The organism is Clostridium sp. (assembly GCF_047777555.1).
Taxonomy (GTDB): domain Bacteria; phylum Bacillota; class Clostridia; order Clostridiales; family Clostridiaceae; genus Clostridium_H.
The window spans coordinates 1-81,809 of the sequence record NZ_JBKEEV010000008.1 but is presented as its reverse complement, the minus strand read 5'-3'; the positions used below and the strand labels follow the sequence as shown (position 1 = coordinate 81,809).

The 81,809-nt window shown below is 32.1% G+C and carries 70 protein-coding genes, 2 pseudogenes and 1 other annotated feature; of the genes and pseudogenes, 8 read left to right on the top strand and 64 right to left on the bottom strand.

All coding sequences use genetic code 11. From position 1 onward, the window contains the following. Positions 1 to 50: 50 nt before the first annotated feature. The 5 genes from ACFWTK_RS11550 to ACFWTK_RS11530 form a co-directional block, all read right to left on the bottom strand. Positions 51 to 680, bottom strand: coding sequence for a PfkB family carbohydrate kinase (locus ACFWTK_RS11550; protein WP_415876131.1), 630 nt, complete (start codon positions 678 to 680; stop codon positions 51 to 53). Between the two features lie 40 nt (positions 681 to 720). Next, complete coding sequence (locus ACFWTK_RS11545; protein ID WP_061858979.1) at positions 721 to 2,616, bottom strand: PTS fructose transporter subunit IIABC; 1,896 nt, start codon at positions 2,614 to 2,616, stop codon at positions 721 to 723. 18 nt (positions 2,617 to 2,634) lie between these two features. After that, positions 2,635 to 3,549, bottom strand: a complete 915-nt coding sequence (gene pfkB, locus ACFWTK_RS11540) for a 1-phosphofructokinase (RefSeq protein ID WP_415876128.1) — start codon at positions 3,547 to 3,549, stop codon at positions 2,635 to 2,637. Next, entirely contained in the window at positions 3,549 to 4,298 is a 750-nt protein-coding gene (locus ACFWTK_RS11535) for a DeoR/GlpR family DNA-binding transcription regulator (RefSeq protein ID WP_415876130.1), read from the bottom strand. The genes pfkB and ACFWTK_RS11535 overlap by 1 nt, the downstream gene beginning before the upstream one ends. Positions 4,299 to 4,535: 237 nt before the next feature. Continuing rightward, positions 4,536 to 5,525 carry an RsmB/NOP family class I SAM-dependent RNA methyltransferase gene (locus ACFWTK_RS11530; protein WP_415876127.1) on the bottom strand — a complete coding sequence of 330 codons (990 nt, stop codon included), beginning with the start codon at positions 5,523 to 5,525 and terminating at the stop codon, positions 4,536 to 4,538. Between the two features lie 163 nt (positions 5,526 to 5,688). Between ACFWTK_RS11530 and ACFWTK_RS11525 the strand changes: the two genes are divergently transcribed. Further along, the gene (locus ACFWTK_RS11525; RefSeq protein ID WP_415876126.1) at positions 5,689 to 6,444 is read left to right on the top strand and encodes a hypothetical protein; all 756 of its coding nucleotides are present in this window, start codon (positions 5,689 to 5,691) and stop codon (positions 6,442 to 6,444) included. 221 nt (positions 6,445 to 6,665) lie between these two features. Here the strand turns inward: ACFWTK_RS11525 and ACFWTK_RS11520 are convergent, their stop codons facing one another. From ACFWTK_RS11520 to ACFWTK_RS11415, 22 genes and pseudogenes are all read right to left on the bottom strand, one after another. Then, positions 6,666 to 8,330 (bottom strand): LolA family protein, encoded by a 1,665-nt coding sequence (locus ACFWTK_RS11520; protein ID WP_415876125.1) that lies wholly within the window; start codon positions 8,328 to 8,330, stop codon positions 6,666 to 6,668. Positions 8,331 to 8,348: 18 nt separating this feature from the next. Next, on the bottom strand, positions 8,349 to 8,882 hold the full coding sequence (locus ACFWTK_RS11515) for an RNA polymerase sigma factor (protein ID WP_415876124.1): 534 nt from the start codon (positions 8,880 to 8,882) through the stop codon (positions 8,349 to 8,351). A 120-nt stretch (positions 8,883 to 9,002) separates the two neighbouring features. Continuing rightward, entirely contained in the window at positions 9,003 to 10,466 is a 1,464-nt protein-coding gene (gene nagZ / locus ACFWTK_RS11510) for a beta-N-acetylhexosaminidase (RefSeq protein ID WP_415876123.1), read from the bottom strand. A 442-nt stretch (positions 10,467 to 10,908) separates the two neighbouring features. Next, complete coding sequence (locus tag ACFWTK_RS11505) at positions 10,909 to 12,255, bottom strand: VanW family protein (protein WP_415876122.1); 1,347 nt, start codon at positions 12,253 to 12,255, stop codon at positions 10,909 to 10,911. A gap of 248 nt (positions 12,256 to 12,503) precedes the next feature. Next, positions 12,504 to 13,361 (bottom strand): permease prefix domain 1-containing protein, encoded by an 858-nt coding sequence (locus ACFWTK_RS11500; protein ID WP_415876121.1) that lies wholly within the window; start codon positions 13,359 to 13,361, stop codon positions 12,504 to 12,506. 15 nt (positions 13,362 to 13,376) lie between these two features. Next, positions 13,377 to 13,703 carry a PadR family transcriptional regulator gene (locus ACFWTK_RS11495; protein ID WP_415876120.1) on the bottom strand — a complete coding sequence of 109 codons (327 nt, stop codon included), beginning with the start codon at positions 13,701 to 13,703 and terminating at the stop codon, positions 13,377 to 13,379. Positions 13,704 to 13,862: 159 nt separating this feature from the next. Then, entirely contained in the window at positions 13,863 to 14,252 is a 390-nt protein-coding gene (locus ACFWTK_RS11490) for a bacteriohemerythrin (protein WP_415876119.1), read from the bottom strand. A 118-nt stretch (positions 14,253 to 14,370) separates the two neighbouring features. Continuing rightward, a complete protein-coding gene (locus tag ACFWTK_RS11485; protein WP_156473394.1) occupies positions 14,371 to 14,721 on the bottom strand; it encodes a LysM peptidoglycan-binding domain-containing protein in 351 nt (116 codons plus the stop codon). Positions 14,722 to 14,802: 81 nt separating this feature from the next. Then, a pseudogene (locus ACFWTK_RS11480) lies at positions 14,803 to 15,765 on the bottom strand (MFS transporter); the annotation flags it as partial. 72 nt (positions 15,766 to 15,837) lie between these two features. Beyond that, positions 15,838 to 17,505 carry a ribosomal protection-like ABC-F family protein gene (gene abc-f, locus ACFWTK_RS11475; protein WP_415876118.1) on the bottom strand — a complete coding sequence of 556 codons (1,668 nt, stop codon included), beginning with the start codon at positions 17,503 to 17,505 and terminating at the stop codon, positions 15,838 to 15,840. Positions 17,506 to 18,076: 571 nt separating this feature from the next. Beyond that, the gene (locus ACFWTK_RS11470; protein ID WP_415876117.1) at positions 18,077 to 19,612 is read right to left on the bottom strand and encodes a methyl-accepting chemotaxis protein; all 1,536 of its coding nucleotides are present in this window, start codon (positions 19,610 to 19,612) and stop codon (positions 18,077 to 18,079) included. Between the two features lie 62 nt (positions 19,613 to 19,674). Next, positions 19,675 to 20,676: a ketoacyl-ACP synthase III gene (locus ACFWTK_RS11465; protein WP_415876116.1), complete on the bottom strand. Its 1,002-nt coding sequence runs from the start codon at positions 20,674 to 20,676 to the stop codon at positions 19,675 to 19,677. A gap of 203 nt (positions 20,677 to 20,879) precedes the next feature. Continuing rightward, entirely contained in the window at positions 20,880 to 21,644 is a 765-nt protein-coding gene (locus tag ACFWTK_RS11460; protein WP_415876115.1) for a MerR family transcriptional regulator, read from the bottom strand. 175 nt (positions 21,645 to 21,819) lie between these two features. Beyond that, on the bottom strand, positions 21,820 to 23,010 hold the full coding sequence (gene hydF, locus ACFWTK_RS11455) for a [FeFe] hydrogenase H-cluster maturation GTPase HydF (protein WP_415876114.1): 1,191 nt from the start codon (positions 23,008 to 23,010) through the stop codon (positions 21,820 to 21,822). 8 nt (positions 23,011 to 23,018) lie between these two features. Next, complete coding sequence (gene hydG / locus ACFWTK_RS11450; protein WP_415876113.1) at positions 23,019 to 24,398, bottom strand: [FeFe] hydrogenase H-cluster radical SAM maturase HydG; 1,380 nt, start codon at positions 24,396 to 24,398, stop codon at positions 23,019 to 23,021. 1 nt (position 24,399) lies between these two features. Then, the gene (hydE, locus tag ACFWTK_RS11445) at positions 24,400 to 25,446 is read right to left on the bottom strand and encodes a [FeFe] hydrogenase H-cluster radical SAM maturase HydE (protein ID WP_415876112.1); all 1,047 of its coding nucleotides are present in this window, start codon (positions 25,444 to 25,446) and stop codon (positions 24,400 to 24,402) included. 4 nt (positions 25,447 to 25,450) lie between these two features. Further along, positions 25,451 to 25,702 (bottom strand): TM1266 family iron-only hydrogenase system putative regulator, encoded by a 252-nt coding sequence (locus ACFWTK_RS11440; RefSeq protein ID WP_415876111.1) that lies wholly within the window; start codon positions 25,700 to 25,702, stop codon positions 25,451 to 25,453. Positions 25,703 to 26,062: 360 nt separating this feature from the next. Continuing rightward, positions 26,063 to 27,085 carry a DUF4236 domain-containing protein gene (locus tag ACFWTK_RS11435; RefSeq protein ID WP_415876110.1) on the bottom strand — a complete coding sequence of 341 codons (1,023 nt, stop codon included), beginning with the start codon at positions 27,083 to 27,085 and terminating at the stop codon, positions 26,063 to 26,065. Between the two features lie 11 nt (positions 27,086 to 27,096). Continuing rightward, the gene (locus ACFWTK_RS11430; RefSeq protein WP_278320584.1) at positions 27,097 to 27,225 is read right to left on the bottom strand and encodes a hypothetical protein; all 129 of its coding nucleotides are present in this window, start codon (positions 27,223 to 27,225) and stop codon (positions 27,097 to 27,099) included. Between the two features lie 138 nt (positions 27,226 to 27,363). Further along, positions 27,364 to 27,942 (bottom strand): TerD family protein, encoded by a 579-nt coding sequence (locus tag ACFWTK_RS11425; protein ID WP_415876109.1) that lies wholly within the window; start codon positions 27,940 to 27,942, stop codon positions 27,364 to 27,366. 287 nt (positions 27,943 to 28,229) lie between these two features. Beyond that, complete coding sequence (locus ACFWTK_RS11420) at positions 28,230 to 28,394, bottom strand: zinc-ribbon domain-containing protein (protein WP_415876108.1); 165 nt, start codon at positions 28,392 to 28,394, stop codon at positions 28,230 to 28,232. Between the two features lie 168 nt (positions 28,395 to 28,562). Next, positions 28,563 to 30,008, bottom strand: coding sequence for a DEAD/DEAH box helicase (locus tag ACFWTK_RS11415; RefSeq protein WP_415876129.1), 1,446 nt, complete (start codon positions 30,006 to 30,008; stop codon positions 28,563 to 28,565). Positions 30,009 to 30,202: 194 nt separating this feature from the next. Here ACFWTK_RS11415 and ACFWTK_RS11410 point away from each other — a divergent pair, with 194 nt between their 5' ends. Further along, on the top strand, positions 30,203 to 31,405 hold the full coding sequence (locus ACFWTK_RS11410) for a DEAD/DEAH box helicase (RefSeq protein ID WP_415876107.1): 1,203 nt from the start codon (positions 30,203 to 30,205) through the stop codon (positions 31,403 to 31,405). Positions 31,406 to 31,508: 103 nt separating this feature from the next. Here the strand turns inward: ACFWTK_RS11410 and ACFWTK_RS11405 are convergent, their stop codons facing one another. The 9 genes from ACFWTK_RS11405 to ACFWTK_RS11365 all read right to left on the bottom strand — a co-directional run bounded on the left by ACFWTK_RS11405 (position 31,509) and on the right by ACFWTK_RS11365 (position 43,150). Next, positions 31,509 to 32,456 carry a sugar kinase gene (locus tag ACFWTK_RS11405; protein WP_415876106.1) on the bottom strand — a complete coding sequence of 316 codons (948 nt, stop codon included), beginning with the start codon at positions 32,454 to 32,456 and terminating at the stop codon, positions 31,509 to 31,511. Between the two features lie 12 nt (positions 32,457 to 32,468). Beyond that, positions 32,469 to 33,125 carry a bifunctional 4-hydroxy-2-oxoglutarate aldolase/2-dehydro-3-deoxy-phosphogluconate aldolase gene (locus tag ACFWTK_RS11400; protein WP_415876105.1) on the bottom strand — a complete coding sequence of 219 codons (657 nt, stop codon included), beginning with the start codon at positions 33,123 to 33,125 and terminating at the stop codon, positions 32,469 to 32,471. Between the two features lie 98 nt (positions 33,126 to 33,223). Next, complete coding sequence (locus ACFWTK_RS11395; RefSeq protein WP_415876104.1) at positions 33,224 to 34,711, bottom strand: UxaA family hydrolase; 1,488 nt, start codon at positions 34,709 to 34,711, stop codon at positions 33,224 to 33,226. Between the two features lie 48 nt (positions 34,712 to 34,759). After that, complete coding sequence (locus ACFWTK_RS11390) at positions 34,760 to 36,208, bottom strand: tagaturonate reductase (RefSeq protein ID WP_415876103.1); 1,449 nt, start codon at positions 36,206 to 36,208, stop codon at positions 34,760 to 34,762. A 180-nt stretch (positions 36,209 to 36,388) separates the two neighbouring features. Beyond that, entirely contained in the window at positions 36,389 to 37,390 is a 1,002-nt protein-coding gene (locus ACFWTK_RS11385; RefSeq protein ID WP_415876102.1) for a LacI family DNA-binding transcriptional regulator, read from the bottom strand. 323 nt (positions 37,391 to 37,713) lie between these two features. Next, entirely contained in the window at positions 37,714 to 39,114 is a 1,401-nt protein-coding gene (uxaC, locus tag ACFWTK_RS11380; protein ID WP_415876101.1) for a glucuronate isomerase, read from the bottom strand. 208 nt (positions 39,115 to 39,322) lie between these two features. Next, on the bottom strand, positions 39,323 to 39,475 hold the full coding sequence (locus ACFWTK_RS11375; RefSeq protein WP_415876100.1) for an LDCC motif putative metal-binding protein: 153 nt from the start codon (positions 39,473 to 39,475) through the stop codon (positions 39,323 to 39,325). Between the two features lie 114 nt (positions 39,476 to 39,589). After that, on the bottom strand, positions 39,590 to 41,776 hold the full coding sequence (locus ACFWTK_RS11370; protein WP_415876099.1) for a DNA topoisomerase 3: 2,187 nt from the start codon (positions 41,774 to 41,776) through the stop codon (positions 39,590 to 39,592). A gap of 117 nt (positions 41,777 to 41,893) precedes the next feature. Continuing rightward, entirely contained in the window at positions 41,894 to 43,150 is a 1,257-nt protein-coding gene (locus ACFWTK_RS11365) for a chloride channel protein (protein WP_415876098.1), read from the bottom strand. A gap of 212 nt (positions 43,151 to 43,362) precedes the next feature. On the opposite strand from ACFWTK_RS11365, the gene ACFWTK_RS11360 reads away from it, so the two are divergent. Both ACFWTK_RS11360 and ACFWTK_RS11355 read left to right on the top strand, forming a co-directional pair. Continuing rightward, entirely contained in the window at positions 43,363 to 44,178 is an 816-nt protein-coding gene (locus ACFWTK_RS11360; RefSeq protein WP_415876097.1) for a protein-glutamine gamma-glutamyltransferase, read from the top strand. Between the two features lie 252 nt (positions 44,179 to 44,430). Beyond that, positions 44,431 to 45,375: a nuclease-related domain-containing protein gene (locus ACFWTK_RS11355; protein WP_061858953.1), complete on the top strand. Its 945-nt coding sequence runs from the start codon at positions 44,431 to 44,433 to the stop codon at positions 45,373 to 45,375. Between the two features lie 70 nt (positions 45,376 to 45,445). On the opposite strand, the gene ACFWTK_RS11350 is transcribed toward ACFWTK_RS11355, so the two are convergent. The 7 genes from ACFWTK_RS11350 to ACFWTK_RS11320 form a co-directional block, all read right to left on the bottom strand. Further along, on the bottom strand, positions 45,446 to 45,949 hold the full coding sequence (locus ACFWTK_RS11350) for a flavin reductase family protein (RefSeq protein WP_061858952.1): 504 nt from the start codon (positions 45,947 to 45,949) through the stop codon (positions 45,446 to 45,448). A gap of 15 nt (positions 45,950 to 45,964) precedes the next feature. Further along, positions 45,965 to 46,858 carry a dihydrodipicolinate synthase family protein gene (locus ACFWTK_RS11345; RefSeq protein WP_061858951.1) on the bottom strand — a complete coding sequence of 298 codons (894 nt, stop codon included), beginning with the start codon at positions 46,856 to 46,858 and terminating at the stop codon, positions 45,965 to 45,967. A 31-nt stretch (positions 46,859 to 46,889) separates the two neighbouring features. After that, positions 46,890 to 47,789: a fumarylacetoacetate hydrolase family protein gene (locus tag ACFWTK_RS11340; protein ID WP_106024636.1), complete on the bottom strand. Its 900-nt coding sequence runs from the start codon at positions 47,787 to 47,789 to the stop codon at positions 46,890 to 46,892. A gap of 98 nt (positions 47,790 to 47,887) precedes the next feature. Next, positions 47,888 to 49,048 (bottom strand): UxaA family hydrolase, encoded by a 1,161-nt coding sequence (locus tag ACFWTK_RS11335; RefSeq protein ID WP_415876096.1) that lies wholly within the window; start codon positions 49,046 to 49,048, stop codon positions 47,888 to 47,890. Between the two features lie 40 nt (positions 49,049 to 49,088). Beyond that, positions 49,089 to 49,370 (bottom strand): UxaA family hydrolase, encoded by a 282-nt coding sequence (locus ACFWTK_RS11330; RefSeq protein WP_106024634.1) that lies wholly within the window; start codon positions 49,368 to 49,370, stop codon positions 49,089 to 49,091. Between the two features lie 50 nt (positions 49,371 to 49,420). Next, positions 49,421 to 50,398, bottom strand: a complete 978-nt coding sequence (locus ACFWTK_RS11325) for a 2-keto-3-deoxygluconate permease (RefSeq protein WP_415876095.1) — start codon at positions 50,396 to 50,398, stop codon at positions 49,421 to 49,423. 167 nt (positions 50,399 to 50,565) lie between these two features. Beyond that, the gene (locus ACFWTK_RS11320; RefSeq protein WP_415876094.1) at positions 50,566 to 51,711 is read right to left on the bottom strand and encodes an iron-containing alcohol dehydrogenase; all 1,146 of its coding nucleotides are present in this window, start codon (positions 51,709 to 51,711) and stop codon (positions 50,566 to 50,568) included. A gap of 408 nt (positions 51,712 to 52,119) precedes the next feature. On the opposite strand from ACFWTK_RS11320, the gene ACFWTK_RS11315 reads away from it, so the two are divergent. Then, a complete protein-coding gene (locus ACFWTK_RS11315; protein ID WP_415876093.1) occupies positions 52,120 to 52,905 on the top strand; it encodes an IclR family transcriptional regulator in 786 nt (261 codons plus the stop codon). Between the two features lie 68 nt (positions 52,906 to 52,973). Here the strand turns inward: ACFWTK_RS11315 and ACFWTK_RS11310 are convergent, their stop codons facing one another. From ACFWTK_RS11310 to ACFWTK_RS11230, 17 genes and pseudogenes are all read right to left on the bottom strand, one after another. Then, a complete protein-coding gene (locus tag ACFWTK_RS11310; protein WP_415876092.1) occupies positions 52,974 to 54,167 on the bottom strand; it encodes a DegT/DnrJ/EryC1/StrS family aminotransferase in 1,194 nt (397 codons plus the stop codon). A gap of 27 nt (positions 54,168 to 54,194) precedes the next feature. Further along, positions 54,195 to 55,316 carry a DegT/DnrJ/EryC1/StrS family aminotransferase gene (locus ACFWTK_RS11305; protein ID WP_415876091.1) on the bottom strand — a complete coding sequence of 374 codons (1,122 nt, stop codon included), beginning with the start codon at positions 55,314 to 55,316 and terminating at the stop codon, positions 54,195 to 54,197. 103 nt (positions 55,317 to 55,419) lie between these two features. Continuing rightward, positions 55,420 to 56,184 (bottom strand): DeoR/GlpR family DNA-binding transcription regulator, encoded by a 765-nt coding sequence (locus ACFWTK_RS11300; protein ID WP_415876090.1) that lies wholly within the window; start codon positions 56,182 to 56,184, stop codon positions 55,420 to 55,422. A 212-nt stretch (positions 56,185 to 56,396) separates the two neighbouring features. Beyond that, a complete protein-coding gene (locus ACFWTK_RS11295) occupies positions 56,397 to 57,569 on the bottom strand; it encodes a sugar ABC transporter permease (protein WP_415876089.1) in 1,173 nt (390 codons plus the stop codon). Further along, complete coding sequence (locus ACFWTK_RS11290) at positions 57,569 to 59,059, bottom strand: sugar ABC transporter ATP-binding protein (RefSeq protein WP_415876088.1); 1,491 nt, start codon at positions 59,057 to 59,059, stop codon at positions 57,569 to 57,571. Before ACFWTK_RS11290 ends, ACFWTK_RS11295 begins: the two co-directional genes overlap by 1 nt. Before the next feature lie 204 nt (positions 59,060 to 59,263). After that, a complete protein-coding gene (locus tag ACFWTK_RS11285; protein WP_061858929.1) occupies positions 59,264 to 60,322 on the bottom strand; it encodes an aldose epimerase family protein in 1,059 nt (352 codons plus the stop codon). Positions 60,323 to 60,327: 5 nt separating this feature from the next. Then, entirely contained in the window at positions 60,328 to 62,322 is a 1,995-nt protein-coding gene (gene tkt, locus ACFWTK_RS11280) for a transketolase (RefSeq protein WP_415876087.1), read from the bottom strand. A 59-nt stretch (positions 62,323 to 62,381) separates the two neighbouring features. Next, positions 62,382 to 63,880: pseudogene (gene xylB / locus ACFWTK_RS11275) on the bottom strand (xylulokinase). Positions 63,881 to 63,895: 15 nt separating this feature from the next. Continuing rightward, positions 63,896 to 64,543 carry a fructose-6-phosphate aldolase gene (fsa, locus tag ACFWTK_RS11270; protein WP_415876086.1) on the bottom strand — a complete coding sequence of 216 codons (648 nt, stop codon included), beginning with the start codon at positions 64,541 to 64,543 and terminating at the stop codon, positions 63,896 to 63,898. A 28-nt stretch (positions 64,544 to 64,571) separates the two neighbouring features. Beyond that, positions 64,572 to 65,723, bottom strand: a complete 1,152-nt coding sequence (locus ACFWTK_RS11265; RefSeq protein WP_415876085.1) for an ROK family transcriptional regulator — start codon at positions 65,721 to 65,723, stop codon at positions 64,572 to 64,574. 61 nt (positions 65,724 to 65,784) lie between these two features. Further along, positions 65,785 to 67,104, bottom strand: coding sequence for a xylose isomerase (xylA, locus tag ACFWTK_RS11260; protein ID WP_415876084.1), 1,320 nt, complete (start codon positions 67,102 to 67,104; stop codon positions 65,785 to 65,787). A 214-nt stretch (positions 67,105 to 67,318) separates the two neighbouring features. Then, positions 67,319 to 68,341, bottom strand: coding sequence for an ABC transporter substrate-binding protein (locus tag ACFWTK_RS11255; RefSeq protein WP_273092775.1), 1,023 nt, complete (start codon positions 68,339 to 68,341; stop codon positions 67,319 to 67,321). A gap of 23 nt (positions 68,342 to 68,364) precedes the next feature. Next, positions 68,365 to 69,156, bottom strand: coding sequence for an ABC transporter ATP-binding protein (locus tag ACFWTK_RS11250; RefSeq protein ID WP_415876083.1), 792 nt, complete (start codon positions 69,154 to 69,156; stop codon positions 68,365 to 68,367). Further along, positions 69,150 to 70,100: an ABC transporter permease gene (locus ACFWTK_RS11245; protein WP_415876082.1), complete on the bottom strand. Its 951-nt coding sequence runs from the start codon at positions 70,098 to 70,100 to the stop codon at positions 69,150 to 69,152. The genes ACFWTK_RS11250 and ACFWTK_RS11245 overlap by 7 nt, the downstream gene beginning before the upstream one ends. A 281-nt stretch (positions 70,101 to 70,381) precedes the next feature. Then, positions 70,382 to 70,915 (bottom strand): helix-turn-helix domain-containing protein, encoded by a 534-nt coding sequence (locus tag ACFWTK_RS11240; RefSeq protein ID WP_415876081.1) that lies wholly within the window; start codon positions 70,913 to 70,915, stop codon positions 70,382 to 70,384. Positions 70,916 to 71,549: 634 nt separating this feature from the next. Beyond that, the gene (locus ACFWTK_RS11235; protein WP_415876080.1) at positions 71,550 to 72,716 is read right to left on the bottom strand and encodes an aminotransferase class I/II-fold pyridoxal phosphate-dependent enzyme; all 1,167 of its coding nucleotides are present in this window, start codon (positions 72,714 to 72,716) and stop codon (positions 71,550 to 71,552) included. Further along, entirely contained in the window at positions 72,713 to 73,192 is a 480-nt protein-coding gene (locus tag ACFWTK_RS11230; protein ID WP_415876079.1) for an Lrp/AsnC family transcriptional regulator, read from the bottom strand. Before ACFWTK_RS11230 ends, ACFWTK_RS11235 begins: the two co-directional genes overlap by 4 nt. 55 nt (positions 73,193 to 73,247) lie before the next feature. Beyond that, positions 73,248 to 73,502, bottom strand: a binding site (T-box leader). Positions 73,503 to 73,717: 215 nt separating this feature from the next. Between ACFWTK_RS11230 and ACFWTK_RS11225 the strand changes: the two genes are divergently transcribed. Then, positions 73,718 to 74,674: an NAD(P)-dependent oxidoreductase gene (locus ACFWTK_RS11225; RefSeq protein ID WP_415876078.1), complete on the top strand. Its 957-nt coding sequence runs from the start codon at positions 73,718 to 73,720 to the stop codon at positions 74,672 to 74,674. A gap of 131 nt (positions 74,675 to 74,805) precedes the next feature. On the opposite strand, the gene ACFWTK_RS11220 is transcribed toward ACFWTK_RS11225, so the two are convergent. The 3 genes from ACFWTK_RS11220 to ACFWTK_RS11210 form a co-directional block, all read right to left on the bottom strand. Next, positions 74,806 to 75,021, bottom strand: coding sequence for a hypothetical protein (locus ACFWTK_RS11220; protein WP_207656042.1), 216 nt, complete (start codon positions 75,019 to 75,021; stop codon positions 74,806 to 74,808). 141 nt (positions 75,022 to 75,162) lie between these two features. Continuing rightward, positions 75,163 to 76,362 carry an FprA family A-type flavoprotein gene (locus tag ACFWTK_RS11215; RefSeq protein ID WP_415876077.1) on the bottom strand — a complete coding sequence of 400 codons (1,200 nt, stop codon included), beginning with the start codon at positions 76,360 to 76,362 and terminating at the stop codon, positions 75,163 to 75,165. Between the two features lie 61 nt (positions 76,363 to 76,423). Further along, a complete protein-coding gene (locus ACFWTK_RS11210) occupies positions 76,424 to 78,331 on the bottom strand; it encodes an acyl-CoA dehydrogenase family protein (protein ID WP_415876076.1) in 1,908 nt (635 codons plus the stop codon). A 542-nt stretch (positions 78,332 to 78,873) separates the two neighbouring features. On the opposite strand from ACFWTK_RS11210, the gene ACFWTK_RS11205 reads away from it, so the two are divergent. Further along, complete coding sequence (locus ACFWTK_RS11205; RefSeq protein ID WP_415876075.1) at positions 78,874 to 79,092, top strand: hypothetical protein; 219 nt, start codon at positions 78,874 to 78,876, stop codon at positions 79,090 to 79,092. Between the two features lie 433 nt (positions 79,093 to 79,525). Beyond that, positions 79,526 to 80,908: a methyl-accepting chemotaxis protein gene (locus tag ACFWTK_RS11200; RefSeq protein ID WP_415876074.1), complete on the top strand. Its 1,383-nt coding sequence runs from the start codon at positions 79,526 to 79,528 to the stop codon at positions 80,906 to 80,908. Positions 80,909 to 81,113: 205 nt separating this feature from the next. On the opposite strand, the gene ACFWTK_RS11195 is transcribed toward ACFWTK_RS11200, so the two are convergent. Then, the coding region (locus tag ACFWTK_RS11195) for an ATP-binding protein (RefSeq protein WP_415876073.1) at positions 81,114 to 81,809 on the bottom strand (696 nt) is incomplete at its 5' end.

Here is an 81,809-nt window from a genome sequence, read left to right as displayed (position 1 = left end):
ATGTTTTTAGGAAGTACTATATAATAATGTACATTCCTAAAAAACATAGCCTAAAGTATAGTACTAATTTCAGGTATATCATCTATTCTTCTTATATCATATTTTGTTGGCATTGAAGCTATAGCCCCATAACTTGTGCAGGTAAATGCTCCAACTCTATTTGCAATAGCCACATATTGTGAAATACTGTTAAAGTTCCATTCATCATTCTTTGAAATCTCATCTTTAGCCATTTGATAAAGTATAGCTCCTACAAAGGCATCACCTGCCCCTGTTGAATCTACTTGATTTATTTTAATAGAAGGAATTATATCCTTTTCATTTTTAGTAGCAATAAGTGTCCCTTTTGAACCTAAAGTTATAGCAAGAACCCTTGCGCCTAATCTTAAAACTTCTTCAGCAGCCTCATCTAAATTCTTTCTTCCTGTTATGAGCATTGCTTCCTCATCGCTTAATTTCACAAAATCAGATTTTTCTATAAACTTAATCGAATACTTTTTGAAAGCATTTATATCCTTTATCAATGCATCCCTATAATTAGGATCAAATGATACTATCATTTCATTTTCTACAGCATAGTTTAAAAGCTCAAAGTAAGTTTTCTTTAACTCTCCTGGTAAAAATCCTGTAGCAGAGCCAAAATGTATAATATCTCCCTTATTCATTTTAGATAAATCTATGTCATTAAAAAATTCTTCCTTGCTTTTTATATAAAAAGTATTAATCTGTTATAGGTTTTTTAAGTAATCCTAACAAGAATGCTGTTACAAAAGAACCTGCTAATATAGATAGTATATACATAAGCTTGCTTCCGCTAACTATTGGTATTACAAATATTCCACCATGTGGTGCTGGAAGCCCTATATTGAACATCATAGTTAAAGCTCCTGCTACTGCTGCACCAATAACTGTTGAAGGTATAACTCTTCCAGGGTCCGCTGCTGCAAAAGGTATAGCACCTTCTGTAATAAAGGATGCCCCCATTATATAGCAAGTCTTTCCCGCCTCTCTTTCGTCTTTAGTAAATCTATTTTTAAATAATGTTGTAGCGATAGCAATTCCAAGTGGTGGAACCATACCTCCTGCCATAATTGCAGCATGTGGTCCGTAATTTCCAGCCTCAATCATAGCTATACCAAAAGCATAAGCTGCCTTATTTATTGGACCTCCCATATCTATAGCCATCATTCCACCTAGAATTAATCCCATTATTAATCTATTGCCTGTCCCCATTGATCCTAAGAAGTTTGTTACAGCTAAATTTATTACCTTAACAGGATTTATTATAACTAAATACATCAACGCTCCTGTTATGAATATTCCGAATAATGGATATAAAAGGACTGGCTTTATACCTTCCAAAGACTGCGGCATCCATGTAAACGCTTTTTTTAGTAATACTACAGAATATCCTCCTAAGAAGCCTGCTATTAATCCGCCTAAAAATCCTGCATCATTATTAGCAGCTATAAGTCCACCTACCATAGCTGGTGCAAAACCAGGTCTATCTGCAATGCTCATACCTATAAATCCTGCAAGCACAGGAACCATAAGTTTAAAAGCATTTTGCCCACCTATATCATTTATTAACTTTGCAAAAGCATTGTATGATGGATCATTAGGATCATATGATTTAATTCCAAACATAAAGGATATAGCAATTAGTATACCTCCTCCAACTACAAAAGGAAGCATATTAGAAACACCACTCATAAGGTGCTTATAAAATCCGGTTTTTTGTTTTTTACCTTTTAACGCATCTTCACCTGTACTTCCTTTATGATGATATATTGGTGCATCACCTTTAACTGCTTTAGTTATAAGTTCTTCAGCTTTTTTGATTCCGTGTGCTACTGGAACTTGAATTACTTTCTTTCCTTCAAATCTTGCCATTTCAACTTGCTTGTCTGCTGCAACTATAATGGCTTCTGCTCTATCTATTTCTTCAGGCGTTAAAGCATTTTTTACTCCAGTAGAACCGTTTGTTTCAACCTTTATATCTACTCCCATTTCTGCAGCTTTTTTCTTCAAGGCATCAGCAGCCATATAAGTATGAGCTATTCCAGTTGGACAAGCCGTTACTGCTAATATAAAGCTTCTTGTTTTTCCTTCCTCTACTTCTTTCTTTGCCTTGCTGATTATTTCTTCTTCCTTTGAATCCTTGCTTTCTTGTTCATCTATAATTCTTAGTAAATCCTCTTCTGTTTTTATATTTGTTATCTTTTTCTTAAAGTCTTCATTCATAAGCATTACAGACAACCTAGATAGTGTCTCTAAATGCTCATTGTTAGCGTTTTCTCCACCAGCTATCATAAAGAATATATGAGCTGGCTTTCCATCTAAAGAACCATAGTCTATTCCCTCTTTTGAATATCCAAAGGCAAGAGCTGGAATTTTAACAGCTGCAGTTTTAGCATGAGGAATAGCAATTCCATCTCCAACTCCTGTTGAGAACTCTTCTTCTCTTTTTAGAATAGCTTTTTTATATTCTTCTCTATCATTTAATTTTCCAGCTGTATCTAATTTGTCTATTAATTCATCTATTACTTCAAGCTTAGTTTTTGATTTCAAATTAAGGATTATAGTATCCTTGCTTAAAAGCTCTGTTATCTTCATCTATATACATTCTCCTTTCTAACCCAGTTTAATTACTTTAATCTCATTTAACAACCTTTCAACATGGTCTTTTTTACATAAATCTAATGAAAAAGCAGTTGCACTTCCTGAGGCTGCTCCCCATCTAAAAGCTTCAACAATACTTGTATCTTTTGAATATTTTGCAAGGAATCCACCTATCATAGAATCTCCTGCTCCTACAGAGTTTTTAACTTCTCCCTTTGGAGCTGAAGCATGGTAAACTCCTTCACTGCATATAAGAAGAGCTCCCTCTCCTGCCATGGATATTATTACATTTTGAGCTCCCATATCCATTAGTTTTTTCCCGTAGTATATAATTTCATCTCTCGTGTTTATCTCCGCATTAAAGATTTCAGCTAATTCATGGTTATTAGGCTTTATCAAAAAAGGTTTATATCTTAATGAATTTATTAAAGCTTCTCCTGTTGTATCAACTATTACGTTTACATTGGTATCTAAACATTTTTTTTGGATTTGAGCATATATGTCCCTAGGCAGAGTTTTTTGTACGTTTCCTGCTAATACTAGGAAATCTTCTGAATTTAAATTTCCAAGCTTATTAAAGAGCTCATTTAATTTTTCATTTTCTATTTTAGGTCCTACACCATTTATTTCTGTTTCTTCATTAGACTTTAGCTTTATATTTATTCTAGTGTCCTCATTTACGGTTATAAAATCTGTATCTATCCCCTGGCTTTCCAATGTACTTTTAATGTACTCTCCTGTAAAACCGCCTATAAAGCCTAAGGCTTTGCTTTTTACGCCTAAATTGTTTAAAACCCTTGATACATTTATACCTTTACCGCCTGGGTATTTGTGATCTTCCTTCACTCTGTTTATTATTCCTGGTACAAAATTTTCTACCTCTACAATGTAATCCACCGAAGGATTAAAAGTAACCGTATATATCATTATTCTGTCACAACCTTTATCTTAGTTTTTTCTGCATAAATTTCATAATCTTGTACTTTATTATTGGTAATGATAGTAACCTTATCTAAATCATGAATCTTCACAAAACTTACCTCTCCAAACTTGCTGTCATCTGCTAATACAAAAGCATCTTTTGAAAGATTTATAGCTTTTTCTTTTAATATAGCTTCTTCTGAGTCTGGAGTAGTAAGTCCATATTCCGCATGTATTCCGTTTATTCCTAAAAAAGTTTTATCAAATCTGAACCTTTGCATATTAATTAAGGCATCTGATCCTATTATAGCTTTAGTCTTGGCTTTTACCTTTCCACCAAGGATATATGCATTAATTTCTTTTTCAATAAGAGCATCTATATGATTAAGTCCATTTGTAACAACAAGAATATCTCTTTTGTCTATATACTTAATCATTTCAAAAGTGGTAGTTCCTGCATCTAAATAAATAGAATCCCCTTCTTCAATTAAGGAAGCAGCATATTTTGCTATAATGTCCTTTTCTTTTATATTTTGAACTAATTTTTCATTATAGCTAGGCTCTACAAATCTTCTTTTTATAGCCGCCGCTCCTCCATGGACTCTTTTTAGAGCATTTTTACTTTCAAGATAAGTAAGATCACGTCTTATTGTAGATTCTGAAGTATTTGTCATTTCCACCAATTCATTAAGTTTTACAATTCCTCTCTTTTTAACTTCTCGTAGTATGATTTCATATCTTTCTTCAGTTAAAATGTCCATCACCCCCCGTTTACTGTATGTCTATATTATAATTTAAAATATTTTAAACTTCAATTATTTTCAATCATTTTATTTTAAAATCATTTAAATAAATTCATATTCAATCAATAATCAAATTGGTCTAAGATTGTTTATACTAAAATTTAGCAGTCATAAAAAATCAGAGTTATAACTAGTATAACTCTGAACATACTACATAAGGCTTCAAGTTAATTGCCCTAATTGCATATATCATTTTTTTCTTATCTTGCATAGAAAAAATCCTTCCATATATTCATCTGGTATTACTCTTAATGCTTTACTTAAATTTCGATTATATGTGTTGTTTCTATACTTAGTAATTCCACTTATAGAGTTTTTTAATGTGAAGTTTAACTCCAAAATTCTAAGATTTTTATATTTATTTATTATCTCATCAATAACCTCTTCATTTTCCTCTGGTGATATGGTGCAGGTTGAATATACAAGTATTCCTCCTGGTTTTAAAGCATTGATTCCACTTTCCAAAAGCTCTTTTTGTAGCTTTGAATGCCTTCTAACAATGGTTTTATTCCATCCTCTGTATGTTCTTGGTTCCTTCATAGCTATAGTACCTTCTCCAGAGCACGGCGCATCTAAAAGTACTCTATCAAAAGCCTCTGGGAATAATGTTCCCAGCCTTCTTCCATCTCCTCCTATAACCTCTATACAATCAGCTCCTAATTTTTCTACATTATATTTTAATCTTTCTCTTCTTATATCATCTATTTCATTAGCCACTATTCTGCATCTATTATTGAGAATAGCCGCCATCTCTGTGCTCTTGCTTCCTGGAGCTGCACACATATCTAGTATATTTATATCTTTCTCTAAATCTAGGAAAAGTGGAGGAAGCATACTTGATAGATTTTGCATATAAAGCTTTCCTTCTTTATAACTAGATAGTTTTGAAATCTTTCCTTTCCCACCTTTAGATACTATAAATGCTTCTTTCATTAAGCTGCTATTGGAAAACTTTATACCACCTTTTCGCATATCCTCTAAAACCTCTTTAACAGATGCTTTTAAGGTATTAACTCTAAAGGTAGCTTTTCTTCCATCTTTATAACTCTTTAAGATGCCATCTACAGTTATTGGAGAATATAATGTATATAAAGTTTCTATAAATCCCTCTGGAAGTTTGCTCTTTACTTCACCTATTTCCATACCCTTACCACCATCCTTAACTTCATCATGAAGCATTTTGAATGAATTTGAATATTCTGTATTTTTAGAATAATTTTATCATATTCTTTAAGCTTAGTCATTCATTATTATCTCCAGCAAGGATACATAGGGCTTTATAGTATGAGTTTTTTCTTTTTTGCAAATGATATTATTATTAAAATAAAGGGAGGAATTATTTGTGGCAGAAAAAGCAAATTATCCAATACTTTCAGTATTTATAGATGAGGTTTATCCATTGTCAAAAGAACAGTTAGATGGAAAGCAAGATGTTACTGCAGACACATCTCTTTTTGTATCTGCATATTCAAAAATCCTTCCAGAAACAACCGGAAAGGCTCTAGATTTTGCTGACACACTTATAAAATATTTTACACCTACATTATTATTGCATCATCATCAGGATGAAGTTCCGCTCTTTACTATATACTTAGGAGTAGATGAAGAACATGTGGATCTTAATACCTACGGAGGTTACTATTCTAAATTTATCCACAGCATACCAGAGCTTCAAAATCAATTAGAAGGCTTATTTTTGATGATTCGTGAAGATTTAGATTTAGACAACAGTGATATTGAAGATATTATATCTGACCTCCAAGATACTCGTAGATTAGATATCAAATATGATGATGATTATGATGAAAATGATGACTCCTCTGAAGATGGAGATTTAGATTGGACTTATACAAGAACAATAAGAACTCCTTATAGTGAAGTTTATGCTTTGTACTTAAATGATGAAAATGCAGGAGAAATTCACGTCCATATTGGAAAAACTATTAATACTACCATAATCACTACTGTAGATATTACCGAAAAGGAAAAAGCAGTGCTTATGGGTCTTGTCCATGAGACCATACTAGAAAATCTGGAAGAAGAGTATGGCACTAATTCTAATATTAACTTCTTTAGCGGAGCAGAAGAAGAAATCTAAGCAATTATAGTTAACATCACATATGGGATTTGCATTTAGGAAAGCTTCACTACGCAAAGAAGCTCTAATATTTCTGGATTTAAAACCCCTAAACCTTCTAAACTCACTATCGTTCAGACAATAGAAGGTTATTACGGTGTTTTAAATCCTGAAATAAAGAGCTTCTAATGCTTGTTCAATGCTTTCTACAATGCTTCCTAAACTTCTCCACTTACAAATACTTACTTTGGATCATATCCGACTACAGTCCATATTCCAGTGCTGTCTTGTCTTATAAGTCTTTCTAGATATACCTTTCTAATAGGAGTTCTATCTCCACTAACTTCTACAACTGCTTTCTTTCCAGTATTTTTGATTACTTTAAATTCTTCATATTTTATAGGATAATCACCTACAATGCCTTCTGGAGAAATTTTTAGACTTACAAAAACTTGAGATACAAATGCTGGATCCAGCTTCCATGGTGAATGTCCTGCATCAACATTTTTTTGCTCTGCTTTTTCTATTTCTAAATCCACTGGAACTTTAACTTGAGGTTCATCTACAGCCTTCTCTTGTGATGATAGCTCTATTGTGCCATTGGTTAAACCTTTTATAAACAATGTTAATTCTTCTAAAGAAGTATTTCCAACTACAGCATATTCAAAACCATTTTCCTGCCATCTAACTGAAGTTATATCTGTTACCCCAGAATAAGCTCCTCCGCCTTGAAGAACTCCTTCTTGAGACTCTATTGGCGATTGAATTTCAGCTGCATTATTATTTATCTTTCCCAGTACTGCCATAGATGCTGGTTTAAATTTCTCAGTAGATTTTTTCTCTAGAATCACAATATTTTTTTTATTGTCTTTAGAAACATAATTTATCTTAACAACTTTTTTATCATTTATTACTGATATATTATCTTGAGCAAATGATTCTGGTACATTTTCAATTATCTTAGGAGTAAAGCCTGCAATCTCTTTAGCTTCTTCTAAACTATTTACCACCTGCTCAGGATTTGTATTAATTTCTTTAAATCCTTTAGGTACACTGTATGATAAAAGTTCCTTAGGAACAGCTTCTTCAAAATCAATATCTGTATAACGTACAATGTACTGAAGTGAATACTCCATGGCAGACTGCTTTTGCAATGGCATTTTGGTGTCTTTATCTATCCATATCTTATATGGCTCTCCACCTTGAGGAGTTACTTCTATTATAGAAGCAGCTCTCCCTGCAACTGTATCATCACCAATGACCTGAGTTTTAATAGCATTCTTCATATCTTCTATCTCTTTTCCAATTTCAAAAGTAAAGCTATATGGGTCTGGAAAAGCTGTAAATATCTCCACCTCTTTTTCCTTTGGCTGAACCTGCCATTTTCTTTTTCCATCATTCACTGTAATCAAATTCTTTTGAGAGCCCTCAAGACCTTTAACATAATAACGTCCTTCCTTATCTGCCCATACTTCTACCTTTGATTGAGCAGTAGATTCTCCTAATGCATTTGTTTCTAAAACCTCAAGAACTCCATGATAAGCTTTTACATCTTTAAATGCTTTTTCTACAGCATACACCATGTTATTCTTGTTAACAGGCATTACTGTATTTAATCCTATAATTAATGCAACAGCCGCTGCAGCAGAAGCTATTCCATAGAACCATCTCTTTTTTGGCTTTTTTAAATGCTTTTCTTTTAATAGTTCTTCATTAACGCTTTCAGCTAATTTTTTAGTAAATCCATCTTCTGGAAAAGCAGGCTCTTTTAAACTACGAACCATTCTTACAGTATCAAAAAGCTCCTCTATTTCAGGTGTTTCTATTTGGCTGCCATGTTCTTCTGGCTTTCTTTCTTCATTCAAACAATCAATATAATCTGATAATTTCTGCTCCTTATCCCTCATTAATGATACCTCCATACTTTAACAATCCTTTTTTAATAATTTTCTAAGATTCTGTAAAGCTCTATATTGTAAAACCCGAACAGTACCTTCCTTTTTATTCATTGCCTTAGCAGTATCAGCTGCTGAATATCCTTTTAATATTCTTAACTCAATAACCATGCGCTGTTCATCACTTAAAAGACCTAATGCATTTTCTATCATCTCACGCTGAATCATATTTTCAATAGAATGTTCTGTCCTATCTTCTTTTAAGGTTATTTCATCTAAATTAATAACCTTACCTCCACGCTTATTTTTACGCCACCTATCTCTAAGCACATTCAGCGCCACAGTCTTTAAGAAGGCCATGCATTTATCCATATTAATGTGATTTTTCTGCATATAAGAAATTGCTTTAATATAAGTCTCTTGTATTATATCTTCTGCTTCCTCTTTATTTTGAACTTTATAATATATATATCTGTATAAGGGCTGCCAAGTAGCATTACAAAATTCTTCTATAGACTTTTTATCACCTGCTTTTACTATGATACTTTTCTCAAATTCATTCATATGCTAACTCCTTTTTTCCTAGCTAGGTATTTACAATAATAATGACGTCAAAGCTAAAATAAATGTTACAAATGGAACAGAAACTTTATATAAAAAATGTATCCCAAAAGTTATAAACTTTCAGGATACCTTATATTTATATAAAAGTGATCTTATATCATTATTTATTTTCTCAACATCTACAGATTTTATTATCTCATCCTTTAAGTCATATTTTTCTTTTAGCTTTAATATTCTATAAACACTTTCATCTATTCTTTCCTCTGTTATTTCACCTTTTAATACAGCATTCTTCAGAGAATTAATTACTTTTATTTCATTGTCATAACCGTGACATATAAGCACAATATCGCTTCCAGCTTTTATTGATTTTACAGCTGCATCATTAATATCATAATTTTTAGTTATGGCTCCCATAGTCATATCATCAGTAATGACAACTCCATTAAATTTAAGATTATTTCTCAATATATCTGTAATAATTGTCTTTGACATAGAAGAAGGATTTTTTTCATCGATTTTAGGCAGAAGGATATGTGCAATCATTACTGCATCTGCTTTATTCTCTATAGCATTTTTAAAAGGTATTAACTCAAATTCCTCCAGCCTTTTTAAGTCATTATTTACACTTGGCAATCCTATATGGGAATCTACTGATGTATCGCCATGTCCCGGGAAATGCTTTACTACGGAAATAACATTTTCTGACTGAATTCCTTTCATAGTTTCAATACCTAGTTTGGTTACTACATCAGGATTGGAACCAAAGGATCTGCTCCCTATAACTGGATTCTTCGGATTATTGTTAATGTCTAGTACTGGAGCAAAGTCCATATTAAATCCAAAAGATTTTATCTCACTAGCAATAGTTTTCCCTATTTTGTTTGAAAAATCTTCGTCATTTATTTTTCCAATTACCTTATTGGTAGGAAAGCTTTTTAATTCATCGGGCATCCTTGTTACTTTTCCACCTTCCTCATCTACAGATAAAAAAAGAGGAATTTTGTTACTAGAGTTTTCCATTTTTAATGAATTAGTTAAACTAAGCAGCTGATTGACATTTTTAATATTGTCCTTAAATAATATAAATCCTCCTACCTTATATTTTTCTATAAGACTTTTGGAATTATCATTTAAATCATATCCATCAATTCCTACTATGAACATCTGCCCAATTTTTTCATCTAAAGTCATTGCATTTATTTTTTCCTCTATTGGATCAACTTGCTCAGTAATTACAATTGTTTTAGCATCAGCTTGAACAGGATAAGATTCTGCAACAGGCCCTTCAAAAGTAACCTCCACTTTTGTACCTTTCTTCAAGCTAGCTGCTTCTAATTCCTTTTTAGTATCCTTTTCATAAATTTTAGTATTGTCTTTGATTCTAATACTTGCCTTATCATGCTGAGTGTCCTGCTCAACTTTTCCTTCCACCAATATCCTTGATATTCTACCGCTATCATCTAAAGATACTGTTTTTATTTCTCCTCTTATTCCTATCTTTTCTTCTCCATTCTCCTTACTACAGCCTGTTATACTGAATAGCAAAAGAATTCCTAGTAATAGTATTATCTTCTTTACCATAATCCAACCCTCCAACTCTTATGCAAGTTTCTCAACATATATCACTTATATATACGTATATTTTAGTACATTGTTACTACCTATATACTTACATGCTTTTATGTTTTATCTAAAAATAAAAAACACCTATTTTAAGTGAAATAGATGTTTCTGTATACTAAATTGGTTGTGGGACCACTGGCATAAGGCATTTTCATAAGCTAAGTGTACCTAAATATGAAGTTTAAACAAACGCTAATGATTGTAAGTCTAATATTAGATTTGTCTGGATGTGTATTCTTTTTACTAAAACGCTCTCATTTAATAAATGAGATAATATTTTTTAACATTGAACTGGAATATGAGATTTGCATCGTAGAAAACATTGAACAAGCGTTAGAAGCTTTCCTAAATGCAAATCTCATACGAAATGTTCAATATTAAAGATTGTCACAATTTATTTCTATTGTTTCTTTGTTCCCCTTATTACTTCCCCATTCTTAGGTGCATAATAATCATTTGAAATAAGCTCTGTATCAATTACTTTCCCATTCTCTATAGTTTTTCTATACACTTTTACTCTATATCCATTGGAAGCACCTTTAACTACTACCGTTTCCCCTTCTAGTCTATTAGGATCATTAGTATATTTAGTAGTCGGATGTATTACAGAAACCTCAGTAGCCATTTCATAAGATCTTTTTGTTAACGATTCATCAGAATACACCTTAAAGTATACTTTTTTATTCGCTGTATATCCTTCTATATAAATAGGTGTATCTAAAGTATTTTTAAATTTGAAATCTATGTTTCCCCAGTCAACAGTTGCATCTAGTCCCTTATCAACATAGGATGAAGGTAATGAATGATTTCTTCTCTCGTAAGGCTTAATGCCAGAAAGTAATATAGCATTATATAAAGTACTAGATACCTGACATATTCCTCCTCCAAGACCAGCCTCTATCTCTCCATTTACAATAACTCCTGCTTCCTTGTATCCCCTTGCTTTTGTACGTTTACCTACTACCTCATTAAAACTAAAAGTTTCTCCTGGCATAAGAAGGGTTCCATTGATAGCCTTAGTAGCAAGTTCAATATTATTAATTCTACCTTCTGTAGATGTAGTAAAGCTTGTACTAAAAGAAGCTATAGGAGTATTAATAGATGATAACTTTTCCTTCGTAACCTCTGGTTCGGCAGTTTCTACTTGTGCTTCAATTTTAACATTTTCTTGTGAAAGATCTCCATTAATCTGTGATATAATAGCTTGTCTTAATTTATCCTTTTGAATTTTCATACCAGTAACTTCAGGAGTAATTTTTATTTTTCCATTTGTTATAGATATCTTGGCGTTTTTAGGATCTTTATTTACTTCCTCTTCTATCCTGCTAATAAATTCATCAATAGGCTTAGAATTATACGCAAATTCTAACTTAAACCTTTTACTTCCATCACCTTTAATAAGCTTATATTTATTAAGCAAATTTTCTTTTTTCCCATAATTAAAAGCTTCTTTTATGACCTCATCAATATTATATTTAGCTTCAATCTTGCTGTAATCTAATGTGTAGATTTTATCATTTACCTGAACTTCAATTTTCTTCATAAGCACTGGATTACTGTAATTCTTCTTTATTAATTCCTCTACCTCATGAAGGTGTTTTCCTCCTACATCTATGTCTTCTATATAAACTCTTGGATAAATAACATCGCTCCAATCATTACCTGTAGCATATACATGACTTACTGAAATTGTACCTATAGCTAATACTGTCAATACAGTAGTTATAAATATAGTTTTCTTCTTCATTTGTATTCCTCCCTTTTTAGCTTTTATATAGATATATACTTATATAAAGTTAAAAAGGTTTCATCTTTTTTGATTTTTTTACTTAGCAATTTTTTCCTTAATCCCGGAACAAAAATGCATATCAGAACCCCAGGTTCTATTACGTTCATTGCAGCTTGCTAATAATGGCGGATTATAATTAATCTCTGCTTAATTATTTCCTTACTACACTTTCCAAACTTCTCCACTTTCCACTCTCCACTTGCGCTTTAGCGCCTCTTTGTCATAAAAAAACTTTCTATTAAAACCTCAAATCCAATGGCTACTATGAATACTATCCATGAAAACTTCCATCCAATAGTGAAGCCTATTAAAAGGAAGGCAGCAAAGCTGAATATCCATATAGCACCAGATACATTTCCTCTTACCATCATTGATTGAGGATCACTGTAATATTGTATCCACTGTTTTTGCCAAGCTTCATTCATTTTTCTTCTGTTTTTTTCAGTTAAACCTAAATATATAAAAAGTACTACTGAAATTATAAGAAAAGGCATAGATGTAGCTAAAACCGAAAATAGTTCCTGTCCTGAAAAATATACAAATCCTGTTGAGAAACCTCCAAAGACAATCGATTCAGTAGCTAAGCAATATAATAATGCTCTCCTTGGTCTCATTCCATAGCTGTATTTTGTTTCTTGAGTTAATCCAAAATACATAAATAATAATATTGATACCATTGTAAATGGCATTAATGTTCCTAATGTAGCCATCATGTTCTTATCTTGCAAATAAACAATTCCTGCACTCATAACTCCGAATAGCAAAGCTACTGCTGCAACTATATATGCTATTATGTGCTTTTTATCAAGAGGTGTAGTGTTAAAAATGTCATCTTCAAATTTTTCATTAGATGCTTTCTTTAAGTTTTCAACTAATTCATCCATATTGCCTAAACTTGAAACCGCTTCATTAAATGCCTCATCTTCTTTCATTCCACTTGCACGTAAATCATTTATCTTTTCTAGCAAGTTAGCACTTATTTCTTCTTTTAATTCTCTTAACTGCTTTGTATCATATATATCTGCGAACAAATTATCCACATATTTTTTTATTCTTTCTTTCACTTTAATCCTCTCCTTTTACAATAATTTATCTATTATCTTTTTAGCAAACTCCCATTCCTGCTTATTGAGAGTATATACTTTCTTACCATGAGGTGTTATTTTATAGTATTTTCTTCTTCCACCCTGAGTTTCATCTCCCCAATAAGATGTTATGCTTCCATCTTGTTCTAGTCTTCTATAACTGGAATACAGTGTAGCTTCTTTTAGTTCATAAGCTCCTTCACTTTTTTCAATTATTTTCTTGTATATCTCATAACCATAGCTGTCACCTTCCATCAATATTCCCAGAACTATAGTGTCGGTATGTCCCCTAAGCAGATCTGACGAAATCTTTCCATTCACTTAACTTGCTCCCTTCTATATTGCTTCTCATTCATATTTTTATTTATTTCTTATCCACACCTATAATATACGTCAAAGTACTATGACTGTCAATATACTTTTTTAAATATAATTATATGACAATAAAAGGACCCATCAAAACTGATGGGTCCTTTTAAATTATTTTCCTATAAGCTTGTCACTTTTAAATATATGTTCTACTAACCAATCATTCAGAAATTGCAGTATGCTAATTATATATTGATCTTGATTTTCATCAATCTTTGAAAAATCTATATCATTAATTTTCTTTATGAATGCGTCATGTGCAATCTTTTGAGTAAACATTCTTTTATAATTAATGCTTTTCATGTATTCTTCTTCAGATGTAAAATGAAATTTCGCATATTGTTGAAGTTCTTCTATTAAAGTCACTATTTTATCATATTTATCGGTTATAAGCTCATTTTTTAATAAATTATAAGTTTTATCAGCTATTTCAAAAAGAACTCTATGCTGTTCATCAATAAAATCTATTCCAGTTTTATATTCTTCTTTAAATTCATACATTACATATCCCCCCTTTTACTATAATATATAGTAATTATTATACATGAAAATTTGAAATTTAACTAGATATTAACATCGCCTCACTACCTAAATATCTTTACAACACCTACTCAGACTTTCACCAAGCACAAGCTGATGGTATGCATATACGCTGACCTACTCTTAAATAGTTGGGATCAATACTTGGATTTGCTTCTAAGATACTTGCGATAGTAACATTATACTCTTGTGCTATTTTATAAAGGGTATCCCCCGGCTGTATTATTATGGCAGTATGATTTGGAGGACAAGCTGGTATACATATAACTTGCCCAATTCTAAGATTGTATGGATCTATTCCAGGATTTGATGCTAGTATTCTTGAGACGCTAACTTCAAGTCTATATGCAATACTAATAAGAGTATCACCAGGTTGTATAATATAAGGGTAATGATTTACAGGACACTGCCTATAATAATTACATCTCATATAAACTTTTCCTTTCTCTATCTATTATTCTTACATATACTATGACTTGAAGGCGTCTTTTGCTACATAATATAAATGGGGCTACTCTGAAGCTGGTTTTCCAGCCTCAATCAGCACTTTACTGCTTAACATAAAAAAGCCTTGAGCAAATAATAACAAACCAGTTCCTATAAGCAGCCATTCTATTTTAATTATGTCGGCTAGTGGTCCAAAAACAAGCATACCTAATGGCATCATAATACTTGATATCATTCCTAAAACACTAAATACTCTACCTAAAAAATTTTCTTCTACTTTCTCTTGCAGTAAAACAGTTGCTGGTGTATTAAAAATCGGCATAATAATCCCAAATAGTATCATAAAGCTGAGGTAAATCCAAAAGTTAGAAACAACTCCAAGAGCAAAGGTACATATTCCAATAACAAAGCTTGATAGTACCATTGTATGAATTCTGTTTTTGAAACCACCCCAAGAAGCCATGACTACACCTCCCACCATCATGCCAATAGAAAAAGTCATTTCAATTGCTGTTAACCTCCAAACATCATCTCCAAAGCTGCGTGTAACCTGTAGAGGTGTCAAAAAGGCTGCTGGTGATACTAATATGTTAAAAATTGCGCAAAACAAGAAAAATCTCTTAACGTAATCGTGATTTTTGATATAAATACAACCTTCATGCATATCACTGAAATAGCTGGTTGCTTGCTTATTCAAAGCTTTTGCATGAACTGGCACATTCAAAAATATAAGCAATATAGAAACTGCTATAGCCGCTGTAATAACATCAATAAAAAATATTGTCTCTATGCTAGCCATATTCAATAGTGCACCACTAAGCATAGGAGAAATCAGCATAATCAATGATTGTATACTGCTGTTTGTTGCGTTCACTTTAGTAAGCCTATCCTCTGGCACAATTTGAGGAAGAAAAGCACCTATGGCAGGAGTTTGAACTCCTCCCCCCAAGGCTCTTATAGCTAACACTACAAAAATCATCCACATAGCATTATAACCTTTTAAAAAGAATATAGCTAAAAATCGTGTTCCTTTTCCAATCCTTATTCATATATTAAATATTTCCTCCAATTTCTATAAGTCTATTAAATTGTTTTATAACTATATATCCAAATCATGGATTTTAATAAGGCTCTTCAGCCTCTTTAGTTTATCTAATATTTCATAATACTCCTTATCTAAGGCTTTTACATCGTCCTTCTTTGATGGCATAGATAGCCTTCCTATAACTTCTGAAAGGCGATTTTGTAGTATAAGAACTTGCTTTTGAATTTCTTCTTTATCATCATCTATGCATTTATTTTTTCTGTCCAAATACTCTTTATAGCTTCCTTTAAAAATCTTTATTTTATGATTCTCTATGGTCATTATGTTATCTGCAACAGAATCTACAAACCTTCTGTCATGTGAAACAAACAATATGGTATTATCATAATCCTTTAACACATTCTCTACTACTTCAAGAGAATTTATATCCATATAATTAGTGGGTTCATCTAATATAAGCAAATTTACATCCTGTAATAGCATTTTTGCAAAGGATATTTTAACTCTCTCTCCTCCACTCAGCACGCTTATTTTCTTGTAAATATCTTCTTTCTTGAACAATAATCTTGCTAATAATATTCTAGCAAAAGTTTCATCATACATACTGCTTTCCATTACATTTTCTATTATAGTTAATTCTTCATTCAAAATACTCATATCTTGACTAAAGTACCCTATCTTTGCTCCTTTAGCAACCTTTATAGAGTCATCATTGTCCATTATCATTTTAATCAATGTGCTTTTTCCACACCCATTAGGACCTATTAATGCAACCTTTGAATTATTATATATACTAAACTCTGCATTATCAAATATGACTTTTTTGCCAAATCTCTTAGTTATACTTTTACCTTCTATAATTACTTTACTGTGAAGCTTATTTGAATCTTTAATATCTAGCTTTATAATCTCTTGGTTCTTAGGTTTTTCCTTGACTTCAAGATGTTCTATCCTTTTTTCAATATTCTTAACTGACCTTTCAAGGTTTGCCTTTGCCTTTTGCCCTCCCATCTTATGAAGTCTGGCTTCGGAATTTCCCATTCTCTTAGGAGGTCTTTTAATACTCTTTATTTTGTCCTTAGTATTATCAATAACTCCTTGGAGCCGCTTTTTTTCTTTTATATATTCCTCATACTCAAATTCAGCTCTTTCCATTTCTCTAGCCTTTTGAGCAGTATAATCACTATAATTGCCACTATATATTTTTATTTCGCCATCTTCTATCTCTAAAATCTTGTTACACAACTTATCTAAAAAGCTCCTATCATGGGATATAAGAACCAGCGCGCCTTTATACTCCTGAAAGCTTTTTTCCATAAGTTCAATGCCTTCTATATCCATATTGCTAGTTGGTTCATCTGCAAACAGCAGCAGAGTATCTTGACTTAAAGCATGAGCTAGCTTAAACCTAGTCTTTTCTCCTCCACTCATATTCTCATCCCAAATACTTTCAATGCCAAATTTAGAAGCCATTTCGCTACTAATATTCATGCTTTCAGGTCCTTCTAGCTGAGATATATATGAATGCCTCCCATACAACTTAACCCATCCTTCGTCAGGTTCTAATCTTTGGCACATTATATTAATCAAAGTAGTTTTACCTACCCCATTCACACCTACAATTCCTATTCTATCCTCTGAATAAACTTTCAAATTTTTCACATCTAATATCAGCCTATCACCAAAATACTTTTTAATGTTACTGCACTCCATTAATAGCATAAAAAATCCCCTCCTTGTAATTGGGAGAGGATAGTGTCACATTTTAATAAAAATGCGTAGCATTTTTATTAAGTGTAGGCGCCAAAGCGCTTACACTTAGAAATATTTTACTTTAAAAAATTATATAATTATGAATAATATTTCTAATATTGAACTGGAGTATGAGATTTGCATTGTGGAAAAGGTTGAACTAGCATTGGAGCTTCTTTGCGTAGTGAAGCTTTCCTAAATGAAAATCTCATACGAAAGGTTCAATATTAAAAATTGTTGTAAAATATTTCTAACGTTAATCTATGTTGTATAGACAAACTACCAACAGTTATAAGAACACTATCCGCTCACAAAATTCAAAATAAAGTGCATGACAATAAAGCCTTCCTTAGGGCCTTATTTAAACTTTTATTTTAAATTAAAAAACTAAACATAAGTGAATTATAATGTTCTCATTTCTGCCAATACCTTGCCTTTCTTTAAATTTATTTTATTTAATTTCAGTATAAATTATATAAGCTGATCGTAATGCTGTCAACTTAAGGATTTACTTTTTATATATTTTTTTATAATCTACTATTTACTCAATCAATTTACTCATTTCAACGGATGTATTTTTTAATTCTTCAGCACTGGTTGCTATTTCTTCACTTGTAGCAGCATGTTCACTTACTGAATCAGTTACCATACTAAACATATTTATAGTGCTTTGTGTTTTTTCAACCACATCAGAATTAAAAATCACTATATTCTCTGTTTCTTTAAGTAAAGAAGTCATTAATTCATTAACTTCATCTATATTTTTTCCAGATAGTTTTAAATCCTCAATCATCTTCATTACATTAGAAACTGTTTCATTTAAAAATCTATTTCCCACACTTATTTTGTCATTATTATCTTCCATTAAGTTCTGGACTTGGTTTATTTCTTGTTTAAATTCGTTAACTATGATGCTTATATCCTTTAATGAGTCTTTACTACTATCCGCAAGCCTGCTAACTTCACTGGCAACAACAGCGAATCCCTTACCTGCTTCACCAGCTCTTGCAGCTTCAATACTAGCATTTAACGCTAATAGATTTGTTTCCTCCGAAATACTGCCTATAACTGATAAAACCTCATCCATTTGTACTGACTTCTCTTCTAGAATTCTTGTGGCATTATAAGTTGTTTCTATACTGTCTATTATACTTTTCATAATATCTAATACATTTCTTAAGGATTCTTCATTATTGTTAGAAACATTAACTAAATTTATAGATACATCTTTAGTCTCTTTTATTTTTGAAGACACAATTTTGTTTATATCTAATAATTTCTGTAAACTATCTTTGCTTTTATATGACTTATCCAGCATTTCTGATGCATCTATACTAATTTTTTGACTGCTGCTAGCAATTTCTTGAATTGAACTAGATTGTTGTTCAATCATAGTGGATAATGAATCACTGGAATTTAATAATGTATTTGCAAACTCAGCTATTTGATTAAATAAGTTAGAAATTTTATCATTTTTTTCTTTAAGCATTCTTTCATTGACTTCTACTTCTTTAAGCAGCTTAGATGAAAAGAATGTGAAAATAAAGATTCCAGTAGAAACAAGAGTTATAACTATACCTCTTATAATCAGTTCTCTTATAATTACCTCTTTATCTGGCCAAACTGAAGAATTAAAATTAAAGATAATAAATTGACAAAGTATGCTTATTATTATAGATGCAATATTTATTTTAGTATCTAAAAGTAATGCACCTAATATTATAAAGTAGAAAACACTTACCCATAATTCTCTCGATGGAATCATTAATGTAATATACAAATAATTAACATATGATACTATTAGTATAATTCGCTTAAGTCTATTTAATTGTTTTATCCAGCTGTTACCACTTTCTGATATTAGTTTATAAATAACTCTAAATATTGCTAGTTCTACTATCACTAATCCTATGAATGTTCCAATATGACTCCATTTCACCTCGTCATATAATCCAAAAAACTTCATTGATAAAAATGCCAATGCTGCCAATATAACACTAATCTTATAAATAATTACTACAAGTTTTAAAGTTCTTTTTTGATATTTACGTACAATGCTTACATTATTATCCTCCAATCATCTCATCTCCTTATTTGAAATCATATATACTATGACTTCTTTTATATTTATTAACTCTCTTAACACTTATATAGTAATGCAGTCATTATATATCCGCCTGCCACTGAACAAAATATTAAAATATCATCTTTATTAAATCTCTCTCTTTTTAATTTATCATCTAGAGCCATAATTGGACTTGCACATCCAGTGTAACCATATTTATCACCAACAAATGTTGCTTGACTTAAAGAAGCTCCCAGCTTTTTTAATGTTAATTCTATATCTGCTTTAGAAAACTGAGACATAAAATAATGAGAAACATCCTTTGGCTCATATTCATTCTCTTTTAATAATTTAGTTATTAATTCCGTCCATTTGTCTGAAAGAAAGCCAAAATCAAATGGATTCCATTTCATTTTTTTATCATGTACTTTAGCGGTGTTTAGAATATTAGATAGTCCACATGCAGGAAATCTAATGGTTTTATTATATGCATCGTCTGTAAATACTCTAGAACCTAATAGCCCTCTCTCTTCATTTTCTTCCTTTACTTCTAATATGACAGCTGCAGCACCATCTGCAATACATGAATAAACAACCATATCATCTTCACGAGCAAAAGGACTTATTAGTAAAGATCCAACGACTAAGATTCTTTTATATTTCTTATCAGTTTTTAAATACTTTGATGCAATATCTATTGCTGTAAGCATACCTACACAGTCATTGTTTACATCAAATACATTAGTAACATTATCAGCTTTTAACTTATTTTTTAATATTAATGCACAACATGGAGTTAAGTATTCTGGAGTGTCAGAAGCTGCTATTATAGCATCAATATCCAATGATGTTAACCCAGCATTTGAAAGAGCAACTTTAGCAGCTTCAAAACCCATAGTTATACTATTCTCATTTTCCCCTGCTAAAGTCCTTAAATTTCTTCCAAGCTTTTTCATGAGTCCCATTACATGCTTTTCTAATCCATATTTTTTAAAATGATTAATATAATGTTGATTATTAACTATTCTTCTAGGATGATAACTTCCTACTCCTCTTATGTATACATTTTTAAACATGATTATAACCCCCTTAACTACTTCATAATATGTTTAAGATTTATACTATTCAGTTTTCTAATATATTTTATAATCGATATTACTTATCATTTTCTTTATCAAATAAAAGTAAAATTATACAATTATTACCATATAGCTATACTGACAAAGGAGGTGCCATTATTTTGACACCTCCTCTGATTAAATAATATGCTAAAAAAATATTATTTTTTCATTCCTGTATATATGAAAATGGCATCTCTTAAAAACTCTGCCATTCCTGGTTGTTCTTTATCGTAGTATGCTGTAAATCTTTCATCATCAACATACATCTGAGCCACACCAGCATGAGCTTCTTTGCTGTAGCTAGGCCAAGTATAACACAACCACTGCTTGTGCAAGTCGGCAGCTTTTTGAGCAAGTTCCCCAGCTGGATCACCAATTGCAAAGGCTTCCTTTAAGGTTTCATTTAACAATGCTCCTAATTTTTCAAATTCCTCATATTGCTCCTCTGTCATGTTCATTAATTTTGCATTTGACTTATTAACAGTGTCTTCACCATACTTTTGGCGAATTTCTTTACCATATTTTTTCTCGTTTTCATCTATCATCTTTTTCTTGAAGCCTTCAAATTTTTCTTTATTACTCATTTTAATTCTCCCTTCACTTAGAGCTATCGTCTTTTCCACATTAGCAATCAATAAATCAAGCTGCTCTCTTTTTTCAAGGAGTTTTATGCGGTGCTCTCTCAGTGCCTTTGCTGCATCAAAGGAAGGTGAATTTAATATTTTCTTTATTTTATCTAGTCCTACACCTAACTCTCTATAGAATAGTATTTGCTGTAATTTATCTACTTCTGCCTGCCCATAAATGCGATATCCAGATGAATTAATTCTTGCCGGCTTAAGAATTCCTATTTCATCATAATATCTAAGAGTTCTTGGGCTAACACCTGCTAATTTAGCTAGCTTTTGCACTGTATATTCCACGCACTCACCTCCTTACAATATTACTCTACACCTTTACGCTGCGTTAATGTCAATAGACTTTTTAAAAAATTAGCCACTAGCCATAATCACTAACCCATAAAATATGGATCAGTAACTAAAGACTAGGGGCTTTTCTTATACATCATATAGTACCCAGCTTCTAGTACCTTCAGGTCTATATATCAAACACTTTAAGAGATCTAGGCAGAATTCCTGTAAGATATGCCAGTATCATTCCATAGTTTACTATCTTTACATTTTTCTCTTGGCACATATCTATCCTTGTTTGCACCGTCTTTTTATTCACCATACATGCTCCACAGTGAATTACTAGGTCATATTTTTCAATATCCTCTGGAAAATCATGTCCCATTTTAAACTCATAGTTAAGCTCTTTTCCTACATGCTTATTTAACAATTTAGGGATTTTAACTCTTCCTATATCTTCATGAGAAGTATTATGAGTACAGCTTTCGGTTATAAGGATTTTAGAGTTTTCATTCAGTTCCTTTATTTTAGATATTCCCTCCATAAAGGCTTTTAAGTCTCCCTTTTGTTTTGCAAAGAGTATTGAAAAGCTGGTTAAGTTAATATCTTCAGGAACAATTTGACTCACCTTTTTAAAAGCCTGAGAGTCCGTTACAACTAAATCCACATCCTTAATATCCTGCAGTGCAGATTCAAGCTCAGTGTCCCTTACTACATAGCTTTTTATTCCATGATCCAAGCAGTCACGGATAAGCTGAACCTGCGGCAAGATAAGCCTTCCTTTTGGAGCTTCAGAGTCTATTGGTACTACCATAATTACTTTTCCATTGTATGGAACAATATCTCCTATTAAGGTTTCATCTTCCTCTTCATTTTGAAGTCTTCTTATTAACTCATCTTTTAATTCAATTATATTTTTTTCTTCCTTAGCAGACACAAAAATAGCATTCTTAAATTTTTCTTTTGCAGAGTTTATTGAATTTTCATCTGCTTTATCTATTTTATTTACTACGACCATGTGAGGTATTTTATACTTTTTAAAGTTATCCACAGCTTCTTTGTAATTTTCTTCACATATGTCATTTATATCCACAACATATATAGCAAAATCAGTTTTTTGGAGAGTTTTTAGACTTCTTTTTATTCTAAGCCCTCCAAGCTCACCCTTGTCATCAAGACCTGCTGTATCTATAAACAAAACAGGTCCAAATGGAATGAGTTCCATAGCTTTGCTTACAGGGTCAGTTGTAGTTCCTTTTATAGAAGATACTAGGGAAATATCCTGCCCTATAATAGCATTTAATAAAGAAGATTTTCCTGAATTAGTTTTACCGTATATAGCTATGTGCTTTCTGTTTGCATTAGGTGTATTATTCATATTTCCTCCTATAAATACAAATCTCTTTCTCCATTCTTTATTCTTTCTATATTATTTCTTACTAAGTTTCTAATATCTTCTCTTTCAATCTTCTCTAACTCTTCTTTGATTAAGGCTTCACCTTTTTCATGAAGTTCTTCATCGCTGTAATCCATTAAAAATTCCATTAATGTCATAAGTGCATTTGGAGTACATACATTTTGAATCTGTCCTGTCTTTGCAAGACTCATAAATCTATCCCCAGTTCTGCCCTTTCTATAGCAAGCAGTACAGTAGCTTGGTATATATTTATCAGAAATTAGTTCTTTCAAAATTTCTATAGGAGTTCTATGATCGGCAAGCTCAAATTGGTCTACATCCTTCTCACCATTTTCACGTTCTTTGTATCCACCTACACCTGTACTTGAACCAGCACTTATTTGAGAAACTCCATATCTTAAAAGCTCCCTTCTCATCTCTGCAGACTCCCTTGTAGACATTATAATGCCAGTAAAAGGTACAGCTATACGAGTAATAGCTACGATTTTCTTAAACATATCATCGCTAACTAAATAAGGAAACTTATTCAAATCATTTCCTTCAGCTTTTCTTAATCTAGGGAAGGATATTGTGTGGAATCCTACACCATATTTTTCTTCAAGGTGCTCATTATGAATCATTAGTCCTAAAACTTCAAACTTAGGATCTGCAAGTCCAAATAGAACCCCTCCACCTACGTCATTAATACCGCCTTCCATAGCTCTATCAAAGGCAGTTAAATGATATTCATAATCTCCTTTAATGCTGTTAGGATGCATTCTATCATAAGTTGGCTTATGATATGTTTCTTGGAACAATATATAAGTTCCTATTTTAGCTTCCTTTAACTTTCTGTAGTTTTCAACAGTAGTTGCTGCTATATTTACATTTATTCTTCTTATGACTCCATTATCATTTTGAGTGCTGTATACTGCGTCTATAGCATCAAGTATATAATCAATAGGACAATTTTCAGGATCCTCTCCTGCCTCTAGTGCCAGCCTTTTATGTCCCATCTTTTCAAGAATTTTAACTTCTTGTTGAATCTCTTCTCTTGTAAGCTTTCTTCTTGGAAATTTATTATTTTTCTTATAACCACAATAAACGCAGTTGTTAACACAGTAATCACTTACATAAAGAGGTGCAAACAAAACAATTCTGTTTCCATATATAGACTTTTTAATATCTCCTGCTATTTTATACATTTCCTTTAGTTGCTCTTCATCTTCTGTTTGAAGAAGAACTGCAATATCTTTATGGGATAAGCCCTTCTTTTCTTTGGCTCTATTTAGAACTTCCTGTATATCTTCTCTAGTTGCACTTTTAGCCTCATCTAATAAATTTTCTATATACTCTTGATCTATAAACATATTATCTTCTCCTCCATAATTTATTGTCTCCTCGAGACATTTCAAGAGCAAATCCTGCTCTCTTTATTCTTCCTTCTATGCACATCCTGCACTCAGCAGCTTCATCTCCTGTACATATTTTGCCGTCATATAAGGCATATTTTTTTCTAACCTCTGTAGGAGATAGATTTGGCATTACCACATTTGCCCCAGCCTTTAATCCCTTTTCTCTTCCTAAAGGGTCTATGGTTCCAAGAGCAGTTGTAGCAGGCAAAAGAACCTCAGGTAAAAGTAATCTTACTATAGCCAGCATTATTACAGTTGTTTCTACTGTTCCCCTGCTTTCATTAGCAAGAGGAGTATCCTTTTGTGGTATAAATGGTCCTATTCCCACCATTTCTGGTTCTAGTTTCTTTAAAAACAAAAGGTCATTTACATAATCCTCATTACTTTGTCCGGGAAGTCCAACCATAAATCCAGCTCCTACTTGGTATCCAATGTCTTTTAAGTCTCTCAAACACCTTCTTCTATTTTCAAAGCTCATACCAGGATGAAGTTTTTCATAAAGCTCTTTTGTAGCTGTTTCATGTCTTAAAAGATACCTATCTGCTCCAGCATCATAATATCTTTTATAGGATTCATAGGATTTTTCTCCTATTGAAAGAGTTACAGCAGTATCTGGAAACCTATTTTTTATTTCTTTTATTATCTCTACAATCTTGTCATCTGTAAAAAAAGTATCCTCTCCACCTTGAAGAACGAAAGTTTTATATCCTAATCTATTTCCTTCTTCACAAGCACTTAAAATTTCTTCTAAAGATAATCTATACCTATCTGCATTTTTATTTAGTCCTCTAATGCCGCAATAAACACAATTATTTTTACAATAGTTAGTAAACTCAATAAGCCCTCTCGGATATACTTTATTTCCATAATGCTTCATTCTGGTTTCATGGGATTTACTTATTAAATAATCCACATCTTCTTTATTCATGCTTTCTAGTAAATTCAAAAGCTCTTCTCTATTTAAATTGTTTTGTTTATATAGCTTATCAATTAGTTTTTTCATAGGTTTACAGCTCTTTCTTTGATATTGAAGTTTTAACTGTTACATTAGGAATATTGCCTAACTTTCCAGTAAGACTGTTTATTTCATTTAATTCTCCAACTACAGTAATGCATATTACTGCCATACCTTGTTCTTGAAATGGAATTCCCATTCTTCCTTTGATAATTCCTTTAAAAGAAGATACTATTTCGTTAAATTCTTTTTGGCATTGCTTAGGTTCTTCTAAAATAGCGCTTATAACAGCAATTTTTTTCATTAAAAGTACTCCCTTCTTTTAAGTAAGAATAAAAAAACTTTCCTCGAAAGGAAAGTTTAATTCACATGATAAGTAAAACCTTGGAACCTCCAAAGTTACAACTTGTCTACAAATTTTCTTCCTTTCAGATTAGAGTGCTCTTTTCTGTTAGGTATGGATTAATTCATGAACAAACACTTAAAGATTGCTCTCTAAATGTTTGAACTCTATTAAGTATATTGTATTCTCTTTAAGATATGCTTGTCAACAAATTTGTTAAAATTTTAACTTATTTTTCTCCACCTTTTTTAATTCTATTGCCATCTGTTTTTCCCCCATCTTTTTAGTAATCAATAATCAATAACCAATAATCAGCTCCATTTAAAAAAGGCCAAGCTTTTCTTGAATGTCTTGGTATTCTGGTTCTTGTGCAAATATGAATTCATAGTCTTTTTTTGCTTTTGCTTTCTCGCCAAGCTCCTCATACATTTGACCTCTTAAATATCTAATATCCAATATCAGCTCTTCTGGTCTATCTTTTTTCTTTCTAATAAGCTTTGATAGTTCCTCTACAGCTGCTGTTACTAAATCTAATCTATATAAGGCATAGCTTCTTAGATAAAGTATATTAGTATCTATAGGTGTGTCATTTTCTACATCCTTTGTAATCTCTACAATCTCCTTTAGTATTTGTGCAGTGGCTTCATCTGCAACTGCTACTAGATCTATTAAAGAAAGGCACACTATCTTGTCACTAGGATTGTCATTCCAAATTTCCTCTAAAATCTTTAGAGCCTTCTCATACTTTCCCTGATTTTGATAGGCTTCTACACAGCATAGAGCAAGTCCTCTTTTATCCAATCTTATAGGAGCCTCTATATAATCTGTCACCTCAAGAAGTATCTCAAGCTTATCATTTACCTTATTAGCAATTTTACCCAGACTGCTTATGGCTCCTCTGCACTTATCAAAATATCCTTCTGCTTCAGAGTATTTCTTCTCTCCTAAAGAAATAAATCCAGCCATAAAATAGCCATCGGTACTATTTGAATCTAAAAAGTTTTTCTTCGCAGTAAAGTTGTCTCCCTGAATAAAAGCAGTTAATCCACTGTTGAATTTTTTCTCTTCTGCGGACATAAACAGTTGAGAGAAGAACCCACTTTGAGTATTTGGAATGGACTGTCTATGGCTATTATTAGTGCTGGTATTTTTCTTACGAGTTCTTGACCTTGAAGTAGTATAATAAATTCCAGTTCCTGGTATGCTAAATGTAGTCCTTGTTCCCTTTCGTCCTATAGTATGCTTCATACCCTTAGGGCCTATAGATAGTGACGGACCAGATTTGCTTAAGTTTAATGATACTCCAGGCATTATTTTTATTCTTTTATAAAATCTAAATCCCATACCGACACCTCCTATTTCTTTTTAGTATATATTAAAGCAAAACCATATGGATTAGTATCTATTCCTATTATTCCATTATGTCTAGCATATATAACTTCTTTTTTAGGCAAGTCAAAAAAATATGTACTTCGCTCTCCCAATTTAAATCCTTATATAACAAATAGATTTCTCCCCGTCTTGAATTAAATGAGAGAGAAATCTATTATTTTATCTGCTAAACATACTCAGCTTTAAATTTCATATATATGCACTGTACTGCTTTTCTATATTAGACCTAATTATACATTTAATCCATAATTTTTGCATAGTGCTTCTAGTCCACCTTCAAAACCTGATCCAATAGCATTAAATTTCCATTCCCCATTGTATCTATATATTTCACAAACAACTATAGCTGTTTCTATGCTAAAGTCTTCTCCTAAGTCATATCTCAATACTTCGCTTCCGTTGTTCTCGTCAACAACTCTTACATATGAATTAGAAACCTGTCCAAAATTTTGATTTCTCGCCTTAGCATCGTAAATAGTTACTGTAAAGGCTATTTTGTCTATATAGTCAGGAATCTTTTTTAGATCTACCTTTATAGCTTCATCGTCTCCATCACCTTCACCAGTTCTATTATCCCCTGTGTGTTCAACTGAACCTGATGGATGTCTTAGATTATTATAGAATATGAAATCTTCATCATTCTCTACTCTTCCAGATTTACCAACCATAAATACGCTGGCATCTAAGTCAAAGTCATATCCTCCATCATATGCGTTTGTATCCCATCCTAATCCTACAGTAATCTTTGTTAAACTTGGATTTCCTTTTGTTAAATCGATTTTTTGTCCTTTTTTCAATACTATACCCATATGTAATAGTTCTCCCTTCTACAATCTTTATATTTAAAAAATTCTACAAATAGCACTTCATTTCCTTCTAATTTTTAAATAATATCATTATAATTATCGCATAAGCAGGAGCTATATAAGTAGGAGCTGTATTTATATAAGAAGATATAATACAGCTTTGAATATGGAAAATATTATCCGTATTTGTCAAAAAGCATATGATACAATTTATTTTTCCATACATCTTTTACTTTTATGTAAAAAACAAAACCCCTATGAGAATTAAATCTCACAGGGATTATACATTGCTATCTTCTGAAACCTCTGTTGTTTTGTTGCTTTCTTGCTCTTCTGCAATCTGGACATCTTTGAGGCTCATTTTCAAATCCTTTTTCTTTGTAGAAAGCTTGCTCGCCTTCAGTGAATAAAAATTCTTTTCCACAATCTTTACATACTATAGTCTTATCTGCCATTTCAACATTCCTCCTTTTTAGAAATTAAGATTTAAAAGTGACTCTCCATTACATTCCTAAAAAGGGAAATGGTATTAATCATATTAAATCTTGTATTGTTATTGCTAGAACTCCAATACTCATTAAGTTTAACATACTTACAATCAATATTCAATAGCATAGTAAACATTATTTTTCAGCTCTTTCAACCTTAACTTTTTTTCCTTTAATATTTGTGTTTTGAAGTTCTCTTAAAACTCTCCCACCCTTTTTATTTAATATATCTACATAGGTAAAATTAGGTTGGACATCTATGATTCCTATATCCTCTGCTGAAACTCCTTCAATGCTTGTAATTGCTCCTACAATATCTCCAGGACGTATTTTCTTTTTCTTGCCTGCATTTATATGAAGTTTTGTAATATCTTTATTAAGCTTAGCACTCCTATCATTTTTTATCTTAGGCTTATTGTTGCCTTCCTCTTTAAAAATTTTTCTTCCTTCTTCCACTTCTTTTTCATTTGGAAGCTGTCCTTTAGCTATTTTATAACCTACATATTCTTCAATACTCTCTAATAACTTTTTCTCTTTAGGTAATACAAAGGTTAATGCCTTACCTTTAGCACCAGCACGCCCTGTTCTTCCAATCCTATGAACATAACTATCTGCCTCTACTGGAGTATCATAATTTATAATGTGAGTTATGCCTTCTATATGAATTCCCCTAGCTGCTAAATCTGTAGCAACTAAAAATTTAAATTCTCCTCTTTTGAATCTCTGCATAATATCTAATCTATCCTTTTGTTCCATGCCGCCGTGAAGCTTATGGCAAGAGTATCCTTTCTTCCTCATTCTGTATTCTACATCATCCACAACTTCTTTAGTTCCACAAAATATAATACAGCTTTCTGGTCTTTCAGTATAAATTATATTGTTTAAAATCTTAAATTTTTCGCTTTCATCTACTTCATAGTAAACTTGTTCTATTCTTTCTGATGCATTGCTTTTGGAATTTATCTCTATCATTTTGGGATTAGTCATATGTTTTTCACAAAGCTCTTTAATCTTATCATCTATAGTTGCAGAAAACAGCATAGTCACTCTATTAGTTGGAAGCTTTTTTACTATAACCTCAACCTGATCAATAAATCCCATATTCAGCATTTTATCCGCTTCGTCTATGACAAGGTACTTTATTTTACTTATATCTAAGCTGCCTTTTTCTATATGATCAAAGGTTCTACCCGGTGTTCCAACAACTACATGAACCCTTTGTTTTAACTCTCTTACCTGCATATCCATTGGTTGTTTACCAAAGATGGCTGAAACTCTAATCCTCTTTAGCCTGCCTATATTCGAAATTTCTTCCTTGATTTGCAGTGCTAATTCTCTAGTAGGAGTCAAAATTAAAGCTTGCGGACTTCTCTCTTCTATTTCTATGTTTTCACAAAGTGGAATTCCAAAAGCTGCTGTTTTACCGCTCCCTGTTTCTGATTTTACTATAATATCCTCATTATTAAGAACAAGAGGTAATACTTCTTCTTGCACTTCTGAAGGTTTACTATATCCTAATACCTCTAATGCTTCTAATATTTCTTTGCTTAATTTAAATTTTTTAAACTCTTTTGTCTCCATAATCACTAACCTCATATCTTTTAGTTTAATCATAATTATTTTATCCCAATTCTTATATAACTTTTCATCAAAAGCCATCAACTTAGCTTTTTATATATTAACAGACTTTTCATAGGAATACAAAGAACTGGTTTGACAAAAATATATACTAAGTATAAAATTAAGCAGATATAAATAAAAAGGAGACATTACATATGACATCATTTCATGAATTAGGATTAAACTCAAATTTAATAGAAGGATTAAAAAAGGAAGGAATAGAAAATCCTACATCTATACAAGAAAAGGCAATACCCTTATCACTAGAAAACAAGGATATAATAGGCCAATCTGAAACAGGAAGCGGAAAGACATTAGCCTACCTACTTCCTATATTCCAAAAGATAGATGCTTCTAAACGTGAGATGCAGGCCATAATATTAGCTCCAACTCACGAACTTGCAGTTCAAATACATAGACAAGTTCAATCTCTATCACTAAACTCTGGTGTTCCTGTAACTTCTACTCCTATAATTGGAGAAGCTAATATAAAGAGACAAATAGAAAAGCTTAAAGAAAAGCCCCATATTATTGTAGGTTCTAGTGGAAGAATATTAAAGCTTATAAAGGATAGAAAAATAAGTGCTCATACCATTAAAACCATAGTTATAGATGAAGGAGATAAACTTCTCGATGATAAAAATTTAGGTACTGTAAAAGATGTTATCAAAACAACTATGAAAGATAGACAGCTTATGCTCTTTTCAGCTACTATAAATGAAAAAACTTTAGCCGCAGCAAAAAATCTAATGAAAAATCCTGAGATAATAAAAATTGAAAATAAGGAAACAGTTAATCCAAACATAGCTCACATGTACATTTTATCAGAGCAAAGAGGTAAAATTGAAACTTTAAGAAAATTAGTAAATGCAGTAAATCCAAAGAAAGCTATTGTATTTATAAATAAAAGCGAAGAAATTGATATGATTACTTCAAAGCTTAAATACCATAAGCTTAAAGCTGACGGCATTTATGGTTCTGCAGTAAAAGAAGAACGCCAAAAGGCTTTAGAAGGATTTAAAAGTGGAAAAGTTCAGCTTTTAGTAGCTTCAGATTTAGCCGCTAGAGGGCTTGATATAAAAGATGTTACTCATATTTTCAACTTAGACTTGCCTGAAGATCCAAAAGAGTATCTCCACAGGGTTGGAAGAACTGGAAGAGCAGGAAAAGAAGGGACAGCAATTTCAATAGTTACAGAGAAAGAACTTCCACTGATTAATAAGTATAAAAAGATATTTAATATAAAAATAGAAGAAAAATACGTATATAACGGTAAAATTGTAGATCATGTTGTTAGAAAAAATAACATTTCTAATAAAAAAACAGTAAGAAAAACAAATTTAAAGGGTAAAAAATAGAATATTAAAAAGAAGCCTGATTATTTAAATGCAGACTTCTTAAAGCGTAATTAGATTTGTATAAAATCAAATCTAATTACGTCACTATTTAAGTTTTACTTCATTATCTGTCTATAACTTTCTTATTGCCCATAAATGCCATAAGCTGTTCGCTATAAGGAAATCCCTCCATATCTCCTTGTACAAGAGTAGCCATAGCTCCTACTCCATTTCCGTACTTACCGCATTCATTTAAACTTAAACCTCTTAATATCCCTGATAGGAATCCTGCAGCAAAGCCATCTCCTGCTCCAACAGTATCTACAGTTCTTTCAATCTTATATCCTGCTACATAGGATTGTTCATTTTTATCTGCTACATAACATCCTTTAGCTCCAAGTTTAACAGCAACTATCTTGCATCCCATCTCTATGAACTTACTTGCTATTTCTTTCTCATCACTAGTGCCTAGAAGCATTTCTCCTTCTGATTCTCCAGGAAAAATTATATCTGACATCTTCGCTATCTCTAAAAGCACAGGTCTTGCTTCCTCTAATGTCCATAATTTTAATCTAATATTAGGGTCAAAGGAAACAGTAATACTATTTTCTTTTGCTATATTTAATACCTTAAACACTACATCTCTTGTACTTTCAGATAAAGCTGGAGTTATACCTGTAATATGAATTATTTTAGCTTGTTTTATATATTCTAAATCCAAATCCTCTACAGATAACTTACTTGCTGCCGAATTCTTTCTATAATAGTACACATTAGGATTCTCAGTACTAAATCTCTCTTTAAAAAGAAGTCCTGTATTTGCTTCATCGGTAAATCTTACTCTTGAAACATCTACTCCTTCACCTCTGATAGTGTTTTGAATAAACCTTCCAAATTCATCATTACCTAATTTTGAAAACCATCCAACATTATGCCCAAGTCTTGAAAGTGCTACAGCTACATTAGAATCCGCCCCACCTACAGACTTATTAAAACTATGAACAAACCTTAAAGGCCCATTTGACTCCGGGTTAAAGATCACCATAGATTCTCCAAAAGTTAACACTTCCATTTGTACTTACACCTACCCTAAAATTTTATTTTCTCTTGCTTTTCTTACTTCTTCAACAAACTTAGCTGCTGTTTCAGTGACTAACTCATAATTTCCAGTCTTTGCACCCTTAGTTAAATCTGAACCTGTACCAACTGCTACAGCTCCTGCTTTTATCCAATCTTTTACGTTATTTAAGTTAACCCCACCAGTTGGCATGAAATTTCCTTGTGGTATAGGACCTTTAAAGGAACTTATAATTGAAGGTCCGTAAGCATTTCCCGGGAATACCTTTAGTATTTCAGCACCATACTCAAGAGCTTCAACTGCTTCTTTTACAGTCATTATTCCTGGCATTATAGCAACTCTATATCTATTACATAGCTTAACAGTTTCTACATCAAGATAAGGGCTTACTATATATTTTGCTCCTGCAAGTATACAAGCTCTTGCTGTTTCTGGATCTAGTACTGTTCCTGCCCCTATAATTAAGTCTTCATCTTTATATATATCTGATATTTCTTTTATAATATCTATTGCACCAGGTACAGTCATTGTTATTTCTAAAGCTTTTATTCCACCCTTTTTTACTGCCTCTATAATCTTTATTCCTTCCTCTTTTGATTCTGCTCTTATTACTGCTATAACGCCCGCTTCCACTATTTTTTGTATAGTTTCAATTCTCTTCATAATTTATCTCCTTCTAATCTCCTAAAATAAATTTACTTCCACAGAAGTTTCACATTACATTACATATATAAGCAGATAGATATTCATCATATCTGCCTTTAAAGTGTTACACCATTTTTAAATATAGCTAATTCTCTAAAATCATTCTTCTCGTTATTTGATAACTCTCCACTAGCTACTCCAATTACATAGTTAATAAATTTTTCTAATAAAGTCTCAAATGACTCATCTTCAACTAAAGTTCCTGCATTGAAATCAATCCAATGAGGTTTTAACTTATATAATTGGGTATTTGTTGATATTTTTATTGTAGGAACAAAGCTTCCAAAAGGTGTTCCTCTTCCAGTAGTAAATAAGACCATTTGACAGCCTGATGCTGCTAAAGCAGATGCTGCTACTAAGTCATTTCCTGGAGCATTTAAAAGATTTAATCCTTTTTTCTTAAGTCTTTCACCATATTTAAGTACGTCTACTACAGTAGATGTGCCTGATTTTTGTGTACATCCTAAAGACTTATCTTCAAGAGTTGTTATGCCACCTGCCTTGTTTCCTGGTGATGGATTTTCATACACTGGTTGATCATACTTCATAAAATATTCTTTAAAATCGTTGATTAAATGAACAGTTTTCTCAAACACATCTCTATTTTGGGCCCTGTCCATTAATAATGTTTCTGCCCCAAACATCTCAGGCACCTCTGTAAGTACTGTTGTTCCTCCTTGTGCTACTAAGAAATCTGAGAATTTACCTACTAATGGATTAGCAGTAATTCCAGATAGCCCATCAGAACCTCCACACTTCAAACCTATCTTAAGTTCAGATAATGGTACATCCTCTCTTTTATCATTTTTCATGTTTTCATAAATCTCTTTTAGTAATTTGACTCCTTCTTCTACCTCATCTGAAACCTCTTGGCTTACTAAGAACTTTATTCTCTTTTCATTAAATTCACCTAGAGATTCCTTGAATTCATACATATTGTTATTTTCACAGCCAAGTCCTAATACCAAAACGCCGCCTGCATTAGGATGTTTTACCACGTCACCTAATATTGTTCTTGTAGCTAAATGATCATCCCCAAGTTGTGAACAGCCATAATTATGCTTAAGCACTAGAATGTTATCTATTTTTAACTCTCCTAATTCCTCCTTAAGCCTTTCAATCATTTTATCAGCCATACCATTTACACATCCAACTGTAGGTACTATCCAAAGTTCATTTCTTATACCTACCCTTCCGTCTTCTCTTCTATAGCCTTTAAATGTTAGGTTGTTATTTGTAAATGTATTTTCTATTAATTTTTGATTAAAAACATAATCTTTTATGCCATCTAAATTGGTTTTTGTATTATGGGTATGAATCCATTGTCCTTCAACAATATTTTGAGTAGCATGTCCTATAGGAAACCCATACTTAACTATGTTTTCACCGACCTTAATTTCCTCTATAGCAATTTTATGTCCTCTATTAACATCTTCTCTCAACTCAATGTTTTTTCCATCTATGTCAATAACTTCACCTTTGTTTAAGTTTACAAGTGCTACAACTAAATTATCCTTTTCATTTACCTTTATAAATCTTTTCATGGAGATACCTCCTGTTTTTATACTAGTAATACCTTCTAATACATCTTCCTACATGACTTCTTTTAATGCTTCTTTAATTCCAAGTTTCTCAATCTTTATAAGATAATTAGCAACTGCATCTGTTAAGCCTTCAATCTCATTTAGGTTTATCTTCCAATTCTTTTCATAACCTAATACTGTAGTAACTACCTTTCTTAAGCCTTCTTCTGTACCATCACAGCTTCCCCATGTAGTTTTATATAATTCTAGAATATCATCATCATCTGCTAACTTAATATCTTCTTCTCCTCTTTTACCCTTATAGAATTCTATTAATGCAGCTAATGAGAACACTAACTTCTTAGGAAGTTCACCTTTTCTATTTACATATTCTAATAATGAAGGTAAATCTCTAGTTTCAAATTTTGACATTGAGTTTAATGCTATACTCATTAGGTAGTGCTTAACAAAGGGATTTTGGAATCTTTCAAGTACTGCACCAGCAAAATATTTTAATTCATCTTCTGGAAGATCTAGTGTAGGAATTATTTCATCATACATAACTTCCCTTACGAATTTTCCAATAACCTCATGATCTACAGATTCTCCTACAGTTTCTAATCCGTAAAGATAAGATACTGGCACTAGAGCAGTGTGTGCTCCATTTAAAATTCTAACCTTTCTAGTTCTATAAGGAGCCATATTATCAACAAACTTAACATTAAGTCCAGCTTTCTCTACTGGGAATTCATTTTTTATCCACTCTGGTCCTTCAATTACCCATAGATGGAATTGCTCTCCAACATCTACAAGGTTATCTTCATAACCTAACTCTTTAGTTATTTCATCTATTCTATCTTTTGGATATCCTGGCACTATTCTATCTACTAAACTGCAGCAAAATGTATTTGCACTGTTTAACCAAGTAACAAACTCTTCTTCTAAGTTCCAAAACTCAGCATATTTAATGATTATATTTTTAAGCTTTTCACCATTTCTATCTATAAGTTCACATGGAATTATTATTAATCCACTTTCCTTACTTCCACCAAATGCCTTAAATCTATTGTATAAAAATGCAGTTAACTTTCCTGGGAAGCTCTTTTGTGGCTTATCCTCTAGCTTATCAGTTTCATCAAAAGTTATTCCTGCTTCTGTTGTGTTTGATATTATAAATCTTAATTCAGGATTTTCAGCAACTTTAAGATATTCATCATACTGCGTATATGGATTTATTCCTCTACTTATGCTATTTATGACTGAATGCTCTCTAATAGCTTTGCCGTCCTTTATTCCTTGTAAGTAAAGTGTATATAATCCATCTTGTTTATTTAACTTATCTACTAAACCAAATTCTATAGGCTGTACAACTACTACGCTGCCATTAAAATCTGCTTCCTTATTCATCTTATCTATCTGCCAATCAACAAAAGCTCTTAAGAAATTCCCTTCTCCAAACTGTAAAATCTTTTCTGGATATTGTTTATATTCTTTAAATGTTTCTTTGTTTAATTCCATCTTGCCATTCCTCCATTTTTTGTTAACGTGTGCAAAATTATTGAAAAATTTTTTAATTATTTTTTCTTTTATGTAGTTATTATATCATTTATTGCACACGTTAACAATGCATTTCTCAAAATTTTAGTCTCTACTTATTAAAAGAAGAATAGGATTAAATTCCTATTCTTTTGAGACTTATTACTCTAGTTTGGCTACAGAATCCCTTATAATAAGTTCTGTTTTTATATAAACTTTTTCACCTATATAATCTTTCTTATCTATTAAGTCAATTACTTTTTTAGCTCCAATTATACTTATTTCCTTCATAGGTCTCTTTACTGTAGTCAGTGCTGGGGTAGTGTACTCAGAAAACTCCATATCATCAAAACCTACAATTGAAATATCCTTTGGAATAGAAAGCCCTTTTTCAAAGGCAGCTTTAATGGCTCCTATTGCCATATCATCATTTGAACAAAATACAGCAGTTGGAACTTTAGGTAGACTTAAAAGCTTTTTCATGGCATCATATCCGCTTTTCATGTCATAATTTCCTCTAACCATATATTCACTTTGAACTGGTATTTTATTATCAATAAGAGCTTTTAAAAATCCATCCTTTCTTATCTTAGCTGACTTAAACTTTTCTTCACCTTCTATTATAGCTATATCTCTATGACCATTTTCTATAATATAACGTACCGCTTTATAAGCTCCCTCAGTATCATCTGATAATATGTTAATTAAAGAATTTCCTTCTATTTCTCTATTTAAAACAACTAATGGTATCTTTTTTTGCCATACATGGTAGATGAATTCATTATCGTTGTCACTTTGACTCATTAATACAATACCATCAAATCTCTCATTATTAATAAGTGTAAGATCCTTATAATCATCAATTCCTCTGACCACCAAATTATAATTTTCTTCTATAACGCTATTTACGCCGCTTACAATTTCATAGAAAAATACTGGAGTTGTTCCTTCACTTATGCTTGAAAAAAACAACCCTATAGTGTAGGATTTACGCAAAACTAAACTTTTAGCACTATAGTTTGGAACATAGTTAAGCTGCTCAGCTATAGCTTTTATTCTATTTTTTGTTTCTTCATTTATTAGCGGACTGTTATTAAGCGCCCTAGAAACAGTAGTATGTGATACATTTGCTAATTTTGCTATATCTTTTATTGTTACACCCATATTATATTATTTAACACCCTTCTTCTTAATTTTATTTGATAAATATTAACTATAATATTCTCACCTAAATAATATCACATTTTGTTCACGTTAACCATAATCATTTGTATCTTTTATTGATAAATGACTTTTTAACTATATATATCCATATTATTATCCTTTAATAGCTGTACATTTATAGCTATTTTCTCCCAAGCTCTCTTTATATATTCTTATAAACAAAATGCAAGTACCTATATTTACTAAATATAAATACTTGCATTTTATAAGTAGCATTATAATTTAATACACAGCAATTAGTAATAATCCAATAACTACTGCTGCTATAGATTAAAATAATCTTTTGCGTTGTTATAACATATTCCTTGAACAATAGATCCTAATATCTCCATATCAGCTGGGAACTCTCCATTTTCAACCCATTGTCCTATTAGATTACAAAGTATTCTTCTAAAGTATTCATGTCTTGTATAAGATAAGAAGCTTCTAGAATCAGTTAACATTCCTACAAAACGGCTTAATAGTCCAAGATTAGCTAATGTTGTCATCTGCTCTATCATACCTTCTTTGTTATCGTTAAACCACCAAGCAGATCCAAATTGTATCTTTCCTGGAGCTTCAGGTCCTTGGAAATTTCCAAGCATAGTACCAAGAACATAGTTATCTTTTGGATTTAATGTATATAAAATAGTCTTTGGAAGTTTATCTTCTACTTCTAATGAATCTAAAAGTCTAGAAACAGCATAAGCTATTTGTTCATCATTAATTGAATCAAATCCAGTGTCTGGTCCTAATTTTCTAAACATTTTTGTATTATTATTTCTCATAGCTGCAATATGAAGCTGCATTGCCCATCCTAGCTCTGAATATAGTTTTCCCAAGAATTGTAAAGTATATGTTTTGTATTTAGCTTCTTCTTCTTTGCTTATAGTCTCTCCCTTTAGAGCTTTTACAAATATTTCATTAACTTCTTCTTTTGAAGCTTCAATATATACTACGCTGTCTAAACCATGGTCTGATATTCTACATCCAACTTCATGGAAGAATGCTACTCTTGATTTTAAAGCTTCCAAGAATTCATCATAGTTAGTAATTTTCTTTTCAGATACTTCTGCAAGTTTTTCCACCCATGGAAGGAAAGTTTCTTTTTCAATATTAATTCCTTTATCAGGTCTAAAAGCTGGCAAAACCTTTACATCAAAGTCTTTATCTTCTTTAAGCTTTATATGGTATTCTAAAGAATCTACAGGATCATCTGTTGTGCATAGAGCTTTAACATTTGATTTTTTGATTAAATCTCTTGCTCCAAATCCTTCTTCATTAAGAATTTTATTTGTCTTTTCCCAAATAGCAGGAGCAGTCTTTTCACTTAAAGTTTCATATATTCCGAAAAATCTTTGAAGTTCTAAGTGAGTCCAGTGGTATAAAGGATTTCCTATAGTCATTGGCATTGTCTTTGCCCATGCTAAAAATTTATCATAGTCACTGGAATCCCCAGTAATGTATTTTTCATCTATACCATTACTTCTCATAGCTCTCCATTTGTAGTGATCTCCATACAACCAAACTTCAGTTATATTTTTAAACTTTTTATTTTCAAATATTTCTTTTGGATTAAGATGACAATGATAGTCGATTATCGGCATATCTTTAGCATAGTTATGATATAAGTTTATTGCTGTATCATTAGATAGTAGAAAATTTTCATCCATAAACTTTTTCATTATATTAACACCCTACCTTCAATTTAATTTAAGTTATTGTTCACGTTAACATAAACCATATCCTTATTATAATAAATTATTCTCAAAAAGACAATAAAAAAATGTTAACGTGAACATTTTTATTCTTTAACGTACTTCACTAGTATTAGGGCAAAAAGTAAAAATTACTATAGAAACCTTTTCCTATAGTAATCTCCAAAGCTATTATCTATTTATTTTTAACATTAGCACCCTTAGTACCAGCATTAGGCTTATTTAATCCGCAGCAATCCAGCTTGCTGGTGCTTCCAAAAGCCTTTTCATTTTCTTTTGCCATTTTTTCTATGCTCTTTTTAAAATAATTTTTTATAAAGTTTTTCATTATACATTGCCTCCTAATAAAAGTAAGACCTTGAATATATTATAGTAAATCCTTATGAAGATTTTATGAAGATCTATTATAATATCTTAATTCTCTAGTATGGCCTTAAGCAATTTATTTTAAATTCAACTTAGCCAAAGCCTCTGCAAGTGCGGAATTAAATGGTTCATCATTCTCCTTTTCCTGCTGTTTTAAATATTTCTGAACCTCTCTCTTTGATACTTTATTGCTCTCATTCTTCTTTCTTTCGTTAAAGGCAGAAAGTTTTTCCCTATATCCGCAGCTGCATACAAAGATTTGACCTTCACCTTCTCCACGAAGCTCTAGTCTCTTATGACATTCAGGACACCTTGCATTGGTTATTTTAGAAACTCCCTTCCTATAACCACATTCCCTGTCTTGACATATGAGCATCTTTCCCTTCTTGCCCTTTACCTCAAGCATATACTTTCCGCACTGTGGGCATTTTGTTCTTGTAAGGTTATCATGTCTAAACTTTTCCTCACTTTGCTTTATTTCTATAACCGTACTTTTTGCATATTCTCTCATATTCTCAATAAACTTTTCTTTATCAAGTTTACCCTTTGATATAGCATTCAGCTTTTGTTCCCATTCCGCAGTTAGCTCTGGTGATTTTAAATCTTCCGGTACTAAGTCTAGTAGCTGCTTTCCTTTTGAAGTTATTAATATATTCTTGCCATTCTTTTCTATCAAAAATGTATTAAATAGCTTTTCTATAATATCTGCCCTTGTAGCTACAGTTCCAAGCCCTCCTGTTTCTCCAAGAGTTCTTCTTGAAGCTTCACTTTCAATCTGCATATACTTTGCTGGATTTTCCATAGCTGATAAAAGTGCAGCTTCATTGAAAGGAGCTGGAGGCTTAGTTTCCCCTTTTGTTTCAATTATATCATTTATCTTTAGAATATCTCCTTTATTTATATCAGGCAGCATCTGCTCTTTAATATCATCCTCATACTCATCTTCAAAGTTATTTTCATAAACTTCCTTCCATCCTAAAGAAGTTACGATTTTCCCCTTTGCAATAAAATTCTCTTCTCCTATTTTAGCTAAAATGCTGGTTTGTATATACTCAAAAGGAGGATATAATACTGCTAAGAAGCGTTTAACTACTAAATCATATATCTTTCTTTCCTTATCATTTAATGAATTTAAAGAAACTTTCTGCTCTGTTGGTATAATAGCATGGTGATCTGACACTTTACTATTATCTACAAAAGATTTATTTCCCTTTATAGGTGTCCTTAAAACTTTGGATGCTATCCTTGAATAAGGCCCAACACCGCAAGCTTTAACCCTATCTTTTAAAGTATCTACTATGTCTGAAGATAAATATCTTGAATCTGTTCTTGGATAGGTTAGCACTTTATGATGTTCATATAATTTCTGCATTATGGATAGAGTTTCTTTTGCTGAATAATTAAATATCTTGTTAGCATCCCTTTGAAGCTCCGTCAAATCATAAAGCTTTGGCGAAAAGGCCTTTTTATTCACCTTTTTTACCTCTACAACCTCTGCATTTTTTCCTTTTATAGAAGTTATTATTTTGCTGCATTTATCTCTATTAAAGGTTTTAATGTCTTTGGTTTTACTATCCTGCCATACTAGTTTAAATTTATCTGCTACAGCAGTTACACCATAATAGGTTTTTGGTTTAAAATTTTTTATCTCCTCTTCTCTTTTAGCAATTATAGCAAGAGTTGGAGTTTGAACTCTTCCACAAGAGAGTTGAGCATTATATTTGCATGTTAATGCACGGGTTGCATTAATTCCTACAAGCCAATCTGCTTCAGCACGAGCAACAGCAGAATGGTAAAGATTTTCATACTCTTTTCCATTTCTTAATTTATTAAATCCTTCTTTAATAGCTTTATCAGTAACTGATGAAATCCAAAGACGTTTAAGAGGCTTTTTCACATGAGCCTTTTCTATTATCCACCTTGCAACAAGCTCCCCCTCACGACCAGCATCTGTTGCAATAATAATATTATCTACATCTTTTCTGTTCATCTGCTGCTTTACTATATTAAATTGCTTTCCACTTTGTTTTATTACAACAAGCTTCAACTTTGATGGAAGTATTGGCAAGTCTTCTATTCTCCATGATTTATATTTCTCATCATATACTTCAGGATCAGCTAATGTAACTAAATGCCCCAAAGCCCAAGTGACTATATACTTTTCACCTTCCAAATATCCATTTCCATTTTTACTGCAATTTAAAACTCTAGCTATATCCCTTCCAACAGAAGGCTTTTCGGCTAGAACTAGAGATTTTCCCATATGTATAGTTCTCCTCCCATCCATTATCTTATGTTAATTCTTATTTTACAAAAAATAAAATCTATATCCCACTTACATTAGTATATCACTAATTTAAATAGGATATAGACTTTGTTTTTATTTTGCGTTAATGTTGATGAATTCAGCTTTAAGCTTAGAATACATTATCTTTTGGCTGCTGTAAAGTCCGTAATATCCAGACATCATATAACTAATACTGCAAGCAATTGCAAATAATATAATTCCACGTGATCCAAAAAGTTCAATGCTTAAAATAACAGAAGCTATTGGACTATTAACTACACCACAAAATAGTGCAACTAGACCAATTGCAGCTCCAAATCCCGGATCAATTCCTAAAAGTCCTCCAACTACACAACCAAAAGTCGATCCTATAAAAAAGGTTGGTACAATTTCTCCGCCCTTAAAACCTGTGCCAATAGTAATAGCTGTGAAAATTATTTTTAAAAGAAAAGCTTCAGGCCTTGCTTCTCCAGCTATTGCTCTTGAAATTATATCCATACCTGCTCCATTATAATCCATGGAACCAACAAGAAAAGTTAAGACAATTATTAACGCCCCTCCTACGGCAATACGAAGGAACTCATTTTTAAATTTCTTTTTCATAAGTTCATGAGTATTGCGCATAATCATGCATAATACTACACTTACACCTGCACAAAGAACTGATATTACTATTATCTTCATTATAATAGGAAGAGATACTTTAGGTATAACCTTTAAATTATATCGAACAGGCGTAACATTAAATAATAAAGAAAGGGTATAGGCTACAATAGAAGATGTAAGACAAGGTACAAAGCTTGAATAATAAATTACCCCTACGCTAATAACTTCCATTGCAAAAAATGTGGCGGTTAAAGGTGTTCCAAACAATGCTGAAAACACACTGCTCATTCCACAAAGTGTAATCAGGTGCATATCCTTTTCATCTAAACGAAAAATCTTACCTATTTGAGAACCTATGCTTCCACCTAGCTGCAGTGCCGCCCCTTCCCTACCTGCTGATCCACCTAATAGATGAGTTATCACTGTACTTGCAAAGATAAGTGGAGCCATAGCAAAAGGAACTTTCTCCTCAGAGCGTATAGAGTCTATAACCTGATTTGTTCCTATGTTTACAGGCATCTTGCATAATTTGTAGAGCCAAACTATTATAATACCACCAAAGGGCAAAATCATAATTAGCCAATTGTACTTTTGTCTAAAACCTGTAGCAAATTCAACACTCACATGAAACAAGCTTCCTATACTTCCTCCAATTAAACCAATTATTGAGGCTATTAAAATCCACTTTAAAAATGTAGACACATAGTTTATAGTTGATAAAAACTTTTTCTTATATAATTCCATAATCATCACCAAACGCTTATATGTTTTATATCTTTTTAAACAGTAATCATTACTATAGCTATTATGATTATACCCCTAGCAGTCTATTTGGTCAAATTATAACAAAAAATAATAATGGCTTATATATTGTTTTTAATAATAAAATTAGCAACTTACTAATTATTTCATAGTATATTAATGTATAGTTTTTTAATTAATATAGGAGGATAATAATGTTAATAATCTCCAATAAAATTATGAGCACTGATGACATAAATAAGGAGTATAATTTAAAACCCCTTGAAGAAAAAATTGTAAACACCATGACCTCCAGTAACCAAATGTATAGATTTGATTCTCTAAAAGAACTGAAATTTGAACTAGACTTAAGGCTAAGTATTGTTAAAGCTTCTAGGGATCTATATAAGAGCAATTTTAGATTCAGAGTATTTAAGGAAGCTAAATGCAATCCAAAATACTGGACTCTAACCTCTGAAGGAGGATTTTTGCTAAAAAGAGGTGTAGAGCCTTATACTGCAATTGAGGACATCTATTTGAATAGCTCCATGTACGGCACAGAATGCTCTACTGCTATAATTATTGTATATTACAAGGCTTTATTAGATATACTTCCTAGAAATCTCTTTAATAAGTTATTCGATCACATATACTTAATGAATTGGAAAAACCTTGATGATGACCTTGGAATTGCAACCTATTCAAATGTTATAGATTATTTCCCAGGTGATTGTAGATATTTTAAAAATCCTGACGTAAATCCAAAAACTCCAGAATGGCAAGGGGAAAACGCAATAGATCTAGGAAATGGAACCTATTATGGCCACGGAATAGGTATAAAAACAGCAGATGAAATAATTAAAGAGCTAAACAAAAATCGAAAAGAGGGCTCTACAAAATCCGCTTACTTAATGGACACTGCCACTAGATTAGACTTTAAGTATCTTGCAAAACAATACATTAAATTTGAATCTAGACTTATAATGTTAAGGCACTATCCTTTTGCAGCTAATTTTTTATCTATAAACTAAGTAGATTTGTAAATTCTAACTAAATTTTTTAATCAAATTAAAAGTGGGAGTAAGATAATTACTTTATCTTTTCCCACTATATATATGCTTCCATACATGGAAATTCATCAAAAAGCTATCCAGTAACATTTTAATAAGATATCAATTTTGTTTAAATTAATGTAAAATTAACTATATACATATAATTTCATAAAAAGGTATAAAATATTATTATTATGTGTTACTTACCAAAATAAAGAAGGAAGTGTTTAAATGAAATCCTTTGCCTTAAGACTATTTAACAGAGTTATAGGTCTTTTATATATTGTATCAGGATTATGTCTCATTAGGCTATCTATTAGTCGTAATCTATCTCCCGATGCTCCGTGGATGGTTATTCCCGTATCTCTTATATTAATAGGCTTAACTGTTTTTGTCTCTAGCAAAACGCCAGGCGAAATTATAAGTATACTTAAGGATTTTTATAAAGATAGAATAATTAGAGCAGCAAATAAAAGAATAGATAAGCAAGTTAAATATGCTCTTCAATGTTTAGATAAAGAAAAATTTAAAGTTATTGAGGATATTAGTCTAAAAGTAGATAACTTAGAACAACATTTCAATCACATAGTAATTAGCCCTAATGCTATATTTAATATTGAGGTTAAAACCTTATCTAATCCTATATTGGTTGATTCTATAGAAAATTGTATTAAAGACAATATGAATGAAGAAACTAGAGTTAGTAGCCTTGATTTACAATGTAGAAATTATAAAAAGGTATTAGAAAAAATCATTAATTATAAATATCCAATTATTGACGTAATTGCAATCAAAAATGATGTGTGTAACTCATCAAGAAATACTGATATCTCAGTTAAAGTTATTAATCATAATAGTTTAATTGATTTTATTGAAAATTATTCAGATGAGCAAAGTATAGATGATATAGCTAAAGTAAAAAATATATTATTTTCCTATAAAATTCACAGCAAAGAAAAAGATAATTTCATAAGCGAATTCTATAGCTTTAAATTTGAAAAGGAAAACTTCCTGTTTTTAATCATAGGAACAATGTTTCTTGCAGTTTGCATGAGAGGAATGGTTAATCTTCAGAAAAGGAACGACTATATAAAATCGATTAAAGTTCAGTACCAAGATAGCAACCTCGTTAATGAGGAAGATTTAATCATGCAAGAAGATAATAAAGCAATATAATTATATAAAAAAACTCAAGTTCAACTTATAAAAAAGCCCCAGTAAATATTTGCTGGAGCTTTTCCATTAACTATTTATTCATATAACAAGCTACAATTTTACCAAAATACATGGTATGGTAATCTTTATCTGGATAGCAATTCTTATCTAAATCTTCATCTAATAAGCTTGGATCCATATCTTGCTTATATATTATTTTACATTCATATATAAGTCCGCAGTTTGCTATCACCGGAGTGCTTACTTCTTTACCGCCCTCAGTCTTTAAGTCACATTCTTGAAATTTATCAAAATCTCTTCCTGACTTTGTACCACAAAATACTAAACTTTTCTTTAATTCCTCTTCAAAAGGTATGCTTATTGTAAATTCTGTAGCATTTTCTATGAGATTATGGGTATACCTTGATTTCCTAACAAGTACAGCGAAAACAGGTATTCTCCATTGAAAACCTACACTTCCCCAACCTATGGTCATAGTATTTAATCTATCTTCATCTTTTACAGTGAGAAAGGCTCCTCTTTTTTGCAATAACTCAATTCCCTTTTCAAGGTTTTCTGTATAATTTAAGGCCATGATAATTTCACCTTCTTAGATTAAGTTTAATTTTTCCATTAACGTCTTAATCTTAGCTGTTTGTTCATCATTAGCCTGAATAAATGGGACAGTGCAGTAATCCTGCATCTCAATTCCTCTTATCATCATGGCTTTCTTAACAATAGGAATGAATGGTGTCCCAATATCGTAAATTGCCATCATTTCATTAATAATCTTTTGAATTTCAGCAACCTTATCAAAATCTTTTTCATTTATAGCCTTTACCCATGCAGAGCATATTTCTGGTGCAAAATTAGAAAGACCCCCAATGCATCCAGCTCCACCACTAAGTATATTGTGTGCAAAATTTTCATCAAATCCTGAATAAACTTCAAATTCTGGGAACTCTTTATGCATTGTTTCTATAAGTGCTCTTGTGTGTCCCATTTCTGTAACTGTATCTTTATAACCAACGATGTTTTTGTGCTTTCTTGCTAAATTTAAAGTAACTTCTGGTGTTAAATCATATCCAGTTCTAGCTGGGAAATTGTATAGATAAATATCTGCTTTTGTTCCTTCTGCTACTTTATCATAGAAAAGTTCAACACTCTCGTTAGATAGAGCAAAATAATATGGGCTTATAACCATAACAGCATCTGCTCCAACTTCATTGGCATAATTAGAAAGTTCAATAGTTTCATCAGCAGACATACAGCTTGTACCTATAAAAACCTTTGTTCTCTTATTTACATGCTCCACTGCAAGCTTAATTAATTCCTTCTTTTGTTCCATAGTCATTGTAAAGAACTCACCTGTGCTGCCCATTATAACTAAACCATCTACTCCACCTTTAATTAGAAAATCGTAGATATTTTTATTTGCTTCACTGTCAATGTTTCCGTCCTTATCAAATGCAGTAACCACAGGGGTTAACCATTTTCCTGTCATAATATATACACTCCTTTTATTATACGTTTTGTTATTCAACGATATTTTTCAATATCCCAATATTTTCAATCTCACATTCAACTACATCTCCAGATTTCATAAATCGTGGTGGCTTAAATCCCATTCCAACACCTGATGGAGTACCTGTAGCAATAATATCTCCCGGCTCTAAAGTCATTCCACTAGAAATTTCAGCAATTATGCTTGGAATGTCTGTTAAAAAAAGCTTAGTATTAGAATTTTGTCTTAATTCTCCATTTACTCTACTGCATACATTCAATTCAACTGGAAATGGTATTTCACTTTTATGTACTACAACAGGTCCTAATGCTGTGAAAGTATCTAGGCTCTTTCCTCTATACCACTGAAGATGCTGCTGTTGTAGAGCTCTTGCTGAAATATCATTCATTATTGTATAACCGAAAATATAATCTTCGGCCTTATCCTTAGGAATATTTATTCCTCTTTTACCAATAATAACTGCTAGTTCAACTTCATAATCTAACTCTTCATCAAGGTCAGAGTGACTTATTATTTTATCCTCTGGACCAATAGCTTCTGTAACTCTCTTTGAAAAATATACAGTCTTTTTAGGTTCTGTAAAACTGTTCTTATCAAAGCTTTCCTTAGTCTCTTCTAAATGATCTTTATAATTTACACCTACACAAATAATATCGTGTATTGGCTTTTTTATTGGTGCGCAGACTCTTATTTTATTCAATGGATATGTTACAATATTATCTACAGAATCTTCTAATATAATATTTCGGATTGTATCCATATCACAGTCTGAAATATTGTTTACTAAATCAATCATACCGTAAAAGTTCTTACTTAGGTTAAGACTGGATAATTCTATTGCTAAAGTACCGTCTTTAGATAAAACTCCTAATTTTTCTTCTCCTGATTCTTTGAAAGAAATAAATTTCATGTTAAGCCCCCCCTTTCTATACTCTATAACTTATCTCATTTCTTGCATATAATTAGGCCTGCAAAGATGCAAGCCTAATATAAACTTAAATATATCTATTAAACGTAGTTACAAACTCTAGCTATAGCTATCTCATTGTAACCAAGAGATTCTGCCTTTGAAAGTTTACCGTTTGCTGTTTCAACAACTTTATTTAGTAATTCATCTCCTAATTCTTCTAAAGTCTTAGTTCCATAAATTACACCACTTGCATCAAAATCCATATTGTCTTCCATGTTTTTATAAGTAATTTTATTTCCTGTAATTTTTATAACTGGTGCAATCGGGTTACCAGTTGGAGTACCACGTCCAGTTGTAAATACAACTATTTGAGCTCCTCCTGCAATCATACCTGCAACTGATGATGGGTCGTTTCCTGGAGTATCCATAATAACTAATCCCTTTTCATCAACTTGTTTAGCATAATCATATACAGCACTTATTTCTCTATGTCCACCTTTATGGATACATCCAAGAGATTTTTCTTCAAGAGTTGTTAATCCACCTGCTTTATTTCCTGGTGATGGGTTACCATCTCTAACTTCTTCTCCAACTAATCTAAGTGCATTTTCGTATCTATGAACTATTTCATATATTCTATCACTAATTTCTTTAGTTTTTCCACGTCTTGCTAAGATATGTTCTGCACCTATAAACTCAGTTGTTTCACTTAATATAGATGTTGCTCCTAAGTCTACTAATCTATCACTAAGCTCTCCTACTACAGGATTAGAAGCAAGTCCTGATGTTGGGTCTGATCCACCACATTCTGTACCAACAATTAGTTCAGATATTGGGAATTCTTCTCTTCTTTGCATACTAGCTTCTTCTACCATCTCTTTAGCATAACGAACGGCTTGTTCCATTGCTTTAAGTGTTCCACCTGCTTCTTGAATAATAACAGTTTTCATAGGCTTATTAGTTCTTTCTTTGATCGCTTCAACAACTAAATCCATTTGGCAGTTTTCACATCCAAGGGAAATAACTACTGTACCATAAATATTAGGGTTAGCTGCAAATCCAGCCATTACATCCATTGTGAATTGTTGGTCCGGAGCAACCTGTGAACAACCATTTTGGTTGTTAAATGTTACAGCTCCTTGAACTTGTGATGCAACTAATCTTGTTGTGTCTGAAGCACATACACTTGCAGGTAAAATTAAAACGTGGTTTCTTACTCCAACTCTTCCATCTGGTCTTTTATATCCATAGAAATTCATAATTAATTCCTCCTTAAATTTTGTTTATAGTTCTTCTTGTTTACAGTTCTTCTCTAACGCTTTCTACATTATGTTCATGAACATGCTCTCCAGCTTTAATGTCAACTGCTGCAGCCCCTATATGTTCCCCATATTTAACAATTGGAGTACCTTTTGCAATATCCACTGCTGCTAACTTGTGATATATTGTGATATCTTGTTGTGCCGTTAATGTTTTTACAGTACCATCTTTTAATTTGTAGTTAACTTCAGAACCTTTTGCTATAGGTTCAATTGCTACTATAACATTATCTTTTTCTTCAACTATTAATGCATTAATCATAGTTATCGCTCCTTTTTTTCTTTTTATTTTATTTATATATTAAAATATAGTTATGCACTTACTTCTGATCCTGATGGATTCTTCAACTCAAGTTGTGGACATCCATATTTCTTTGCCCACCAGTCAGTCATTAAAGGTACTAATATTGCTGTAACAACTGTAGATGCTGCTACTTGAGATGTTGCTATATCTACATAAGGTGCCCATGATGGATCTATTAATGCAACAGCTGCAGGCACAGCTATAGCATTTCCAGCAGTTGTTGCAACTGCCCATCCTGCATATCCTGGACGTCTTCCTATTACTCTATCGCAGAACACAATGAATGCTCCACCCACTCCAAATGTAATTAAACCTAATACTATTCCTTGTGGACCTCCCTTAACAACGTTTGTTAAGTTGATTCCTGCTCCTAATGTTAATCCAACGAATGGTATTAATATATCTCCTGCTGGTGCTAAAAAGTCTTTTAAGCTCTTATCTAAGTTTCCAAGTATCATACCTACGATTATTGGAATTACTGTTGCAAGTAAAGCCTTTCCTGGAATATTGGCAAGTCCTGATGCTCCTAAAGCTATTAATGTAAAGAAAGGTCCATCATTTAATGCTAAAAGTGCCATTGCTGCACAGTCTGTTACATCTCCATAAGACTTCATTAATGCCAAGTAAACGCTACCGTTACTGTTTGTTACGGCGCTTATTACTGATAATGCTGTTAAACCTAAAACCCCTGCCATTCCAAATACTTTACCAACTATAATACCTATAGCAGCACCTATTATAAATTTGGACAGTAGTAGTATTCCTCCACGCTTAAGAACCTTTGGCATGTCCTTAAGTTGTAGTGTAGTTCCTAAACAGAATAACTGAATTCCCATGGCAGTTGCTGCACCTGCACTTGAAAATGTAGCTGTAGTAAAAGATCCAATTTTCAAAGCTTCTGGGAAAAAGGTGTTTAAAAATGAACCGATAAGTAATGGAACAATCATCATACCAGCTGGTACTTTTTTAAGAAACTTCATAATCATAATAATTTCCCCCTACTAAAAGTTATATAAAATTTTATTTAAAACTTAACTAGCATTTTTTGAATCCGTTTACATTAAATTCTCATTTTATGTATTACTTTTTAGCCATCACTATATAGTCACATTTGCCTTAAATCTTTAATGGTATACAACTAAAATTTTATTATTTAAGCTATTTTCTTAAATAGTTCAATTAACTTTTCTTTAGTAAAGAACACAGGATTTGCACCAGCGCAAGCATCCTTCATAGCAAATTCAGCCAGGGTATCAAAGTCTGGGTTGTCTACTCCAACCTCTTTTAAAGATTTTGGAATGCCAACTTCCTGTGATAAAGCCTTGATTTTACCAATTACAAAATCAACACATTCTTCATCTGTTTTTCCAGTTACATCCATGCCAATAATTTTAGCAATTGGACGAAATTTAGCTGGAACAGCTTTTGCATTTTCTTCCTCAACAAATGGAAGAAGCATAGCATTGCATACACCGTGTGGTAAGTCATATAAACCACCTAGCTGATGTGCCATTGCATGTACATTTCCGAGTCCAGCATTGCTAAAGGCAATACCGTTTAAGAAACAAGCATAACACATCTGCTCTCTTGCTTCTATATCACTGCCATCCTTAACAGCTCTTGGAAGAAAATTGAAAATTTGTTTAATTGCATATAAAGCAGTTGAATCTGTTACATCGTATGCTCCCTTTGCTACTACAGCTTCTATTGCATGTGTTAATGCATCCATACCTGTTGCAGCTGTTAAAGGTGCCGGTTTGCTTAACATAAGTTCTGGATCATTTACTGTAATTGAAGCTAATGCATTTCTGTCAACCATAATCATTTTTACATGGCGTTCTTCGTCTGTAATTACATAATTTATTGTAACTTCAGCAGAAGTACCCGCAGTTGTTGCAATTGCAACTATTGGAAGGCATTTCTTGCTTGTTTTATTAACACCTTCATAATCTTTTGTAGTGCCACCATTTGTTGCAAGAACAGCTATTGCTTTCCCGCAATCCTGAGGTGATCCCCCTCCTATTGTTATAACAATGTCGCATCCTTCATTTTTTAGAACTTCTAGACCATTATTTACATTTGTAACTGTTGGATTTGGTTTTACATCGTTGTAGAGAACATGCTCAACTCCTATTTCATCTAACATATCTGTAACCTTTTTAACAGTTCCATTTGATGTAAGGAATTTATCGCTTACAACTAATGCTTTTTTTGCTCCCAATGCTTTTATTGGATCTTTCGCTTCCCTAAGGCATCCTCTGCCTAACAAGTTAACTGGTGGAATGTAATAAATACTCAACTCTTGCCCTCCTTGAAATCATGTTAGTGTAAATTCAATTCTTCATTGTCGGAATATTTACTAATACGTTTACAAAATTAAATTAAATTTAATTTTGTATAAAAATATGCTTTAGCCCCTTAATTAAAGCATATCTTCAGAATGAAACACTAAATTCCATGGAAATTTGTTTCTCACTCCGTTCGTATTTTCAAACACTATTTTTATTTACGAACTATGTTTTTATAATACTATTCTTTAATTGGCTTGTCAATACAGGTCATTATTTTTTTTTTGCTTTATTCGACTAATTATTGCTGTATTTTACTATATTTCATTGCTAAATATTACTCTTAACAATGTTTTTAACTTGTAAAAGCGTCATCACTTTGTTATTATGATGATGTATTTAATGTTGGAGGTGTTATATTGACTGAAACTAATCACAGACCTACTTCTCGTGTTTTGGACATTTTAGAATTGCTTGCATTTTCTCCAGATGGCTATACTCTTACGGAAATTGCTAATGCTATTAATGCACCAAAAAGCAGCATATTTCCTGTTGTACATACACTATTAGAAAGAAATTTTATTGCATTCAATAATCAAACCTCAAAGTATGTAATTGGAATCAGCAGTTTTGCAGTTGGTTCATCTTATATTGAAAATATAGATTCCCTAGACTTTGTGAAAAAAGAAATGGAACATATAGTTGATGTAAGTTCTGAAACTTGCCAAATGGCAGTATTAGATAAAGGTGAAGTATTATACTTAGCAAAAATAGACTCTCCTGAGCCCATAAGATTAATATCAGCTGTAGGAAAACGTCTGCCTGCTTATTGTACAGCCCTTGGTAAGGCTCTACTGTGCAATTTTTCAAAAGAGGAACTGAAAAAACTATATCCTCAAGGGCTAAAACCCTATACTAAAAATACAATTACTGACATAGATGTACTGTATCATCAGTTGTGTAACATAAAAAAAACCAATATTGCCACTGAATTTGGTGAATCCACAGAACATTTGGAGTGTTTGGCTGTGCCAATATGTCAAGGTGATAAAATTATTTTTTCCATAAGTGTAAGTATTCCTGTATTTAGAGTGACGGAAGAAAAGAATAAATTAATAGAAAGGCTTCTGCTTCAATCTAAGACAAAGATTGAAACCTTAATAAATAGTCTTGATATTGATATGAATTCTATAATTTTCAATTAGTAGTCTCTATAAAATTTAAAATATAAGACCTTACTTAAGTTTAGCTAAGTAAGGTCTTATACTTATAATTATTTAATTCCTTTTTCAAAAACTTCATCTACGCAGCTTACGAATTCTCTTGCCACATATTCAGCATCCTCTAGGGAAAGTATTGAATATAGAGGTAAGGTTATTTCATTTACATATTGGTTATAAGCATTTGGATAATCTTCCATCTTATATCCTAAGCCCTTGTATAAAGTAAACATAGGAAGAGGTTTGTAGTGAACATTTACTGCTATATCTTTATTTGCCATCATAGTAATGACTTCGTTACGCTGGCTTTCAGTAAAGCCCTTAATTCTTAATAGATACAAGTGATAGCTTGTTTCTCTACATTCATCTTTAGCAAAAGGAAGAATTGCCCATTCCTTCTCACCAAGGATCTTATTATAAATCTCTGCAATTTTCTTTCTCTTTGCAAGCATGTCCTCATATCTTTCCAGCTGTGCAAGTCCTATAGCTGCAGATATGTCTGTCATATTGCATTTAAGCCCATCTGTTATAATATCATATTCCCAAGCTCCTGCCTGCATCTTTGTCAAAGCGTCCTTTGATTGACCGTTTACTGAAGAATATTTAAATTCCTTATATAAGTCTTCTTTTCCATGGAAGTGGTTATCATTATATGTAATTCCACCACCTTCAGCAGTTGTAAGATTTTTTACTGCATGATATGAGAACACATGAAAATCCATTTGTCCTCCTACCTTTTTTCCCTTATAGCTTGCACCAATAGAATGAGCAGAGTCAGATAAAAGAATTATATCTTCTCTTCCTTTAGATTTTATTACTTCTCTAATTGCATCATAGTCCACAGGTACTCCTGCAACATCTACTGTCATTATAGCTTTTGTTTTTTCAGTTATAGCATCCCCTATTTTATTTATATCAATTAAAAAGCTATCTTTTTCTACATCTACAAAAACTGGCTTTGCTCCTCTATGAAGAATTACATTGGATGTAGAAGTGTATGTGTATGGTGTTGTTATTACCTCATCACCTTCTCCTACTCCAAGGCATTTTAGTACTAATTCCATTCCAGCAGTGGCACTTGCTACTGCTACTGCATGGTTTGCTTTACAATAATTTGATACATTTTCTTCAAACTTAGCTACTTTAGGACCTGATGTAATCCATCCTGATTTCATAACTTCTATTACTGCATCTATTTCTGATTGAGTTATATCTGGTGGTGAAAATGGTATCTTTTTATTTGCCATGATAAATCCTTCCCTTCTTTAATTAAACTACTTTCTGTAGAAATTCTTAATAGTATCACATACAAATTCAATTTCTTCTGTAGTGATTTCAGGATAAATTGGAAGAGCAATAACTTCTTTTGATAACCTTTCAGCCACTGGGAAATCTCCTTCTTTATATCCTAAATATTGGAATGCCTTTTGCATATGAAGTGGCATTGGATAATAAATGCTGTATCCTATCTCATTCTTCTTAAGATGTTCTGCAAGTCCATCTCTATTTTGTGCTAATATATTAAATACATAATAAACATGTTTTTGGTCTCCTTTAACCTTAGGTATTCTTATTTCTTCAATTTCACTTAATCTTTCTGTATAAAGCTTAGCTACTTCTTCTCTCTTCTTAATAGCTTCATCTATATATTTTAGTTTTACAGATAAAACGGCTGCTTGAAGAGCATCAAGTCTTGAATTATATCCTATGAAATCATAGTGATATTTCTTTGCTGCTCCATGCACTCTGTAACTCCTTGCAAGTCTTGCTAATTCATCATCATTAGTTACTATCATTCCTCCATCGCCATATCCACCTAAGGTTTTTGTTGGGAAGAAAGAATAAACTCCAAAATCTCCTATACAACCTGAACTTTTATATTCAGTGCCATTTCCTTTCCATCTCATTCCAAAGGCTTCAGCAGCGTCTTCAAGAACTTTAAGATTATGTCTAGATGCTATATCCATTATCTTATCCATATCTGCCATTTGATTAAATAAGTGTATTGGAAGTATTCCTACAGTGTTTTCATTTACTTTTTCCTCTATTTTATTTACATCTATGCTCAAAGTTTCTTCATCAATATCTACAAATACAGGTTTTCCCTTATGTCTTATTATGCATGATGCTGAGGCTAAAAAAGTAAATGGTGAAGTTATTACTTCCTTTCCATCCTTAAATCCAAGTATATCTGAAGCGATAACTAAAGCGTCTGTACCTGATGCTACTCCTATAGCATGTTTTGCTCCTGTATACTCTTGTACTGCTTTTTCAAAGTCTGCTACTTGATTTCCAAGTATAAAGCTCCCACTTTCAATAACAGCTTGAATAGCTCTATCAAACTCGGCTTTTTTTTCATTATATTCTCTTTTGGAAGTATAGAAATCCACTTTCATAATCTTTTATCTCCTTTTGTTTATATTTATATTTATTAAATTTAGAATTATCTTCTAAATTAATCATAAAAAACACATAGTATCATAGAATATAGTTTTGTCTTTATTTAGCTATAATAACCTTTATACCTAATTTTTTTATTTTCTCTATTTCCTTATCTGGAGCTTCCCAGTCTGTAATTAATAAGTCCAATTCTTCTGCTTCCAAGGTTCTAGAAAAAAATTCTGTACCTATCTTATCAAAGTTAGCAAGACATATTTTTTTCCTTGATACCTCCGCTACTGCTCTTTGAAAGGCAGAACCTTCAGGAGTAGAACTGCTAAGTCCATGTCTTGCTGAAAATCCTCCTCCAGTTAGGAATGCTACATCTATTCTAAGTGTTCTTATAAATTCCGTAGCTAAAGCATCAATTATTCCTTCTTCATCTTTTATTTTTCCACAAACTATATAAGTTTCTACGTTATTTAATAGTTTTAACTTCTCAGCAATAATTAGAGAGTTTGTAATTACAGTATAATTTTTGTCCAAAGGAAGATATTTTAATAAGACATAATGTATACTGGCACCGCCTATAAATATAGTATCTCCCTGTTCTATGTATTTTACTGCTACTTTTGCAACAGCATTTTGATGTTCAGTACCTTCCCCATACCTTAACTTCTCATCTATTGGGAATCTTCTAACCTTTGAAAGAGGAATAGCACCTCCGTGAGTTCTTTTTAAAAGACCTCGTTCTTCCATTGCTGTAAGATCCCTTCTTATGGTATCTATGGAGGTACCAAACTCTTCTGCTAAATCCTTTGCAAGTATTCTTCCTTTTGATTTTAACTGAGCTAATATCATTTCTCGGCGTTCTTCAGCAAACATTATTCTCGCACCTTCCTGCTAAATTACAAACTTAACTATGTCTATTTTATCACGTTTGTGCAGTTTTGTTAATAGTTTATGCAAGTTTTTTCTTGATTATAATGTTTTAATTTTTATATTGATTGAACTTCTAAATAAAATTGTCTATAAAATATAAAAGAGAGCATCTCATATTGCATTTTCATGCATTATGAGATACTCTCTTTTATTAATTAATCTTTCTTTTTTGTTGCTATATCTACCCATACAGCTACAAGCAATATAAGTCCCTTTACTATATACTGCCAGAAAGGTTGAGTATTTAACATACTCATTCCATTATCAATACTTGCCATTACTAATGCTCCAACTAAAGCTCCTGCTACAGAACCAGTACCTCCTGATAAGCTAGCTCCTCCAATAACGCAAGATGCTATAGCATCCAGCTCAGCATTCTGTCCTGCTGCAACTGAACCAGCATTTAATCTTGCAGTTAATAAAATTCCTGCCATAGCTGCAAGCAAACCATTTAATGCGTATATAATAAGAACTGATTTTTTTATATTTATTCCAGAAAGCTTTGTAGCTTCTTTATTTCCACCTATAGCATATATTCTTCTACCGAATACAGTTTTAGATGCAATATAGGAAAATAGAATTCCAAGCATTAACATAATGAATACTGGAACTGGAAGTCCTTGATATTGATTTAAGATAAAAACCAATCCAATTGTAATAACTGAAATGACTACTATTTTGATTATGTCTACAGATTTAGGCGGAACATTTAGTCCATATTTCACTTTATTATTTCTGCTTCTTGTAATGATTAGTATAGTTGATATAACAGCTATTATTCCAATAATATATCCTAGTACAGATGGAAGATAAGCCTGTCCAATCACTTTCATACTCTTAGTTAAAGGCGCTATTGTTGAACCTTTACTTACACCTATAAGTATTCCTCTAAATACAAGCATTCCTGCTAAAGTTACTATAAATGAAGGTACATTTTTATAAGAAATCCAAAAACCATTCCAAAGGCCTAATATTAATCCTAATACTAAAGTTATAACTATAGTAGCTCCTGCACTCATTTTTAACCATACATTTAAAATAGCAGCTACTCCTCCAAGCAATCCTAACATAGAACCTACAGACAAATCTATTTCACCTAATATAATGACAAATACCATTCCTATAGCTAATAATCCCGTAGTTGACATCTGTCTTAAAAGATTAGATAAATTTCTTGCTGTTAAAAAGTTTCCACCAGTTGTAATAGTAAATATAATCCAAATAGACATTAAAGCTATAATCATCGTATACATTTTAGAATTTATTTTATTCTTTTTAGTTTCCTTCTTGTCTTTGATTCTAGAATTTATAGAAAGTTTATTTTCCATTACCTTTCCCCCCCTATTGCACATTCCATTATCATTTCCTGAGTTAAGTTTTTATTTATAAATTCACCTTTTATTTCTCCCTCATGCATTACAATAACTCTATCACTTATTCCAAGTATTTCTGGCAGCTCTGAGGATACCATTATTATAGAGATTCCCTTTTTAACTAGCTCAAACATAAGTTTATATATTTCATATTTTGCTCCTACGTCTATTCCTTTAGTTGGTTCATCAAAAATAAATATATCTGAATTTGTATTTAACCATTTAGCAAGTACTATTTTTTGTTGATTTCCACCTGAAAGTGTTCCCGCCATAGTATCTAAATTAGATGTTTTAATTCTTAAAGCGTTTACGTATTTTGATGCTACTTCTTTTAATGCCTTATGATCTAAGAAAAAGTTCTTTAAACTTGTAATAGTTATATTATCTGCTACACTCATTATTAAGGATAATCCCTGTTTTTTTCTATCTTCTGTTAAAAGACATATTCCATTTTTAATTGCGTCTTCTGGTGACTTTATCTTAACCTTATTTCCATTTATTTTTATTTCTCCTCCACCTATTGGATCTGCTCCAAAGATTAGCCTCATAACCTCACTTCTTCCTGAGCCAACCAATCCAGCTATACCTAAAATTTCTCCTTTTCTAGCTTTTATATTAATATTCTTAATCTTACCAGTGGTATCGCATAAATCTTTTGTCTCTAAAACCACTTCACCTGGAGTGAAAATTTCCTTTGGAAACAAATCTTTAAGTTCTCTACCAACCATCATATTTATAAGCTTTTCTTGACTTATTTCCTTGATTTCACAGGTTCCTATAAAGGTACCATCCCTTAATACTGTGGCTCTATCACAAATATCAAATATTTCATTTAATCTATGTGATATATATATTGAGGCTACTCCTTCAGATTTTAATGTTTCTATAACCTTAAATAAGTTAGCTACATCCTTGTTTGAAAGGGATGTTGTTGGCTCGTCAAAAATAATTATTTTAGCATTTAAACTTATAGCTTTCGCAATTTCTACCATTTGCTTTTTTGCAGTTTCCAGTTCTCCAACTATATCTGTAGGCTTTATATTGATTCCTAACTTTTTAATTATTTTGTCCGTATCTTCATACAACTTTTTATAGTCAACAATCCCTAAAGCTTTATTTTTATAGGGCAGTCTTCCCATATATACGTTTTCAGCAACTGTTAAAGATTCTGCTAAATTTAATTCTTGATGAACAAATCCAATACCTAGCTCTACTGCTTTGCTTGGAGTAATAATTCCACAATCAACTCCTTCCACATACACTTTCCCCTCATCTTGTGCATGCACTCCACCAAGTATTTTCATTAAAGTTGATTTTCCAGCACCGTTTTCTCCTAAAAGACCATGTACTTCTCCTTTTCTTACTTCCAAGTTTACATTCTTCAGCGCATAAACTCCCGGAAATCGCTTGTGTATATTCTCCATTTTTAGGAATACACTATTCACCTTCTGACCACCTCAACTTTCTTAAAATCGTTTTCATGAGTATAGTATAAAAGTTTCAGAAAATTAAATATATATAATAATTTTACTTTTACCTTTGAAAATTTTACTTCTTTTATATAACAGCATTTATGAAATTTTACGATGATTTATATATTATAAAAGCCCCATGCTTAGCATTGATTTGCTTAGCATGAGGCTTCTTTTTTATCTATTAGAAAACTTATAAATAGTAGTATGCTTATACTCTTGTCCAGCTCTTAGTATAGGTGAAGGGAAATTCTTATAATTTATGGAATTTGGGAAATACTGCGTCTCAAGACATAGTCCCGCTCTTTTCCCATAGATTACATTTCCTTTTCCAACAAGAGCATTATCTAAAAAATTGCCAGTGTAAAATTGGATCCCAGGCTTTGTGGTGTAAACTTCCATAAATCTACCGCTCTTATCATCAAATACTTCTGCTGCTTTTTCTGGGCTATTCCCACTTACATTTAATACCCAATTGTGATCATAGCCTTTAGCAAAACGTATTTGCTCATAATCACTATCAATTTCATCTTTTATAGATGTTAACTTAGTAAAATCCATTGGAGTATCCTTTACATCTATTATCTCTCCGGTAGGAATAGCTTCCTCATTAGCTTCTGTAAACTTATTAGCATTAATCATAACCTTATGGTTTAAAATGTCACCAGAGGAATGACCAGATAAGTTAAAATAAGAATGGTTTGTAAGATTTACTATAGTGTCTTTATCAGAAACAGCAAAATAATCTATCTTAAGTTCATTATCATTAGTAAGTGTGTAAGTGACTTTCACATGAAGATTTCCTGGATATCCTTCTTCTCCATCTTTACTATTGTATATAAGTTGTAAGCACTCATTATTATTTTCTTTTATTATCTCTGCATTCCATACAACTTTATTAAACCCAATAATACCACCATGAAGATGATTTCTTCCATCATTTTTAGCTAACTCATATTTTTTACCATTAAGTTCGAAACATGCATTTTCTATTCTATTAGCATATCTTCCTATAATTGCACCAAAATATACAGTATCATCCATATATTTATCCAGACTATCATATCCAAGTACTATATCATCAAAATTCCCCTTATTATCAGGTACTTTTAAGGAGGTTACAATACCACCGTAATTTATTATTTCGGCTGTAATACCATTAAAATTTGTAAGAGTAAAAATATAAACTTCATTTCCATCTTGGGTATACCCGTAATGCTTTTTCAAAATACTCATAATAACTACTTCCTTTCAAGTAATTTAAGAGCTTTTTCAACTACATTATCTACTGTAAATCCGTATTCCTTAAATAGTTCCTCCGCTGGAGCAGAAGCACCGAATGTATCAATAGAAATAACATCTCCAAAGGAACCTACATATTTATGCCATCCCAAAGAACATCCTGCCTCAACAGCTAATCTTTTAGTTACACTGCTTGGTAGTATGCTTTCCTTGTATTCCTGGCTTTGCTTTTCAAATACCTCCCAAGAAGGCATGCTTACTACTCTTGTATCTACTTGTTTTTCTTTTAATACTTTTGCTGCCTCATAAATAAGCTCCACCTCAGATCCTGTAGCCATAAGTATTAAATCTGGAACCTCTTTTTCACTATCCTTTAATATATAAGCACCTTTTAAAGCTTCTTTTGAACTCTCCTCATATAGCGGAAGGTTTTGTCTTGAAAGGATTATAGCAGTAGGACCATCTTTTCTCTCTATTGCAGAATACCACGCTGCTGCTGTTTCCTTTGAATCCGCTGGTCTATATACGTGCATATTTGGTATACTTCTTAATGAAATAAGCTGTTCAATAGGCTCATGGGTTGGTCCATCTTCTCCAACACCTATGCTATCATGAGTTAAAACATAAATAACTGGAAGTTTCATAAGTGCTGATAATCTCATGGCCGCCTTCATATAATCAGAAAACACAAAGAAAGTAGCAACAAAGATTCTAAGTCCTCCATGTGCAGCAATTCCATTTGCTATAGCAGCCATAGCATGTTCTCTTACTCCAAAGTGAAGATTAGCACCATTCCTATTCTCAGCAGAAAAATCTCCTTTATCTTTCATATAAGTTTTATTAGAAGGAGCTAAATCTGCAGAACCTCCTATAAGGTTTGGTATAAGCTTAGCTAAACGATTTATAACTTCACCTGAGGAATTTCTTGTGGCCATCTTTCCTTCACTAAACTTCCAAAAATCTTCTCTATTTAAAATATCCACAGGAAGCTCATTGCTGTGCCATAGTTCCCATTCCTCAGCTAATTCTGGATACTTCTCCTTATAAGAATCAAAAAGCTTATTCCACTCTTCTTCAGCTTTTTCTCCCTCTTTTTTAATTGTATCCATATATTCTTTTACTTCACTTGGTACAAAGAATTCTTCAGTATATTGCCAATTCAAGAATTCCTTAGTCTTTTTAATATTTTCTAATCCTAATGGTTCTCCATGAGCAGCAGCAGTTCCCATTTTAGGGGAGCCATATCCTATTTGAGTTTTTATAGTAATTAGACTTGGCCTTTTCGTATCTTGTTTTGCTTTCATAATAGCTTCATTAATGTCTTCTACACTATTGCCATCATTAACAACTATTACTTGCCATCCATAAGCCTTATACCTATCTTCTACGCTTTCTCTAAAAGCTATATCAGTATTTCCTTCTATAGATATATTATTAGAATCATATAATACTATAAGCTTGCTTAACCCTAGAGTGCCCGCAAGAGACGCAGCTTCTGCTGTTATTCCTTCCATCATATCCCCATCCCCTGATAGGACATAAGTATAATGATCTACTATTTCATATCCTGGCCTATTAAACTTAGATGCAAGATAACTTTCTGCTAATGCCATACCTACTCCATTAGCTTGTCCTTGTCCTAAAGGTCCTGTAGTAATTTCAACTCCTGGAGTGTGACCATATTCAGGGTGACCTGGTGTCTTGCTTCCCTTTTGTCTGAATTGCTTTAAGTCTTCTATAGTAAGCCCATATCCAAATAGATGTAATAAAGAATATAACAGCGCAGAACCGTGACCAGCTGAAAGTATAAATCTATCCCTATTTACCCAGTTTGGATTTGACGGATTGTGTTTCATATTTTTTGACCATAATGTATACGCCATAGGTGCTGCTCCCATAGGAAGTCCAGGATGGCCTGAATTTGCCTTTTGCACAGATTCTGCTGAGAGTAATCTTATCGTATTTATTGATAAATCATCTAAATATTTATTCATATTATCACTCCAATACTATTATTAAGACCTAAAGTATTTTATTACCTTAGGTCCTTATTTTACTGAATATTACTTATTTTTTTGAAAGACTCCTTTAGTGCAGGGTATAATCCTTTATATACATTATAAACTTTATTGTAGACTTCTACATTTTTAGGATTTGGTTCTGTTGAATCTGTAACTTTAATAAGCTTTTTGCAAGCTTCATCTACAGAGTTAAATGCCCCACATCCTACTGCTGCTAATATAGCAGCACCATAAGCTGGACCTTCTTTGGAATTTATAACCTTTACCGTTACTCCGAATATATCGGCTAAAATTTGTCTCCATAAAGGACTCTTTGCTCCTCCACCGCTAACTCTAACTTCTTTTATGTCTACATTTAAACTCTTTAATATTTCTAGTGAATCTCTAAGTCCGAAACAAACACCTTCTAATATTGCTCTTGTCATATCTTCTCTAGCACTTGTAATATTTAATCCGAAAAATACTCCTTTAGCGTCTGGATCGCTATATGGCGTTCTCTCTCCCATAAGATATGGAAGGAAAACTACTCCATTTGCTCCTATAGGTGAACTATTTGCTTCTTCTAGAAGTTTGTCAAAAACATCACCTTCAATGTCTTTATTTATATTTTCAACCCACCATTTTAAGCATGAAGCTGCTGAAAGCATAACCCCCATCTGATGCCATTTACCATTAGCATGACAGAAAGAGTGTAGTCTATTCTTTTCATCTACTTCATATTTATCACTGCTTGCAAAAACCACTCCAGAAGTTCCTAAGATACAGATAATATTCCTTCTTCAACCGTTCCAGTACCTACTGCTCCAGCGGCATTATCTCCACCACCAGCAACTACTACTGTCTCTTCTGAAAGTCCAGTATATTCTGAAACTTCTCTAATTACTTTTCCTGTAACTTCCCATGATTCATAAACCTTTGGAAGAACCTTTTCACTTATTCCTAGTATTTCAAGCATTTCCTTTGACCATTTTCTATTTTCAACATCCAGCATAAGCATACCTGAAGCATCTGATACGTCTGTAGCATAGGTGCCTGTTAACTTAAATCTGATATAATCTTTTGGTAAAAGTATGTGTTCAATTTTATTAAAAATTTCTTCTTCATGTTTTCTAACCCACAAAAGTTTTGGTGCTGTAAATCCTGTAAGAGCCATATTTCCTGTAAACTGTGATACTTTATCCTGACCTATCTCTTTGTTTAAGTAGTCACATTCTTCCTGAGTTCTTTGATCACACCATAGTATAGCTGGTCTTAATACATTGTTTTCTTTGTCAAGAAGAACAAGCCCGTGCATTTGTCCACTGAAGCCTATACCTTTTATGCTTTCTCCTTTAATTTCTGAACTATTTATAAGTTCTTTTATTCCATCTCTTGTAGCTGTCCACCAGTCCTCTGGATTTTGTTCAGCCCATCCTACTTTAGGATAATTTACATCATAGTCCTTAGAAATAGAAGATACTACTTGTCCATTTTCATTCATAATTACAATTTTTACTGAAGAAGTTCCTAAATCTATGCCTAAAAAATTCATATTAAACACCTCATCTTATTTATTAAAAGCCTCTTCCCAATCTTTTTTAAACTTTTCTAACCCTTCATTTGTTAGAGGATGTTTTACCATCTGCATTATTACTTTATATGGAACAGTAGCTATATGTGCTCCAGCCTCTGCTGCATCTATTACATGGATTGTATTTCTTATACTTGCTGATATAATTTGAGTGTTTATATTTTGAATCTTAAATATATTTGATATCTTTCTGATAAGTTCCATTCCTTCTATTGATATATCATCTAATCTTCCTAAGAAAGGACTTACATAAGTTGCTCCTGCATTAGCAGCGAGTAGTGCCTGAGCTGGTGAAAATATTAAAGTAACGTTTGTCTTTACACCTTCCCTTGAAAGTACCTTTACAGCCTTTAACCCCTCACTAGTCATAGGTATTTTAACTACCATATTTTTATGAATTTTAGCTATTTCTCTACCCTCTTTAATCATACCTTCAGCATCATCACTTATAACTTCTCCACTTATAGGGCCGTCAACTATATTAGCTATAACCTTTATAGTTTCCCAAAAGTCTTTTCCTTCTTTTGCAATTAGGGATGGATTAGTAGTAACACCACTTATCACTCCCATATCATTTAACTCTTTAATCTCATCTATATTTGCTGTATCCACGAATAATTTCATATAAAACCTCTCCTTTTAATTATAAACCTTAAACTCCAAATGTATCTATAATTGGTATTAGCGCCGCACCTAATATATTTGAATCATTTCCTAGCAGTGAAAAAAGTATATTTACATTTTCTTTATTATAAAATTCGTTGTTATTAAAAGTTTTGGCTTTAAGCTTATTACTAAAAATTGAAGAATAATTGCTTATTTCCCCACCTATTACAATGTAATCTGGATTAAATATAAATACCAAATTTTGTATACCTTCTACAAGGTAATCGGTGTAATCCTCTAAAACTTGTACAGCCTTTTCTTCACCCATTTCAAATCTCTTTATTATATCGCTTATTTTATTAACACGTTCACTGCTTTTTTCATTATAGTCTCTTATTAAAGCTCTGTTTGAAGCATAAGTTTCCCAACATCCTTTTTTTCCACAGTTACAAGCCCTACCATCTTTAACAATGGTCATATGTCCTATTTCTCCAGCTTTATTATTTCTACCCTTATACATATCATTATTTATAATGATACCTCCACCTACACCTTCTGTAATTGAGATATAGATAAGATTGCTTAAATCCTTAGCAATTCCCAGCTTGCATTCTGCTAATGCTCCTGCATTAGCTTCATTCTCAAGATAAATAGGTAGATTAAATTCTTCTTGTATTTCTTTAAAGGATATATCTTTTAATCTAAAGTTGGTAGCTAATTCTAGTCTAAACTCTTTTTCATTTATAATACCAGGGAGAGAGAAGCCTATTCCCAAAATCTTTTTATGAACATCTTCACTTATGTCTAATAACTCTTGTATCAATTTTTTCATTATGGATAATACTTCTAAATTATTAATTTCTAATAATTCCATTGTTCTATCTTCGATTATTTTGCCATCTAAATTCACAAGGACAGCCCTTATATAGTCTCTACCTAAATCTATACCTATACTATATCTTGAGTCAGGCAAAAATCTTATAATTACTGGCTTTCTTCCCCCTGTGGAAGTTGCCATTCCAGCTTCTTCAACAATTCCCTCTTCTTTAAGTTCTCCTACTATTGTTGTAACTGTAGTAACACTTATATCAAGCATTCTTGAAATATCTAATTTTGTTAATTCTCTTTCTTTTGATAAAAGCTTAATTATACTTTTTTTATTATTAATTTTTATGTCACTATGCCCTAAAGTTCCCATATTATCACCACTTATAAATATAATGTAGAGATAAAATTTATCTCTACATTATTTTACACTATTATTCGTTAAGTATATACTGATTTAATATAGATTCTAGAAGTTCTTGTCTTCCTGACTTGTTTTTAATAGCACTATTATTTAATGCGTATTTTTCAAGAGCTTCAAAATCTACTTTTCCTTCAACTATGTCTTTTCCTATTCCTTCTTTGAAGCTGCTGTATCTTTCATCAACAAAGTTCTCTAATTCCTTGCTTTCTAATAACTTATATGCAACTTTTAATGCTTTAGCAAAAGTATCCATACCAGCTATATATCCAAGGAATAGGTCTTCAACTTCAAATGAACCTCTTCTAACCTTAGCATCAAAGTTAAGTCCACCTGGAGCTATTCCACCATTCTTTAACACTTCATACATAGTTAATGTTGCATCATATATATTAGTTGGGAATTGGTCTGTATCCCATCCAAGTAATAAATCTCCTTGGTTTATGTCAAGACTTCCTAGTATTCCATTTATTCTAGCTACAGCAAGTTCATGTTGAACAGTATGTCCTGCTAAAGTAGCATGATTAGCTTCTATATTAACTTTAAAGTATTTATCTAAATCATACTTCTTTAAGAATGAAAGAACAGTAGCTACGTCAAAATCATATTGATGCTTTGTTGGTTCCTTTGGTTTTGGCTCTATTAAAAATTGACCTGTAAATCCTATTTTCTTAGCATAATCTACAGCCATATGGAAAAATCTAGCTAAGTTATCTTGTTCAAGTTTCATATCAGTGTTTAATAGAGTTTCATATCCTTCTCTACCACCCCAGAATACATAGTTTTCTCCGCCTAACTCTTTAGTAACTTCTAGAGCCTTCTTAACTTGAGCTGCTGCATATGCAAACACATCTGCATTGTTAGAAGTAGCAGCACCATGAACAAATCTTGGATTGTTAAACATGTTAGCTGTACCCCATAATAGCTTTTTATTATGTTTTTGCATTAATTCCTTACAATAAGCAACTATTTCATCAAGATTTTTATTTGTTTCTGCTAAATCTTTTCCTTCTGGTGCTATGTCTCTATCATGAAAAGCAAAGTATTCTATACCAAGTTTATCCATGAATTCAAAAGCAGCTTCCATTCTCATTTTAGCTAATTCCATTTTATCTGTTTCTCCATCCCATGGTCTTTCCATAGTTCCAGCACCAAATGGGTCAGTTCCTTCTCCAGTAAGTGTATGCCAGTAAGACATTGTGAAACGAAGATGTTCCTTCATTGTTTTGTTTCCTACAACTTCATCTGGATTATAATATTTAAAAGCAAAAGGATTTTTAGAATCTTTTCCTTCATACTTAATCTCTGGTACATTATTAAAATATTTACTCATTTATTTTACCCCCTATAAAATTATTTTTGAAATTGTTTTCACTTGCTGTGATTTTATTATAATACTTGACAAAAACTTTTTCAAGTTATTTTAAAAAGTTATTTTAAAATATTTTTAAAATAACTTTTAATATTAACTAAAGATTACACATGAATGTAAAAAATGGCTAGATCCCATAAGATCTAGCCACTTCTAAAATATTTAACTTTAAACCTTAGAAACTAATAAAAGTATCTTCAACAAGTTTTTCTATATCTGTATTGCTATCAAGTATACCTTGTTTCTTCATAGCTTCAAGAGTATTTTTAAAATCATTTTTTGCTTTTGCTGCATCTGCTTTAAATTCATATTCACCGATTAACTTGCTGTTTTCAATTTCATCCCCACTGCTTACATATTTTTTCTCAACAGTAAGCTTAGCTGCATCTTGTGGATGTTCTTGAACCCAAGCACTTGCTTCAGACCACGCTTCTGTAATAGCCTTAGCAAGTTCTGGATTATTCTTTGCAACCTTTCCACTTACTCCCACATAGCAGCAGTAATTATCTTGAGCATTTTCATCATGATGATTATCATGGTTATCATGATTCATATTTCCAAATATCTTTCTAGCCTTACCTTGTGATACCGCTAATGCACCATATGGATCCCATGCTGCAAAGGCATCTATGTCTCCTTTTTCAAGAGCTTGTTGAAGCTGAGCTTGAGGATATACTCTCCATTCTACATCATTTTTAGCATCTATTCCTGCCTTACCTAACTCAATAGATAAAAGTACCATAGGAACTCCACCAATTGCGTCTACTCCTATTTTCTTTCCTTTTAAATCTGCAACTGACTTAATGCTAGAATTTATTGGTACAACTCCTTGTATACATCCAGTATGAACTCCATTAGTAAGTTTAATATCAAGTCCTTGTTCAATAGATTTAAACATTCCTGGAGAAATTTGTGCACCATCTATTTTTCCTGATGCTAGTCCTTCTTTTAAAGTCTCAGCATTGATATTAACAAGTTCTACATCTAAACCATGCTTCTTAAAGATTCCACTTTCAACTGCAGCATATAGCGGAGCTTCGCATGTACCATTATAAGTTCCTAAAGTTACCTTTGTTAAGCCTTCAGAATTAGTTTGTGAAGCAGTATCTTTATTAGAAGATTGCTTGCTTCCACATGCTGTTAACAGTACAGTTGAAATTGACAATACACTTATAATTTTTATAATACTTTTATTCATGGTATCTCCTCCTGAATTATAGATTAAATATAATACTCTGGCTGTTTTTCTTCTTCTTGAACAAAATTAAGCAGCTGCAAAATCTTATTTCGAAGAAATATAAACTCCGGTTGATTTCTCTTTCGTTTGTGTTTCATATCTACCTTGATGATATGATGAACTTTACCTGGACGTGGTGACATAACCACTATCTTATCGCTTAAATAAACAGCTTCATCAACATCATGGGTAATTAATATCATTGTATTTTTTCTCTCTTGCCAAATTCTTATAAGCTCGTCCTGCATATACATACGAGTAAATGCATCTAAGGCACCTAAAGGTTCATCTAAAAGCAATACTTTAGGATGATTTACTAATGCTCTTGCAATAGCTGCACGCTGTGCCATACCTCCTGATAACTGATGGGGATAAGCTTTTTCAAAGCCATTTAATCCTACAAGTTCAATGTATTTATCAATATCATCTTTCTTTTTGTGATATAACTTTCTTGCAACTAATCCCGTTCCAATATTGTCATATATATTTAACCACGGAAATAAGTTAGGATTTTGAAACACAAGCCCTCTTTCATAGCTTGGCCCTTGTATCTCCGCACCATCAAGAAAAACCGTACCAGAGGTTTGTTTTTGAAGTCCTGCTATTATTCTTAGTAAAGTAGACTTACCGCAGCCGCTGGGACCTACAATAGATACAAACTCTCCTGATTGTATTTCCATATTTACTCTATCTAATGCTAAAATCTTATTATTTTCATGATCTGTGAATTCACAGCTTAAATCCTTTATTACTATATTTCCTTCCTTTTTTACCATTTTATCAGCCCCTTTTGCCATACTAATATTTTGTCTCTCATCTTAAATAACAAGGTTATAATTGTAGAGAATAGTATTGACATAACTACAAGGCTTGCATATACCTTTTTATATTCAGCCCATCCTTGAGCCCAGTTTATATACCAGCCGAGTCCTGCTTTAACACCTAACATTTCTGCTACTATTAAGGTAACAAAGGATGTTCCAAGACCCATAAATAATCCTATAAAAATATTAGGCAACGAAGCAGGTATTGCCACTCTAAATATTTGATAGTACTTATCAGCTCCCAGGGTTTGTGCTACCTCAAAATAAGATTTTTGAACATTTGCAATTCCTGAGCTTGTCATTACAGTTACAGGAAACCATACCGCTAATGCTAGTATAAATACACTAGCCGTAAAACTGCTTGGGAATAATGTCATAGCTATTGGTATCCATGCTGTTGCAGGTATTGGTCCAATAACTTTCTGCAGAGGAGAAAGCCAATAGTTGAGCTTTGGATTCCACCCAATCATAACACCTGTAACTAAGCCTAAAATAGCACCTATAGAATATCCTATAACTAACATTCTAAGAGAATACAAAGTACTTATACCAAGCATTCTCCAATCAGTTATAATAACATCAACCACTTGCCCTGGTGCTGGGAAATATGGCATTGGTAATATAGTAAGCTTTGAAGTAAGAACTTCCCACAGACACAGTAATAATATGCCCGCACTAATCAATGGTGATTTTTCTTCAAGCTTATAATGTAGTTTTGAATTTTTTAAAGAAACTAAATTTAAGAGTAGAAAAATAGCTAAAACTCCAATAAGTATAGGTACCCAAAACGTTGTTTTATAAATTGCAAGTTTATCTGGAACAAACTTACTCACGAGAATTGCTATAATCAGTGATATCATAGGTAAAATCATCCTAAAATTACTCTTATTTTTCATCCCTTCTCCTCCTTTTATATTATTCCTATATAATTACTAGGTTTTTACTCAAAAAAATAAATACTTATTTTAAATAAAAATCTTTATATTATATTTCCTAGTTATCCTATATGTTATTTAGTATAATTTTATAGATTTATTTCTACTTTGTCAATACTTTCATACAACGATTTTCAATTATTCCTATAGATATACTGTAGTATATGCGTTTTAGAACTAAATTGTGCAACAATTTAGTTCTAGTGGAGGCGCCCGTAGGCGCCTCCACTCCTACACTTTCATTAACCTTCACTAACTAGAGCTTCACTAAGGTTTTCTGGAGCAGATGGATAGCCTAAAAGCATAGCCTCCAGCTTATTAAAGTCATAGTTTCTCTGTTCATAATCATTAAAGCTGTCCTTTTTGCTCTCCCAATTATTATATGTATTTTTAAAATTATTTTTATTACTATTAATACTATTTCTATAATTGGATTTATTATAGTGTTTTTCAATTAAAGAATTTAATTTTTCATGGATATTAACTTTCCTCTTTGAATTATCCTTAGCTTTATGATGTTTTATGTTTAATTCATATATATTGCTAATAGAACCTCTTCTTTTAACTATTACTAATCCAAACTTAACCAATTCCTTTAATGCTCTCTGCACAGTCCTAACGCTTTTATTAAGCCTATATGCTAAGGTCTTTTGGGATGGAAAGCAGCTAGTTTTATTATCAAAACAGTAACTTTTTAGAATACAATATAGTTTAAAAGCTTGTCCACTTAATCCTAAGTTTAACACTTCATTTTGTACCATTGTAAAATCTCTCATATCTATCCCCTCCAAAGTGTAGATATGCACTTCTAATACAATTTGTACAAAAAATATTTTAAAATTTTATTAGTATTTATTTTTATTAGTATTATTAATTTATTTATTATTACATTAGTATTCTTTGTATATCATATGTGTCATATTAGAAAAACCATCATTGTCATATTAGATGCGACTTGTATGTCATATCTAATGCGACAAACAAAAGTTTAGGAGTAGAGGAAGTGGATAGTGGAGCCGCCAAGGCGCAAGTGGAGAAAAGGGCAGTGTAGGAAGTTTAGGAAGTGTAGGCGCTGCGCTGAGTTTAGCCGTTAGGCTGCTAGATTTGATGTATTTTTAGTGCATTTGAACGTGAAGTTTAGATTAATGATGATTATATCCTTTTTAACGGCGAAGCACGACAAATAGGCTATTGCAAAATTCATAAAAGTTCCATATAAAATCAAAAGCCATGCATAAATGGAAATTCCACTATGTGCATGGTTTTTATTTCTGGGTTTAAAACACCGTAAGAACCTTCTATTGTTTGAACGATAGTGAGTTTAGAAGGTTTAGGGGTTTTAATCCCAGAAATATTAGAGCTTCTTTGCGAAGTGAAGCTTTCCTAAATGCAAATTCCATGCGTGATGTTTTATCTAATTTTATTTAAAAATCTTTCTATTCTCTTTAGTGCTTCTAGTATGTTGTCCATGGATGATGCATAGCAAGTTCTTATAAAACCTTCTCCGCAATCACCAAAGGCATTGCCTGGAACAGCTAAAACTTTTTCTTCCATTAAAAGTCTTTCGCAGAATTCATCCGAAGTTAGGCCTGTAGACTTTATGCAAGGGAATAAATAAAATGCTCCCTTAGGCTCAAAACACTCGAGTCCTATTTTTCTAAATCCATCAACCATAACCCTTCTTCTTCTGTTGTATTCTCTTACCATCTTTTCTACGTCTTTATCACTATTTCTTAAAGCTTCAATAGCAGCATATTGTCCAGTTGTTGGTGAACACATAATTGCATATTGATGTATTTTTTTCATAGCATCTATTAAAACAGGATGTCCACATACATAGCCCATTCTCCATCCTGTCATAGCATAAGCTTTTGAAAATCCATTGATTACTATAGTCTTGTCTCTCATTTCTGGGAAACTTGCTATAGATACGTGTTTTCCTTCGTATGTAAGTTCAGCATATATTTCATCTGATATAACAATTAGATCCTTGTCCTTTAAGACATCTACAATTGGTTTTAATTCCTCTCTTGTCATAATAGCTCCTGTTGGATTATTAGGGAAAGGAATTATAACCACTTTAGTTTTAGGAGTAATGGCCTTTTCTAAAAGCTCAGGAGTAAGCTTAAAGTCATCCTCAGCTCTGAGATTTATGACCACTGGTGTAGCCCCTGTGAAAGTTGTACATCCCTTATAAGCTACAAAGCTTGGTTCTGGAATAATTACTTCATCGCCAGGGCCTACTAAAGCTCTAAGAGCTATATCTATGCCTTCGCTTCCCCCAACAGTAACAATAATTTGAGTATTAGGATCATATTTTAGATCATACTTTCTACTTAAATAAGTTGAAAGTTCTTCTCTAAGTTCAATAAGTCCTGCATTAGAAGAATAATGAGTATGCCCTTTTTCCAAAGAATAAATACCAGCTTCCCTTATATTCCAGGGTGTAACAAAGTCTGGTTCCCCAACTCCTAGAGATATAACATCACTCATTTCATTTATCATATCAAAGTATTTTCTTATGCCTGATGGAGGCATATTTTTAACTTGCGGTAAAATCATATTCTCCATTATCATATAAATATTGCCTCCCTATCGTCTCTTATCTTTTCTTCAAATATAGTTCCGTTATCTTTATATTTTTTAAGTATAAAGTGAGTTGCTGTACTCAAAACTCCTTCTTGAGTAGCTAATTTTTGTGCTACAAAAAGAGCTACTTCTTTCATAGTCTTACCCTCTACAATTACTGTTAAATCAAATCCTCCTGACATTAAGTAGCAGGCTCTAACTTCTGAAAATTTATATATTCTCTCTGCCACCTTTGCAAAACCTTCTCCTCTTTGTGGAGTTATTTTTACTTCAATTAAGGCTATAACGCTATCTTTGTTTGTGTTCTCCCAATTTATTAATGCAGGGTATCCTAAAATAACCTTATTATCTTCGTATTTTTTTATTGCAGCTCTTACTTCTTCAACGGTTTTTCCTACCATAGCAGCAATCTCTTCTTCACTATACTTGCTATTTTTCTCAAGGATTTCTAAAATCTCTTCCATACTAAATTACCTCCTAATTTATATCTTTATATAATAAAAAAATCCCTCATCTCCATAAAGGGACGAAGGATTTTCGCGGTACCACCCTAGTTAGTGCTATTTAGCACTCTCTCTATCTTAGAATTTATTATTCTATTCCTCTGTAACGTGAGGATACGTCTTTCTCTATTGCAAGAATTAAAACTTAATTCCTCTTTCTCGATTGGAAACTCGAGGGCTGCTTTCTATATAGTTCCATTACAGTGCTTTCACTATTCACCGCTCGCTTTGAATTTTCCCTATATATACTTCTCCCTGTCATAGTCTTTATGTTTTACTATTTTTATATATTATAATCTAAATAAGGTTTAAAGTTCAATATATTTTTATTAATTTTAAATTTTTACACTTTGTTTATAAATTCCAATGTTATAGCTGAATACATTTATATATACCCTAAATATATTATTTTATTCCGAATATATTCTTTTTACATAAAATTCTGTATAATATATATATTAACTATAAAAAATTTAGGAGGATAATATGGAGAATATAGTATTTCTTAATTCAGGTAAAATTGACTTTGATAAGAAGTTAGAACTTTCATGCTTTGAAAGCCTTGGTATTGTTACAAAATATGATGCTAGCACTAATGATGAAATTTTAGAAAGAGTTAATAATCAAAATGTTGTTATCTCTAAGGAACTACCTCTTGGAAAGGATTTAATATTGAACTTTCCTTCATCTGTCAAATTAATTTGTGAAGCTGGAACTGGCTATAACAATATAGACCTAGACGCAGCAAAGGAAAAAGGAATTACTGTGTGCAATATTCCAGGGTATAGTTCTGAGGCTGTAGCTCAGCTTGCTATTGCTTTTATGTTAAACTTAAGTTCTTCACTGCATATACAACAAGTAATGATAAAACAGAAGAACTTTACTAATTTTACAGAACACCTTAAAGTTCCTCATTTTGAAATACAGAACAAAACCCTTGGAGTAATAGGTGCTGGAAGCATTGGACAGCAAGTAATAAAAGTTGGTAGAGCGCTAGGTATGAATGTTTTAGTATACAGCAGAACTCCAAAACATTGGGAAGACCCAAATATAAAATTTGTATCTTTAGAAGAGCTGCTTAAAAATAGCGATTTTGTAAGCCTTCATTGCCCACTTACACCAAGCACAAAACATATCATAAATAAGGACAGGCTAAATATGATGAAGCCTTCAGCCTTTATCGTAAATACATCTAGAGGAGCTCTTATAAATGAAAACGATTTAATAGAAGCTCTTCGTGAAAAAAGAATAGCTGGTGCAGCTTTAGATGTTCAAGATCCTGAACCACCTGCAGTAACAAATCCTCTATTTGAAATGGATAATGTTATTCTTACTCCTCATATAGGATGGAAGTGTTTTGAATCAAGACAAAGACTTATTCAGCTGTTAGCTGATAACATTGAAGCCTTCATTAAAGGAACACCTATCAACGTTGTAGGCTAGTAAGCGTAGTAAGCTATAGATATTAGAAAATCAGAATAAAATAAAAGCTGTATTGTTTTTTACAAATACAGCTCTTATTTGTTAGTTGTGTTTTGAGATTTTTCAATTCACTATAGTAGAACTTATACTTCTTATTTAAGTTCATCTAAAGTAGGTTCTCTCTCTATAATGAATTTTTCTCCATCACCAACTACTATAAGTGGTATTCCTATTTTGCCTTGCTCTTTAACCTTATCAAATTCTGGCCTGAAGTCCCTGCATCTTAAATACATCTTTAAATTCATCAGATTTTCACTAATATCAAAATAGTCAAAATCTATATTGTTTGCGGAAAGAAACTCTTTCACAGGTTCACATTGTGGTCAGTATCTGCTTCCAAAAACAGTTACTTTCTTCATCATTATTCCTCCATATACCAAAATTTATTCATTGTCTTTAGTTTACTATAATATCAATATTACATGCAAGTGCAGCTTTATTTAGGAATACTACTTCATTGAATTTATAATGCTGTCAGCAATATCTTCCATTATATCTGCGTCATCTTCCTTTAAGCTTGAGCTTATAGTCATCTCATTATCTAAAATAGTCATATCTTTCATGCTCTCTATAAGTTCACGCATTAGTTTACCAGATTGAGGAGCCCATGATCCATTTTCTAAAATAGCGAAAGTACGTTTTTGAAGATTTAGTGCCTTCATATCCATTATATAGTTTAGCATTGGTGGATAAATTTTTAAGTTATAAGTTGGACAAGCAAGAACTATATGGCTATATTTAAACGCCTCAGAAATCAAGTATGAAACATGAGTTTTTGAAACATCATACATAGCAATATTCGTCATTCCTTTTTTAGCTAACCTAATTGCTAAATCATTAGCAGCTGCCTCTGTATTTCCGTACATTGTTCCATAAACAATCAATACACCTTTTTCTTCAGGTTCATAACTGCTCCACTTATTATACTTATCTAACAAATATTCAAAGTTATTTCTCCATACTGGTCCATGTAATGGGCAAATCATCTTAATGTCGATAGTAGCAGCCTTCTTTAAAAGAGCTTGAACATGAGGACCATATTTTCCTACAATATTTGTATAATATCTTCTTGCTTCATCAATCCAATCACGGTCAAAGTTAACCTCATCGTTGAATAGTCTGCCGTCTAATGATATGAAAGATCCGAAAGCATCTGCAGAGAATAATACTCCATCAGTAGTATCATATGTTACCATAGCCTCTGGCCAATGTACCATTGGAGCAGCTATAAATACAACTTTATGCTTTCCAAAAGACATAGTGTCCCCTTCTTTAACTTGTATTATCCTGTCAGCGACTTTAAATCCGAACTGATGCATAAACATAGCAGCCTTTTCTGTGCATATAATTCTTGCATTTGGATAACGAATAATAACCTCTTCAATAGAAGCTGCATGGTCTGGCTCCATATGATTGATTACAATATAATCTAAATCTCTATCCCCAAGGATCCCTTCAATATTCTCAATGAATTGACGGCAAATTGACCAATCTACAGTATCAAATAATACTGTTTTCTCATCCAAAAGCAAATATGAATTATAGGAAACCCCTCTTTCAATGGGATGAATATTCTCAAATAGGGCAAGACGGCGATCGTTGCCGCCAACCCAATAAAGATCATCTGTTATATTTCTAACACAATACATAAACTTAGTCCTCCTTTATACTAAAACAGATTATATTATTATGGTCATTTTATTATAGAAATTATACTTCTATAAACATATCCTTTCCTTCACCACAAGCAGGACAATTCCATTCTTCAGGTAGATTTTCAAATAGTGTTCCAGGAGCTATTTCGCCTTCAGGATCACCTACACTAGGATCATATTCATAACCGCATCCATTACATACATGATATTTCCATGTTGGAGCAACTTTCTTTGGAACAGCTCTCTTCATCTTTTTCATTGGTGGTGCCTCCTTCTTTGCTTCTCCATTATCTAACGCAGCAGTAAGCAATGGTAATACTTCCGTTATATCACCAACAATTCCATAGTCCGCGTTCTTAAATATTTTTGCATTAGGATTATTATTTATAGCAACAATAGTAGTAGCATCTTTTATACCTTTCAAATGTTGGCCTGCACCTGAAATACCGCAAGCAATATATAGATTTCCTTTAAACTTCTGTCCGGACATACCTACATAACGGTTAAGAGGAACATATTTAAGTGTTTCAGCTACTGGACGAGAAGATCCTATAGCTGCACCAGCTTGAATTGCCAAATCTTCTATAAGCTTCATGTTTTCTTTTTCACCTATACCTAAACCTGCACTAACTACTCTGTCAGCTTTATTAATAGGAGTATCTATAGGAATTCCAACTGTAAAGTCGTATCCATCTTTCTTAAGAGCTTCAACAAGGGAGTTAACTCTTTCTTCTAAAGTTCCATCTTTAAAGATTATTTTCTTACGATAACCTGTTATAGGTCCTCTTTGAGAAACTCTGCCTCCATCGTTATTCTTAGGCATTTTACCTATAATGTTAGCAGCTATAACAACACGTTGGATTTCATTAGTTCCTTCATATATTGTGCATATCTTAGCATCTCTGTATGCACGCTCAACTTCCATACCCTTCATATAACCGCTTCCGCCAAATATTTGAAGAGCATCGTTGACGATTTCAAGACAAACGTCTGAAGCATATTGTTTAGCCATAGCAGCTTCCATGCTGTAACGTTCATGATTCTCTTTTAACTCTGCTGCACTATAAACAAGTAATCTAGCTGCTCTAAGCTTTGTTGCCATATCAGCTAATTTGAAAGCAACTATCTGCTGTTGACAAATAGGCTTACCAAATTGTATTCTTTCTTTTGAATACTCTAAAGCATTCTCATAAGCTCCTTGAGCGATTCCAAGAGCTTGAGCTGCAATACCAATACGTCCACCATCTAATGTTGTCATAGCAATCTTGAAACCTTCGCCTTCTTTTCCTAATAGATTTTCCTTAGGAACCTTTACATTATTGAAAATTAATTCTGCAGTAGCTGAGGAACGAATACCCATTTTATCATAATGCTTGCCAAAAGTAAATCCTTCCCATCCTTTTTCAACAATAAACGCACTGATACCACGAGTACCTATACCTGGTGTAGTAACTGCAAAAACAACATATATATCAGCTTCACCTGCGTTAGTAATAAAAATCTTTTCACCATTTAAAATATAATAATCGCCTTCTAGAACAGCAGTTGTTTCTGTACCTCCAGCATCACTACCAGCATTTTCTTCTGTAAGACCAAATGCTCCAAGTTTTTCACCTTTTGCTAGCGGGACTAGATATTTTTGTTTCTGTTCTTCTGTTCCATAAGCTGCAATTGGATATGTGCCTAAAGATGTATGAGCTGAAAGGATTACGCCTGTACCGCCATCAACCCTTGATAATTCTTCAACGGCAATTGCATAACTGATTACATCCAGACCTGCTCCACCATATTCTTTTGGATATGGTATTCCCATCATCCCCATATCAGCCAGTTTTTTAACTACTTCAGAGGGAAATTTATTTTCTTGATCTAACATAAATGCAATAGGCTTAATTTCTTCTTCAGCAAATTCTCTGATCCTTTTTCTTAAAATTTCATGTTGGTCTGTAGTCTTAAAAGACATAAGCGCACCTCCCTATAATTAAAGCAACTAGTATAATTTATACGTAATATGCCATATGTCATATTACAAATATTTTTTATTAATAAATTTTACTAATTATATAATTTATTATACTCCTTAATAATAATTATTACAAGATTAATATTAAATATGTTTTTGTTAAGTTATTCACAATTGCACAATTAAAGCAGATGGCAAATTATAAATATGAGTTATCTATAGAATACAAAATATTCTTATTGTGGATTTATTTATAAAATAAAAAATAACCTCAAAGAACCAAAATTCATTATTAGTTCTACGGGTTATTACTCGGATCATATATGTACATGAAAAAATATACAGTTAATTAATTACATAGATTTATATTAAAATAAACCAACTAGAAATTCATTTTTAGCTGGTTTTATAATCCTAGTTAAAATATATAAGGTATAGAAAATTATGTTGAATTAAGGGAATAATTATTGAAAAATGTTAAAATTCAGTGTAAAATCTAACTAATATTCATAATACATAATATGGCAGAAAGGATGTTTATAGTGAAGATTACTAAAAAAAGAAATTACTCATTAAAATCTAAGATAACCATTAGTTCGTTTCTTGTGTTAACAATCTCCATTATATTACTGGCAATCATGTCTTTAAATATAATAAATAAAAAATTTGAAAACCAAGTAAAAGAAGATGGAATGAGTCTTGTAGAGGAAATAACATCTGAAATACAAAATAACAATAATATAATGAAACAGACTAGATAATTTACTAGGAGATAAAATTTGTGCTGTTGCTTATTTAGTTGGACAATATTCTAATGTCTCTAATGAATATTTATCAGAAGTTGCTAAAGCAACTAATGTTCAAGAAATCAATATAGCAGATCCATCAGGTGTTGTAATTTATTCTAATTTACCAGTCAATAAATATGGATATAAATATCCAGAAAATCATCCTGTGCAAGCAGTTCTGCAGAAACGCGCACTACAAAGCTTATTGAACAAATAAGACAAAGTTCAAATAACAAAAGATAAAAATTTTTATAAGTATGCTAGCTATGAGCTCTAAGTAATGGTGGAATGATACAAGTTGGTGATAATTGCAAATGAAGTTGAAAAATTAAACCAAACTGTAAGCATGATCAAAATTTAGTTGATAGGTTAGGTAAAAAATCTAATATAGTTTATGCATTAACTATTGATCCTGAGTTTAAAAACTACTGCCCATAGTGATAAAAGTAGAATAGGAATTACTCTAAACGATGAAGGAAGTCAGGCAGCCGCTCAAGAAGGAAAGATGTTTTCATCCTTATATAATTATAAAGGAGAAAATGTATATGATGTACTAATGCCTCTAAAAGATAATGATACCAATTTAGGAGCCGTGGATATAGGACTTTCATTAGAAAATAAAAATGCGGCTGTAAGAAGTATTGCAATAAGCTTTACTATAATTGCTATTTTAGCGCTTATTATTGGCGGATTTATCTTAAGGTTAATTATTAATTCTACTTTAAATCCTTTAAATAAATTAGCACAAGCGGCCGAAAATGTAGCACATGGTCACTTAACGGAAAATATAGATATTAATAGCAATGATGAAATAGGAAAACTGGGAGCTAGTTTTAATAACATGGTTGTAAACTTAAAGAATATAGTTACTAAAATAAATGAAATATCAACAAATCTTGCATCATCCTCCAAAACATTATTAATTTCAGCAGAGCAGGTATCAGAAGTATCAGAAGAAATTTCAAACTCTACTCAAGAAGTTGCAGGCGGATCAGAAAAACAGCTCAGAGCTTCGGAAAGCGTTTCCTCAAGCATGCAAAATGTTGTAGATGATATGGGAAATATAACTGAACAACTTGCTGGAGTAGTACAACTTTCTGAAGACACAAGCAGATTGGCTGCTGATGGTAGAGAGAAAATGAATAGTATGGTCACTCAAATAGAGACAATAAAGAATAGCGTAAACTATACATCAAACATTGTTTATGAACTTCAAAAAAACTCTAGTGAAATAGGAAATATAATTCAAATAATAGATGGAATAGCAGATCAGACGAACTTATTGGCACTTAATGCCTCCATCGAAGCCGCTAGAGCTGGTGAAGCAGGAAGAGGATTTGCAGTAGTTGCCGATGAAGTCAGAAAATTAGCAGAAGAATCTATGAAATCCTCAAATAGTATTAAACAGCTAATTAATGATACCCAAGATAGAACAAATAGAGCTTTAGCTGCAATAGAAGAAGGAAATAGAGAATCTGAAAAAGGACAAGAGTTAGCTGAGATTGTAGGACAGGCTTTAAATGAAATTATAAGATCTTTTGAGGATACCAAAGAAAATTTAAAAAAATGCAATAATATAATAATAAATTCTAGGAACACTATAGATAACTTAGATAGAAGTGTTCAAGATATTAAAGTTATTTCTACGAATACCGCATCAAACACTGAGCAGGTTGCCGCATCTACTGAAGAGCAAGTCTCTGTACTCCAAGAGATTACAGGAAACATAAAAAAACTTGCTGAAATGGCTGCAGATCTGGAAGACAGCATTAAACTGTTTCAAGTTTGAGTTTTTTAAATGTTTTCATATTTTATTTCTACTAAAAATAGTAAAAGTCCTTGAAATCAAGGACTTTTCATTGTATCAATATTATAAATTTATGTATGGTGGAGGCGAACCGTATCGTATCAAATGTACAAAATCTATCAAAGATTATAGACACAAATGAGTAATAAATGTAGTAGATTTAGTTTATCTACTACATTTATTCAATCTATTTAAATAAGTTATACACCGCTGCTGTATCTTTCCCCTTAACTTCTTTACAATTTGATCCATCCCTTACAAATAACCTATCTTTATACCAAACAGGCTCACTACCTGATTTTACTTTTATAATTAAAACAGTATACCCTCTATATGTTACTGGAGTAATATTAGTGTTTACATATATTTTAAGCCAATCCGGCAATTCAGAATTTCTTATTTGTTCTGTAATAAATGTAATATATCTATCCAATGATACTTTTCTTATCTTTGCTTCTCTCTCCAATCCTACTACTCCAAAACCTTCTATTCTTGGTACATTAATTAAACCATCTAATTGCTCAATTCTTTTTGTATCTTCTTCTTTATCAGTTACTCCCAGAAATAAATATCCAATCTTATTTTTGCCTAAGTTAGCCAGTGCAGCTATATTTTGCATGATTTTCTCAAGCATATCTTCATTTAATTTTCTTTTATCACCATCTAAACTGTATAACCCCTGCTTAAAATCATACATAGGTGACTCTACTTTTGATCTCTTCAAATAATTTTCAAAATCTAATGATAAAGTTCCTGAGCTCCTATATATATTATCTGTAGCTTTAAAGTATTCCTGTATTAATCCATAACATTTATTAATATTTTTCTTTCTCTTCGCTGTAGTAATATGATGACTTCCTGTCGTTAATGAACCTGCCAAATC

What these genes read in the sequence shown, in the direction of transcription:
- ACFWTK_RS11230 (WP_415876079.1), bottom strand. Translation starts at nt 73,192, where the DNA reads ATGGAAGAGATTTTAGAAATCCTTGAGAAAAATAGCAAGTATAGTGAA.
- ACFWTK_RS11485 (WP_156473394.1), bottom strand. Translation starts at nt 14,721, where the DNA reads ATGAGATGTAATTATTATAGGCAGTGTCCTGTAAATCATTACCCTTAT.
- ACFWTK_RS11330 (WP_106024634.1), bottom strand. Translation starts at nt 49,370, where the DNA reads ATGATTAATGCATTAATAGTTGAAGAAAAAGATAATGTTATAGTAGCA.
- ACFWTK_RS11420 (WP_415876108.1), bottom strand. Translation starts at nt 28,394, where the DNA reads ATGGCAGATAAGACTATAGTATGTAAAGATTGTGGAAAAGAATTTTTA.
- ACFWTK_RS11325 (WP_415876095.1), bottom strand. Translation starts at nt 50,398, where the DNA reads ATGATTATGAAGTTTCTTAAAAAAGTACCAGCTGGTATGATGATTGTT.
- ACFWTK_RS11300 (WP_415876090.1), bottom strand. Translation starts at nt 56,184, where the DNA reads ATGTTTGCTGAAGAACGCCGAGAAATGATATTAGCTCAGTTAAAATCA.
- ACFWTK_RS11465 (WP_415876116.1), bottom strand. Translation starts at nt 20,676, where the DNA reads ATGTTTAAAAATGTATACATAAGAGGAGTAGGAAGTTATCATCCTAGA.
- ACFWTK_RS11395 (WP_415876104.1), bottom strand. Translation starts at nt 34,711, where the DNA reads ATGAAAAGATTTATAAAGGTAAATGAAAAGGATAATTTAGTTGTAGCA.
- ACFWTK_RS11545 (WP_061858979.1), bottom strand. Translation starts at nt 2,616, where the DNA reads ATGAAGATAACAGAGCTTTTAAGCAAGGATACTATAATCCTTAATTTG.
- ACFWTK_RS11415 (WP_415876129.1), bottom strand. Translation starts at nt 30,008, where the DNA reads ATGGAGACAAAAGAGTTTAAAAAATTTAAATTAAGCAAAGAAATATTA.
- ACFWTK_RS11400 (WP_415876105.1), bottom strand. Translation starts at nt 33,125, where the DNA reads ATGAAGAGAATTGAAACTATACAAAAAATAGTGGAAGCGGGCGTTATA.
- ACFWTK_RS11515 (WP_415876124.1), bottom strand. Translation starts at nt 8,882, where the DNA reads ATGAATGAATTTGAGAAAAGTATCATAGTAAAAGCAGGTGATAAAAAG.
- fsa (WP_415876086.1), bottom strand. Translation starts at nt 64,543, where the DNA reads ATGAAATTATTCGTGGATACAGCAAATATAGATGAGATTAAAGAGTTA.
- ACFWTK_RS11255 (WP_273092775.1), bottom strand. Translation starts at nt 68,341, where the DNA reads ATGAATAAAAGTATTATAAAAATTATAAGTGTATTGTCAATTTCAACT.
- ACFWTK_RS11360 (WP_415876097.1), top strand. Translation starts at nt 43,363, where the DNA reads ATGTTAATAATCTCCAATAAAATTATGAGCACTGATGACATAAATAAG.
- ACFWTK_RS11390 (WP_415876103.1), bottom strand. Translation starts at nt 36,208, where the DNA reads ATGGAATTAAACAAAGAAACATTTAAAGAATATAAACAATATCCAGAA.
- nagZ (WP_415876123.1), bottom strand. Translation starts at nt 10,466, where the DNA reads ATGGTAAAGAAGATAATACTATTACTAGGAATTCTTTTGCTATTCAGT.
- abc-f (WP_415876118.1), bottom strand. Translation starts at nt 17,505, where the DNA reads ATGCTATTAATGGAGTGCAGTAACATTAAAAAGTATTTTGGTGATAGG.
- ACFWTK_RS11385 (WP_415876102.1), bottom strand. Translation starts at nt 37,390, where the DNA reads ATGGGTGTAACAATAAAAGATATAGCAAAATTAGCAAATGTATCACAT.
- ACFWTK_RS11335 (WP_415876096.1), bottom strand. Translation starts at nt 49,048, where the DNA reads ATGAATTTCTATGGATATAAAAGACCAGATGGAAGAGTTGGAGTAAGA.
- ACFWTK_RS11310 (WP_415876092.1), bottom strand. Translation starts at nt 54,167, where the DNA reads ATGGCAAATAAAAAGATACCATTTTCACCACCAGATATAACTCAATCA.
- ACFWTK_RS11440 (WP_415876111.1), bottom strand. Translation starts at nt 25,702, where the DNA reads ATGAAAAAAATTGCTGTTATAAGCGCTATTTTAGAAGAACCTAAGCAA.
- ACFWTK_RS11265 (WP_415876085.1), bottom strand. Translation starts at nt 65,723, where the DNA reads ATGGGAACTTTAGGGCATAGTGACATAAAAATTAATAATAAAAAAAGT.
- ACFWTK_RS11225 (WP_415876078.1), top strand. Translation starts at nt 73,718, where the DNA reads ATGGAGAATATAGTATTTCTTAATTCAGGTAAAATTGACTTTGATAAG.
- ACFWTK_RS11340 (WP_106024636.1), bottom strand. Translation starts at nt 47,789, where the DNA reads ATGAAATTTATTTCTTTCAAAGAATCAGGAGAAGAAAAATTAGGAGTT.
- ACFWTK_RS11365 (WP_415876098.1), bottom strand. Translation starts at nt 43,150, where the DNA reads ATGGAATTATATAAGAAAAAGTTTTTATCAACTATAAACTATGTGTCT.
- hydE (WP_415876112.1), bottom strand. Translation starts at nt 25,446, where the DNA reads ATGAAAAAACTAATTGATAAGCTATATAAACAAAACAATTTAAATAGA.
- hydG (WP_415876113.1), bottom strand. Translation starts at nt 24,398, where the DNA reads ATGTTTATAGATCAAGAGTATATAGAAAATTTATTAGATGAGGCTAAA.
- ACFWTK_RS11505 (WP_415876122.1), bottom strand. Translation starts at nt 12,255, where the DNA reads ATGAAGAAGAAAACTATATTTATAACTACTGTATTGACAGTATTAGCT.
- ACFWTK_RS11240 (WP_415876081.1), bottom strand. Translation starts at nt 70,915, where the DNA reads ATGAGAGATTTTACAATGGTACAAAATGAAGTGTTAAACTTAGGATTA.
- ACFWTK_RS11355 (WP_061858953.1), top strand. Translation starts at nt 44,431, where the DNA reads ATGAAATCCTTTGCCTTAAGACTATTTAACAGAGTTATAGGTCTTTTA.
- ACFWTK_RS11375 (WP_415876100.1), bottom strand. Translation starts at nt 39,475, where the DNA reads ATGAAAAACTTTATAAAAAATTATTTTAAAAAGAGCATAGAAAAAATG.
- ACFWTK_RS11425 (WP_415876109.1), bottom strand. Translation starts at nt 27,942, where the DNA reads ATGGGTATAGTATTGAAAAAAGGACAAAAAATCGATTTAACAAAAGGA.
- ACFWTK_RS11490 (WP_415876119.1), bottom strand. Translation starts at nt 14,252, where the DNA reads ATGTATGAATTTAAAGAAGAATATAAAACTGGAATAGATTTTATTGAT.
- ACFWTK_RS11215 (WP_415876077.1), bottom strand. Translation starts at nt 76,362, where the DNA reads ATGTATTGTGTTAGAAATATAACAGATGATCTTTATTGGGTTGGCGGC.
- ACFWTK_RS11530 (WP_415876127.1), bottom strand. Translation starts at nt 5,525, where the DNA reads ATGCTTCATGATGAAGTTAAGGATGGTGGTAAGGGTATGGAAATAGGT.
- ACFWTK_RS11520 (WP_415876125.1), bottom strand. Translation starts at nt 8,330, where the DNA reads ATGAGGGATAAGGAGCAGAAATTATCAGATTATATTGATTGTTTGAAT.
- ACFWTK_RS11250 (WP_415876083.1), bottom strand. Translation starts at nt 69,156, where the DNA reads ATGGTAAAAAAGGAAGGAAATATAGTAATAAAGGATTTAAGCTGTGAA.
- ACFWTK_RS11435 (WP_415876110.1), bottom strand. Translation starts at nt 27,085, where the DNA reads ATGGGATTTAGATTTTATAAAAGAATAAAAATAATGCCTGGAGTATCA.
- ACFWTK_RS11285 (WP_061858929.1), bottom strand. Translation starts at nt 60,322, where the DNA reads ATGAGTATTTTGAAAAAGCATTACGGGTATACCCAAGATGGAAATGAA.
- ACFWTK_RS11405 (WP_415876106.1), bottom strand. Translation starts at nt 32,456, where the DNA reads ATGGAAGTGTTAACTTTTGGAGAATCTATGGTGATCTTTAACCCGGAG.
- ACFWTK_RS11350 (WP_061858952.1), bottom strand. Translation starts at nt 45,949, where the DNA reads ATGGCCTTAAATTATACAGAAAACCTTGAAAAGGGAATTGAGTTATTG.
- uxaC (WP_415876101.1), bottom strand. Translation starts at nt 39,114, where the DNA reads ATGAAAAAGTTTATGGATGAAAATTTTCTACTATCTAATGATACAGCA.
- pfkB (WP_415876128.1), bottom strand. Translation starts at nt 3,549, where the DNA reads ATGATATATACGGTTACTTTTAATCCTTCGGTGGATTACATTGTAGAG.
- ACFWTK_RS11245 (WP_415876082.1), bottom strand. Translation starts at nt 70,100, where the DNA reads ATGAAAAATAAGAGTAATTTTAGGATGATTTTACCTATGATATCACTG.
- ACFWTK_RS11305 (WP_415876091.1), bottom strand. Translation starts at nt 55,316, where the DNA reads ATGAAAGTGGATTTCTATACTTCCAAAAGAGAATATAATGAAAAAAAA.
- hydF (WP_415876114.1), bottom strand. Translation starts at nt 23,010, where the DNA reads ATGAATAATACACCTAATGCAAACAGAAAGCACATAGCTATATACGGT.
- ACFWTK_RS11345 (WP_061858951.1), bottom strand. Translation starts at nt 46,858, where the DNA reads ATGACAGGAAAATGGTTAACCCCTGTGGTTACTGCATTTGATAAGGAC.
- ACFWTK_RS11410 (WP_415876107.1), top strand. Translation starts at nt 30,203, where the DNA reads ATGACATCATTTCATGAATTAGGATTAAACTCAAATTTAATAGAAGGA.
- ACFWTK_RS11210 (WP_415876076.1), bottom strand. Translation starts at nt 78,331, where the DNA reads ATGTCTTTTAAGACTACAGACCAACATGAAATTTTAAGAAAAAGGATC.
- tkt (WP_415876087.1), bottom strand. Translation starts at nt 62,322, where the DNA reads ATGAATAAATATTTAGATGATTTATCAATAAATACGATAAGATTACTC.
- ACFWTK_RS11370 (WP_415876099.1), bottom strand. Translation starts at nt 41,776, where the DNA reads ATGGGAAAATCTCTAGTTCTAGCCGAAAAGCCTTCTGTTGGAAGGGAT.
- ACFWTK_RS11235 (WP_415876080.1), bottom strand. Translation starts at nt 72,716, where the DNA reads ATGATAATGGAGAATATGATTTTACCGCAAGTTAAAAATATGCCTCCA.
- ACFWTK_RS11295 (WP_415876089.1), bottom strand. Translation starts at nt 57,569, where the DNA reads ATGGAAAATAAACTTTCTATAAATTCTAGAATCAAAGACAAGAAGGAA.
- xylA (WP_415876084.1), bottom strand. Translation starts at nt 67,104, where the DNA reads ATGAGTAAATATTTTAATAATGTACCAGAGATTAAGTATGAAGGAAAA.